A 114843-nucleotide genomic window follows, 5' to 3' on the forward strand; every position below is an offset into this window, starting at 1 on the left:
GGGCTGCCGCGCAACCCTTTCGTGGCATAAGGCCGCTCCTGCACGCCGAACGCGATGCGCTGCTCGCCGTACTGGAGGCAAACCGCTGGCACCTGACCCGCGTCGCCGAGCACCTGGGCATCAGCCGCAACACGCTCTATCGAAAACTGCGCAAACACGGCATCAACCGAGGCGCCTGAGCAAAACACCGGGTGCGATTTCCCGCGCCCTGGGCTACCCTGCCTCGACGTTTTGCGAGGTCGATCATGCACATTCATATTCTCGGTATTTGCGGCACTTTCATGGGTTCGCTGGCCGTGCTGGCCAAGGAACTTGGCCACCGCGTCACCGGCTCCGACGCCAATGTCTACCCACCGATGAGCACCCAGCTCGAAGCCCAGGGCATCGAACTGACCCAGGGTTATGACCCGGCCCAGCTGGAGCCGGCACCGGACCTGGTGGTGATCGGCAACGCCATGTCGCGGGGCAACCCGGCGGTGGAGTACGTGCTGAACAAGGGCCTGCCCTATGTGTCCGGGCCGCAGTGGCTGGCCGACCATGTGCTGCAGGGGCGTTGGGTCTTGGCGGTAGCGGGTACCCACGGCAAGACCACCACCAGCAGCATGCTGGCCTGGGTGCTGGAGCACGCCGGCATGAGCCCGGGCTTCCTGATCGGCGGCGTGCCGCAGAACTTCTCGGTGTCGGCGCGCCTGGGCGGCACGCCGTTCTTCGTGGTCGAGGCCGACGAATACGACAGCGCCTTCTTCGACAAACGTTCCAAGTTCGTCCACTACCACCCGCGCACCGCGATCCTCAACAACCTCGAGTTCGATCACGCGGACATCTTCCCCGACCTGGCATCCATCGAGCGGCAGTTCCACCATCTGGTGCGCACCATCCCCAGCGAGGGCCTGGTGATCCACCCGACCACCGAGCAGGCCTTGGAGCGGGTGATCGGCATGGGCTGCTGGACCCCGGTACAGACCACCGGCGAGGGTGGCCAGTGGCAGGCGCGCCTGCTCAGCGCGGATGGCTCGCGCTTCGAAGTGCTGTTCGAGGGCCAGGCCCAGGGCGTGGTGGACTGGGCCCTGACCGGCCAGCACAACGTCGCCAACGCCCTGGCGACCCTGGCGGCTGCGCGCCATGTCGGCGTGGCACCGGCCATGGGCATCGAGGGCCTGAGTGAGTTCAAGAGCGTCAAGCGGCGGATGGAGAAGGTCGCTGAAGTCCAGGGCGTGACCATCTACGATGATTTCGCCCACCACCCGACCGCCATCGCCACCACCCTCGACGGCTTGCGCAAGCGGGTTGGCGAGGCGCCGGTGATCGCGGTGATCGAGCCGCGCTCCAACTCGATGAAGCTTGGTGCGCACCGTGACGGCCTGCCGGAAAGCGTCAACGACGCCGACCAGGTGATCTGGTACGCGCCACCCAACCTCGGCTGGGACCTGGCGGGCACCGCCGCGCAGTGCAAGGTGCCGAGCATGGTCGCCGACAGCCTCGAAGCCATCATCGAGCGTATCAAGGGGCAGGCCCGTCCCGGTACCCATGTGGTGATCATGAGCAACGGCGGCTTCGGCGGCCTGCACGGCAAGCTGGCCGAGGCCCTGAAGTGAGCGGTCCCGAGCGCATCACCCTGGCCATGACCGGCGCCTCTGGGGCGCAGTACGGCTTGCGCCTGCTCGATTGCCTGGTGCGCGAGGACCGCGAGGTGCACTTTCTGATCTCCAAGGCCGCGCAACTGGTGATGGCCACCGAGACCGACGTGACACTGCCAGCCAAGCCCCAGGCGATGCAGGCATTCCTCACCGAGTACACCGGCGCCGCCGACGGGCAGATCCGCGTGTATGGCAAGGAAGACTGGATGTCGCCGGTGGCCTCGGGCTCCGGCGCGCCGGCGGCGATGGTGGTGGTGCCCTGTTCCACCGGCACCCTGTCGGCGATCGCCACCGGTGCCTGCAACAACCTGATCGAGCGCGCCGCCGATGTGACCCTCAAGGAGCGTCGGCAACTGATCCTGGTGCCGCGCGAGGCGCCGTTCTCGACGATTCACCTGGAGAACATGCTCAAGCTGTCGCAGATGGGCGCGGTGATCTTGCCGGCGGCGCCGGGGTTCTACCATCAGCCGCAGAGCATCGACGACCTGGTCGATTTCGTCGTGGCGCGGATTCTCAACCTGTTGAATATCCCGCAGGACATGCTGCCGCGCTGGGGTGAGCATCACTATGGGGTCGATGATTGAAGCGCACCCTGACAGGGCTGTTGGTGTTGGCCCTGCTCGGCGGCTGCGCCACGGTGCGCACGCTGGATGCCAACAAGCCGGGGGCGCCGGTGGTGTACGCCGGGACCCGGCTTGACCTGTATGTGATGAACGGCGGGTGCTGCCCGGAGGATCGCTTCGGCGCCACTGCGCCGGCTTACCCAGGGCTGGACCTGCCAGGCAGCGCGTTGCTCGACACCTTGCTGCTGCCGTTGTCGTTACTGACGGCGGCGGGGGTGGGCTTTAACGCCACGGGCGGTTTGTAGCAGCCCTTTCGCGGGTAAACCCGCTCCCACAGGTTATGCGCGGAGCCTGTGGGAGCAACTGTCTTGCTCAACTGCTAAAGCTAGCGGGGTCGCTGTGGGAGCGGGTTTACCCGCGAAAGGGCCATAACAGGCCAACGCTATTTCTTGCCGAGTTTTCGCAACTCGTCCGATTCGACCACCCGAATCCCGTCCTCTTCTTCCAACGCCAGGCGCCACAGCGCCCGGGCCAGGGTGCAGGCCTCGATGCCCCGGTACTTGCCCGGTATCAGGCGGGCGAAGGGCGCCGCCATGCGTTCACCCAGGCGTGGCTCGATCCGCTCGCCCAGCAACAACGAAGGCCGCACGATGGTCAACTGTGGCCAGTCCTGCTGCTTGAGCGCTTCTTCCATTTCGCCCTTGACCCGGTTGTAGAAGATCGACGACTTCGCATCGGCGCCCAGCGCGCTGATCACCAGCAGGTGACGGGCGCCCATCTCCCGGGCGCGCTTGCTGAAGGCCACGACCATGTCCAGGTCGACGGCGCGGAAGGCATTTTCCGAGCCGGCCTGCTTGAGCGTGGTGCCCAGGCAGCAAAAAGCGATATCGACGCGACCGGCCAGTTGCGGGAGAAACACCGCCGGGTCGCCCACCGGGTTTTCCAGGTGCGGGTGTTCGGCGAGGGGGCGGCGGGTCGGGGCCAGCACGCGGCTGATGGTGGGCTCGTTGAGCAGGCGGTCGAGCAGGTGTTCACCCGTCAGACCCGTGGCACCGGCAAGCAGGACATGTTGAGGCGTCAGGTACATGATGTCTCTCCCTCGTTACTACTCAGCTTAGTGGGCGCCAGGTGTTTTCGCCTGTTCCCCCGAAGCTGGCTGGGCTTCATTGCGCAAGGCTTGCTCGGCCTGTTGCCGGCGCAGGCGCTGCCAGTGGTTGACCACCGCTGGCGGCGCCCAGAGCTGCGGCTCAGAGGCTTCGAAGCCTTCCCTTCGTTCTCTTTCGGCAACGCTTTGGCGCGCCAGTTCAAACGCTTGTTTCAAATCGTCGGTCTGGTTCAGCGCCTGGGCGAACAGGGCATCGCCGAAATAGGTGAAGTCGGCTTCCTCCGAGCAACCGAACGATACCCGGTCGGGGCGCGCGGCCGTCATGATCAGGGTGCGATCGTTCTTGAGCGGGGCGATATAGCCCCCGGAATAGCAGGCGGAGATGACGATCACCTTGTCGCGGTCCTTCAGCGGCGCCAAGGCGCTGGCCAGTTCGTCGGCGGACAGGTCGGCCAGTTGCAGGCGTGGCTGGTCGAGCACCAGCTGGTGATCGTGGCTGCCATGGCTGGTCAGGTAGATGAACACCAGGTCTTCCGGGCCGCTGCGCTCGGCCAGGGTGTGCGCGGCGCGGGTGATATTCTCGCGCGTGGCCATGGGGCGGTCGGCCAGGTGGTCGCGGTGGTTGACCAGGGTGATCTGGCCATGGGCGCCGAAGCGTATCCTGAGCATGTTGCTGACGTAGTCGGCCTCGCGCAGGAATACGCTCTGCTGGCCGTCGCCGGCCACCACCAGGCTGTACAGCTGCACCGGCGGGCGCGTGGCGGGTACCTTGGCCAGGGCCTCGTCGAGCAGCTTGCCTTGATTGAGCAGGGCCAGGTCCAGCGGGTCGGGCAGCAACCTGCCTTTTTCGTCGCGAACCCGTACGCCGTTGACCCAGGTACCGCCCTCGACACGCCCATCCGGATGGGTCAGGCGGCCATCGCCGTGGTAGGCATCATCGGCAAACCCACCTACGTACTGGCCGCCATCGGCCAGTTGCAAAGTCCCGAGACCGTTGAAGCGCCAATCGCGGAAGCCGCCTTTGTAGCGGCTGCCGTCGCTGCCCAGCAGCTCGCCTTCGCCAACCAGCGAGCCGTCCTTGAAGTCACCGATCCAGACGTCGCCGTCGTTGTTCTCGTAGCGACCGCGGCCTTCGAGGCGGTTGTCCTTGAATTCGCCGATGTACTGCTCGCCGTCGGCACTGTCGTAGGTGCCGGCCCCCTGCAACTGGCCATCGATGAAGTGGCCGCTGAACTGATTGCCGCTGGCGTCGCTGCGCACCCCCGCGCCATTGGGCTTGCCCCGGGCGAACAGCCCCTGGTAGCGGCTGCCGTCGGCCAGTTCCAGCTGGCCGGCGCCGTCGTACTGGTCGTCCTTGAACTGGCCACGGTACGTCTGGTCGTGCTGCTTGAGCGTGCCTTCGCCGTCGCGCCGGCCATGTCTGAATGTGCCGGCGTAGTGGCTGCCGGGGGTGGTCAGGTCGCCCAGGCCCTGGAACAGGCCTTCGCTGAACTGGCCACGGTAGACCTCGCCGTTGCTGCCGTGCCATTCCCCTTGGCCGTGCCACTGGCCGTCCTTGAAAGTGCCGGCGTACCAGCTGCCATTGGGGTAGTCGATGCGCCCCTCGCCCTGCAACAGGCCGTCGACCACCTGGCCCCGGTAACGGCCGCCGTCGGGCAGGCGCGCGTCGGGTGGCGACAGGGGTTCACCTTCGCCACAGGCGGCGAGCAGCAGGATCAGGGTCAGGGGCAGCAGTGGGCGCATGGCGGAGTCCGGACGAAGGATGCGCCGAGTATGCCGCAGAATGCCGAGGGGCGTGAATGAGGGGCACCCTTGGGAGCGGGTTTGCCCGCGAATCGAGCGAGTCGCATTCGCGGGTAGACCCGCTCCCACAGGATTCGAGCCGCTGTGGGTCAGCTCAGACGAAGCAGAGGGAGAGGGGTTCGGCAATGTAGGCGGGCTTCTCTTCGCCTTCGATCTCGAGGGTGACGGTGGCCTTGAGCAGCCATTGCCCCGGTTTCTTCTCGGTGGCGTCGGTCAGGTCCACCTTCAGCCGCACCTGGCTGTCGACTTTCACCGGCTGGATGAAACGCACGCTGTCCAGGCCATAGTTGACCACCATCTTCAACCCTTCGGGCAGCACCAGGATGTCTTCCATCAGCTTGGGGATCAGCGAGAGGGTGAGAAAACCATGGGCGATGGTGGTGCCAAACGGGGTCTTGGCCGCCTTCACCGGGTCGACATGGATGAACTGGAAATCGCCGGTGGCCTCGGCGAACAGGTTGATGCGTTGCTGGTCGATCTTCAGCCATTCGGAACGTCCCAGTTCCTTTCCAACGTACTGCGAAAGCTCTGCAACAGGTACATAGGGCATCGCGACTCTCCAGGTTGTCATTTGGTACGAAAGTGCAAGATCAGCACGGCCAGTGGTATCAGTCAAGTTGCCAGCATTTCGCCGAATATCGCCTTATAGACAGTTGCTTAGCGTGCTTATAATGGCCGCCATGCTCTGAGGGAGGTCTTTATGCTGCTGCGTGGTTTGACCTGGCTGGTGCTGTTCCAGTTGCTGGGGACGGCGATCAATCACCTGTTCCTGCACATCCTGCCCGGGCCGATCATCGGCCTGTTGCTGCTGCTGGCCTTCCTGATGATCCGTGGCGAGGTTGGGCAGCCGCTCAACGAGGCGGCCAGCAGCCTGCTGCGCTACCTGCCGTTGCTGCTGGTGCCGCCGGCGGTGGGGGTAATGGTCTATGCCAAGGACATTGCCGCCGACTTCTGGGCCATCGTCGGTGCGCTGTTGATTTCCTGTCTGCTGACCCTGGTGTTCGTCGGTGTGCTGATGCAAAAACTCATGCACCGCCAGGGCAAGCGCGAGGAGCAGCCATGACCCTCGACTGGCAAGGCGCGCTCGACGCGGTCATCCACCATCCCTTGTTCGGTATAGGCATCACCCTGGCGGCCTACCAGTTGGTGCTGGCCGCGTTCGAGAAGACCCGCTGGATTTTCCTGCAGCCGGTGCTGGTGTCGATGCTGGTGGTGATCGGCATCCTGCTGGTCTGCGGCATCGACTATGCCGAGTACCGCAAGAGCACCGAGATCATGAACATTCTCCTGGGGCCGGCCACCGTGGCCCTGGCGGTGCCGCTGTATCTCAACCTGCGGCGCATTCGCCAGCTGTTCTGGCCGACATTTACTACGCTGGTAGTCGGAGGCCTGTTCGCGACCGTGGCTTGCCTGGCGCTGGGCAAGTGGTTCGGCGCCGAGCACATGATCCTGATGACCATGGCGCCGAAGTCGGTGACGTCGCCGATAGCCATGCTGGTGGCCGAGCAGATCGGCGGGGTGGCGGCCCTGGCGGCGGTGTTCGTGTTGATCACCGGGGTGATCGGGGCGATCTTCGGCCCTGCGCTGCTCAGCCGCTGTGGCGTGCTCAGCCCCGAGGCCCGGGGCATGGCCCTAGGTGTGACCGCCCATGCGGTGGGCACCTCGGTGGCCTTGCAGGAAAGTGACGAGTGCGGCGCCTTCGCCGCGCTGGCGATGAGCCTGATGGGGGTGGCCACGGCGGTGTTCCTGCCGCTGGCGGTCAGCCTGGTGGCCTGAGGAGCAAAGATGACGCTACCGCTGTTTCCCCTCAATACCGTGTTGTTTCCCGGTTGCCTGCTCGACCTGCAGATCTTCGAGGCACGCTACCTGGACATGATCGGCCGCTGCATGAAACAGGGCGAAGGCTTTGGCGTGGTGTGCATCCTTGAAGGCGAGCAGGTGGGCAAGGCGCCGCCGCTGGTGGCGTCGGTCGGCTGCGAGGCGCTGATCCGCGACTTCGTGCAGCAGGACAACGGCCTGCTGGGCATTCGGGTCGAGGGCGTGCGGCGTTTTCGCGTCGAGCAGACGGACGTGCGCAAGGACCAGTTGCTGGTCGGCCAGGTGCAGTGGTTGCAGGAGCTGGCGGACAGCCCGTTGGTGGAGCAGGACGATGACCTGCTGGCGCTGTTGCTGGCCTTGGGCGAGCACCCGATGGTCGAGGCGCTGGACATGCCCCGGGATGTCGACGGGCGTCAGGCACTGGCCAACCAGCTGGCGTACCTGTTGCCGTTCATGGAGGAAGACAAGCTCGACCTGTTGGCGATCGATTCGCCGCAACTCAGGTTGGAGGCCATCCAGACGTTGCTCGAGCGGATCCAGGGCGAGTTGTTCGCCTGAAAGGCTTCGCGGGCAAGCCCGCTCCCACAGATTTTGCACAGGCCCTGTGGGAGCGGGCTTCAACCTCAATATTGGTAGCGCAGCAGCGCCTTGGGCAGCGCATGCAGGGCGAAGAACGCCAGCAGCGCGAAGCACGCCGGCAGCACCAGCCACCACACCCGTTGCGACAGCGCCGTGAGCGGCTGGCGATACTGCACCAGGGTCAGGCTCAACGCGCACACACAGCAGGCCAGCAGCGCGCCGGCGAGGATATCGGTCGGCCAGTGCGCGCCCAGGTACACCCGTGACAGGGCGATGGCCAGGGCCGGAATGCATCCCAGCAGCACCCAGGTCAGGCGCATGCGCGGCGGTTGACCGCGTCCGGCCAGCAGCGCCAGGACCAGGAAGAACGCAAACGACGCCGAACTGTGCCCGCTGGGCATGCTGTAGCTGGTCAGTGGATCGGCCAGGACCTCGGGCCGGGCGCGGGCGAACAGCCACTTGAGCGAGCCATTGGCCAGTGCCGTGCCGATCAGCGCGGCACCGGCGAACAGCGCGTGGCGCCACTGGCGGGCCAGCAACAGCAGGCCGGTCAGCAGGCCGCCGAGGAAAAACTGGGTACGGAAGTCGCCCAGCCGGGTCACGATCACCACCGCGCCGTCGATGGCCTGGCTGCGGTGCTCCTGGACCAGGGTCATCACGCCCTGGTCGAACGCGCTCAGATAGGGCCAGCCGATGAACAGCGCCGCCACTGCCACGCCGCTCAGCGCGGCGATCAGGCGTGTGGCATGGCGCTGGTCGCGGATGCTGCTGGTCAGGCTCAAGCCGACCAGTACGGCCAGCGAGCCGGCGACGATCCCGGCATCCAGCCAGAAGCCCTCCGGCAGCGGCAGGCGCATGGCCGCGCCCGTGGCCCAGCCTGGCAGCAGGTAGGCCACCGACCAGCCGGCGCCGGCCACCAGGCTGACGGCGATGAAGCGCGGCAAGGGCATGTCGAACATGCCGGCGACCATCGGCAACATCGGCCGCAACGGGCCGATGAAACGCCCGACCAGCAGGCTGGCGATACCGTAGCGCTGGAAGTAGGCCTCGGCACTGCCGATCCATTCCGGGTGGCTGCGCAGCAACGGCAGGCGACGGATGTTCTGGTGGAAGTACTTGCCGACGCCGTAGGAGATCGCGTCGCCGAGCAGGCCGCCGAGGAACCCCAGCAGCAGCGTTTCGCCCAGGCTGAAGGCGCCGCTGCCGGCCAGCACGGCGACGGCGAACAGCAGCACGGTGCCGGGGACGATGATGCCGGCGATCGCCAGGCATTCGACGCAGGCCACGATGAAGATGGCCAGGCCCAGCCACTGCGGGTTGGCGCCAAGCCAGGCGGTCAGGCTGTCCAGCCATTGGCCCATGGTTCAGTTTCCTTGTTCGAGCATGAAGAAGTCTTTGCCTTCGACCTGGCCACGGCGCAGCGGGTTGCGGGTGCAGAAGCGCGCGTAGTCGGCATCGACGAAGCGGTAGGGCAGGTGTTCGTCGCGGCCATGGGGGATGCCCAGGCGGGTAGTCTGGACCACCCGCGGCACGTGGATGGCGCAATCCTCGACGTACAGGCGCGCGGGGTCGAAGCGTTGGGCATCCCATTGCGGCACCTTCAGGCCCAGGGCGCGGCACAGCAGGGTCTGGCCGTTGCACAGGCGCTCGGGCGGACGCAGGTTGCCGCTGGCGTCGGGGTTGTTCAGCTGCATCCGCGCCAGGCTGTTGTCGCCCGAGAGGGCGTCGGTCCAAGGGTAGGCGGACTTGATCAGTACCGCGTTGCCCGGGCCGTGGGCGCTGAAATTGAGCGAATCACCGCCGCGGGCGTAGTACATGTAGATGTGTCCGCCATCGAGGAACAGTGCCTTGCGCTTCTCGGTGAAGCCGAGGGAGGCGTGGCTGCCCTTGTCGGTGAGGTAGTAGGCCTCGGTCTCGATGATCCGCGCCGCCAGCCACAGGTCGCCATGGCGATGGCGGATGACCTTGCCCAGCAAATCGCGGGCGAGGGTCTGGGCGTCGCGGTCGAAGAAGCTGTCGGGCAGGGCGCGGGCCGGGCAGGGGGCTTGGGCGTCGGGCATGCGGGCGGTTCGTGAGGGTAGAGGCGGGGATGATAGCAATGAATGGCTTAATCGAGGCTGAATCACCAGATCAGTGATTGGTCCTTTCGCGAGTAAACCCGCTCCCACAGATTATGTGTGGAGCCTGTGGGAGCGGGCTTGCCCGCGAAAAAACTGAATTAGGCGCAGGAATTGTCGATACGGGTGGTTACATCTTTCTTGCACATTCCCGCCAGCCATTTTCTACCATCCGCCACCCGCCGCTGGGCGTACCCGAGCGCTCCAGTTATAATCAGCCGATTTCCCCTTTGCCAAGACACCGAGCCCATGACCGAGTCCGTTCTTGACTACATGACCCGCCTGGGTCGCGCCGCCCGTGAGGCCTCGCGGGTGATCGGCCGTGCCAGCACCGCGCAGAAGAACCGCGCCCTGCAGGCCGCCGCCGATGCCCTCGACGCAGCCCGCGACGCGCTCACCGCAGCCAATGAACAGGACTTGGCCAATGGCCGCAAGAACGGCCTCGAACCCGCACTGCTCGAGCGCCTGGCGCTTACCCCGGCGCGTATCGACGGCATGATCACCGGCCTGCGCCAGGTCGCCAGCCTGCCGGACCCGGTCGGGGCCATCCGCGACATGAGCTACCGTCCGTCGGGCATCCAGGTCGGCAAGATGCGCGTGCCACTGGGGGTGATAGGTATCATCTACGAGTCGCGCCCCAACGTGACCATCGACGCCGCCAGCCTGTGCCTGAAGTCGGGCAACGCCACCATCCTGCGTGGCGGCTCCGAAGCCATCCACTCCAACCGCGCCATCGCCACCTGCATCCAGCGTGGCCTGGCCGAGGCCGGCCTGCCGCCAGCGGTGGTGCAGGTGGTCGAGACCACTGACCGTGAGGCGGTCGGCGCACTGATCAGCATGCCGGAGTACGTCGACGTGATCGTCCCGCGCGGCGGGCGTGGCCTGATCGAGCGCATCAGCCGCGACGCCCGGGTGCCGGTGATCAAGCACCTGGATGGCATCTGCCATGTCTTCGTCGATGCCCATGCCGACCTGGACAAGGCCTGGCGCGTGGCCTTCAACGCCAAGACCTACCGTTATGGCATCTGCGGCGCCATGGAAACCCTGTTGGTGGACCAGGCGGTGGCCGAGCGCTTCCTGCCGGAAATGGCCCGTCGCTTCCAGGAAAAGGGCGTCGAGCTACGTGGTTGCGAGCGTACCCAGGCGATCATCGATGCCAAGCCGGCCCGCGAGGAAGACTGGCACACCGAATACCTCGACGCGATCCTGTCGATCCGCGTCGTCGATGGCCTGGAACAGGCCATCGAGCATATCAACCACTATGGTTCGCACCACACCGATTCGATCATCACCGAGCACCAGGGCCAGGCCCGGCGTTTCATGGCCGAGGTCGACTCGGCATCGGTCATGCTCAACACCCCGACCTGCTTCGCCGATGGCTTCGAATATGGCCTGGGGGCGGAGATCGGCATCTCCACCGACAAGCTGCACGCACGCGGCCCGGTCGGCCTGGAAGGCTTGACCTGCGAGAAGTACGTGGTGATCGGCGACGGCCAGCTGCGCGGCCAGGAGTCCTGCTGAGTTGAGCGAGCCTGTGGCCGTCCGCCGCGTCGGCATTCTCGGCGGGACCTTCGATCCGGTGCATATCGGTCACCTGCGCAGCGCGCTGGAGGTGGCCGAGTTCATGGGTCTGGACGAACTGCGCCTGCTGCCCAATGCCCGGCCGCCGCATCGCGATACGCCGCAGGTGGCGGCCGAGGATCGCCTGGCCATGGTGCGCGGCGCCGTGCAGGGCGTTGCCTGCCTGAGCGTGGATGCCCGCGAGTTGGCGCGCGACAAGCTGTCGTACACCATCGACACACTCGAGTCGATCCGTGCTGAACTGAACACGCAAGACCAGCTGTTCCTGGTCCTGGGTTGGGACGCATTCTGCGGCCTGCCCAGCTGGCATCGCTGGGAAGAACTGCTGCAACACTGTCACATCCTGGTGCTGCAACGCCCGGATGCCGACGTTGAACCCCCAGACGAGCTGCGCAACCTGCTGGCGGCGCGCTCGGAGAGCGATCCCACCGCCATGTCCGGCCCGGCGGGGCACATTTCGTTCGTCTGGCAGACCCCGCTTGCGGTGTCCGCCACGCAAATCCGACAGCTGCTGGCCAGCGGCAAGTCGGTGCGGTTCCTGGTGCCGGACGCAGTACTGGCCTATATCGAGGCGCACGATCTGTATCGTGGGTCCAACTGACGGCGCCTGTGGGCGCCTCACTTAATGAGTTGAACGAGTTTTATATGACCAAGCAGAAAATCAATGGCATCAGTGGCGAAGAGCTGGTCGAGCTGACCAAGGCCGCGCTGGAAGACGTCAAGGCCCAGGACATCCAGATCATCGATGTGCGTGAAAAGCACAGCCTGACCGACTACATGATCATCGCCACCGGTACCTCCAACCGCCAGATCAGCGCGATGCTGGAAAAGGTCCGCGAAGCGGTCAAGGCCAAGGGCGTGCAGCCGCTGGGCGAAGAAGGCAAGGGCGACAGCGACTGGGTGCTGCTGGACCTGAACGACGTCATCGTGCACATGATGACCGCCGCTGCGCGTCAGTTCTACGACCTGGAGCGCCTGTGGCTGGGCGCCGAGCAGAGCCGTTCGGCCGATGGCAAGCACCACAGCCCGGAGCATGCCCATGAGTATGCCGACAAGCTCAAAGGCCGCGAGTAAGGTCGCGCCGTGCGTCTGCGCCTGATCGCGGTCGGCTCGCGCATGCCCAAGTGGGTCGAGGAAGGCTGGCATGAGTATGCCAAGCGCCTGCCCCCGGAGCTTGCGCTGGAGCTGGTGGAAATCCCGCTGAACACCCGTGGCAAGAACGCCGATGTCGCCCGCCTGATCCGTCAGGAGGGCGAGGCGATGCTGAGCAAGGTGCAGCCTGGGGAACGCATCGTCACCCTCGAGGTCCATGGCAAGCCCTGGAGCACCGAGCAACTGGCGGGCGAGCTGGACCGTTGGCGCCTGGACGCGCGCACGGTCAACCTGATGGTGGGCGGCCCGGAAGGGCTGGCGCCGGAAGTCTGCGCGCGTAGCGAACAGCGCTGGTCGCTGTCGCCGCTGACATTGCCGCACCCGTTGGTAAGGATACTCATCGGCGAGCAGATCTACCGCGCCTGGACTGTGTTGTCCGGGCATCCCTACCACAAATGAACCTGTAAGCCTGTCCGATGCCGCAGCAGATCCGCCTCAAGGACCACGAGAAAGACGCCCGCCTGGTGCGCAACCGCGTCGTCGTGGGCGCCGTGGCGGTGGTGCTGCTCGTCTGCGTGCTGATCGCCCGGCTGTACTACCTGCAGGTCATCCAGTACGACTATCACTCGACGCTGTCGGAGAACAACCGGGTGCATGTGCAGCCGATTCCTCCGACCCGCGGCCTGATCTTCGATCGCAATGGCGTGGTGGTGGCCGACAACCGTCCGAGCTTCAGCCTGGTGATGACCCGCGAGCGCGCGGGCAACCCCGGCAAGTGGCCGGAGGTGCTGGATGTGATCGTCGAAGTGCTGCAGCTCACCCCGGACGACCGCGCCCTGTTCGAGAAGCGCATGAAGCAGGGGCGTCGGCCCTTCGAGCCGGTGCCGATCCTGTTCGAGCTGACCGAGGAGCAGATCGCCCGCATCGCCGTGAACCAGTTCCGCCTGCCTGGCGTCGAGGTGGCGGCGCAGTTGGTGCGGCATTACCCACAGGGCGCGCATTTCGCCCACTCGGTGGGGTATGTCGGGCGGATCAACGAAAAGGAACTCAAGACCCTCGACCCGGTGAACTACAGCGGCACCCACCATATCGGCAAGACCGGCATCGAGCGCTTCTACGAAGACGAGCTGCACGGCCAGGTGGGTTACGAGGAAGTCGAGACCAACGCCCGAGGCCGGGTGCTGCGAGTGCTCAAGCGTACCGACCCCAAGCCGGGCAAGGACATTGTCCTGAGCCTCGACATCAAGTTGCAGGAGGCCGCCGAGCAAGCCTTGGGCGGGCGCCGTGGCGCCATCGTCGCCCTCGACCCGCGCACCGGCGAGGTGCTGGCGATGGTCAGCCAGCCAAGCTTCGACCCCAATCTGTTCGTCACCGGCATCAGCTTCAAGGCCTATGCCGAGCTGCGCGACTCGATCGATCGGCCGCTGTTCAACCGCGTGCTGCGCGGCTTGTATCCACCGGGCTCGACCATCAAGCCGGCGGTGGCCATCGCGGGCCTGGACAGTGGCGTGGTCACGGCCGCCAGCCGGGTGTTCGACCCGGGTTACTACCAACTGCCCAACTACGACCACAAGTACCGCAACTGGAACCGCACAGGCGATGGCTGGGTGGACCTCGATGTGGCGATCATGCGGTCAAATGACACCTACTTCTACGATCTTGCGCACAAGATGGGCATCGATCGGCTGTCGAGCTACATGAACAAGTTCGGCATCGGCCAGAAGGTGGCCCTGGACATGTTCGAGGAGTCCCCCGGCCTGATGCCTTCCCGCGAGTGGAAGCGCGCCACCCGCCGCCAGGCCTGGTTCCCCGGCGAAACGCTGATCCTCGGCATCGGCCAGGGCTACATGCAGACCACGCCGCTGCAATTGGCCCAGGCCACCGCGTTGATCGCCAACAAGGGCGTGTGGAATCGCCCACACCTGGCCAAGACCATCGAAGGCCAGCCGCCGGTGGACGACAACCCCATGGAGAACATCGTCCTGCGCGACAAGTCCGACTGGGCCAAGGTCACCCACGGCATGGAGCAGGTGATGCACGGCGCCCGCGGCACCGCGCGCAAGGCCGCCATCGGCTCGCCATACCGCATCGCCGGCAAGAGCGGCACGGCCCAGGTGGTGGCGATCAAGCAGGGCGAGAAGTACGACCGCAACAAGCTCCAGGAGCGTCATCGCGACCACGCGCTGTTCGTCGCCTTCGCCCCGGCCGAGGATCCACGGATCGTGGTCTCGGTGATGGTCGAGAACGGCGAGTCCGGCTCTGGCGTCGCCGCCCCAGTGGTGCGCCAGGTCATGGATGCCTGGCTGCTCGATGAAAATGGCCGGCTCAAGCCCGAGTTCGCCCCCGCCACCGTCGCCCAGGAATCGGCCCCGTGAAGAACAATTTCGATCGCATGCTCTCCAGCGAGGACGTGATGCGCCGGCGCGCCAGCTTCCTGCAGCGCATCCATGTCGACGGCCCCTTGCTGCTCATCCTCCTGACCCTGGCCGCTGGCAGCCTGTTCGTGCTGTATTCGGCCAGTGGCAAGAACTGGGACCTGCTGATGAAGCAGGCCACCTCGTTCGGCATCGGCCTGGTGTCGATGTTCATCATCGCCCAGCTCGAGCCACGCTTCATGGCGCGCTGGGTGCCGCTGGCCTACGTGGCCGGGGTGGTGCTGCTGGTCGTGGTGGACGTCATGGGCCACAACGCCATGGGCGCCACGCGCTGGATCAACATCCCCGGGGTGATCCGCTTCCAGCCCTCGGAGTTCATGAAGATCATCATGCCGGCGACCATCGCCTGGTACCTGTCCAAGCGCACCTTGCCGCCGCACCTCAAGCACGTGGCGATCAGCCTGGTGCTGATCGGCGTGCCGTTCATCCTGATCGTGCGCCAGCCAGACCTGGGCACCGCGTTGCTGATCCTCGCTTCCGGCGCCTTCGTGCTGTTCATGGGCGGGCTGCGCTGGCGCTGGATCATCAGCGTGGTGACCGCGGCAGTGCCGGTGGCGGTGGCGATGTGGTTCTTCGTGATGCACGACTATCAGAAGCAGCGCGTGCTGACCTTCCTCGACCCGGAGAGCGACCCGCTGGGCACCGGCTGGAACATCATCCAGTCCAAGGCGGCGATCGGCTCGGGCGGGGTCTTCGGCAAGGGCTGGCTGCTCGGCACCCAGTCGCACCTGGACTTCCTGCCCGAGAGCCATACCGACTTCATCATCGCCGTGCTTGGCGAAGAGTTCGGCCTGGTGGGTATCTGCCTGTTGCTGCTGATCTACATCCTGCTGATTGGCCGTGGGCTGATGATCACCGCCCAGGCCCAGACCCTGTTCGGCAAGCTGCTCGCGGGCAGCCTGACCATGACCTTCTTTGTATATGTGTTCGTCAATATCGGGATGGTCAGCGGCCTTCTGCCCGTGGTGGGCGTGCCGCTGCCCTTCATCAGCTATGGCGGAACTTCGTTGGTGACGCTGCTGTCAGCGTTTGGCGTTCTGATGTCGATCCATACGCACCGCAAATGGATTGCACAGGTTTGAAAAAGGTGAAGAATTTCATGCAAGCAGTGCGTGGCTGGGTGGCCCGTTGGGTGCCGTGGATCGGCGCGATGAGCCTGTTCGGCGCGATCCAGCAGGCCCATGCCGGTGATTACGATGGTTCGCCCCAGGTGGCCGAGTTCGTTGCCGAGATGACCCGTGACTATGGCTTCGCCGGTGAGCAACTGATGGGCGTGTTCAGCGAGGTGCAGCGCAAGCAGGCGATCCTCGACGCGATCTCGCGGCCGGCCGAGCGGGTCAAACCGTGGAAAGACTACCGGCCCATGTTCATCACCGACGCGCGCATCGCCCGCGGGGTGGACTTCTGGCGCCAGCACGAGGCCGTGCTGGCCCGTGCCGAGCAGGAATACGGCGTGCCGGCACAGTACATCGTGGCGATCATTGGCGTGGAGACGTTCTTTGGTCGCAATACCGGCAACTACCGGGTCATCGATGCCTTGTCGACCCTGGGCTTCGATTACCCGCCGCGTGCCGAGTTCTTCCGCAAGGAGCTGCGCGAGTTCCTCCTGCTGGCGCGTGAGGAGCAACTCGACCCCTTGACCCTCAAGGGCTCGTACGCAGGCGCCATGGGGCTGCCGCAGTTCATGCCGAGCAGCTTTCGCAACTACGCCGTGGACTTCGACGGCGACGGCCATATCAATATCTGGAACAACCCCGACGACGCCATCGGCAGTGTCGCCAGCTACTTCAAACGCCACGGCTGGGTGGCCGCAGAGCCGGTGGTCAGCCGCGCGCAGGTGCGCGGCGAGCGTGCCGACGAAGGCCTGACCAGCGGCATCGAGCCGGTCAAGACCGTGGCGCAGTTGCGGGCGCTGGGCTGGTCGGGTGATGATGCGCTGCGCGATGATCAACCGGTCACCGCCTTCCGCCTGGAAGGCGAAAACGGCCCGGAATACTGGATGGGCCTGAAGAACTTCTACGCGATCACTCGCTACAACCGCAGCGTGATGTATGCCATGGCGGTGCATCAGCTCTCTGAACAGCTCGTTCTGGCACGGGGCGTCAAGTAAATGCGCGAACTCTTTACAGCCAATGGCTTCAAACTGCTGACCTGCATCGCCGTCGGCCTGGTCCTGGCCAGTTGCTCGTCGAGCCGCCCAAGCAGCCCGCAGGGCGGCAATACCGTGCGTTCGCAGCCGGGCCTGGACATCAACCGGGCCCACAAGGACGGCGCGCCCTGGTGGGACGTGGATGTCAACAAGATCCCCGATGCCACGCCCACGGTGCACACCGGCAACTACAAGGCCAACCCGTACACCGTCTTGGGCAAGACCTACTACCCGATGCAGGACTCGCGCAATTATCGCGCCGAAGGTACCGCGTCCTGGTACGGCACCAAGTTCCACGGGCAGAACACCGCCAATGGCGAGCTCTACGACCTCTACGGCATGAGCGCGGCGCACAAGACCCTGCCACTGCCGGCCTACGTGCGGGTGACCAACCTGGCCAACGGTCGCAGCGTGATCCTGCGGGTCAACGACCGTGGTCCGTTCTATTCCGACCGTATCATCGACCTGTCCTACGCCGCGGCGAAGAAACTCGGCTATGCCGAGATCGGCACCGCCCACGTGCGCGTCGAGGGCATCGACCCGCAGCAGTGGTGGGCCCAGCGTGGCCAGCAGCCACCGATGATGCTCAAGGAGCCGCAGGTGGCCCAGGCCCAGCCGATCCCGGCCAGCACCGGGCGGGTCGAGCAATGGACTCCGCCACCCCAGCAGCATGCGGCGCCGGTGGTGCCCGTGCAGGTGGGGGGCAACAACGTGCCGGCCGGCAACGGCGGCAGCTTCCTGCAGGTCGGCGCCTTCGCCAACCCGGACGCCGCCGAGCTGCTGCGCTCGAAACTGAGCACCATGGTCAGCGCGCCGGTGTTCATCAGTTCCATCGTGCGCAACCAGCAGACGCTGCACCGTGTGCGCCTGGGGCCGATCAACAGCCAGGGCGAGATCCAGCAGACTCAGGACAGCATTCGCTTGGCGAACCTGGGGCAGGCCAAGGTTGTCACTGACTAGCGGCGGCAAGCTTCAAGCTGCAAGCTGCAAGCTGCAAGTTTCAAGAAAAAGCCGCAGTGCACGCCTGCTCTTTCTTGCCGCTTGAAGCTTGCCGCTTGCAGCTCTTACTGTCGGTTTGTTCATGAATTGCCAGGCAAGGGCATGTACAATGCCCGTTTTTGCCCGCAGCGGCATTACGCCGCACTTTTGGGCCCGGCCACAGGCCATGAAACTAGACTGACGGGGCGCCGGGCAAACGAACTTGCCCGCGGAACATCAGACCATTAGCGATTTACGAGAGACGGATGAACATCACCAACCTTGCCAAACGACTTTGCCTGCCCGTTCTGCTGATGATCACGCCCGCTGCCTTCGCAGCGGAGCAGATGATGCCGGCACCACCGCAACTGGCCGCCAAGTCCTATGTACTCATGGACGCGTCCAGCGGCAACGTGCTGGTCGAGAACAACGGTGACGAGCGCCTGCCGCCAGCCAGCCTGACCAAGCTGATGACCGCCTACATCGCCACCCTGGACATCCGTCGTGGCCAGATCGGCGAGAACGACCCGGTCACCGTCAGCGAGAACGCCTGGCGCACCGGCGGTTCGCGCATGTTCATCAAGGTCGGCAGCCAGGTCACCGTCAGCGACCTGCTGCACGGCATCATCATCCAGTCGGGCAACGATGCCTCGGTGGCCCTGTCCGAGCACATCGCCGGCAGCGAAGACGCCTTCGCCGACATGATGAACAAGACCGCCGCCGACCTCGGCATGTCCAACAGTCACTTCATGAACCCGACCGGCCTGCCGAACCCGGAGCACTACTCCTCGGCCCACGACATGGCCACCCTGGCACGGGCGATCATCAACGAAGACCCGGCGCACTACGCGATCTACTCGCAGAAAGAGTTCTTCTGGAACAACATCAAGCAGCCCAACCGCAACCTGCTGCTGTGGCGTGACAAGACCGTCGATGGCCTGAAGACCGGCCACACCGACGAAGCTGGCTACTGCATGGTTGCCTCGGCCGTGCGCGACGGCCAGCGCCTGATCGCGGTGGTGTTCGGCACCAACAGCGAACAGTCCCGCGCTGCCGAGACTCAGAAGCTGCTGACCTACGGTTTCCGTTTCTTCGAAACCCAGACCTTCTACCAGAAGGGCACCGAGCTGACCCAGGCCCAGGTCTGGAAGGGCGCGACCAACCAGGTGAAAGCCGGCCTGGCCAACGACCTGACCATGACCATGCCTAAAGGCCAGTTGAAACGCCTCCAGGCTTCGATGACCATGAACCCGCAACTGACCGCGCCGATCGCCAAAGGTGACGTGATCGGCAAAGTGGAAGTCAAACTGGACGAGAAAGTGGTTCACAGCGCTGACCTCATCGCCCTCGACGGCGTCGAGGAAGCGGGTTTCTTCGGCCGCATGTGGGACAGCATCCGCCTGTTCTTCTACGGGTTGTTCAACTGATTACGTGACCTGCACACCCCCGTGAACCAGGCGGGGGTGATGTTGCCGGCACGGCTTACGAGGCCGTTACCGCCATGAGCGAAGAAGACGTCAAGTCGCACAAGATCGAATTCCCCTGCGAGGATTACCCGATCAAGGTGATCGGCGACACCGTTGTCGGTTTCCGCGACACCGTGATCGAGATCCTCAGCAAGCATGCCAAGGTCGACCTGTCGACCCTGGCCGAGCGCCAGAGCAAGGAAGGCAAGTACACCACGGTGCAACTGCATATCGTTGCCGAGAGCGAGAACCAGCTGCACGACATCAACAGTGCCCTGCGGGCCACCGGCATCGTGAAAATGGTGCTGTGATGTCCGGCGTGCTCGGTATTCGCGACCTTGGCCTGCAGCCCTATGAACCGGTGCTGGAGGCCATGCGCCGCTTTACCGAGCAGCGCGGCCCGGACAGCCTGGACGAAGTCTGGCTGGTCGAGCATCCTCCCGTGTTCACCCAGGGCCAGGCCGGCAAGGCCGAGCACCTGCTGGTACCCGGTGAGATCCCGGTGGTGCAGACCGACCGCGGTGGCCAGGTCACCTACCATGGCCCGGGCCAACTGGTGGCCTACCTGCTGCTGGACGTGCGTCGCCTGAGCATTGGCGTGCGCGAGCTGGTCAGCCGCATCGAGCGCAGCCTCATCGACCTGCTCGCCAGCTATGGCGTGCAGGCGCTGGCAAAACCCGACGCCCCTGGCGTCTATGTCGATGGCGCGAAGATCGCGTCACTTGGCCTTCGAATTCGCAACGGCCGTTCGTTCCACGGCCTTGCCTTGAACGTGGACATGGACCTTGCGCCATTCCGCCGAATCAACCCCTGTGGGTATGCGGGGCTGGCGATGACCCAGCTGCGTGACCTGGCAGGCCCGATCGAACTCGACGAGGTCAGGACAAGGCTGCGCGGACAGCTGGTCAGGCACCTCGACTATGCTGAGCAGACGACCCTGACGGGCGGAATCGACTGATTATGACAACTGTGCAAGAAGCCGTGCCGAACCTGATCCCGACGCAAGACGTCACCCCGCGCCCCGCGCCGAAGAAAGTCGAGGCGGGCGTGAAGCTGCGTGGCGCCGAGAAAGTCGCGCGCATCCCGGTGAAGATCATCCCCACCGAAGAACTGCCGAAGAAGCCCGACTGGATCCGCGTGCGCATCCCGGTTTCGCCGGAAGTCGACCGCATCAAGCAACTGCTGCGCAAGCACAAGCTGCACAGCGTCTGCGAGGAGGCCTCCTGCCCGAACCTGGGCGAGTGTTTCTCCGGCGGTACCGCGACCTTCATGATCATGGGTGATATCTGCACCCGTCGCTGCCCATTCTGCGACGTTGGCCATGGCCGACCGAAGCCACTGGACCTCGACGAGCCGAAGAACCTGGCCATCGCGATTGCCGACCTGCGCCTGAAGTACGTGGTGATCACCTCGGTAGACCGCGACGACCTGCGTGATGGCGGTGCCCAGCACTTCGCCGACTGCATCCGCGAAATCCGCGCGCTGTCGCCGGGCGTGCAGCTGGAGACCCTGGTGCCGGACTACCGCGGCCGCATGGACGTTGCGCTGGAAATCACCGCGCAGACCCCACCGGACGTGTTCAACCACAACCTCGAGACCGTGCCGCGCCTGTACAAGGCCGCGCGCCCGGGCTCGGACTACGACTGGTCGCTGGACCTGCTGCAGAAGTTCAAGCAGATGGTCCCGCACGTACCGACCAAGTCCGGCCTGATGCTCGGCCTGGGCGAGACCGACGAAGAGGTGATCGAGGTCATGCACCGCATGCGCGAGCACGACATCGACATGCTGACCCTCGGCCAGTACCTGCAACCGTCGCGCAACCACCTGCCGGTGCAGCGCTTCGTGCACCCGGACACCTTCGCTTGGTTCGCCGAGGAAGGCTACAAGATGGGTTTCAAGAACGTCGCCTCCGGCCCGTTGGTGCGTTCGTCGTACCACGCCGACCAGCAGGCCCACGAAGCCAAGATCAAGCTCTGAAGCGAGCTTGAGCGAGACATGCCGATGCGCGCTGGAAAGCGGCATCGGCATTTTTTTTGAGCTACAAGTTTCAAGCGACAAGCTGCAAGGAGTGGCGTGATGAATTGCCTGGAAACTGCCGATTACCTGTTGCCCAAGGCCCTGCCTGGCAACGCCCGCTTCGCCATCATCGCCCCGGCCGGGCCGGCGCGGCTGGATATCGACAAGGCTCGCCTGTGGTTCGAAAACCGTGGCCAGCAGTGCCGTATCTACCCTGGTGTGCTGCAGGCGGACGGGTACCTTGCCGGCAGCGACGAGCAGCGCCTGCTTGACCTGCACGATGCGTTCAGCGCCCCGGACATCGACGCCATCCTGTGCATGCGCGGCGGTTACGGCAGCATGCGCCTGCTGGACCGGATCGACTTCCAACTGATCCGCCGCCATCCCAAGCCGCTGGTGGGCTACAGCGATATCACCGCCCTGCATTCGGCGCTCCACCGGCATGCCGGGTTGATCACCTTCCATGGCGCCATGCTCAATGCCGACCTGCTGGGCGGCAAGCAGGAGCCGACCGTTCGTTCACTGTTCGAGCAGCTTGGCGGGCAGTTGACGGCGGGGGACGAGATCGTTCATCCGGCAGCTTACCCGCTGACCAGCGTGGTGCCGGGCACGGCCAGTGGCAAGCTGGTTGGCGGCAACCTGTCGTTGCTCGGCTCCACGCTGGGGACGCTGGCGGAAATCGATACCCAGGACAGCATCCTGTTCATCGAGGACGTCAACGAGCCGCTGTACCGGGTCGACCGCCTGCTGACGCAATTGCGCCTGGCCGGCAAGCTGCAAGGGGTGCGTGGCGTGCTGGTGGGGGATTTTGCCGGGATCTCGGTGGCGGCCATGACGCCGTTGCTGCTGGATACCTTCGGGCCGCTCGGGGTGCCGGTGCTGGCCGGGTGGCGCAGTGGGCATTGTGATCCGAATGTGTGCCTGCCGTTGGGGGCAAGCGTACGACTGGATACCGAAGAGCAGAGTCTGGTGCTATTGCAGGACCTGTTCAGAGTTTGAGATCGCCGGGGCTGCTTTGCAGCCCTTTCGCGACACGAGGCCGCTTCAGGGGATCGCACTCTCCTGTAGGAGCGGCCTCGTGCCGCGAAAGGGGGGCGAAGCGCCCTCTGTGTTCTTTAGCGTGTGCGTCAAATAGCCATCGGCCGGCCAGCCCTGCGCCTGCTGCGCATTGCGGATTGCCTGCCTCATGCCCATTTGCATTGAGCCGCGTCTGCGATTCGACCCGCTCGCTGCACCTACGCAACATCGCGCAGATGCTGACGCTGTTCGCTTTGCCGAACCTGTGGATGGCACACCGACATTTGTTGACGTGCGCAGAAGAGGTGCGCGCGTAATGCAGGAAATGGCGGTTGCGAAGTGGTCGAAGGGCCCGAAAAACAGGGAATGCTGATCAGGTCTCAACGTACGTTGTTTTTGAAGTGTTGGCTGCTCGATAGTCGGAAAATATCTGGTTATTTCAGTGCATCCCTAACGATTAGCTGGAGGTATACATTTTTGCATTACCAGGAAATAAAGCCAGGATATTTAAAGCTTCCATAATAAACCTCTCTCGCTGTATAGGTACTATAATAATTATACTGCGATACGAATTCCGCTAGCACACCAATCTCTTTGCCTACGATGCCTTTAACATGACTTAAAAGCTGATTGGGCAGCAAGATTCTATAATAACGATCAGTGGTGTTTGTTTTTGCCGTCGCCAACATTACCCCACCGATATCCTCGTCAACTGATAGCGTCCACATGCTGAAATTCAAAAAATGTAACTTGTCAGTTGCTATTTCACTCATGTTGAAACTCCTTTTGTTTGATCAGGCTCAACTACATAGCTACAGAGTACAGGTGCTAAAAAAAATAAAAACTGATAATTTTGCCAGGTGGCGCTCGTTGGAATTGTGGGCGACAATCAATATCATTTGTTTTGGATGTTTTGGAACACGAGACCTTTCCATTCAACACCATTGCTCCTCACCCCCGGCAATAGCTCTTGGCGATGGATAATGCGTCGCTCCGGCGGCCTGAGCTATGGAAATCATTGCCTTCAAGAAATTCTGAAGAGGACGTCCAGATTTGGCAAAATGCCTGATCTCAACCGCCGAGACGCCTGATGGAGCAGATGGCCCTCGCAAATGACCTGATAATACTGCTAGTTGTACTCAATCTGTGTTTGCTGATACTTCTGCCGAAAATCGCGCATTGTCGTCAAACTCAAGGAGGCAGGTCATGTGGCTCAACGGTGGGTGTATGCGGGTGTTGCTATCTTTGGCTTTTTTGCTGAGCCTCGGGTCCCCTAGGGCGGAAGCCTTTCTGCAGCAGCAAGGCGAGGAAGTGGCTGCAAGATTGACTGCTCGCTTTGATGATGTAAGAGCAGATTGTGGGAGTCCTTCCAGGCCGGCATTTTTGTGCTCAGGTGTAATAATCAGAGCGACTGAGTACAGTGGAAATTTTGATTTTTGGAATCCAAGTCCAGGTTCTAAGTATCGGGGTGGAGTTTCATTTTCCTATCTGCGCAGCGGTTCTGTATTTGTAAAAGGGATGCCTGGATTGGTTAAGGACTTTATTGCAATGCCGCCAATGGCGGGCGCAGTGGTAAGCCCTTTCAAATATGTATGCGTATTTCCGGTCGATGCGGCAACTGACCTAAGGTCAGACAGAGGTTGTGGTATGGTTAATGGTGATCTCTCAAGCAGATACTGTAGCTCTCAAGGGATTGTCAGCGCAGAACAATATGTCGGGAAGTATTACGCTGATATGTGGAGCGGTTTCAATCCTAAGCACAAGCAGTGTAGCTTTGATGTCCGGGAGGGGTCGCCAAACTCTGCGAATTCTTTTTATCAGAACTTGAAGGCAATAGCGGGTGTCAATTATCTTGATCCTCATTGTGATGAGAATGAGATGGTGGCGATGACGTGGTCAGATAATATTCCAAGTCAGCTGCCTATCGAAGCGCTGTTTTATTTCAATAGATCAGGTCGGGATAACTCTTTGGCTGTAAGTTATGCCCAGTACGACCAGCGCAGGTTCAAGGCTGAGACCGGAAAGTTCCTCCCGATCATCAGCCTTCGACTACCAAACCACTACAGTGGGCGTGCCACTTTTATGTACTTTACGAGCGATCAAGCAATCACTGAGTGAGTGATACTGTCACTGCCCACGCAGCGCATTTAGCAACTTGTGCGTCGGGTACCCGTCAGCCGGCCAGCCTTGGCCCTGTTGCGCATTGCGAATGGCCTTGCGGGTATTGGCGCCGATGATGCCATCGGGGTTACCCGCCTCGTGCCCGCTGGCGTTGAGCAGGTTTTGCAGTTCGATCCGCTCGCTGCGGCTCAAGGGCAAGTCTTCCTTCGGCCAGCTGCCGGCAATGAACCCCCAGCCATAGAAGCGCTCGCCCAGCAGGCTCACGGCCAGTGCATAGGACGACGAATTGTTGTACTTGAGGATCGCGCGGAAGTTGTCCAGCACCAGGAAGGCCGGGCCCCGGGCTCCGGCGGGCAGCAGCAGGGCGGCGGACAGCTGGTTGCTGCCGGCAGGCAGCTGCGTGCCCGCAGGCAATTTCACGCCCAGTTGCAGCCATTCGCTGACGCTCTTTCGCTGGCTGCCGTCAGCCAGCCACCAGTCGAAGCCGGCCGGCACCTGAACCTCGAAGCCCCAGGGTTGGCCGCGCTTCCAGCCGGATGCCTGCAGGTAGTGCGCGGTGGAGGCCAGGGCGTCGGCGGTGCTGTTCCAGATATCGCGGCGTCCATCGCCGTCGAAATCCACGGCATGGGTGAGATAGGTGGTGGGGATGAACTGGGTCTGGCCCATGGCGCCGGCCCATGAACCGCGCATGGCGTCGGGCTGGATATCGCCGTTCTGCAGGATCTGCAGGGCGGCGATCAGCTGGTCCTGGGCGAACTGGGGGCGGCGGCCTTCGTAGGCCAGGGTGGCCAGCGAGCGGATCACCGACTTGCTGCCCTGGAACTGACCGAAGTTGCTCTCCATGCCCCATACCGAGACCAGGACCTGGCGGTCGACACCGTAGCGCTGTTCGATGCGGGTCAACAGTTCGGCGTTCTGCTCAAGCAGTTTCTTGCCGTTGCGCACGCGCAGTGGCGACAAGGCGCCGTCGAGGTATTCCCAGACCGGGCGGGTGAATTCGGGTTGGCTGCGGTCGGCCTTGATCACGTCCATGTCCGGGGTTACACCGAGGAACGCGCGATCGAACAGGTTGGCGCTGATGCCGGCCTGCAGGGCTTGCTGGCGGAAGCCCGCCTGCCATTGGGCGAAGGTCTGCAGGGGCTGGATTTCGTTGCTGACATCGGGCGTGGCGGACGGCAGCGTGACCACCGGGGCAGGCTGGGCGGGAGCCAGCGGCAGGGCATCGGCGGCGGTGGGTTTCTCGGCGCAGGCAACGAGCAGGATGAAGCTGGTGGCTGCGATCAGCTGGCGCGGTTGCCAGCGTGGAGTGGGACGAGAGGGCATGCACAGATCCAGAATTGCAGGTCAGGTGCCGACCATACCATGCTTGCGGCTTTCATGCCTTTTCAGGCCGCCATAAAGCAGGAAGCCTCCCAATCTCTCGATTGGAAGGCTTCGCGGCGGTAGCTGCCTTTGCCTTTTCCGGCTCGTTCCTGGCGGCAGCGGAACAAGGGTTGGGCGATGATCGACTTGGCCTTGTTGGGGCCGTGCTGTTTCGGCTTTTTGCTCATGGTGTGGTTCCCAGGTTGGATGAACGCGGGGCGGACTTTATGGCTTGGGGCGGGCTGCGGCCAATTGATTGTGTTTATGACTGGAACCTTGGGCTCATCGAGATTCCTGTGGGGGCAGGTGTCACGGTGGGTGGCACGGGCTTGGCCCGCGTTCGCGGGTAAACCCGTTCCCACCTCGGCCACGGTCACTCTGGAGGGAGAGCCAGTCTTTGGCCGGCCATCAACAGCGACAGGCGCGACAAACCTGTCCAGGGCGAGCCATCGGCCTGCCCCTTGATCTGCGCATCGATACGCTGGGCATCTTGCAGCAACTGCGCCCAGCGCTGCGCCGAGAGGCGCTGCAGTGCTTTGCTGACCAGTGGTCGGCGCTTGTCCCACACCGGTGGCCGGGCCTGGCTGAACGCCTTGTCCAGCGGCACACCTTGGGAAAACTGCTGGGCGAGGCCGGCCAGCAGGCGCAGCTCGCGGGCCAGCGCCCAAAGAATCACGGGCGGTTCCACGCCCTCGCCGCGCAACCCCTCGAGCATGCGCAGGGCGTGTGCCGCCTCGCCATTGAGGATCGCGTCGACCAGCCCGAACACGTCGAAACGCGCGCTGTCGGCCACGGCTGCCTGCACGGTCTCGACGGTGATCTGGTTGCCTTCGGCGAGCAGCTTGAGCTTTTCGATTTCCTGGGCGGCGGCCAGCAGGTTGCCTTCGACCCGCGCGGCGATCAGGTCGACCGCGTCGCGTTGGGCCGACAGCCCGGCCTGGGACAGGCGCTGGTTGATCCACTGCGGCAGTTGCTGGGCGTCCACCGGCCAGATCTGGATGAACTGGCACTGGCCGCCTTCGATCAGTGCTTTGCCCCACTTGGTCTTTTGCGCGCTGCCGTCGAGCTTGGGCAGGCTGATCAGCAGCAGGGTGTCCTCGGCGGGCTTGGCGCAATATTCGATCAGCGCGGCGGCGCCTTTGTCGCCGGGCTTGCCGGAGGGCAGGCGCAGTTCCAGCAGGCGGCGCTGGGCGAACAGAGACAGACTGGCGCCGGCCAGCAGTAGGTTGCCCCAGTCGAAGTTGGCATCGGCGCTGAACACCTGGCGCTCATCGTAGCCTTGCTGGCGCGCCGCGGTGCGGATGGCGTCGGCGGCTTCCTGGCACAGCAGCGGGTCGTCGCCGCTGACGATATAGACAGGCGCAAGGCTGCCTTGCAGGTGTTTGTTGAGTTGGGCGGGGGCGAGCTTCATGGCGAAGGGCGGGGCACCTCAGGTGCCCCGTTCGGGCTCAGCGAGCCGGGATTTCCATGGGCGACTGCTGGGGCGTCTCGTCCTGGACACGCTGGGCTTCACGCAGGGCGCGGGCCTCGGCCTCGGCACGCTCGTTGGCCTTGCGTTGCAGGTCGTCCAGGTGCGCCGGGGTCAGTTGCTGCAGGCGGGCCATCATGCCTTGCACCAGGTCGCGACGCATCTCTTCGCGAACCTGCGTGGCTTCCTGGCCGGAGCCGTTGACGTTGTTGCCGTCGTAGACGTAGTACTTCTGCACTTGCAGCTTGTCTTCAAGCAGCAGGGTGTCGTTCTGGCCTTCCAGCGCATAGTTCAGCACGGTGGTCAGCTCGTACTCCGCCGAGCGGTTGCCGCCGGTGTAGGTCGCCGAGCGCTGGGTTTCCTGCTCGTTGGTCAGCACCAGTTTGTAGGGGGCCGAGGCATACAGCTTGACGCCGCTGCTTTCCAGGGCGCGGCGCAGCTGCATGACCGTGGGGCCATACTGGTTGCGGGCGCTGAGGTTCAGTTCCTTGATGCTCAGTTCGTTGGTGCCGGTGCCGCGCAGCTGGAAACCGCAGGCGCTGAGCATGACGGCCAGGCCCATTACCAGCAGATTGCGTTTGATCATGTTGTAGCTCCCTCGTGGACCGATTACGCCCGCCTGCGCACCGCGCCGGCGGGCGTTGCCATCAGTTGGCGACGATATTGACCAGTTTGCCCGGCACGACGATGACCTTGCGGATGGTCAGGCCATCGGTGAAGCGCAGGACATTCTCGTTGTTGCGGGCGGCCGCCTCGATTTCCTCGCGGCTCGCGGCGGCGGGCATTTCCACCTGGCCGCGCAGCTTGCCGTTGACCTGGACCACCAGGGTGACGGTGTCTTGTACCAGAGCGCCTTCATCCACCGCTGGCCAGCCGGCATCGATGACCGCCTGGGCGTGGCCCAGTTGTTTCCACAGCTCGTGGGAAATGTGCGGGGTAATCGGTGCCAGCAGCAGGGTCACGGCCTCGAGACCTTCCTGCAGCAGGGCGCGGTCCTGGGCGGTGGCTTGCGGGGCCTTTTCCAGCACGTTCATCACGGTCATCACCTGGGCGATGGCGGTGTTGAACTTGTGGAACTGGCCCACGTCAGTGCTGGCCTGCTTGATCGCGGCATGAATGGCACGGCGAATGACCTTCTGTTCGTCGCTCAGGGCGGCGATGTCCAGCTGGCCCGGCAGGCCTTGGGCCACATGGGCCTGGGCCAGGCGCCAGACGCGGCGCAGGAAGCGGCTTGCGCCTTCGACGCCGGAGTCGGACCACTCCAGGCTCATGTCGGGTGGCGAGGCGAACATCATGAACAGACGGCAGGTGTCGGCACCGTACTGGTCGATCATCGATTGCGGGTCGACGCCGTTGTTCTTCGACTTCGACATCTTCTCGGTGCCGCCGATTTCCACCGGCAGGCCGTCGGTCTTCAGGCGCGCGCCGATGATCTTGGCCTTGGCGTCACGCTCGACTTCGACGTCGGCCGGGTTGAACCAGTCCTTGCCGCCGTTGCTGGCGACACGGTAGTAGGTTTCGGCGACGACCATGCCTTGGGTCAGCAGGTTCTTGAACGGTTCGTTCGAGGTCACCAGGCCTTCGTCGCGCATCAGCTTGTGGAAGAAGCGCGCGTACAGCAGGTGCAGGATCGCGTGTTCGATACCGCCGATGTACTGGTCTACCGGCAGCCAGTGGTTGGCCGCTTTCGGGTCGACCATGCCACCCTCGTAGTTCGGCGAGGCGTAGCGGGCGAAGTACCAGGACGACTCGACGAAGGTGTCCATGGTGTCGGTTTCACGCTTGGCCGCGGTGCCGCATTTCGGGCAGCTGCAGTCGTAGAACTCGGGCATGCGCGCCAGGGGCGAACCGGCGCCGTCCGGCACCACGTTCTCTGGCAGCACCACCGGCAACTGGTCTTCGGGCACCGGCACGTCGCCGCAGGACGGGCAGTGGATGATCGGGATCGGGCAGCCCCAGTAGCGCTGGCGGCTGATGCCCCAGTCGCGCAGGCGGAACTGGGTGCGCGACTTGCCGAGCTCCTTGCGGATCAGCGCGGCTTCGATGGCGTCGAAGGCGCCCTGGAAGTCCAGGCCGTCGAATTCGCCGGAGTTGATCAGCTGGCCGTGTTCGCCGTAGGCGGCCAGCCACTCGTTGCCGACTTCATCACCGACGCTGGTGCGCACCACCGCCTTGAGTGGCAGGTTGTACTTGTGGGCGAACTCGAAGTCGCGCTCGTCGTGGGCCGGCACGGCCATCACGGCGCCATCGCCGTAGTGCATCAGCACGTAGTTGGCGACCCATACCGGCAGCTTCTCGCCGGTCAGCGGGTGCTCGACGAACAGGGAAGTGGGCATGCCCTTCTTCTCCTGGGTGGCCATGTCGGCCTCGGCGACGCTGCCGCTCTTGCATTCGTCGATGAACGCCTGCAGCGCCGGGTTGCCCTGGGCGGCCTGGGTGGCCAGCGGGTGTTCGGCGGCGACCGCGACGTAGGTGGCGCCCATCAGCGTGTCTGGACGGGTGGTGAAGACCTTGAGGGTGCCTTCATGGCCGATGCTGGCCTGGTCGAACGGGAACTGCACTTCCATGCCGCGCGACTTGCCGATCCAGTTGCGCTGCATGGTCTTGACTTGCTCAGGCCAGCCTGGCAGCTCGTCGAGGCTTTCCAGCAGCTCGTCGGCGTAGTCGGTGATGCGGAAGTAGTACATCGGGATTTCGCGCTTCTCGATCAGCGCGCCCGAACGCCAGCCACGGCCGTCGATGACCTGTTCGTTGGCCAGTACGGTCTGGTCCGCCGGATCCCAGTTCACGGTGCCGTTCTTGCGGTAGATGATGCCTTTCTCGAACAGGCGGGTGAACAGCCATTGTTCCCAGCGGTAGTAGTCCGGCTTGCAGGTGGTGACTTCACGCGACCAGTCGATGGCCAGGCCCAGGCTCTTGAGCTGGGTCTTCATGTAGTCGATGTTCTCGTAGGTCCACTTGGCCGGGGCGACGTTGTTCTTCATCGCGGCGTTTTCCGCCGGCATGCCGAAGGCGTCCCAGCCCATCGGCTGCAGCACGTTCTTGCCCAGCATGCGCTGGTAGCGGGCAATCACGTCACCGATGGTGTAGTTGCGCACGTGCCCCATGTGTAGCTTGCCGCTCGGGTACGGGAACATCGACAGGCAGTAGTAGGTGTCCTTGCCTGGCTGTTCGGTAACAGCGAACGATTGTTGCTCGTCCCAGTAGGTCTGGGCGGCGGCTTCGATATCACGGGGTGTGTATAGTTCGTGCATGGCTACTTTGTATTAAGGGATAAGAGACATGTTCCAGGCAGCGCGACCTCGCTGCGTCCGGCACTCCGGTGTCGTGTAAGAGTGAACGCCGTAGCATACATGAGCGCCGCGCGTCGTGGGAAACCCAGTTTGCATCGGTGGGCGCGCGGGCCGTTGGTCGCGGCGCCGGGTCGCTTTTGCGAGTGACGCTAAGCTCATTTGTGGGGGGGAGATATTCTTACCTTCAATGAGGTGAACGGATGGGAGAGTCGCAGCTAACCACAAGCACACCGGAGCTTTACGAGCGCCTGATCGACCGCCTGGGCCTGGCATTGGAAGTGGCCAGGACCTCGGTCAGATTGCGCGACGAGATGCCCGCCGAACTGGAGTTGCGTGGCCTGAGCCATGCCGAGTTCGAAGTGATCAAGGCCTACCTGGAAACCCTTCCAGAGGGCCGTTTTGCCAGCGCCGGCGCTTATCCGCAGCCGCAACCGTCTTCGGCCAGAATCGTCTGGCTCAAGGACCGCAAGCGTTCCGCCGCCGCAGCAAGCGCGCGGACGCTGCCGTCCCGATAATCGATCAGGGTTGTGTCAGCAGTTAACCAATCGTCGGTACTACACATTTACCTACATCGATCGGCGCCGGTTGCCCTTGAGGCCCGGTGCCGATCCTCTTAGGCTGCATGCCTTCCACGGAGGTGTGCATGCCGCTTCGCTTTTTCCTCAAACAATGGCTGATGCCACCGGGCATCCTGTTCCTGTTGCTGCTGGCCGCCTGGTGGTTGCGCCTGCGTCGCCCTGGCTTGGCGGCAGCCTGTTTTGTCCTTGGGCTCGGCGGCTTGTGGTTGATGAGCCTGCCGTTGGTGGTGCAGCAGGCCGCGCGCCTGCTGGAGGGCGAGCCGCCGTTGCCCGAGGAGAGCTGGGCGACGCTGGCCAGCCGGGCCGATGCCATCGTGGTGCTGGGGGCGGGGCGCGAGCGGGGCGATCCGGCCTGGGGCGGTGCCGACCAGCCGAGCTACCTGGCACTGGAGCGCATGCGTTATGCCGCCCAACTGGCCAAGGTGTCGGGGTTGCCGGTGCTGACCAGCGGTGGCTTGCACTATGGCGCGCCGCCAAGCGAGGCACGCTTGATGGCCGAGCGCATGCAGGTCGACTTCGGTGTAAGGGTTACCTGGGAGGAAACGGCTAGCCGGACCACCTGGGAGAACGCCCAATTCAGTGCCCAGGTGCTGCAACCCTTGGGTATCAAGCGCGTGGTGGTGGTGACCCAGGCCTGGCACATGCGCCGTTCGCGCTGGAGCTTCGAGCAGGCCGGGTTCGAAGTGGTGCCCGCGCCCGTGGGCTTCCTGGGGCGTGATCATGGGCGTCCGTTCGCCGGGCTGCTGCCGGAAAGCCGGGCCGTCTGGCAGAGTGGCTTGCTGCTGAACGAGGCGCTGGGTTTGCTGGGGTATCGGCTGTTCTATTGATGTCCAACGCACACGCCCCCCAGTAGGAGCGGCCTTGTGCCGCGAAAAGGCCGCAAAGCGGCCTCGCGATCTGTGCCTGTACGCGAATTCCCCGGGGCTGCTTCGCAGCCCTTTCGCGGCACAAGGCCGCTCCTACAGGGGGGCGTCGCTCAGACGGTCCTGGCGATCCGCCCGGCCAGCAACGCCCAGCCCAGCAGCAGCACACAGACGATTGCCAGCGGCCACGAGCGCCACTGCAGGTAGGGCGTCAGCTGCTGCATCGGCACCACTTCGCCATACAGCACGGCACGCTGGAACTGTGGAATCTGCGCGGTGATCCTGCCGAACGGGTCGATCAGCGCGGTCACGCCGTTGTTGGTGGCGCGGATCATCCAGCGTCCAGCCTCCAGCGCGCGCATCTGCGCCATCTGCAGGTGTTGCAGCGGGCCGATCGAGGTGCCGAACCAGGTGTCGTTGCTGATGGTCAGCAACAGGTCGCTGCGCGCGGCAAGGCCTGCGGCGAACTCGGGGTAGACCACTTCGTAGCAGATGTACGGGGCGACCTGGTAGCCCTTGGCCTGCAGCAGCGGCTGGTCCTCGGGGCCGCGGGCGAAGTCTGACATCGGCAGGTTGAAGAACTCGATCAGGCCGCGCAGCATGTCTTGCAGCGGCACGTACTCGCCGAACGGCACCAGTTTCTGCTTGAGGTAGGTGCCGTCGCCTTCACCGGTCACGGTGATGCCGTTGAAGTAGCGGCGCTGCTGATGCACGACCTGGCGTACCGGCACGCCGGTGATCAGCGCCGAATGCCGTTCGGCGGCAAAGGCGCCCATCATGTCGATGTAGCCTTGGGCTTGGTCCTTGAGCACTGGCACGGCGGTTTCCGGCCACACCAGCAGGTCGACCGGTTTGGAGCTGAAACTCATGTCACGGTACAGCGCCAACTGTGCGTTGACGTGCGCCGGATCCCATTTCAGGTCTTGTTCGACGTTGCCCTGCAGGGCGGCGACTTTCAGTGGATCGCCGGCGGGCGTGGTCCAGGCGTGATCCTTCAGGGCCAGGCCGACAACCCAGGGCGCCAGCAGCAACAGCACGCCGACGGCCAGGAACGCGCGTCGCTCGCGCAGGCGGTACAGGTTGCACAGCAGGGCGGCGGTCAATGCCAGGGAGAACGACACCAGCCATACGCCGCCCAATGGGGCGAGCCCGGCAAGGGGGCCATCGAGCTGGCTGTAGCCGGCATAGAGCCAGGGGAAACCGGTCAGGAACCAGCCACGGAATGCCTCCTGCAGCAGCCACAGGGCGGCGAAGCTCAAGGCGTCGGCCAGTGGCGCCTCGTCGCGGCGCAACCAGCGTGCCCAGAGCCAGGCAGGCAGGGCGAAGAACAACGCCAGGCAGGCGAAGAACGCCAGCAGCAGCAGGATCGCCAGCAGCGGCGAGGCGCCGCCGTAGGTGTTCATGCTGACGTAGATCCACCAGGTGCCGGCGCCATACAGGCCGAAGCCGAAGCACCAGCCGCGGGCCAGGGCCTGGCGCGGGGTCAGCGTGCGCAGGCCGGCATAGAACAGGGCGATGGACAGCAGCGCCAGCGGCCAGATGTCGAACGGCGCCAGGGCCAGGAGGGTGGAAGCGCCGGCCGCCATGGCCAGCAGGTTACCGGGCCAGCCGGGGCGGGTGATCCAGCGCATGGTGTTCCTTAACGGTTGATCGGGGTCAGGCGCAGCAAGTGTATCCGCCGGCTGTCGGCGTTGAGAATACGGAAGCGGTAGCCGCCGATCTCGGTGGTTTCGTTGCGTTTGGGCAGGTGGCCGAAGGCGCTCATCACCAGGCCGCCGACAGTGTCGAACTCGTCATCGGAGAACTCGCTGTCGAAGAAGCCGTTGAAGTTCTCGATCGGCGTCAGGGCCTTGACCAGGAAGTCGCCGCTGGGCAGTGGCTTGATGTAGCTGTCTTCCTCGACATCGTGCTCGTCCTCGATGTCGCCGACGATCTGCTCGAGCACGTCCTCGATGGTCACCAGGCCCGCTACGCCGCCGTATTCGTCAATGACCACCGCCATGTGGTTGTGGTTGGCGCGGAATTCGCGCAGCAGCACGTTCAGGCGCTTGGACTCGGGCACGAAGGTGGCCGGGCGCAGCAGATCCTTGATGTTGAAGCTGTCGCCGTTCTCCTTGAGGATCAGCGGCAGCAGGTCCTTGGCGAGCAGAATACCGAGCACATCGTCGTGGCTCTCGCCGATCACCGGGTAGCGCGAGTGCGCGGCGTCGATCACCGCCGGCAGGAATTCGCGTGGCGATTGGCTGGCCTTGATGCTGATCATCTGCGAGCGCGGCACCATGATGTCGCGCACCTGCAGGTCGGCGACCTGGATGGCGCCTTCGACGATGGTCAGCGCTTCGCTGTCGAGCAGCTTGTTCTGATGGGCTTCGCGCAGCAGCTCAAGGAGCTCCTGGCGGTTTTTCGGCTCATGGGCAAAAGCCTGGGTCAGCTTACCCAGCCAGGACTTCTGCCCGTTGCTCGATCGATCTTCGCTCATGGCGGTTACTCGTGATCCTTGCGTGTTCAGTGTGTGAGTGATTCGGTTTCGTCGTCGGCGTATGGGTCGGGGTGACCCAGTTCGGCCAGCAATTCTCGTTCCAGCGCTTCCATCTCCTCGGCTTCCTCATCCTCGATGTGGTCGTAGCCGAGCAGGTGCAGGCAGCCATGGATAACCAGGTGCGCCCAGTGCGCCTCAAGGGCCTTGCCCTGTTCGGCGGCTTCGCGCTCGACTACCGGCACGCAGATCACCAGGTCGCCCAGCAGCGGAATGTCGAGCAGTTCGTCGGGCACGTCGGCGGGGAAGGACAGCACGTTGGTGGCGTAGTCCTTGTGTCGGTAGGTGTGGTTCAGCTCGCGGCCTTCGGCTTCGTCGACCAGGCGGATGGTCATTTCCGAATCGGCGCTGCGCTGGCGCAGGGCTAGTTCGCACCAGCGACGGAAGGCAGCGTCATCGGGGGCAGCGGCGTCCGTGGCCCGTTGCAGGTCGAGTTCAAGCATCTTTGCCGGGTGCCTCGGGCTTGGCCTGACGGGCGTCGAAGCGGTCGTAGGCTTCGACGATGCGCTGCACCAATGGGTGGCGCACCACGTCCTTGGGCTGGAAATGGGTGAAGCTGATGCCCGGGACGTCCTTGAGCACCTCGATGACATGGGCCAGGCCCGACTTGGTGCCGCGCGGCAGGTCGACCTGGGTGATGTCGCCGGTGATCACCGCGGTCGAGCCGAAGCCGATGCGGGTGAGGAACATCTTCATCTGTTCCAGCGTGGTGTTCTGGCTTTCGTCGAGGATGATGAAGCTGTTGTTCAGCGTGCGGCCACGCATGTAGGCCAGCGGGGCGATCTCGATCACCTGGCGCTCGATGAGCTTGGCCACGTGTTCGAAGCCGAGCATTTCGTACAGCGCGTCGTAGAGCGGGCGCAGGTACGGGTCGATCTTCTGCGCCAGGTCGCCGGGCAGGAAACCGAGCTTTTCGCCCGCCTCGACCGCCGGGCGCACCAGCAGGATGCGGCGCACTTGCTCGCGCTCCAGCGCATCGACAGCGCAGGCCACGGCCAGGTAGGTCTTTCCGGTACCGGCCGGGCCGATGCCGAAGTTGATGTCGTTGGCCAGGATTTCCTTGACGTAGCGCTGCTGGTTGACGCCGCGCGGGCGGATGTTGCCCTTGCGCGTGCGCAACGAGACGCTGACTTCATTGACGGCGGGGTTGTCGAGGGTCTCGACCGTCGACTCCTGGAGATACAGGTGCACGGTTTCCGGCGACAGGTCGGTGGCCTTGGCCTCGCGATAGAGGCGGCGCAGCAGCTGTTCGGCGGCGGAGGTGGTCTTGGGTTCGCCAATCAGTTCGAACTGATTGCCGCGGTTGCGGATCTCGATGGCCAGGCGTTGTTCGATCAGGCGCAAGTGCTCGTCGAACTGGCCGCACAAGTTGGCGAAACGGTGGGCCTCGAAGGGTTCGAGGATGAAGCGATGGGGTTGTATGGGTGCGTTCAAGGTCGTTTTTAGCCGCTCGACGGCAATGAATGTGAACTCAAGAATAACCCTTGCGTGGCAGTGGCGAAAGCACTGAAACGATCAAGGGTCGGTGCGACCGTGCCGATCGCTGCGGCGATTGTGGCAGGGGCAGTTGACGGTTCGATGATGGCGCGCGGGCGGGAAGCCGCTCAGGGCAGGGGAGAGAACGGCGTGCGTCCTTCGGCGTTCTGCAGTTCCAGCAGGTATTTGCGGAAGATCTGGCCGAGTACCTGGGTGGCGTGCTCGAGTTCGTCGCGAGGCATCTGTTCGGTGACTTCGTCAGCCATGTCCAGGGCATCCTCGGCACCATTGACCGCGGCGATCTTCAGCAGGATGTAGGCCTGCACGTTGTTGGCCTTGACCCCTTCGCCATGGAAGAACATCGAGCCGAGCCGATACTGGGCCTGGGCCTGGCCTTGCAGCGAGGCTTTCTCGAACCATTTGAGGGCGTTGTCCAGCTGGCGGGGCGTGGCGCTGTAGTAGAACTCGCCGAGTTCGTACTGGGCTTCGGCGTCCCCGGTTTGCGCCACTTGCTCGCACGCCTTGAGCGCGCTCTCCAGATCCTCGGGCGCGGTGCTGAGGGTGCAGCGGCCCGTTGCCGGAATCAGCAACGAGTTACCGCCCTCCGCCAGGGCCAGCAGGGGCTGAAGAAGCAACAGGCAGCCCAGGGTCAGGGCGCGGCCGGTGCGGTTCATGGGGATCGACTTACCTCTGCAAAGCTGCGGCCAATGTCTCTGGTGGCACATTATGGGATAAGCAGCGCCTACCTTACAAAGTTTTACTCGAATTTCTGCAATGGTACGCCTTCGGGCGTGCGCGGTGTCGTGCTGTGACAGCGATCACACTCCCGTGCGGCCTGTTCGCGGGTAAACCCGCTCCCACAGGGATCCACTGAACCCTGTGGGAGCGGGTTTACCCGCGAACAGGCCGCACGGGCCAAGGCTTATTTGAGCTTGGCGAACGCGCGCTCGGCTGCATCCAGGGTGATCTGCAGCTCCTTGTCGCCGTGGGCGATGGAGGTGAAACCGGCCTCGAACGCGCTTGGCGCCAGGTACACGCCGCCCTCGAGCATCAGGTGGAAGAAGCGCTTGAAGCGCTCGGCGTCGCTGGCCATCACATCGTCGAAGGTGACGATGTCGTCGGCGCCACTGAAGTACAGGCCGAACATCGCACCCGCCTGGGTGGTGACGAACGGGATGCCGGCGGCATCGGCGCGCTGTTGCAGGCCATCGAGCATGCGGCTGGTGAAGGCGCTGAGCTCGTCGTGGAAGCCCGGGCGGCTGATCAGTTTCAGGGTGGTCAGGCCGGCGGCCATGGCCAGCGGGTTGCCTGACAGCGTGCCGGCCTGGTAGACCGGGCCCAGCGGGGCAATGCAGCCCATGATCTCGCGCTTGCCACCGAAGCAGCCAACCGGCATGCCACCGCCGACGATCTTGCCGAAGGTCGACAGGTCGGGGGTGATGCCGTAGTGCCCTTGGGCGCCGCCCAGCGACACGCGGAAGCCGGTCATCACCTCGTCGAAGATCAGCACCACGCCGTGCTTGTCGCACAGGCTGCGCAGGCCTTCGAGGAAGCCCGGTGCCGGCGGCACGCAGTTCATGTTGCCGGCCACCGGCTCGACGATGATGCAGGCCACGGTCTGGCCGACGTCGGCGAGGGTCTTCTCGACCGCGGCGATGTCGTTGAACGGCAGGGTCAGGGTGTGCTTGGCGAAGTCCGCCGGCACGCCGGCCGAGCTTGGCACGCCCTGGGTCAGCAGGCCGGAACCGGCCTTGACCAGCAGGCTGTCGGAGTGGCCGTGGTAGCAGCCCTCGAACTTGATGATCGCATCACGGCCGGTGTAGCCACGGGCCAGGCGGATGGCGCTCATGGTGGCCTCGGTGCCGGAGCTGACCATGCGCACCATCTCCATCGACGGCACGATCGAGCAGACCAGGTCGGCCATCTCGGTTTCCATGGCGGTCGGTGCGCCATACGACAGGCCGTGCTCCAGTTGCTTGCGCACCGAGTCCAGTACCTCGGGATGGGCGTGGCCGAGGATCATCGGCCCCCAGGAGCCGACATAGTCGACATAGCGCTTGTCGTCTTCATCAATGACGTAGGCGCCTTCGGCGTGCTTGAAGAACAGCGGCGTGCCGCCGACGCTCTTGAAGGCACGCACCGGCGAGTTGACGCCACCGGGGATGTGCTTCTGGGCTTGGGCGAACAGGGCTTCGGAACGGGACATGGAGTCTTCTCTCGAAATCAGGAAACGAACAGGGCGTTGAAGGCGCGGGCGCGGCGGGTGACTTCCTGCGCGCTGTCGGCACCGAACAGGCCGTGGATCACCGCCAGCAGGTCGGCGCCATGGGCGACCAGCGGGGCGGCGTTGTCGAGGGTGATGCCGCCGATCACCGCGATCGGCAGCTTGACCTGGGCGCGGGCCTGCTCCATCAGGTCGACGTTGGCGGCCGGGGCGCCCGGTTTGGTCACGGAATTGAAGAAGCGGCCGAAGGCGACATAGCTGGCGCCTTCGCTGGCTGCTTGTTGCGCCAGCTCCAGGCTGGCATGGCACGTGGAGCCGATGATCGCCTGGCGACCGAGCAGGGCGCGGGCCGGGGTCAGCGGGCCGTCGGTCTGGCCCAGGTGCACGCCGACGCCCAGGCGCGCGGCCAGTTCGGCGTCGTCGTTGATCAGCAGCTGGGTGCCGTAGCGCTCACAGAGCCGCAGCAACGCTTCGGCCTCACGCAGGCGGCGGGCAGCGTCATCGCTCTTGTCGCGATACTGCAACAGGCACACGCCACCTTCGAGCGCCGCTTCGACATGGGAGAGGAAACGGCCGGCGAGCAGCTGGCTGTCGGTGATCGCATACAGACCGCGGAGCGTCATGGGTTGGCCTCGTCTCAGGAGCAGAAATCCAGGGGCAGGCGGCGCGGCACGTACTGGCCCTTGCCCAGCTGCTCGGCGTCACGCAGGGTGCGCCAGGTGTAGTCCAAGGCGCTGCGCACGGCACTGCTCAGCGCCTCGCCCAGGGCCAGGCGGCCGGCCAGGGCGCTGGCCAGGGTGCAGCCGGAGCCATGGTAGCTGCCTGGCAGGCGCTGGCAAGTCCAGGTGTGCTGCTGGCCATCACGGCTGTACAGGCGGTTGTGGATTTCGTCTTCGTCGCCGTGACCACCGGTGATCAGCAGGTGTCTACAGAACGGCAAGAGCTTCTCGGCGCACTCGTCCGCGGTGCCTTGCGGCAGTTCCGCGAGGATGCGCGCTTCCGGCAGGTTCGGCGTGGCGATGGTGGCCAGCGGCAGCAGGCGTTCGCGCAGCGCGTAGCCGACCTCGTCCTTGCCCAGTCGACCACCGCCGCCGGCACGCAGCACCGGGTCGCAGACCAACGGCAGGTGGGGGTGGGCGGCGAGCAGTTCGGCGACGGTGTCGACCATTTCGATCGAGCCGAGCATGCCCAGCTTCACCGCGGCCACCGTGGAGTCGGCCAGCACGGCGTTGGCCTGGGCCAGCACCCACTCGCGGTCGAGCACGCGGAAGTCGGAAACGTTGACGGTATCCTGCACGGTCAGGGCGGTCACGGCCGGGGCGGCGTGGCAACCTTGGGCGATCAGGGCTTCGATATCTGCCTGCAGCCCGGCGCCACCACTGGGGTCGTGGCCGGAGAGACAGAGGACAACGGGGCGGGAGCTGTAGGTATTCATGGTCGGCGAGCTTATCACCAAACCTTTTTCTGCGGATCAGCCGTGCGGGGTTAATTCCTGATCGAGTGGTCAGGCGGTGTGGTGTTGCTCCTCTGAAATGTGCGTGCTAGAGCGGTTAAAGGCAAAATGATAGTGGCCTGTGGCCTGGCCGGACGGCTATGCTAGAGTGCTCGGATAACTCGATGAACGGCACTGCCGGATCACGTCGTCTCAAATGGACAGGAGGCAACCGCGACGCGACCGTGACAGGCCATGCTGGGGCTGTATGCGCTATTTGCTGATTGTGCTGCTGGGCTGCGTGCCCCTGTTCGCTGGGGCTGTCGCGTTCGACGATGCCACCGGGCGTCTGCCGTTGGGCAGGTTCATGCAGGTCTATGAAGACCACGATGGCAGCGCCAGTATCGGCCAGGTCAGTTCGGCGGCGTTCGCCAATCGTTTTCGCGGCCATGAGCAAGACGTGCTCAATGCCGGTTACTCGACCTCGGTATTCTGGCTGAAGGTCGACCTTGCCTACGCCGCCCCCCCGTCCGCGGCGCCGCGCCAGTGGCTGCTGGAGCTGGCCTACCCACCGCTGGACCACCTCGAACTCTACCTGCCGGATGAGCAGGGCGTGTATCGCCTGGCCGGGCGCACCGGCGATGCGCTGCCTTATGCCAGCCGGCAGATCCAGCAGAACAACTACCTGTTCGAACTGGCCTTGCGCCCCGGCCAGCACACCACCGCCTATCTGCGGCTGCACAGCCAGGGCTCGATCCAGGCGCCGCTGACCTTGTGGTCGATCGAGGCCTACCTGCAAGATCAGCCCACCCGCCTGTACGTGCTGGGGATGATCTACGGTGTGCTGCTGGTGATGCTGGTGTACAACCTGTTCATCTACCTCAGCGTGCGCGACGTCAGTTACCTGTACTACATCCTCTATATCGGTGCGTTCGGCCTCTACCAGGTGTCGGTCAATGGTGCTGGTATCGCCTATTTCTGGCCGGACAGCCCCTGGTGGGCGAATGCCGCCACACCGTTGTTCATCGGCGCCGCCGGGTTGTTCGGTTGCCAGTTCGCCCGTCACTTCCTGCAACTGGGCCGCCTCAGCCGTGGCTTCGACCGTCTGTTGCTGCTGATGATGGCCGCAGGTGGGCTGGTCATGGTGATGGCGGTTACCCTGCGCTATGGCGTGGCGTTGCGCATGGCCACGCTGCTGGCGCTGCTGTTCACCGTGAGCATCTTCACCGCCGGGCTATACGCCTGGTGGCGCGGGGTGCGGGTGGCACGCTGGTTCATCATCGCCTGGACGGCGTTTCTGCTCGGTGGGCTGGTCAACACCCTGATGGTGCTGGGTTACCTGCCGAACCTGTTCATCACCATGTACGCCAGCCAGCTGGGCTCGGCGCTGGAGGTGGCGCTGCTGTCGCTGGCGCTGGCCGACCGCATCAACAGCCTGCGCGAGCAGCAGGCCCAGGCGTTGCGTGACACTGGCCGCACCCTTGAGCAACTGAACCTGCAGTTGGCCCGCAGTAATCGGCTCAAGGACGAATTCCTCGCCACGGTGACCCATGAACTGCGCACCCCGATGAACGGGGTGATCGGTTCGCTGGAGCTGTTGCACACCCTGCCGATGAGCGCCGAGCAGGCGCAATATCATCGCACCGCGACCGGTTCGGCCCGGGACATGATGGCGATGGTCGACGACATTCTCATCCTTACCGAGCTGCAGGCCGGACGGCTACGTAGCCAGGGCACGCCGTTCAGCTTGCGCCGCCTGCTTCAGGAACTGCGCGCCGGCTATGCCGGACAGGCCTTGGCCAAGGGCCTGTACCTGAGCCTGGATATCCCGGCCGACCTGCCGGACAGCCTGGTGGGCGATGCGCAGAAACTTGCCCGCTGCCTGGCGTGCCTGGTGGACAACGGCTTGAAGTTCACCCACCAGGGTGGCGTCACGGTGCAGGCGCGGGGGCGGCGGACCGGGCCGGATACCCTGGTCTTGAGCTTGACGGTCAGCGACAGCGGCATCGGTTTCGATGATCTTGACCAGGCCGTGCTGTACCAGCGGTTCTTCCAGGTCGACGGCTCGATGACCCGGCGTTATGGCGGGCTGGGGATTGGCCTGTCGATCTGTCGTCAGCTGAGTGAGCTGCTCGGGGCGAGCTTGTCCCATGAATCCACGCCAGGCTTGGGCAGCCGCTTCGAGTTGAGCCTGGCGCTGGCCGTGGCGCAGATTCAACTGCCCCCGGTGCGTGACGCCTCGGGTTTGCAGCGGTTCTAGGCTTTGTACGAAACGTGCCTGCGCGACGATCATGCTGCGTTGAAAACAGGCTCGGAATGCTCATTGACAGCCAGTCAACTCTGCTTCCTCGCCTGTTTTCGCCTTGCCTGATCGCCGCTCGGCGACTTTTCGTACAAACCCTAGCCACAGCACTGTCGGTACCATCCTCGCCACGCTGGATGTCCAGGGCGCGAAGCGCCCCCATGTAGTCCGTTTTGTCACTTTGACTGGCCGGGCTGCGGTGCTTCACTGGGTCTTTCAGGCATGAGCGGATCCAGGAGGCCCCGATGAACCTGCACCAGTTCGCTGAAACCCACGAAGTCACCAACCAGCCGCCGTCCCTCGACGGCGCCAACCTGTATCGTCTCGACCTGCCGCTACAGGAATGGTCGCGGCGTTTCGGCGCTGCCTGGGCCGAGGCGCGGATCGACGCCTATGGCGCCCTGGCCGGTGGCCCGCTGATGGCGGCGGGATTCCTGGCCAATGCCCACAAGCCAGAGTTCAGCAGCCATGACCGCTATGGCCACCGTATCGATCTGGTGGAATTCCACCCGGCCTATCACGAGTTGATGCGCACTGCCATCGAGCATGGCCTGCCGTCGCTGCCTTGGGCCGAGCCCCGGGCCGGCGCCCATGTCGCCCGGGCCTCGATGACGTACCTGCACAGCCAGGCCGAAGCCGGCAGTGGCTGCCCGCTGACCATGACCTTCGCCGCCGTGCCGGCCTTGCGCCTGCAGCCGGAGCTGGCCGGCTACTGGCTGCCGAAGATCCTCGCCCGTGAATACGACCCGCGCAACGTCGGCGACCGACACAAGGCCGGGGTGACCATCGGCATGGCCATGACCGAGAAGCAGGGCGGCACCGATGTGCGCGCCAACACCACCCGTGCTTACCCGGTCGGCACGCCGGGGCCGGGCCAGCCCTACGAGCTGGTGGGGCACAAGTGGTTCTGCTCGGCGCCGATGTGCGACGCCTTCCTCACCCTGGCGCAGACCGACAAGGGGCTCAGTTGTTTCCTGCTGCCGCGCCACCGCCCGGACGACAACCGCAACCAGTTCTACATCCAGCGCCTGAAAAACAAGCTCGGCAACTGCTCCAACGCCTCCAGCGAGGTGGAGTTCCGTGGTGCCCTGGCCTGGATGGTGGGCGAGGAGGGCCGTGGCGTGCCGACCATCATCGAGATGGTCGCCATGACCCGCTTCGACTGTATGGTCGGCTCCAGCGCCCTGATGCGCCAGGCCCTGACCCAGGCCGCGCACCACTGCGCCCACCGCAAGGTCGGCGGGCGAGTGCTGGCCGAGCAGCCGTTGATGCAGAACGTGCTCGCCGACCTGGCGCTGGAGAGCGAGGCGGCCCTGGCCCTGAGTTTGCGCATGGGGCAGGCCCTGGACCAATTGGATGATCCGCAGCAGGCGCACTTCGCCCGGCTGGTGACGGCGGTGGGCAAGTACTGGATCTGCAAGCGGGCGCCGGGAATGATCAACGAGGCCGCCGAGTGCCTGGGCGGCGCCGGTTACGTCGAGGACAGCATCCTGCCCCGGCTGTACCGCGAGGCGCCGGTCAATTCGACCTGGGAAGGTTCGGGCAACGTGCAGTGCCTGGATGTGCTGCGAGCCTTGTCGAAGGAGCCGGGCGTGCTCGAGGCGCTGTTCGTCGAGCTGGGTGACGGCCATGGCGACCCGCGGCTGGCGGCGTTCATCGGCAACCTCAAGGGCGCCTTTGCCGATACCGACGATATCCAGTACCGCGCCCGGCAACTGACCGAGGACATCGCCGTGGCGCTGCAGGCCAAGCTGCTGCTTGAGGCGGGCAATGCCACGGTGAGCGATGCGTTCATTGGCAGTCGGCTGGGCGGTAGTGGGCGGGTATATGGCGCATTGCCACGCGGCGTGGATGTCGAGGCGCTGGTGGCCAGGGCAACGCCAGTCTGGGCCGGGTGAAGGATGGCTTCATTCTCCCCCTTTCGCGGCACAAGGCCGCTCCTGCAAGGAATTGCACAGCACTGACACTGGGGGTGTATTTGCCCCGCAACGCAGGCAAGATGGCTGTCATGCATTCCATAAGACAGGAAGCCCAGCGTGAGCCAAGCGTTTGTAGTCGTTGATACCCCCGAACAGGCCGTCGACCGTCTGGCGGCCTTGCATGAACAGGCCACCGGGGCCCTGAGCCAGGCCCTCAAGCGCTACCTCAAGGACCGCACCGAGCCGGGCGACGACGAGCGCGCGTTGTTCCGTTACCCGGCCCTGCGCCTGACCTACTTCAGCCAGGGCGAGGTCGCCGCCACCACCCGCGCCTACGCCAAGGTCCAGGTGGCCGGCACCTACAGTGTCACTGTCACCCAGCCGGCGGCTTTTCGCAGTTACCTGCTGGAACAACTGCGTCCGTTGATGCACGACTACACCGTGACCGTCGAAGTCGGCGTCAGCGAACAGAACATCCCGTATCCCTATGTAGTCGACCAGGGCGATGAACTGGCTGGCAGTGGCATCACCGCCGCGCAGTTGGCGCGGGTGTTCCCCAGCACCGACCTGTCGGCGGCCACCGACAACATCGCCGATGGCCTGTACGACTGGGAAAGCGCCGAGACGCTGCCGCTGGCTTTGTTCGATGCCGCCCGGGTGGATTTCTCGCTGCGCCGCCTGGTGCACTACACCGGCAGCGACTGGCGCCATGTGCAGCCGTGGATCCTGCTGACCAACTACCACCGCTACGTCGACCAGTTCATCGCCCATGGCCTGGAGCAACTGCGTGACGATCCGCGCTTCGTGCGCATGGTCCTGCCGGGCAACGTGATCATCGACAAGGGCATGGACAACGGCGAGGCCCAGGCCCTGGTGGCCGGCGTGGTCTGGCACCGTTACCAGATGCCGGCCTACCACCTGATCGCCGCCGACGGCGATGGCGTGACCCTGGTCAATATCGGTGTCGGCCCGTCCAACGCCAAGAACATCACCGACCACCTCGCCGTGCTGCGTCCGCACTGCTGGTTGATGATCGGCCACTGCGGCGGCCTGCGCCAATCGCAGACCATCGGCGACTACGTGCTGGCGCACGCCTACATGCGCCGCGACGGAATCCTCGACCGGGTGGTGCCGCCGAATATCCCGATTCCGGCCCTGGCCGAGGTGCAGCTGGCGCTGCAGGAGGCTGCCGCCCAGGTCACCGGCGAACGTGGCGACCAACTGAAGAAACGCCTGCGCACTGGCACCGTGCTGACCTACGACGATCGCAACTGGGAACTGCGCTGGGCCCAGGAACGCCCGTTGATCAACCTGTCGCGCGCGGTGGCGGTGGACATGGAAAGCGGCACCATCGCCGCCCAGGGCTATCGCCTGCGGGTGCCATATGGCACCTTGCTGTGTGTCTCGGACAAGCCGCTGCACAGCGAGATCAAGCTGCCCGGCTCGGCCAACGCCTTCTACAACCGCGCGGTCAGCCAGCACCTGAAGATCGGCATTGCCGCCCTCGACCTGCTGCGCACCGAGCTCAACTCGCTGCACTCGCGTAAACTGCGCAGCTTCGATGAGCCGCCGTTCCGCTGAGGATCCATGTCCCTGCCCCCCCGCAACCCACCGCGCCGCCCGGCGGCGCGCCCTGCCGGCCCGCGTCGCCAGCCCAAGGCGCCGCCGGCCGAGCCTCGCCTGATCCTGTTCAACAAGCCGTTCGATGTGCTCACCCAGTTCAGCGACGGCGAGGGGCGCGCCACGCTCAAGGACTATATCGACATCCCCGGCATCTACCCGGCCGGGCGCCTTGACCGTGACAGCGAAGGGCTGTTGCTGCTGACCAACGATGGCCGCCTGCAGGCGCGCATCGCCGACCCCAAGCACAAATTGGCCAAGACCTACTGGGTACAGGTGGAGGGCGAGCCTAGCGCCGAGCAGCTGCAGCGCCTGCGCGAGGGCGTTGAGCTCAATGACGGGCCGACCTTGCCGGCCGAGGCACGCTTGCTCGACGAACCGACGCTATGGCCGCGCAATCCGCCAGTGCGTTTTCGCAAGAGCGTGCCGACGGCGTGGCTGGAGCTGGTCATCCGTGAAGGGCGCAATCGCCAGGTGCGGCGCATGACCGCGGCGGTGGGCGTGCCGACCTTGCGCCTGGTGCGGGTGCGGATTGGTGACTGGACGATCGAAGGGCTGGAGCAGGGCTGCTGGCGCGAGGTGCCGGCGAAGCTTTAAGCCGCACGCGCCTCCTGTGTAGGAGCGGCCTTGTGTCGCGAAAGGGCCGCAACGCGGCCCCGGCGATCTTTGCATCAACGCTGAAACCCTGGGGCCGCTGCGCGCCCCTTTCGCGACACAAGATGAGTGTTTGCCAGGGTGCGCGAGGCAGATACCTAAACTCCCTCCAGAAACCCCACCACCACGCTCTTGATGATGAACGCCAGCACCCCCAGGCCCAGTACGAAGAACAGGATCAGCGTACCGAAGCGGCCGGCCTTGGATTTCTTCGCCAGGTCCCAGACGATGAAGCCCATGAAGGCGATCAGCACGGTGACGAGGATGATCATCATCCATTCTTCGAAGACAGCGGGATCCATCGGTGTACTCCAGGCTGGCGAAAAGCCCGATCATACGCCGGGCGCGCAGGGATTCAACGCAGGTGGGTCAAGGGCAGCTCGGTGCTGGCCAGCACCTGGTTGAGTACGAAGCTCGAGCGCACGCTGGTCACGCCTTCGATGCGGGTCAGGCTGCCTAGTAGCAATTTCTGGTAGTGGTCCATGTCCGGCACCACCACCTTGAGCTGGTAGTCGGCGTCCATGCCGGTGACCAGGCTGCACTCGAGCACCTGGGGCAGGCTGCGGATTGCCGCCTCGAAGGTCTCGAAGCGCTCGGGGGTGTGGCGGTCCATGCCGATCAGCACGTAGGCGGTCAGGCTCAGGCCGAGCTTCTTGCGGTCCAGCAGGGCCACCTGGCGTGAGATGTAGCCATCGTCCTCGAGCTGCTTGACCCGGCGCGAGCAGGGGGACGGCGACAGGCCGATGCGTTCGGCCAGCTCCTGGTTGGAGATGCGCGCGTCGCGCTGCAATTCGGCGAGGATGCTCAGGTCGTAGCGGTCGAGCTTGCTCATGGAAAAGGCCTTTTCTGTTCGGATTGCGGCGAATTATCAATCCTGAGTGAAAAATTGCGCAAGTGCTATTTATCAGAGCAATCTTCGCAATCCTCTGCCGGGGCGCCTGGCCTATCTTTATCAACAGAATCACTGCCCGGACATCAGTCCACGGCGAGGCGCCCTAGGCGGGCGCTCGCGGCCAGCCATCCAACAGGATCCGCCAGGCCCCGGGCTACGCACTGTCCAGAAGACGGCGCGAGGTGAGCCGGTGTCACAAGCGCCGAGCACGGACGACAATTGCAGAAGGGAGACCACCAGGTCTCCCTTTTTTATTGCCCAGGTTTTGCCGCCGGCACCGTCCTGCAAGGCCAGGCCGCCACCAGCAGCACCAGCAGGCCGGCGGCCAGCGCAATGCAGAAACCGCTGCGCGAGGTGCTGGCGTCCACCCACTGGCCAGCGCTGGCGGCACCGAGCGCCACGCCGACGTTCAAGCCGGCGAGCAGCCAGGTCAGGCCTTCGGTCAATTGTTGTTCAGGCACGCTGCGCTCGACCAGCGCCATGGCCACGATCATGGTCGGGGCAAAGAACACCCCGGCCAACAGCACGGCACCGGCGAGTTGGACGAGGTTGCCTGCCAACAACAGCGGCAGGGTGGCGAGGGCGGTCGCCAGCGCCCCGAGCGACAGCTGGCGAGGCAATGGCAGGTGCCAGCGCCTGGCGCCGAACAGCAGCCCGGAGATGCACGAGCCGGCGGCGTAGGCCGACAGCACCAGGCTGGCGGCAGCCGGTTGGCCCTGTTCGTTGGCAAAGGCCACGCTGACGATATCCACGGTGCCGACGATGATCCCCATCGCCACCATCAGCAAGGTCAGTTGGCGCACGCTGGCAAGGCGCCAGGCCGGGCATCGCGTTGCAGCGGGGGCGATGAGCGCCGGTGGCGGTTCACTGGCGGTTTGCCACACCAGCGCTGCGCTGCCCAGGGCCAGTAGCGTGGCGGCGGCGAGCAGGCCGGCCGGAGGCCACAGGGCAACACTGAGCCCTACCGCCAGCGGCGGTCCAGCGATGAAGCTGACTTCGTCGAGCACGGTTTCCAGTGAGTAGGCGGTCTGCAACTGCGGCTGGCCGCGATACAGGTGAGTCCAGCGCGCGCGGACCATGGCCGACATGCTGGGCATGCAACCGCTCAGCAGGGCGGCCGCGAACAGCGTCCAGCTGGCGCCGCCCTGCCAGGCGCAAGCGGCCATCAACGCCAGGCCCAATACGCTCAGCAACGTCGCCACCGGCAGGACCCGGCGCTGGCCCAGGCGATCCACCAGGCGCGAGACCTGTGGTGACAGCAAGGCGTAGGTCAGCACGAACGTGGCGGACACCGCCCCTGCCAGGGCGTAGCTGCCACGCGTCTGGGCCAGCAGGGTGATGATGCCGATCCCGGTCATGGGTAGCGGCAGGCGGGCCAGCAGCCCGGCTGCGGTGAACGCGCGGGTACCGGCGGGGTTGAACAGTGCGACATAGGGGTTGGGCATGCAGACTTCCTTTTACATTCATTTCGTATGATTATTTATTCATACGGTATGTATGTAAAAGCTGCAAGCCATTCGTTGCTGTCGTCACTTTCATCTGTTGGTATGGGTAGTCGCGGTAGACTTCGAACCTGCAAGGGCAAGTGTTTTCATCGAGAGGAACATCATGAGGTCGCGTATCTGGCAGTGGGCCGGCGTTGGTTTGCTGGGCATGAGCATCAGCCTGGGTGCCTTGGCCCAGGGGCCCGGGGACGGGCATGACGGCCATGGTGGCCAGCCGGACCAGGGGCAGGGCGAGCGACGCGGTTCGCCGCTCACCTCCCGGGACGAAGTGCGCCAGACCCAACCGCCGCGCGAGGGCTACTACCAGGACATTCCCCGGCGCCATGGCGACAACCGCTATTGGCAAGCCGGTGGTCCCGGGCAGCGTCCGGGCGGTGACTGGTCGGGGCGGCCGGACGGCCATGGCAATGGCTGGGGGCCGGGCCCGCAATACCATCCAGGTCACACCGTGGAGCGCTTCCCGGATCGCTACTGGAAAGTGCCCTACCGTGGGCAGGACTACTTCTACTCCGGCGGTTACTGGTATCGCCCGCACGGTGGTGGCTATGTCGTGGTCACGCCGCCCTATGGCGTGAGGGTTGGCTATCTGCCGTCCTATGCCCGCGAGGTGTGGTTGGGCGGGGCGTTGTTCTTCCTGGTGGCGGACACCTATTACCAGTACCAGGCCGACAGCCGCGAGTACGTGGTGGTCAACCCGCCCACGGCGGCCCCGGCGCCGCTGTCGATGCAGCCGCAGGGCTATGACGTGGTGGCCTACCCGATGTACGGCCAGGGGCCTGAACAGCAGGAGCAGGACCGTTTCCAGTGCCACCGCTGGGCGGTGAGCCAATCGGGATTCGACCCGGCCACGGCGAGCTACGCGCCCCCGGCGAATGTGGCGGACAACTACCGGCGAGCCTTGGGAGCCTGCTTGAGCGGGCGGGGGTATAGCATCAATTGACGCGGTTGTTACACCGGGTCCGCGTGCACCATCACATCGGCCTTTGGATAGCGCGCGCGGATGGCCTGTGATGCCTGCACGCACAGCTCATGAGCCGCGTCCAGCGGCAAGGTGCCCGGTAATTCCAGGTGCAGCTGCACGAACCAGTGGCTGCCCGACACCCGCGTGCGCAGGTCGTGCGCGCCCTTCACCCCGGGGATCGCCAGCACCACCTCGAGCATGCGCTCACTGACGTCCGCCGGCAGTTCCTGATCCATGAGGATCGCCGTGCTTTGCCGGGCAATCTGCACGGCGCTCCACAGGATGTAGAAGGCGATTGCCAAACCGAACAGCGCATCCAGTTGTGGCCAGCCGAACCGTGCCAGGACCAGCGCCAACAGGATGCTGCCATTGAGCAGCAGGTCGGAGCGGTAATGCAGGGAATCGGCGCGCACCGCGGTGGAGCCGGTCAGGCGGATGACCTTGCGTTGGAAGGCCAGCAACGCCACGGTCAGCACCAGCGACAACAGCATCACCGCGATGCCGGCGGCGGTGTCGCCCAGTGGCTGCGGCGCTTGCAGGCGTTCCACTGCCTGCACCCCGATCAGCACGGCGCTGACACCGATGAACAGCGCCTGGGCCATGCCGGCCAGGGCCTCGGCCTTGCCGTGGCCGAAGCGGTGATCGTCGTCGGCCGGGCGCAAGGCATAGTGCACCGCCAGCAGGTTGAGGAACGAGGCGACCGCATCGAGCGCCGAGTCGGTGAGCCCGGCCAGCAGGCTCACCGAGCCGCTCAGCCACCAGGCCACGGCCTTGCTCAGCACCAGGATGCTGGCCACCGTCAGCGAGGCGCGGGTGGCCAGGCGCAGCAGGCGTTGGTGTTCGGCCGGGGCAGTCATGTGCGGGCGGTCTTGTGTGAAGGTTTCAGGCGGCCGGGGCCAGGCCGAGGCTGGCCAGTTGCTCGACGCTGCCACGGCTCTGGATCAACCGTGGGTCATTCAGCGGCAGGCGCTGGCCCAGTTCGCTTTCGAGGATAGCCTGCAGTTTGATCCTGTCGACCTGGCCATTGGCGTCGACCGCGGGCGCCAGTTTGGCCGGGTCGATCTGCGCGGTCTTGCCGCCGGGGTAGTAGATGGCGCCGGTGGCAAAATCGATGCCGAAGGCGATCAGGCCGGGGAGCACGTAGAACAGGATACCAATGGCGTCCATGGCCGCGACGACGGGGTCGATCTTGCCTTCGATCTGGCCGCGACGGTCAGGGTAGAAGAGGGTGCCGCAGGCCGTCAGCTGGGTCAGCAAGGTGGCGATCAGGGCGCCACCGATGACGCGGGAAGGGATGCGCATGTAAATCTCCGGAATGGTAGCGTTGCAACGGCGCGACGAATGCCCGCGCCTGAGCTTAAGACCATGTTAGGCCAGCCTCGGTTCGCCGTTATACTCGGACGATTGTTCGAGGACCACCATGATTTCATTACCGATCGATGCCGTACTGTCCGACCTGCGCCTGGCCCTGGGCGCGCGTGACGAAGCGGTGCTCGAGGCGCCGCCCGGCGCCGGCAAGACCACCCGTGTGCCGCTGGCGTTGCTCGACGAGCCGTGGCTGGCCGGGCAGACCATCCTGATGCTTGAGCCGCGGCGCCTGGCGGCCCGCGCCGCCGCCGAGCGACTGGCCAGCGAGCTGGGGGAAAAAGTCGGCGATACCGTGGGCTACCGCATCCGCCTGGACAGCAAGGTCGGCCCGAACACGCGCATCGAAGTGGTCACCGAGGGCATCCTCACTCGCCGCTTGCAAGCCGATCCAGCGCTCGAAGGCGTGGGCTTGCTGATCTTCGATGAGTTCCACGAGCGCAGCCTGGATGCCGACCTTGCCCTGGCCCTGAGCCTCAATGGCCGGGCCCTGCTGCGTGACGAGCCGCCGCTGAAGATCCTGCTGATGTCGGCGACGCTGGAGGGCGAGCGTTTGTCGCGGCTGCTCGACGATGCGCCGATCATCAGCAGCCAGGGGCGCATGCACCCGGTGGATATCCGCTGGGGACGGCCTTTCCAGCCCGGTGAGTTCGTCGAGCCGCGAGTGGTCGATTGCGTGCTCCAGGCCCTCGCCGACGAAACGGGCAGCCTGCTGGTGTTCCTGCCTGGGCAAGCGGAGATTCGCCGTGTGCACCAGGCCTTGCAGGAAGCGCTCGGCGAGCGCCCCGGTATCCTGTTGTGCCCACTGCATGGCGAACTCGATCTCACTGCCCAGCGCGCGGCCATCGAGCCGGCGCCCAAGGACCAGCGCAAGGTCGTGCTGGCGACCAATATCGCCGAGACCAGCCTGACCATCGACGGCGTGCGCGTGGTCATCGACGCAGGATTGGCGCGGGTGCCGCGCTTTGATCCCGGCAGCGGCATGACACGCCTGGATACCCAGCGCATCTCCCGCGCCAGTGCCACCCAGCGCGCCGGGCGTGCTGGGCGCCTGGAGCCGGGGGTGTGCTACCGGTTGTGGTCCGAGGCCCAGCACGACCAGCTGGCGGCCCACGGCGGCGCTGAAATCCTCCAGGCCGACTTGGCGGGGCTGGCCCTGCAACTGGCGCGCTGGGGCGTGCCGCCGGAACAGTTGAGCTGGCTCGACCAGCCGCCGCCGTCCGCCTATGCCCAGGCCCAGGACTTGTTGGCCCGCCTCGGTGCGTTCAAGCCTGGCAGCCGCGACAACCTCGGCGCCCACGGCCAGGCCATGGCCGAACTGCCCACGCACCCGCGCATCGCCCATCTGCTCTTGCGTGGCCAGGACCTGGGCCTGGCCGAGCTGGCCTGCGATGTGGCGGCGTTGCTCGGCGAGCGCGACATCCTGCGCGGCGCTGGCGCTGACCTGCATAGCCGGCTGGCGCTGCTCAGCGGCGAAGCCCGCGTAGCCCGTGGCGGGCAGGGCGGCGTGCAGCGCGCGCGGCAACTGGCCCGGCAATATCGCGGCCAGTTGCGTGGCAAGCCGCGCAGCCCGGTGGCCGACCCCGACCATCCGCGCTGGCTGGGCGCGCTGCTGGCGCTGGCCTATCCCGACCGAGTGGCGCAACAGCGTCGCGAAGGCGGTGCCGAGTACCGCCTGGCCAACGGCCGGGCGGCCCTGTTCGGCGAAGTCGACGCGCTGATGAAAAGCCCATGGCTGGTGATTGCCGACCTCGGCAGCCGCCAGGGCCAGCGCGAGGAGCGCATCTACCTGGCCGCCGAGTTCGACCCGGCGCTGCTCGATGGTGTGCTGGCCGAGCAGGTCGAGCAACTCGACCTGCTCGACTGGGATGAACGCGAACAGGTGCTGCGTGCCGAACGCCAGCGCAAGGTCGGTGAACTGGTGCTCAGCCGTGAACCCCTGCCAGGCCTGGACGAAGAGGCGCGGGCCAAGGCCCTGCTTGGCCTGGTGCGACGCAAGGGCTTGAACCTGTTGACCTGGACGCCCGAGCTGCGCCAGTGGCAGGCCCGAGTCGCGCTGTTGCGTCAACTCGATTTGCAAAAGGACGGCGACAGCCAATGGCCGGATCTGGGCGACCAAGCCCTGCTCGCCAACCTGGAGGACTGGTTGCAACCCTACCTGGGCAAGGTCTCGCGTCTTAGCCACTTCGCCGCGCTGGACCTGCCAGCGCTGCTGCGCAACCTGCTGCCCTGGCCGTTGCCCCAGCGCCTGGATGAACTGGCGCCGTCGCACTTGAGCGTGCCCTCGGGCTCCAGCATTCGCCTGGACTACAGCGAGCAGCCACCGATTCTTGCCGTGCGCCTGCAGGAGCTGTTCGGCCTGGCCGACACCCCGCGTATCGCCAACGGCCGCCAGCAGGTCAAGTTGCACCTACTGTCGCCGGCACGCCGCCCGGTGCAGGTGACCCAGGACCTGGCCAACTTCTGGCGTACCACTTATGCCGAGGTGAAGAAGGATCTCAAGGGGCGATACCCCAAGCATTACTGGCCGGATGATCCGCTGGTGGCCGAGGCCACCGCCCGGGCCAAGCCTCGGGGAACCTGACCTGGAGCTGTTTCACCCTGCCTGTCGTTTGCCGCGACACGCAAGATGGCCCGATGCCTTGGCAACCGTCGAGGTATCCAACAGCAAAGGTCTTTTTCAACATGAATCTCGAGCAAGTCTCAAGCGCGGCACCGATGTCCTTCAGTAACCTAAAAATTTTCGAGTGCACCATTCACGCGATCTACCAGGGCGCAACCTACCCCATTGTGCTCAGTACCGAGGAGGACTATGCCAAGTCCATCGTACCTGGTCGCTGGGATTGGCTGATCAAGGGCGAGCCAGGCAAGACCTACGAGGACAGTCGGCGAGTCTTCCAGTTCAAGCTGCACGCCCACACCACCGACCGCCTGCATTACCAGATGTGCGGAACCGGACAACGTGAGAGGCGTCGACTGGCCCGCAGCAACAAAGGCTACATCGGCATGTATGCCGCCGCCGAAGCAATCATGACCTTCAAGCTTGAGCCACTGGCCTGGGACGGGCGGCAATTGCGGTGCCGCTGGCGTGATCACGAGGGGCATACGGTCAAGATTGGTGAATACCCCACCGATGGTAGGCCCTATGACCGTCTGGGGGGGTATCTGGACCATCTGAACGTTTATACAGAATATGCCGAAAGTCTGTGTGAGTTCCTGATCACACCGTTGCGCTGAGGCCCCGGCTCAGGCGCCCGCTTCGCTTTCGCGCAACATGAACAGGCGATACAGCACCACGGTGGCGAACAGCTGCAGGAAGCCGTTGAAGCTGTCCACGGCCAATCGCACGCCGGGCTGTGGTTCGGGGAAGGCGCTGATCAGCAAGCCTTCGATCAACCACAGCGGCGCCAGCACCGCCAGCATGCAGATCATGATGCGCAGGAAGTGCCCGGTGGTCATGCGTGCGCTGGTGCGCATCGCCTCGATCACCGGCAGCCCGCGCAATACCAGCAGGTATTCGGCGAACACCAGGTTCACCATGATCCACACGCCGGGGAAGATGAACAGCAGCAGGCCCGCCGAGATCAGCAGCGTGCAGATCACCACCAGCAACGCCAGCCTTGGCCACAACTGCAGGGCGCGGGCGAACAGGTCGCGCTTGGCGATCGCCTGGCCGTTGCTGCGGGTGTCGAGGTAGAGGATCAGTGCCGCGGTGTACAGCGGGTAGAACAGCAGGCTGACCAGCATGCCGAAGGCCGGCGCGGCCTGCTCGCCCAGTTGCCGATCGAGCAGTTGGGTGAGGAGGGCCTCGAGCACCACCAGTGGCAGGCACAGCTGGAGGATGCTCGCCAGGTGGCGGCGGAAGAAGTACAGGGAGTCGCGCAGAACGCTCAGCGGATTCATCGGTCAACATCGCATGGCAGAAAAAGCAGGGCGTAACTTTAGCCCAGTCGGCGCGCTTGCTGAAAAAAGTTTCATGGCCCGGGCAATTGAATCGTCACGCCCGGGCCCTCATCTTTGACGCTGTCCGATGTCCTGTTCAGCCCATGAGGTTGCCCCGATGAACACTGAAGAACAAACCCTGATCGATGGCCTGTTCGGCCGTCTCAAGCAAGCTGAGGATCCGGCCCAGCCACGTGATGCCCAGGCCCAGGCACGCATCGAGGAGCATCTGCGCCAGCAGCCGGCGGCGCCGTATTACATGGCCCAGGCGATCCTGGTGCAGGAAGCGGCGATCAAGCGCCTGGACGAGCAGAGCAAGCAGCTCGAGGCCGAGCTCAAGCAGGCTCGGGCCCAGCTCGACGCGACCCGCTCCAGCGGCGCCAGCAGTGGTGGCGGTTTCCTCTCCAGCATATTCGGTGCCGGCGCGCGCAGCCCGGCGCCCGAGCCCCAGCGCTCGGTCGCCCCGCCACCCAGCTCTGGCGGCGGTTGGCGCGAACCGGCACCCCAGGCCTATGCACCACCGCCCCAGCAACCAGGCTTCGGCGCGGCACCCGCGCCAGCGCGTAGTGGTGCCAGCAGCTTCCTTGGCGGCGCCATGCAGACCGCCGCGGGCGTGGCCGGTGGCGTGCTCCTGGCCCAGGGCATCAGCAGCCTGTTCAATCACCATTCGCAACCTGAAGAGGTGGTCGAGGTAATCAAGGAAGAACCGGCGCCTGCCAGTGACCAGGGCGGCTGGAATGACCAGGACAGTCAGCGCCAGGTGGCCGACAACAGTGGCTGGGGCAATGACCAGGGCGGGTTCGCCGACACCGATTACAGTGGCGATGGCGGCGGCTTCTTCTCGGACGACGACTACGTCTGAGGGCTCTGGCATACTCGTTGAATTGCGGGCCGCGCAGCGGCCCTCTCCAAGACTCGACGAGGTGCCCTGGCTTGAAGAAGATCGCGCTGTTCGCCGATGTGCAGAACCTCTACTACACGGTGCGCCAAGGCCATGGCTGTCATTTCAACTATGCCGCGCTGTGGGCCGACGTCAGCCGCGAAGGGCAGATCGTCGAGGCGCTGGCCTATGCCATCGACCGCGGCGACAGCAAGCAGCAACAGTTCCAGCAGATCCTGCGCAACCTGGGTTTCGAGGTGCGTCTGAAACCCTATATTCAGCGCGCCGACGGCTCGGCCAAAGGTGACTGGGATGTGGGCATCACCCTGGATGTGATCGAGGCGGCGGCGCGGGTCGACCAGGTGGTGCTGGCCTCCGGCGACGGTGATTTCGACCTGCTGCTGGAGCGGGCGATGCAGCGCCATGGTGTGGAAACCGTGGTCTATGGCGTACCCGGATTGACGGCGTTGTCGGTGATTCGCGCGGCCAGCCGCTATGTGCCGATCGAGGGCAAGTTGCTGCTGCGCTGAGCGCCTACGACGATCGGCTCGATTTGCCGTTCAGATGTTCCAGCGGCACTCGTCGCGGCACCGCGCTCGAGAGAATGATCGAGGTCTTGCTGAAGCCCAGCTGCGATACCCGGTTGATCAGCGCCTCCAGCTCGCTCATCGACGCCACCGCTGCCTGCATGATCACGCACGGATCGCCGGTCACCCGGTGGCATTCGGTGAGTTCGGGGATCTTCTCCAGCGCTTCATAGGCCTGCTGGTTGCCATGGCTGGCCAGGCGCAGTTCGATCACGCACTGGATCGGCAGGCCGATCTTCTCCAGGTCGACCTTGGCGGTGTAGCCGCTGATCACCCCACTGGCCTCCAGCTTGGCCACGCGCTCGGCCACTGCCGGGGCGGAAAGATTGACCTGGCGCGCCAGCTGCGCGTAGGTGGCCCGGCCGTTTTCCAGCAGGGCGGCGAGGAGCATGCGATCGTACTTGTCCATGGTGAGTCCTGGTGACTTTGCAATCGATGGTGAACGGCGTGCATAACCGTTTATTACAAAGTGTTTTGGTGTTTTAAACCTGTTTTGTAACTTAAGTTTGCGGCAGGCCCTTCCTAAACTAAGTCACCCGTAAACGGATTTCGAGCCCTCTTTCATGCCTGCCTCCCGTCGCTTCCCGTTGTTGCTCATCGGTGCCTTCCTCGCCCTGTACCTGGTCTGGGGCTCGACCTACCTGTTCATCCGCATTGGCGTGGAGTCCTGGCCACCGCTGCTGATGGCCGGGGTACGCTTTGTGATTGCCGGCAGCCTGCTCTACGGCTTCCTGCGCTGGCGCGGGGCGCCGGCGCCGACCTGGCCGCAATGGCGCGCGGCCGGAGCCATCGGCTTCCTGCTGCTCAGTTGCGGCAACGGCGGCGTGACCCTGGCCGAGCACGCCGGGGTGGCCTCGGGCGTGGCCGCCCTGGCGGTGGCCACCGTGCCGCTGTTCACCCTGGTGTTCGGCCTGTTCTTCGGCCACCGCAATTCACGGCTGGAATGGGCGGGGATCGTGCTTGGTCTGGTCGGTATCGGCTTGCTCAACATGGGCTCCAACCTGCAGGCCAGCCCCATGGGCGCGGCGCTGATCCTGTTCGCCGCGGCAGCTTGGGCTTTTGGCTCGGTGTGGAGCAAGAGCCTGCCACTGCCCCAGGGCGCCATGGCCAGCGCCGCGGAAATGCTGGTGGGCGGCATCGCGCTGCTGATCGGCAGTGCCCTGAGCGGTGAGCGCATGACCCAGATGCCCAGCGCCGCCGGTTGGGGCGCGCTGGCCTACCTGGTGTTGTTCGGCTCGATCCTGGCGTTCAGCTCGTACATGTACCTGCTCAAGCACGTGCGCCCGGCCGCGGCCACCAGCTACGCCTACGTCAACCCGGCGGTGGCGGTGCTGCTGGGGATTCTGTTCGCCGGCGAGCAGATCGGCGCCGAAGAGTGCGTGGCCATGGCGGTGATCATCGGCGCGGTGGTGCTGATCGGCCTGCCGCAATGGCGCAAGGCGCCGGCGCAGCCCGTGTCGCTGAAGGAAGGGGTGTGCAAATAAGGCAAGGGGCTTCTGACCCTGTGGGAGCAACTGTCTTGCTCTCGCGCGGTCGCTGTGGGAGCGGCTTCAGCCGCGAACACCGCCACAGCCGGTGCCAGGCACCGCGTCGCTTGCTTCGCGGCGGTTCGGCGCCCCGATAAACCCGCTCCCACAGGGCCTTTGTTCTTTGGGCCGCCGTGGTGCTGGGGTAAACTTGCCGCCTTCGCTGAACCCCCTGACGGTATTGCCATGAACTTCGCCCAACTCGGCCTGATCGAACCGCTGCTGCGCACCTTGCAGACGCTGGACTACACCACCCCCACCCCGGTCCAGGCCAAGGCCATCCCCGCCGTGCTCGCTGGCCGCGACCTGATGGCCGCGGCCCAGACCGGCACCGGCAAGACCGCCGGCTTCGCCCTGCCGGTATTGCAGCGCCTGGCCCTGGAAGGGGAGAAGGTGGCCAGCAACTCGATTCGCGCGCTGGTGCTGGTGCCGACCCGCGAGCTGGCCGAGCAGGTGCATGCCAATGTGCGCGAGTATGCCGAGAACCTGCCGCTGTCCACCTATGCGGTGTATGGCGGGGTCAGCATCAACCCGCAGATGATGCGCCTGCGTCGTGGTGTCGACCTGCTGGTGGCCACCCCGGGCCGCTTGCTTGACCTGTTCCGCCAGAACGCTATCAAGTTCGGCCAGGTACAGACCCTGGTGCTCGACGAAGCTGACCGCATGCTCGACCTGGGCTTCGCCGAGGAGCTGCAGGCGGTGTACGCCGCGCTGCCACGCAAGCGCCAGACCTTGCTGTTCTCCGCCACCTTCTCGGAGCAGATTCGCCTGCTCGCGGGCCTGGCCCTGAACGACCCGCTGAGTATCGAAGTCAGCCCGCGCAACACCACCGCCAGCACGGTCAAGCAGTGGCTGGTGCCTGTGGATAAAAAGCGCAAGGCCGACCTGTTCTGCCACCTGCTGCGCAAGCAGCGCTGGAAGCAGGTGCTGGTGTTCGCCAAGACCCGCAATGGCGTGGACCAATTGGTCGAACGCCTGCTGGCCGAGGGCGTGAATGCCGATGGCATCCACGGCGACCGCCCGCAAGCGACCCGCCAGCGGGCGCTGGACAGCTTCAAGGCCCGTGAGGTCCAGGTGCTGGTGGCCACCGATGTCGCCGCTCGTGGCCTGGATATCGACGACCTGCCGCTGGTGGTCAACCTCGACCTGCCGATTGTCGCCGAGGACTATGTGCACCGGATCGGCCGTACTGGCCGTGCCGGCAACAAGGGCGAGGCGATTTCGCTGGTGTGTGCGGACGAGGTGAACCTGCTGGCAGCGATCGAGACGCTGATTCGCCAGCAGTTGCCGCGCCATGAAGAACCGGACTTCATCCCCGATCACCGGGTGCCGCAGATCGATGCCAGTGGCCAGGTGGTGAAGAAACCGAAGAAGCCGAAAAAGCCCAAGGAGAACAGCGCCACGCGCGGCCTGGGGCGCTGGATGGACAGCGCCGAGTCGGGCGCGGCGGAGCCGGCGGTGAAGGCCGTGCGCAAGGTCCCGAGCTTCGGCGCCAAGCCGCGCAAGCGCAAACCCTGAAGCGCTTCGCCGGCAAGGCCGGCTCCTTTAGGAGCCAGCCTTGCCGGCGAATGGGGCTTCACGTGGAGCGCATCAGCCAATCCGCCGCCGCATGTCCCGCGCGCAACCCACTGGCAAAACACGCCGTCAGCAGATATCCCCCAGTCGGCGCCTCCCAGTCCAGCATCTCGCCGGCGCAGAACACCCCCGGCAAGCCCGCCAGCATCAACCCCTCGTCCAGCGCCTCGAAGCGCACGCCACCGGCGCTGCTGATCGCTTCGTCCAGCGGCCGGACACCCACCAGCGTGATCGGCAGGGCCTTGATCGCCGCCGCCAACCGCTGCGGCTCGGCGAAGGTCGCCGGATCGGTGAGTTCGCGCAATAGCGCGGCCTTGACGCCGTCGAGACCCAACTGGCCGTGCAGGTGCTTGGCCATCGAGCGCGAACCCCGGGGTTTGGCCAGGGCCTGGGCGATCTTGTCCACAGGCCGGTCCGGTAGCAGATCGAGCAGCAAGGTCGCCTGGCCGTCACGGTTGATCGCTTCGCGCAGTGGCGCCGACCAGGCATACACCAGGCTGCCTTCCACGCCCTGGGCGGTCAGGATGAACTCACCCTTGCGCGGCGCGGCGCTGGGCATGGCCAGGGCAATGTTCTTCAGCGGCGCGCCGGCGAACTTGCTCTTGAGCAGGTCGCTCCAACTCGCCACCTCGAAGCCGCAGTTGCTCGCCTGCAAGGGCGAGATATCCACACCCCGATCGGCCAGCAGCGCAACCCAGGCGCCGTCCGAACCCAGGCGCGCCCAACTGCCGCCACCCAAGGCCAGTACCACGGCGTCTGCGCGTACCTGCAACTCACCCTGTGGATAAGCGATCCGCAAGGCGCCATCGGCGCTCCAGCCCAGCCAGCGGTGGCGGGTGTGGATAACCACCCCGGCCTCGCGCAGGCGCTTGAGCCAGGCGCGCAGCAGGGGCGCGGCCTTCATGTCGCGGGGGAACACCCGGCCCGAGGTGCCGACGAAGGTCTCGATGCCCAGGCCATGGATCCACTGGCGCAGCGCTTGGGCATCGAAGCCGCGCAGCAGCGCATCGATCTCGCCCTGGCGTTCGGCGTAGCGTGTGACGAAGGCAGGGTAGGCTTCAGAATGGGTAATGTTCATGCCGCCGACCCCGGCCAGCAGGAACTTGCGGCCCACCGATGGCATGGCATCGAACACCTCGACCGCCACGCCACGTTGGGCCAGGGCCTCGGCGGCCATCAGGCCGGCGGGGCCGCCACCGATCACGGCGACGAGGGGGCGGGAGCGAGCTGTGGAATCGTTCATGGCGGGGCGGCAGGCTGTGGAAAAGAACGCGCATTCTACCCCAGCGCGGCCTGCCAGGGCACTGATCAAATAATGATCAACTCTTTGCAGGTCAGGCAGTTAAAGGGCTGGCGGGGCTTTCCCGCAGGTTATCCACAGGCGGTTCCACAGTCATTGTGAACAACCGATGACCCGCGCCGCGCTGTGATGGAGGATACCGTGACGTCGCGCCAGGGCGGCGCGGTCCTTGCTGTAGCCACCGCCGATCACCCCCACCACCGGGATATCGCGGCCCAGGCACTGGCGCAGCACATGCTCGTCGCGGGCAGCCAGGCCCGCATCGGTGAGGTGCAGGTAACCCAGGGCATCATCCTTGTGCACGTCGACCCCGGCGTCGTACAGCACCAGGTCAGGTTGGTACAGCGGCAGCAGGTAGTTCAGCGCATCCTCGACCACCTTGAGATAGGCCTGGTCGTCCATGCCGCGCGGCAAGGGAATATCCCAGTCGCTCTGGGCCTTGCGCGCCGGGAAGTTCTGCTCGCAGTGCAGCGACACGGTGATCGCCTCCGGGGTGTCGTGGAGGATGCGCGCGGTGCCGTCGCCCTGGTGCACGTCGCAGTCGAAGATCAGCACCCGTTGCACCCGTCCGGCCGCCAGCAGGTAATGACTGATCACCGCCAGGTCGTTGAAGATGCAGAACCCGGCGGGGTGATCGTAGTGGGCGTGGTGGGTGCCACCGGCCAGGTGGCAGGCGATGCCGTGTTGCAAGGCCTGCTCGGCGGCCAGCAGCGAGCCACCGACCGCGCGCACGGTGCGCCGGGCCAGGGCTTCGCTCCAGGGCAGGCCCAGGCGACGCTGGTCTTCGCGCGACAGTTCGCCGTTCATGTAGCGCTCGATGTAGCCGCGGTCGTGGGCCAGGGCGAGGATGTCATTGGGGCAGATCTGCGGGCGCAGCAGGGCCGCATCGGTGGTCAGGCCGCTGTCCACCAGGTGATCGCGCAGCAGGCGGAACTTGTCCATCGGGAAGCGATGGTCAGGGGGGAATTCAGGGCTGTAGTCGTCGTGGTAGATCAGCGGCAGGTGCATGGTGTCGGCGCGGTGGGGGCGAGTGCCGATCTTGCCAGCATTGCCGGCGCCGATGCCAATGCAATCGAGCGTGGCAGGAGCCGGCTTGCCGCCTGGTTCGGCGCAAGGCTGGCTCCAATGGGGGATGTGGGGTCAGCGGGTGGTGGACGCCAGCACGCGCTGCCAGTCCGGTTCGTTCATGCGCCCGAGGATCCGCGCCTTGCCGTTGCCATCCACCGAGACGAACAGCGCGCTGGCATAGCCGCTCTCGCGCTCGCCACCCGGTACATGCTGCTGGCGGGCGAAATGGTCGATGCAGCCGTTGTGGGTGATCAGCACCAGGTTGTGCCCGGGCCGCTTGCGCGCCATCGCCTCGGCGGGGAACTGGTGGTCGCAACGCGCCAGCCAGTCTTCGCCGGCGACCGCCTGGCCGAGGATGAAATGCGCGGTCTGGCGGGTGCGCAGCTTGGGGCTGCTGAGCAGGTCGCTGCCATCGAGGCCCAGTTGCTGCATGCCCTGGCCGACTCGCTGCGCGGCCAGGCGGCCGGCGACGGTGATGCCGCTGGGATCATCCAGGCACGGCCCGGGGGCCGCATCGCAACGCTCGGCGTGGCGGATCATCACGATCACTGCGCCGTCCTTCCAGTCTTGCAGCAGGCCGCTGTCGCTCAGTTGTTGCTCGTTGCCAAGGTTCACGATGTGAGTCCTCGTCGCTAGCCACGCCCCGCCACCGACGAGGGTCAGGAGCAGGCCAAAGGCGGCGCCGAGGGTCAGGGGCGAACGGCGGCGCCGGGGCCGGGCCAGGGTGGCCGGGTTGGGCAAGGTGTTGCTGGGATGCATGCGTCACTCCGATGGCATTGCGGCGTCGACGATGGCCGCGGTGTCTGCCGGGATTCTGCGCAGCAGGCTGTCGGAGGGCGGTGAAGCCGATGTGAAAAAAGCATCGGGTTGGGTGCGATCACCTGGATCGTCCTACGCTGTACACTGGCGCACTGCGATTCTGGAGCCAGCCGATGCCCCCCATCCTTGAACTGGAAAGCCCGCGCCTGGTGTTGCGCCAATGGCAGGACGACGACCTGCGCGAGTTCGCCGCGCTGTGCGCCGATCCGCAGGTGATGCGCTATTTCCCCGCGCCTATGAACCGGGTGGAGGCTGCCGCGCTGATCGGCCGCATCCGTGGCCACTTCAACGAATACGGCTTTGGCTTGTGGGCACTGGAGCGCAAGGATACCGGCGCCTTCATCGGCATGACCGGGCTGCTCAACGTCAGCTTCGACGCAGCGTTCGTCCCGGCCGTGGAGATCGGCTGGCGCCTGGCCCGGCGCCACTGGGGCCTGGGTTTTGCCAGCGAGGCGGCGTGGGCCTGCCTGCGCTGCGCCTTCGCCCAGTTGCAGCTGGACGAGGTGGTGTCGTTCACCAGTGAAAGCAACGTGCCTTCGCAGAAAGTCATGCAGGCCATCGGCATGGTCCAGGACCTGGACGGCAGCTTCGAGCATCCGCGCCTGGCGGTTGGCGATCCATTGCGTGCCCATGTGCTGTATCGCATCGACCGAGCGCGCTGGCAACAGAACCTGCGCGGTTGAATGCACGGGTATTCACTCGACGGGTTGAATGACAAACCTTGTATCATTTGCCGACATAACAGCACCGTGACGCCTTGCCAGGAGATGCCCATGAGCCATGTACTCGACGATCTGGTCGACTTGCTGAGCCTCGAGTCGATCGAGGAGAACCTGTTCCGTGGACGCAGCCAGGACCTGGGCTTTCGTCAGCTGTACGGCGGCCAGGTGCTCGGCCAGTCGTTGTCGGCCGCCAGCCAGACGGTCGAGGAAGCGCGTCACGTGCATTCGTTGCATGGCTACTTCCTGCGCCCGGGCGATGCCAGCATGCCGGTGGTCTACTCGGTGGACCGCGTGCGCGATGGCGGCAGCTTCAGCACCCGGCGAGTGACGGCGATCCAGAAGGGCCAGCCGATCTTCACCTGCAGTGCGTCGTTCCAGTACGACGAGGACGGCTTCGAGCACCAGGCGCAGATGCCCGAGGTGGTCGGCCCGGAGAACCTGCCCAGCGAGGTCGAGCTGGCCCGCACCCTGGCCGACAAGCTGCCTGAGCGCATCCGCGAGAAGGTGCTGTGCGCCAAACCGATCGAGATCCGCCCGGTTACCGAGCGTGACCCGTTCAATCCCAAACCCGGCGACCCGGTCAAGTATGCCTGGTTCCGCGCCGACGGCACGCTCCCGGATATCCCCGCGTTGCACAAGTACCTGCTGGCCTACGCCTCGGACTTCGGCCTGCTGACCACCGCGCTGCTGCCCCATGGCCGCTCGGTGTGGCAGAAGGATATGCAGATCGCCAGCCTCGACCACTCGCTGTGGTTCCACCGCGACCTGCGCGCCGATGACTGGCTGCTGTACGCCACCGACAGCCCCTGGGCCGGTAACGCCCGTGGCTTCTGCCGTGGCAGTATCTTCAACCGCGCTGGGCAACTGGTGGCCTCGTCGACCCAGGAAGGCCTGATCCGCCACCGCAAGGATTGGGCATGAGCCTGGCCGAAATCCGCCATTGGGTGTTCGACATGGACGGCACCCTGACCGTGGCGGCGCATGACTTCGCGGCCATTCGCGAGGCGCTGGGTATTCCGCCCGCGCACGACATCCTTACTCACCTGGCGGCGTTGCCGACGGACGAGGCGGCGGCCAAGCACGCCTGGCTGCTGGAGCACGAGCGCGACTTGGCGCTGGCCTCGCAGGCCGCTACAGGGGCGCTGGAGCTGGTGCGCGAGTTGGCCGCGCGTGGTTGCCGGTTGGCGATCCTCACTCGCAACGCCCGGGAGCTGGCCCATGTCACGCTGGAGGCCATCGGCCTGGCCGATTACTTCCCGGTCGAACAAATCCTCGGCCGTGACGAAGCCGCGCCCAAGCCTAGCCCGGATGGGTTGTTGCAGATTGCCCAGGCCTGGGGCGTGGCGCCGCAACAGATGGTCATGGTTGGCGACTATCGCTTCGACCTCGATTGCGGCCGCGCCGCCGGCACCCGCACGGTGTTGGTGAACCTGCCGGACAACCCCTGGCCGCAGTTGGTCGATTGGCATGCGGTGGATTGCCGGGCGTTGAGGGCGATGCTCGGCTGAGGGACGCATCGCTGCGTGATTGGCTAAGCTGCACTCCACACTTTTCCACGAGATGGAGACCCATCCCATGAGCAACAAGGCCATCTACGTCCAACCCGGCGGCGGCTACGACAAGGTCCAGGTCGGCACCTGCGAGGCCGCCGCGCCCAAGGCCGGTGAAATCACCGTGCGCCTGCACGCCAGTTCCCTCAATTACCATGACTTTGCCGTGGTCAGCGGCATGTGGGGGCCGAGCGAACGCCGTATCCCCATGGCCGACGGTGCCGGCGAGGTCATTGCGGTAGGGGCGGGCGTCAGCGAATTCCAGGTCGGCGACACGGTGGTCAGCACCTTCTTCCCCGACTGGCTCGACGGCCAGGCCCAGGTCGAAGGCTTCGCCAGCGTGCCGGGCGATGGTATCGACGGTTATGCCCGCGAGCAGGTGACGGCTCGCGCCACGTCCTTCACCCACGCGCCGAAGGGCTACAGCCATGCCGAGTCGGCGACCCTGACCACCGCCGGCCTCACCGCCTGGCGCGCGCTGATGAGCGATGACCACCTCAAACCGGGTGACAGCGTGCTGGTGCAGGGCACCGGCGGCGTGTCGATCTTCGCCTTGCAGTTCGCCAAGCTGGCGGGCGCCACGGTGATCGCCACTTCGTCCAGCGATGCCAAGCTCGAGCGCCTCAAGGCCCTTGGCGCGGACCACCTGATCAACTACAAGACCACGCCGGCATGGGGCGAGAAAGTGCGTGAGCTCACTGCTGGACGTGGCGTGGACCATGTGATCGAAGTTGGCGGGCCGGCCACCCTGGAGCAATCGATGATTGCCGCGCGTATCGGTGGGCATGTGTCGCTGATCGGTATTCTCACCGGCGTGGCCGGGCAGTTGCCGCTGGTCCAGGCGCTGGTGCGGCAGATCCGCCTGCAAGGGGTGCTGGTGGGCAGCCGCGCGCAACAGCAGGCGATGGTCCGGGCCATTGACGCCAATGGCTTGCGGCCGGTGGTGGACAAGCATTTTGAGCTGGAGCAGATCGTCGAGGCGTTCCGCTACCAGGAGAGCAACCGGCATTTCGGCAAGATCTGCCTGACCTGGTGATGCAGCAGATAGTTTGCGCAGATCCCTGTGGGGGTGGGTCTATCGGGGCGTTGAACCGCTGCGAATAAAACAACGCGGTGCCTGGCACCGGCTATGCCGGTGTTCGCGGCTGAAGCCGCTCCCACAGGGACCGCGCCGACCTCAGGGCATGCACCACACCTGTGGGAGCGGGTTTATCGGGGCGCCGAACCGCCGCGAAGCAAGCGACGCGGTGTCTGGCACCGGCTGTGCCAGTGTTCGCGGCTGAAGCCGCTCCCACAGCGACCGCGCCGACCTCAGGACATGCACCACACCTGTGGGAGCGGGTTTATCGGGGCGCCGAACCGCCGCGAAGCAAGCGACGCGGTGCCTGGCACCGTCTGCACCGGTGTTCGCGGCTGAAGCCGCTCCCACAGCGACCGCGCCGACCTCAGGACATGCACCACACCTGTGGGAGCGGGTTTACCCGCGAAGCAAGCGACGCGGTGCCTGGCACCGGCTGCACCGGTGTTCGCGGCTGAAGCCGCTCCCACAGCGACCGCGCCGACCTCACGGCATGCACCATACCTGTGGGAGCGGGCTTGCCCGCGAAGCAAGCGACGCGGTGCCTGGCACCGGCTGTGCCGGTGTTCGCGGCTGAAGCCGCTCCCACAGCGACCGCTCTAGCTTTAGCAGTTGAGCAAGACAGTTGCTCCCACAGGCACCGCGCTTGCCTCAGGTATGTGAGAGCAACGGGAACATCAGCGCTTGCCCTTCCAATGCGGTAGCCGTCGAACCCCAGACAAACAACGCATCGTCGTTATCCACAAGCCGCGTGGCGAACCCCTCGCCCTGCAACGGCGTGAACCCCAGCACTACCTCGCGGGTCTCGTCGCGGACCAACTCCCCGACAATCTCCAGCAACGCGACCGGCCGTGCGCAGTACACCTCGGCCAGCACCATCCGGCCTTGCTCGTGCTCCACCACCACATAGGCGTCATGCACCGTCGAATAGTGCAACGCCTCGCGGTACGGGCCCTGGCAATAGAACATGGTCTGCGACACATGCGGCTGCAGGCTCAAGCGTGCCTGTGGGCAACTGCTGGCGACCGTTGCCATGAACTGTCGACGTTGTTCGCTGTTATCGAGGTCAACCGGTTTGAAGGAGTTGGCGCAGGGTGGGGCCGACCACGGCAGGTAATGCTCGTGCTCGACCACCCGGCGAAAGCCGAACTTGGGGTACAGCTCCAGCACCGTGCTGTTGGCAAACAGGTACAGCAGGTCGCAGTGCTCGGCCCAGCGCGTCACTAATCGTTCCATCAGGTAGCGGCTGTAGCCGTTGCCTTGTGCATCGGGAACGGTCATCACCGTGCCGATCTGCACGGTGCGCAGGTGCTGGCCGTCGAAGCTGAAGTCGAGCCGATTGCTCGAGGCGTTGGCCAGCATCTTGCCCGCGCGCACCAGTGAGCAGGGTTGGTGGTCGTCCGGCCAGAAGCCGGCCTGGTACCAGGCCTCGAAATCGAAGCCGTAGGTCTGTTGGGTCAGGGCATTGAGTGCGCCGCGCAGATGCGGGTCGTCGCGGTAGTGCTCGACCAGGCGCAGGCTGGGGTCATCGAGAATGACGGTCATGGCATCCCTTGCTGTCGGTGTAGTGGCCTCAACGTTACCTGTCGCCTGTTTGAAAAACTGTAAGGCTTTGTGTGGTGAGCTTGCGCCGCGACCTGGTTTGACGCAAACGGACAAGCCGAACGCGACATCTGCCGCGATCAGGCATGGGGTGTCGTGATCGCGCACCTACGGGACGTTCTCGAACAATTTTCCCACCGCCCAGGGGGCTTAAATGAACCCCGAGTCCGCCGGTGCGTTGCTCTGTGAAAGCGTGAACAAGGTCAACAACAGCGCGTGAGCGACGTGTCATTGTTATTGTTTTTCAAGGAGATGCTGTTTCGCCTGCGCCTGCCCATCCCGTCCTTGTGTCCGCAAAAAGAGAACAATATCAATGAACACCGTGGGAACTGATGGCAACCTTGCACAAGGTTTCAAGCCACGTCATGTAACGATGCTGTCGATCGCCGGCATCATCGGCGCCGGCCTTTTCGTCGGCTCTGGCCACGCCATCGCGGCGGCCGGCCCCGCCACCATTCTTTCCTATTTCGTGGCCGGCACCCTGGTGGTGCTGGTGATGCGCATGCTCGGCGAAATGGCCGTGGCCCACCCCGACACTGGCTCGTTTTCCACCTACGCCGACCAGGCCATCGGCCGCTGGGCCGGCTACACCATCGGCTGGCTGTACTGGTGGTTCTGGGTGCTGGTGATCCCCATCGAGGCGTTGGCCGCCGGGCATGTGCTCAACGCCTGGTTCCCCCAGGTGGACAGCTGGATCTTCGCCCTGGGCTCGGTGCTGTTGCTGGCCTGCACCAACCTGTTCAGCGTGGCCAAGTACGGCGAGTTCGAGTTCTGGTTCGCCATTCTCAAGGTCACCGCGATCCTCGGTTTCATCGGCCTGGGCTTCGCCGCGCTGTTGGGTTGGCTGCCCACGCGCGAGGTCAGCGGCCTGAGCACCCTGATGGACGAGCACGGCGGCTTCGCGCCCAAGGGCTGGTCGGCGGTGGTGGGGGCGTTTATCACCGTGATGTTCAGCTTCATCGGCACCGAGGCGGTGACCATCGCCGCCTCCGAATCCAGCGACCCGGCACGCAACATCGCCAAGGCCACCCGCTCGGTGATCTGGCGCATCAGTACCTTCTATATCCTGTCGATCTTCGTGATCATCTCGGTGGTGCCGTGGAACGACCCGCAGTTGGCCGTGGTGGGCTCGTACCAGCGGGCGCTGGAAATCATGAACATCCCCAATGCCGCGCTGATGGTCGACTTCGTGGTGCTGATCGCGGTGACCAGCTGCATGAACTCGTCGATCTACATCGCCTCGCGGATGATGTACTCGCTGGCCAAGCGCGGCGATGCCCCGGCGATGCTCAAGGAAACCTCCAAGGTAGGCGTGCCGCGCGCGGCGGTGTTCGGCAGCACGCTGATCGGTGCGGCCATCGCCATCCTCAACTACTTCGCGCCCAAGGGGGTGTTCGAGTTCCTGCTGGCCAGTTCCGGCGCCATCGCCCTGCTGGTGTACCTGGTGATCGCCATCTCGCAACTGCGCATGCGTGGACGGCTGGAGCGCGAGAACACCAACCTGAAGTTTCGCATGTGGTTGTTCCCGTACCTGACCTGGGCGGTGATCCTGTTCATCAGCGGCGCCCTGGCCGTGATGATGTTCACCGAAGAGCACCGGGCCGAGGTGACCGCGACCCTGAGCCTGGCGATCGTGATTTCGTTCCTCGGTATCGTGACCACGCGCGGGCATGCGCGGGCGGTGGGCGCGCGGTCGATGGGCTGATGGCGTTGACCCAGCCGGGGTTGAGAGGTTTTACCCGGCGGAACCTGTTTCGCATGCGTCAGTTTTATGAGGTCTATCGTGGGCATGCGGAACTTGTGTCAGCACTGCTGACACAAGTTCCGTGGACCCAAAACCTGATCATCCTCAGCCAGTGCAAACTCCCCGAAGAGCGCGAGTTCTACTTGCGTATGGCCGCACAGGAGAAGTGCTCGAGCCGTGAGCTTGAGCGCCAACTCAAGGCCGCGCTGTTCGCGCGCAGCGTGACGCAACCGGCCAAGGCATCGGCCGCGCTGATCGCCGAGTACCAGACCCGCCTGCCGGACAAGGCCCTGTTGCAGGCCAGGCTGCAGGAGTTCTATGCCCTCGATGCACAGCGCTAAGGTTTGTTCGGGAATATCACCTCGGCCACCTTCGGGCTGGCGAACAGATGGCCGGCATCGTGCCCCGCCTCGGGGATGACGAACTGGCGATGCGCAACGGCGACCCCCCAGGTGCGTGACAGGAAACCTTCGTAACGCAGATAACCGAGCTGGCGCTCGAGCCGATTCGGCCCCTGGGCCTCGGCGGCGCAACTGTGGTCCATGACCTTGCTATCGGCGTGAGTGTCGCGTTCGCCCACCAGGTAGGTCACATTGCGCGATGCATAGCGACGGAACAACTGAACGGCATCCAAACGTTGGCTGGCGAGGTAGGCGGGAGGCTGTTCCAGGCCATAGCGATAGCGGTTGTAGCCTGGGCAGCGGTTGTCCGGTATTGGTGCAAATCCGGTGGCGGTTGGCCGTTTGGCGTCCAGGTACAGGTATGAGGATGGGCTGGAGATCACGTAGCGCACTGGCAGGCTGGTGAAATCCTTGCCCATCACGGCATAGCGTTGCATGAGCTGGGCGCCCGCCGAGTGGCCGATCAGCACGACGTCCTTGAGGTGTGGGAAGCGACGGCGATCGGCGAGGTAGGCGAGCAGATCGTCGAGTACGCTGAAGCTGGTGATGCCCCGGTGTCCGGCGCTCGACTCGTTGCCTTGCATCCAACGGTCCTTGGGCCACAGTGGCAGGTCGTTGCTGGCCTGAGGGTCGGTGGCTGTGAGGAAGTTGGGTGCCAGCAGCAAGGTGTTGCGCGGAGTGAGCCCGGCATTGGTCAGGAGTTGTTCACCGGTTTGGTAATAGTCTTCGGCGTTGCGGCGTACGCCGTGGATGATTACCACGGCATGTTCGGCGGGTTGTGCTTGGTGCAGGTCGGAGTTGGTGTAGGCGAGGAAGACGTAGGGGTGGGGCTGGCCCAGGTGTAGCAGTTGCGGTGTGGCGTGGGCGATGGTGCTTGGCAGGGCCAGGAGGGCGCAGATCATGGCGTTGCGGTAGGTGGGCATCCTGGGGGCTCCTTAATTGTCAGTCCAAGGACTTGTCCTCGCAGGGGCAGGATAGGCTGCGATGCAACCTCCGTGGAAGCTGCATTTCAGGTAGGAAGAAGACGCCAGTAAGGTGTCTTCTTTGGTTTGGGATTTGGTGTGCCGGGGTAATCTGAACTGGTGACGCAAGCTATTGATTTAAAGATATTTTATCGGTTGTGTTTTCTTTCTGGAATGCCAATTGGAATGCCGATAGGATTTGCTTGGTACCTTGGGGCGTCTTGATGGGGGTTAGAGCTAGCTTCCAGTTAGGTATACGCCAGCATCAGTCTCCATCCTCACCAGGTTCTCAATGATTTGAGCTCGCTTCAGACCCTGCGCCTTCGCTAGCGCATCAAGTTGGGAGATCACCGTTTTCGAGAGAATGACGTTTACCTGCTTCTTGTCGGCGGTACGCTCGTCAAATTGCTTACGACTCCATCGCCTTTTGATTTCTCGAAGTATAGCCGTCCGTTCGTGACGGCCTACATCCCCTTGGTCGAAGAACATCAGCAGCTCTTGGTAGTTGCTGATTGGCGTTTGCCTAGAGCGCGGCGACAGATGATTCTTTTTAAGCCACTCCCAGGCGCAGACACAGCGCTTTTCGCTCTCTTTCTTATCGGTGAACCATTCGAATTCACTGTCCTTCGCCTTGTGTCTGAGCCAGTCCCGGTGAAGCTGTTCGACCTCCGATGCCTTTTCGACAATATCGATATCCCAAAGGTCGATCATGCCGATGAGGCGATCTCTGCCGGTGAGGTGGACTAGGCCGCGAGGCAGGCGCAAGTCAGTCATTTTTTCGATCTCGCGGAACAGCCATCGATGCTGCCGTTCATCCTCTTCGATCCACTCCAGCTTTTTGTCCGAAAGCAGGAGTCGATCTTTCTCTTGGGGGATGAGGGACTGGAAGAACCTACGGCCTCTCAGGGCTCTGGCTATCTCGTCACGCATGGTTAGGCCGTTGCAGGTTCTGAGGTCAAGCCTCGCCTCTTTGCAATGGTAGAGGTGCAGCCACAGCCAGATGTCGTGGCGATGGTTTCGATGAGGTTCTTGGAGCAGTTCGCTCAGCCTGTCGGCATCTTTGGTACGCGCGTGATTGTCAGTCTTCACGTCATTTCAGTTCCGATCTAAGGGCATTTCTGGTTCGGATTTTCGTCCGATTCTACATCTATTCTAGATCGATTCTAGCTAGTTTGTTTATGAAATCTAGCCCGCCTCTATGACGATTCTAGAATCATATTTTCCGTGTAAAGCCCATTTCTACTGGGGTTCAGTAGGGTTTTTGACTGTTTTTTGAGCTTTATATAGTCGAATAGCCGCGAGGCAGGGCTATAGCCTAAGTCGGAGTTCGGGTACCAGAGAAAACTGTACGTATGCACATTCACTGGCTGTAGGTGAATGAGAGGAGCGCCAGCGGATCAGTTCTTCAGTGTTTTTTTACCGGCTCTGCCAATCCTCTGAACGAATACGAGGAGCCCCGTTCATGAGGATCATCCGTCTGAAAGAAGTCATCGACTCGACCGGCCTTGCTCGGTCGACCATCTACAAATACATCGGGGAGGGCACCTTCCCGAACCCCGTCTCGCTGGGGGACCGCTGCGTCGGTTGGGTCGACAGCGAGGTGCACGACTGGATCCTGGCTAGGATCGAGGAGCGTGACCTGGCAGAGGGTATTACGGTGCGCGGCACTGGCCACCTGAGTGTGGCCAGCTAGAACTGACCATAAACGCCATGACTTGCTACGGCTGGTCATGGCGTTTATGCCGTTTGGGAAGGTCCTGTGTTCTCAGCTAACTCTCCCAGGATGCAGTTCGGCAAATCTTTAGGTAGGCAGGGCAATGTTGCTCCCCGTTGTCAGGTCTGCCGGGAGGGTCGGTAATGAACTGGGCTGCTTCTAGTGATATAGATAGCTACTGACTATCAATGCCTAACCATTCAATAGCTATTGGCCCTCATCCAGGACGACATCTAATGCACAGTCAGGGATAGGTAATCGGTTAAAAAATACACAACACATGCCTGGTATGCACAACAACCAACCAGGTATCCATCCATGACCAATCGCAAGACTTACACCCACCTTTCCCAGTCCGACATTGCTCTTCAGATCGAGCGATTTGTCCAGACCATCGAAAATTCCGATTCACCGGCATTCCGCATCAAGCAAGCCCGCACAGGGTACGAACGCGTCCAAGAGACCAAGCTCTCTCGGTACCTCGATCACATCCAGCAGATGCTAGACCTATTCGAAGGCCGTATCGAATACAGCTACAGCGAGCACCTGCAAGCGTTCAGAGCTGCATGTCAGGACATAGGGTTGGAGCGCCACCCTGATGGCTCTGCCTGTCTGAATGAGGAGGGTACGGCCTACCTGGATCATCATCACAGCATGAACGTCTTGGTCGCCCGGATCCGTCAGTTGACTCATGAGCGCTGGTATCTCCGCAGGAAACATGACCTCCGCCACCAGGCCAAGGAGCAGGAAATCCAAGTCTGTGACTACGCCGATGCCTTATGTGAGCTCTACTCACGCATCACCATCATCAGGATCGACTTCCACTACCGTTCTGAGGCGCAGGCCAGGCTACGCGTCGAGCACGTGTTCGAAGACTTGGATGAGCTGATTGCCAAGCACAAGCGCAATACGATTTTTGACCACCTCATCGGCCAGATTTATTCGGTGGAGCAGGGCGACAGGAATGATGGTGGGGGCTACCACATCCACGCTGCCTACTTCTTCAACGGCAACGAGGTGCAGGGCGATGTCTACAAGGCCATCCAGCTCGGTGAGCTATGGGAAGACATCACGCATGGCCAGGGTTACGTGCACAGCTGTAACTACGACAAGGAGAAATACGGTGACGAGTGTGGTATCGGCCGCATCCTGAGGAGTGATCGAGCAATTCGGCGTCATGTCCACAAGGTGGTGAGGTATCTCGTCAAAGATGCTCAGCACCTGCGCTTGAGACCAGAGGGGGCTCGATGCCTGCGGACGGGTCAGGTGAAGCATTCTCGTCGAGGGGGGTGACAGGACGTGGCCTCCTGGATTCTTGCAACTAGAAGCTCAGTCCACCGAGCAGTGTAAGCAGAGGGGGCCAAAACTCTAGTCGTTTCGCCCGCTAGCCGGCTTGGCAACCAGTTCATAGAGCCGCAATTTGAGCTCGATGACGCCCATGCCAACTACGCCTCGGCCTGCAGAGCGGCATGCGCATCAGCCTTATCTGTACAGGTGGCGGCGATGTGGCAAAACGCCGATGTCCAAGGATTGCGCCCTGGCCAACTGAAAGCACATCTGGAGCTCAACAAGTAGGTTCTGGCTCGATTCGCTTCAGACGGTTAAAGTTCGTCATCTGCATTAATCGTATCCTTTTATGGCTATTAAGATTTCTCGCGTTCAGAACCCAAAAATCCGGTTAGTTAATAGCCTTTCTGTCGTCTCAAAATTAATCGAACGGAATCCCCGATGAACAATTCAGACACAGCGGCCAGCCACGTGCCCCGTGTTGGCATGCTCGCCACTGTCCGGAACCGCCGCGGTGTGATCTCCTCTGTAGAGCCCTTCAGTGACAGTAAGACCTCTGCGTTGCTGCACCTGGTTACCATCGAGTTCAGCGATGCCGATGGTGATGTAGAAGAATCGCTGCTATGGGAGCGTGAGCGCGGTCCGGTGGTATTGGAGCCGAATGCTCTGCCTAAAGTCGATCGCGAAGCCCCGATGCAGCAGGATGAGTTTCTGGCTCTGCAGCGTGCCGCTCGATGGAGCGCCCTTACTCCGTTCTTATCTGCAAGTGATCTACATGAGCGCTCGGAGCCAGTGCCTACTGCTCCGGTATATGGTGCGGTCAGCGTTGATGACTTCCAGCTCGTACCCCTAGCGCGGGCCATGCGCATGCCACGTGTGTCTCTACTGTTAGCCGATGATGTGGGTTTAGGGAAAACCGTCGAAGCCGGTCTGATTCTGGCTGAACTGATCCGCAAGCGTCGTATCCGCCGGGTGCTGATCATTACTCCTGCGGCTTTGCGTACCCAGTGGCAGCAGGAGATGGAGGAGAAGTTCTCCCTCGGTTTCGATATTGTCGACAAAGCCGCCACCCACAAGCTGCAGAAAGAGATGGGACTGGATGCAAACCCCTGGCGTGCACTGCCGCGCATCATCACGTCTTACCACTACTTGCGTCAGCCTGATGTGCTGGAGCAGTTCATCGCCAATTGTGAATCCATTAAGCAGCGGGGTGGTGCACAGCTGCCGTGGGATCTGCTGATTGTTGATGAAGCCCACAACCTGATGCCGTCCAACTTCGGCGAAGACAGCGATCTGGCCAAAATGCTGCGGATCTTGACGCCGTACTTTGAGCACCGCCTGTTTCTGACAGCCACACCGCACAACGGCCATACCCGCTGTTTCTCGGGTCTGCTGGAGCAACTAGACCCAGTTCGCTTCACTCAGACGCCGGACTTCACCGATAAAGAGCGTAAAATGATCGGCGATGTGCTGATCCGCCGTCTGAAAAGCGAGATCAACGATCAGGATCGCCATGCGGGCCGAGTGCCGCGTTTTGCCAAGCGCTACCTCGAACCGTTGCCGCTGTATATGTTCAAGCCGGAGCAGGAGCTGGCGGGTGCCGTTCGCAAGTTTTGCGCGCAGTTGAAAGGAATTATCCGCACCGCTCCCGAAGCACGCATGGTGCTCAATTTCGCCATTGAGATTTTGCGCAAGCGGTTGTTGTCGTGTCCGGTGGCCTTCGCCGACAGCTGGTTGCGCTTCAAGGAGGGCCTGGCTGCCAAAGAGGCGTTGCAGGCAACTGAAGTGGCTGCCGCCCGTCGTGCCAGTGAAGAAGATATCGACGATGATCAGGAGCGCGAGAGCCGCAGCCGCCATGCCGCGCAGCTCGTCGGCGCCTGGATGCACCCCTACGTGGATGCACTGCAGTCAGAGATTGACGCAATTGATGCCGCGCTGAAGTCTTTGGGGCTGGACAAGCAGCCCGTGGTTATGGCTAAGCCGAAATCGGATGCCCGGTTTGATCGCCTGCGCGAGCTGATCGGCAAGGAGCTGCGTAACGCTGAACAGTGGAAAAATGATGAGCGACTGATAATTTTCACCGAGTACAAAACCACGCTCGACTATTTGGTCAACCGCTTGAATGACGAGTATGGCGCTGAACCCGGCAGCATCTGCATGCTCTATGGCGGCATGCATGAGGACGAGCGCGAGTCGGTAAAGCGCGCCTTCAACGATCCAGATGCGCCGATACGAATTTTGGTCGCGACCGATGCAGCCTCTGAAGGTCTTAACCTGCAGCACACTGCCCGCTTGTTGATGCACTACGAGATTCCGTGGAACCCCTCGCGTCTAGAACAGCGTAACGGCCGTATCGACCGTCATGGTCAATCACGGGATGTCACCATCTTTCACTTCACCAGCGAAGATGACAGTGACCTACAGTTTGTCGCCCGCGTGCTGGGCAAGGTCAACGACATCCGCGAGGATCTAGGTTCGGTGGGTGAGGTGTTTGATGCCGCTTTTCAGCGTCGCATGATGGAGATGGACGAAGACCGCGATGTGTTGGGTGACCTGGACCTGCAGATAAGCAGTCGCAGAAGTGCAACCGAAGATGCTCAGGTTCACACAGAGGAAAGCGGCGAAGACGAAAAACAGCGGTTGCAACAGCTGCTAGACGATCTAGACCTTAATCCCGGTACCCTCAAAGACACACTCGGCGTTGCCATGGGTCTGGGCGCCTCGCGAGAAGTGCTGGATGGTCCTGATGCCCAGGGCCGCATGCGCTTGCGTACGCCGCTACCTATGCGCTGGCAGGCCGTGGTCGATGACACCCTGCGCTTGCCCTTGCAGAAAGGTATCAGCGGCGCCATGCCCTGGCTGGTGTTCGACAACCACTTCTTTATCCACAACATCAATGGTCGGCCGGTATTCCGGCCCTCCCCGGACACCGTGCTGCTGCACCTGGGCCATCCATTGCTGCGTCAGTCGCTCAATGCCTTTGCACGCTTGCGCTTTCCGGGCGGGCAGGCCGAATTTCAGCCGCCTAGCCGCTGGCTGGTAAGCCGAGGCCAGGTGCCGGCTGGCGCTGAAGCGCTGGTGCTGTTCACTGTGGAGGAAATGGCCGTTAACGATCTGCGCGAAACCTTCCACCACTGGACCCGCACTCTGGCACTGCCGGTGCAAAACAATGCTCTGGGTGAACCCTTGCCTTACAGCGGGCCGCACTTTGGTTTGCTTGGGCAGCAAAGTGCAGCCGATGTACCCGCCGCACGCGATCTATGGGACGAGGTAGAGGACAATATTAAAACCTTATTGGGCAGTTACCGAGCTGATTTGACTCAGATCCTTCGTACCCAACTCAAGAGTGCGTACGAGCAGGCGAGGGATCATGAAAAGGATGCATTCGAGCAGCGCATTCGTGAAGTTGCGGCCCTGCAAAAGGCACAGAGCATCGACAAGCTAAAACGAGAAATTGAGCAACAGCGGGTGGCTAGCATCCAGCAGCAACTATTTGATAACGCCGATGCACTGGCCGAAAAGCGTCTGCGTGATCTGGAGTACGAGCTCAAGCGCCGCCAGAACCAGTTTGGTGACCTGCAAGAGCGTCTGACCGAAGAGAAGCGTCGTATCCTTGAGCAGGTTCTGCCGCGCCGCTTTGCCCTGCGTGGCGAAGCTCAAGTCTTTCCGGTAACCATTGAAATTCGTTTCCCGGAGGTGGGTGTATGAGCCTTCATGCGGAAGGATGGGCGCAGCTCAAACATGGTGGCCTGCTGTTATCCCCGTCCAAGCTGGATGAGTTTTTCCCGGTAGCCGCACCTGTCATGAGGGAATTTGCGGCCGAAAAACTCCGTCGTGCCCTCACGGCGTTTGACGGCAGTAATGAAAGCCTGAGCAGCCTGCTGGATTACATCCTGCAGGATCTTTCCGGGCTGCCCGCAGATGAATGGCAAAAGGCTCAGGGCGTCGACAGTCGCTGGGCCGTACGTAGCTTTACCGGCGCCCAGATCAAACCCCGCCGTCTGTGGCTGGGGCCAAACGGTGAAACCCTGGCCGTGTTCGTGCCTGATGATGGCGGCTCGCGTCAGTTCGCCAGCCGCTTGGGGGTAGGGCGCTCACGGCAGTTGTTGGGACGCGTGGTCGAATGGCTGCGTCGTACCGGGCAGGCGCTGGCGCTGGTAACCAATGGCCGCCAATGGCGCCTGGTGCAAGCCGGTAGCGATCACGACGCCTGGTGCGAGTGGGATATCGACCTCTGGTTCAACGAAGGTCAACCCTCAGCCCAGACAGTGGCCTGGCGCACCCTGCTCAACCGCAACACTCTGCTGGCAGGGCAGGGCCAGAGTCTCCTGCTGCAAGCCATCAGCGGCTCCCGAAAGGGCCAGGCTGAGCTCTCCAACATACTGGGTGAGCGCGTGCGGCAGGGAGTGGAAGAGCTGATCACCGCTTCTCATATCGCCATCGAGCAGGCTCAACAGCAAGGGCAGGCGCACGATTACAAAGATCTATACGTCGCCGGCTCGCGCATTATCATGCGCTGCATCATTACCCTCTTTGCCGAAGCCCGCGGCCTAGTGCCGGTCGACAACCCTATTTATCAGCAGGCCTACAGCCTGGAAGGGTTGCGTCATCAAATGGACCGCCGCGCCGGTGGCCGAGGCAACGAACGCCTGAGCCAGGGCCGCAGCGCCTGGCCGCGCCTGATTGGCCTGTTCAACCTGATCCATGAAGGCTCCGCTCACGAACGCCTGACTGTTCCTCGTTATGGCGGTGCGCTATTCGAACCGGGAAATCCTGGCAGCGACGATGGCATTTCCCGTGCACTGGCGCTGCTGGAAAGCAGTCAGAATCTGGTCAGCGATCTGCAGGTGCACAAACTGCTGCGCCTGCTCACCCGCACCAAAATGAAGGTGCGACAGGGGCGCGGCAGCCGCTGGGTTGATGCGCCGGTAGATTTCTCTACTCTGTCTTCGGAATACATCGGCATTCTTTACGAAGGCCTGCTCGACTTCGAACTCAAACAGGCTGGCGACAATGACCCGGTGATCTTTCTCGCCGTAGGCAACCAGCCTGCCCTGACTTTGTCTCAGTTGGAGGCGATGGACGACAAAGCCATCAAGCAGCTGTTCGAAGCCCTGAAGAAAAAAGACAAGGCCGGGGATGACAGTGGTGACGAAGGTGACGGGGACGCGGAAGAAACCGCCGACAGCGAAGAAAGCGAAGAGAACGCCGACGAAGAAACCGAATCCGTCGAGGACGACAGCCAAGAAGGGATTGTCGCCAGCGACGACAGCGCAGAAGAGCTGATCCTTAGCGAAGAACATCTAGTCCGGGCCAATACCTGGCTGCAGCGTGCCGCGCAGATTGCCGGGCTGGTAAAAAAGCCCCGTGGCCGCAAAGCCAATGCCACCGGTGATGAAGAACAACAGGTACTGGAAAAGGCCGGCAAGCATCTGTGTGTTCGTATGGTCTCCCCCGGCCAGTTCTTCCTGGTGCGCTGGGGTGGTACCCGTAAGGGCGCCGGCACCTTCTACACCCGGCCCCAACTGGCCGCGCCCACCGTGCGCCGCACCCTGCAACCACTGGCTTATGAGGCCGTGCGCAGCGAAATCGATTCGCGCACCGGGCTGGACGCCGTAGTGGAGTGGGCACCGAAAAAGCCCGAGCAGATTCTGGCCCTGAAGGTGTGCGACCCGGCCATGGGCTCTGGCTCTTTCCTTGCGGGTGCCCTGCGTTACCTCACCGAAGCACTGACCCAGTCGCTGTTCCACCATAAGCTGATCGAGCGTAGCGAAGATGGCGGTGTGCCACGCATGGCTGACGGCAAGTTGGCCGAACTGCTCAGCGATGAGTTGACCAAACTCAATCCCAAAGATGATGGCTTTGAAGAGGCTCTACGCGCCCAGCTCAAGCGTCACATTGTGGAAAACTGCCTGTACGGCGTCGACCTTGACCCGCTAGCAGTGGAGCTGGGGCGTATGGCGCTCTGGGTGGAAACTATGGACCGCGATCTGCCCTTTGGCTTTCTTGATCACAAGCTCAAGGTCGGTAACGCCCTGGTGGGCACCTGGTTTGACAACTACCGCGACTACCCAGCCTTGGCCTGGGAGCGGGAAGGCGGCGACAAGGACTACCAAAAGAACAAACCGGACAACCTGATCAATCACGGGTACGAAGACGCCAAGGGCAAGCGCAAGGGTGACGTCTTTACCGATGCGATAAAGGCTCGCAGCAAGGCTGTACCCGAGCAACTGCAGGCGCTGCTGAGTGGCCAGATGACCCTGGAGGGCAATCTTGATGCCGGCAATGTCCACGACGAGCTGCTCAAGGTGTTCAAGAAGCTACATCGCCTGCCGGTACACGAGAGCGAAAAACGTGCCGAGGTCTACCGCAACGAGGTACTGAACAACCCGCACTACCATGCCCTGAAAGCGCGCATGGACCTATGGTGCGCACTGTGGTTCTGGCCCGGCGAGCAGATCGAGCTGGCACCGCTGCCGCGTGAGTTTGCCAACCCCAATGAGCATGCGTTGGCCATTGCCGGCGAAGTAGCCCGCCGCCAGCGCTTTTTCCACTGGGAGCTGGAGTTCCCGGATGTGTTCACCGCCACTCAGGACGGCTTTGATGCGTTGCTGGGAAACCCTCCATGGGAAATCCAGAAGCCCAACTCCAAGGAGTTTTTCTCCAACCACGACCCGCTCTACCGCGCCTATGGCAAGCAGGAGGCGCTGGTCAAGCAGCTGGAGTATTTCCGCGCCTGGCCGCAACTGGAGCACGACTGGATTGCTTACAACGCCAGCCTGAAAGGGATGTCCAACTGGGCGAAGTATGTGGGCAAGCCTTTTGGTGATCGCGTTACCGAAGACAAGAATGGTAAGAAGAAGCACGACCTGAACTTGGGCAGCGGCAGAAACAGCTTTGAAGCCTCGGCGGTCGTGCATAAAAAGTGGCTGCAACAGCGTAAGAAAAACAAGGGCTTCGCCGATACCGCACATCCTTTCCTGCATCAGGGCTCAGCTGACCTCAATACCTACAAGCTGTTTCTGGAGCTAAGTCATGCACTGCTGCGCGGGCAGGGGCGTCTGGGCATGATCGTGCCCAGCGGTATTTATACCGACAAGGGCACCACCGACCTGCGTGAGTTGTTCCTCAGTCAGTGCGACTGGCAGTGGCTGTTTGGCTTCGAGAACCGCGAAGGCATTTTCGATATTCACCGCTCTTTCAAATTTTGCCCGCTGATCGTGCAGAAGGGCGGGCAAACCGAGGCCATCTGTGCTGCCTTTATGCACCGCAACGTGGATGACTGGGAGCAGGCCGAGCGCCATGTGCTGGCCTATCCACGCGCGCGGGTGGAGGAATTCTCGCCGTACTCCAAGGCCATTCTGGAGATCCGCAGCGAGCAGGATCTGCGTGTGTTGCAGAAGATGTACGCCAACGGCGTGTTGCTGGGTGACCAAAGCGAGAACGGCTGGGGTATCAAGTACGCCACCGAATTCCACATGACCAACGATTCCAAGCTGTTCCCTCCGCGGCCCAAGTGGGAGGAGAAGGGCTATTACCCCGACGAGTACGGCCACTGGCTGAAAGGACCTTGGCGCGACTACTGCGGCTCGAAGCATATCCTGGAGCGCGACCCTGGGTTGGTGCTGTCGCGGGATGGGCGGCAGGGGATACCTGTTGAGGCGATTGAGGATGTGGCATTGCCAATTTACAACGCCAAGATCTTTGATCTTTGGGACTATTGTGTTTCTGGTTGGCTATCCGGAAAGGGACGTGGCGCGAAGTGGGAAAATATCGGTTTCCCGAAGGTGATGAGGCCCGAATACCTTATGGGTTTGGCTGACTGGATAGATACAGGTGCAGTCCGTAAAACAAGCCGCCTCTTGTTCAAAGATATCAGTACAGCCGTCCACAAACGTACGATGATGTCTGCTATTACACCAAATTTCCCGGCAGTTAATGCTTCGCCGGTGCTCTCGTGTAGTCGATTCGACGGGGAACTTGAGCTTCAATCAGTTCTTGGGTCTTTTGAATTTGACTATATTGCCAAGTTCAAAATTGGCTACCTTCATCTTAATTACTTCATCGTGGAAGAGTGTGCGCTGGCCAGACCGGAATCGATTGGTAGTGTGCAGCAGATCATCAAAAAAATCAGCGCGCAACTTTCATGCTGCTCGGAGAGCTTTTCGCCCGCTTGGATCGATGCCGTGCGTTCTGATACCGCAATGTCATGGAGAAGGCTGTGGGCGCTTACTCAGGCCGAGAGATTGAGGCTTAGAGTTATTCTTGATGCTCTTATTGCTCATTTGTATGGATTAGATGGCGATGAATTTTTTTGGATTTTAAAAGATACGGATTACCCTTTGGAGTTTTTGAGGGTAAAGGCAAATACGCAGGCTCTTGATCAAAAAAGGTTCTGGCGTATCGACAAAGACAAAGACCCCGAACTGCGCCATACCGTCCTGTCACTCGTCGCCTTCCAAGACCTCCAGGAAAAAGGCCTTGTTGCCTTCCTTGCCCAGAACGATGGTGAAGGCTGGATGATTCCCGAGGAATTGCGTCTGGCGGACTATGGTTTGGGCCATGACGAGCGCGCCCATTGCAACCAGCCGGTAGCTTCACGCCTGGGACCACGATTCTACGACTGGCAGTTGAAAGAAGATGTGGAGCGTTCCTGGCAGGAGTGCACCGCCCATGCCGAGTTGATCCGTCGCATTGTGCCGCTGCCGGAGTTGGAACAGTCCGACCGGCTCGCCGAAGCGCATGCGTCCCATAAAACAGAATCACCGCAGGGAGCACTGTTCTGATGTTGAACCCCATTACCTACACCGAAGACGTGGTCAGCGACTTTCTGCGCTACCAGCTCAGTACCTATGCCTTTGCTGACGAGAATCTGTATCGACAGATGCGTGAACTGCTCAACCTCGAGCACACCCGTAATACGCCGCTGATGAAAGGGCCATTTATCTCCCTGTCGCGGACCTTTATGAAAGGTGCGAGCCTTGATCAGTTGGTCAAGGACGACGTGTTGCACCCGCATATCCGCCAGTTGTCTCCCTATCCGGGGGCCTACCGGCACCAGGAAAAGGCTTTTCGCTCCATCAAGGCTGGCCGCACCACGCTGGTGGCCACCGGTACTGGGTCGGGTAAGACAGAGTGTTTCTTGCTGCCAATCATCAGCCGTTGCCTGCACTTGCGCGACGAGGGTGCCGAAGCGGGTGTGACGGCTGTGATCGTTTACCCCATGAACGCCCTAGCTGAAGATCAGCTGCAGCGAATGCGCGAGCTACTGGTCGGCACCGGTGTCACCTTCGGCATGTATGTGGGCAAAACCCCGCGTACCGAAGCCGACATCAATGGCGTGCGTCTGGCACCCGGCAGCACTGTGGTCGATTACCGCTGCAAGTTGCAGCAGATGCAGCTACAGAAAATGGACGTGGCTCTGCACCCGGCTGAGGAACGGGTGAGCCGTGAAGCCATGCGCACACCTGGCCAGCAGCCACGTATTCTGCTGACCAACGTCAAGCAGCTGGAGCTGCTGCTTACCCGGCAGCAGGACCTGGAATTGTTCGACAAGGCACTGCTGGAGTTCATGGTATTTGACGAGGCGCACACGTTCACCGGCGCTGGCGGCGCCGAAACCGCCTGCCTAATTCGCCGTTTGCGTGCCTATTGCGGCAAGGACGAAAACAGCACCACCTGTGTCGCCACCTCCGCCACCATTGCTGACCCGCACCGCGGTATTGAAGCCGGCCGCGAGTTTGCCAGTCGTTTCTTTGGCGTGGATGGCCAGGATGTCGAGCTGATCGGCGAAGCCTACGAAGAGGATATCTGGGGCGAGCCGCGCACTGTCAGCGCGCCCTTCAATGGCGATCAGGCCATGCAACTGAAAACCGTGCTGGAAATGCTCGGTACCCTGGACCGGACCGAGTTAGAGCCCGCTGACCTGCAGGCATTCCGCATCTGGTTCCAGACAACCAGCGGTATTCGCATGGCCGGTGACAACTGGCGTGAGGCCCTGAACCAGTGGCTCAGCCATAACGAGGTGGTGTTTCAAATCGCCGATGTGCTGCGCCGTCCGCGAGCCGTGGTTGCCTTGTTGGAAGAACTGAACGACAAACTGGGACGCCCCGTCACAGAAGAGGAAATCCTGATCTGGCTGGCCCTGGGAGCTGCGGCCCGGAATGGTGAGCGGCCGTTGCTGCGCCCGGTGGTACACGGCTTTGTGCGCGGTGTCAGCGGTGCAGTGGTGACCTTTGAAGAAGGGCAAGGGCAACTGGGGCGCCTGTGGCTGTCGGCTGAGGATGCACAGGCTGCGACTGAATGGCGTGATCCTGAACTGAAAACCTTTCCACTGTCGAGCTGTACGACCTGTGGCCAGCACTACTTCGAGCATGCGCTGGAGGATTTCGATTACACCGGTGATGCGCCTGGCGGTGGCTCCGCAGAGGGCACGAGTCGTGTATGGCGTGCCCTGGACATTCCGTTGGGGGGCGTACGTGCGGTTTCACTGGATCATCAGGTTGGCTCCGATGGTGAGGAGGAACCCTCGCGTACTGAGGTGCTCTTCGTCTGCCGTTATTGCGGCACCACGCATGACCGGCAGGCTCCTGAATGTGTTGGTTGTGGCCGCAACAAGACCCTTAAGGCATTGCACTTCGTACAGCAGAAAGAAGAACATATCGGCCGTCTGACCCGCTGTGTATCCTGCGGCGCCCATGGTCGCCGGGTTAGCGGCAGCTACCGTGAACCGGCCCGTCCAGTACGCGCGACGGGCGTAGCGGATGTGCATGTCCTGGCCCAGAGTATGATCCACCGTGCCGAGCGCAAGCGCCTCCTGGTGTTCGCAGACAACCGCCAGGATGCCGCTTTCCAGGCGGGCTGGATGCAGGATCGCTCCCGTCGTTATCGCCTCAGGGAATTGGTCTACAAAAAGCTACGCGAAGGCGCCGTCTCGGTCGGTGATCTGGTGTTGTGGCTGGACAAGTTTCTGGATGCAGATGATGAGTTGTCGCGGGCGTTGATCCCAGAGGTTTGGCGGGTCGAACCCAAATCGGAAACCAGCCTGGCGCATGCCGAGGAGCGCAAGTGGTTTTTGCGCGCGCAGGTGCTGCGTGAGTTGACCTTGGGCGCCCGCCAAAGCACCGGTCTGGAGCCGTTGGGGCGTTTGAAGATCCAGTATCTGGGGCTGGATGAAGCACTTCCGGTTATTCAGAAGTGGGCAAGGGCATTGGGCTGCTCACCAGCTGACTTGCGCGACGGAATTGCCTCGCTGTTGGATGCCGCCCGGTCACGGCGCATGCTGTTTGACCCTGTCACCCGCATGTTTTCCAAATTCTGGCTGGACGGTGAGAAGGAAGTACTGCGCGGTTATCTGCCTATCATGCGTGGCGTACCTGAAGGCTTGGTGTTTGTGCGCGATGGTCAGCACGACAAAGGGCGTATCAAGCAGTGGTTCAGCACTTACGACAGTTCCGCCAAACAGGCTGCTGTGAGTTGGGGAGTGGATCCCGATCACGTTCAGTCGTTTCTGGATGAAGTTTGGCGCCTCTGTACCGATGAACTGGAGTTGCTGACGCAGGTGCAGTTCAAGGGAGCCCGCGGCAAGAACTTGCCAGGCTGTCACGCCGCCACCCAAGTGCATGTAGATCACATGATGCTGGTGCCTGCGTCAGGCATGTATCGCTGCCAAACCTGCCGGCGCCTGCATGCCCGAGGTAACCCGGGTATGACCTGTATGGCCTGGCGTTGTAGTGGCAAGCTGGTATTCGAGGCCGAGAATCCAGACAACTACGACCTGCTGCTGCTGGATCAAGAGTTTTCTATGCTCCGTGCCCGCGAGCACTCTGCGCAGATTCCGGGGCCGGAGCGTGAACGCATCGAAAACGCTTTCAAGGGCGAGAGCGAGCGGATCAACACGCTTGTGTGTACGCCCACGCTTGAGATGGGCGTGAACATCGGTTCGCTGGATGCAGTTTTGATGCGCAACGTACCGCCCCTACCGGCCAATTACTGGCAGCGGGCTGGTCGTGCCGGGCGTCAGTTCCGCATGGCGCTGGATCTGACCTATGCACGCACAACCAGTCATGACCGAGCTTATTTCAATGAACCGCTGAAGATGCTCGAGGGGTTGGTGGAACCTCCCAGCTTCAACCTGCGCAACCCTGTCATGGTGGCGAAGCACGTGAATGCCACAGTACTGACCACGCTGCTGCAAATGCTGCGTAGTAACAGTCTGCCAGGACAACAGGTCACTGCGCTGCAGGAGGCCTTGTCTGCCTGCTTGCCACCTCAAATTAGACCCTATCTGTTTACCTCTGATGGCATGGTGAGGACTGAGCCTCTATCGGTTGAAGCACTGAGCCAGCAGATAGCTCAGCATGATGCAGCACTCTTGAATGCGGTGATTAAAGCCTTCCACCAAGGATGGCCGGCTAGTGACCGCGAGGTAGTAAGCCGTGGCCAGTTAGAGGTGCTCATTGGTAGTTTTGCTGAGCAGCTCCAGGGGGTAATCAATCGTCTATTCCAGCGCCTGCAGTGGGCGTTGGGGCAGTTGGAGCGGTTGCGTAAGGTGGCCGCTGGCAAGGGCACACTGGACGCCGATGAAGAGGCCTTGCGAGCCCGCTGCGAAAGGCTGGTAAAAAAACTAAAAGGCGAGGCCAAGCGCAATCGTAGCCAGGCAGAGGGTTTTGATGACACCAATACCTATGGCGTATTAGCGGCTGAAGGCTTTTTGCCGGGTTATGGATTGGATACCGGTGCGGTTACCTTGACCCATGTAGCGCCTCGTCACAGCAGTGACATTAGTGATTGGGAGTTACGCCGTAACACTGCGCTGGCTGTTCGCGAATATGTGCCTGGTAACCTGATTTACGCAAATGCTCACAAATTTGTGCCTCGTCACTTCCATCTAGTCCCGGAAGAGCCTTTGGTATTTGCTGTAGATGTGGCAAGTGAGTCAGTCCAGGAAACTGGCCCGAACACTAAGGCTGGCAGTGAAGCCAGCTCCATGTCGGTCACGCAAATTCCGGGTGTAGCGATATGCGATGTGGATGCCCCCCATCATTCCTATATTTCGGACGATGAAGACTATCGCTTTCAGATGGCGGTGGCAGTCTTTGCTCAAGATCAGGGGCGGCACTCCGGCGGTAAAGTCTATGAGTGGGGCAAAGCGCAGTTGCATCTGAAGCATGGCCTGCACATGCGTTTGGTGAATGTTGGCGCGGCTTCGCAAGTGCGATCCGGGGCGTTGCTGGGTTATCCGCTTTGTCTGGTGTGTGGTGCTAGCCGCTCGGCCATGAGCAGCCAGCAGGAGCTGGATAAGTTCAATGAGCATCATATCGAGCGCTGCGGCCGTCCCGTTCAGACCATCGCTTTCTACGCCGAGGTGGTAGCCGACGTACTAGTACTCCAGGACTGCCCCTCCCAGGAAACGGCCTACAGCGTCATGGAGTCGCTGCGTCAAGGAGCAGCCGACGTTATGGATATGGAGATATCCGATCTCCAGGTACAGGTGATAGGCAAACCGGGGAGTGAGTCGGTAGATGCGCTGCTGTATGACCCCATGCCGGGTGGCTCGGGCCTGCTGGAACAGTTGCTGGAGCACTGGCCGAATGTGGTGAGTGCGGCAAGGCGCTTGGTCGAGGAATGCCCGTCTGACTGTGAGTCGTCCTGTGTGGACTGTCTCCAGCATTTCCGCAACTCTTTCTATCATGACAAACTGAATCGCCATACTGCGCTTGAAGTCTTCAACGACTGGGGGAGCACCCTGAACTTTGCCCATGAGTTGGCGCCTGTTTTGCCGGATGAAACAATGACTCAGCAACCGGGTAATCCGCCTGAGCAACACCTAGTGGCAATGCTGAAGGCGGCAGGCATGGCTGCGTTTGAGACTGAGCGACCTATTGAGCTATCCGGTGGCATCACGACTCGTCCGGATGTGTATTTCCACGAGCCCAACGATCAGTACGAGGGCGTTTGCATCTATTTAGATGGCATGAGCGAGCACCTGCACGGCAATGCCCTAACAGCCGCCAAGGATCGTCAGATCCGTCTGGAATTACTGAACAAAGATTACGAGGTGATCGAAATCCAGTTCCAGGAGTTGTATGACAAGACTGTGATGCGTGAACACATGCGCCGCATTGCGCGAGCAGTGATCGGCAAGGCGAAGGCCAAGGAGTTGGCTGCTAGTGATGACTGGTTTGATTCTGCGAGCAGCTGAATGGTTGGTGTGGCTGTATCCCATGACAAGTATTGCCATTCAAGACCGTAAACTCGAATGAAGCAGGCTTTGTACCCTATCAGGGCTGCGTACCATTGGTTGGCCTGCAGGTCGCTGCTGGAGCCTAGAGTAAGGAGCAGGATGGACGACTTGAGCTGGCCGAACATGCTGAAGACTGGGTCGTGCTGCAGAAAAAATTGACGTCTCGATAGAGCGGGATGACAAAAGCAATTCACGTGACGGTCGCATGGGTAGCCTTGCTGCTACCCATGCGTTCCAAGGTTCCTATTGATGTGCTGACTTTGAATCTCTAGCCAGTCGGTTGAAAATCCAGCAGGCCAGCAGCACCACGATTAGCAGCGGTGGAAAGCGCACTATCAGAACCACCAGCAGTAATATTGCCAGGCAGCCAGCAAAAATGCCTGCAAACACGAGTACAGCGGTGAATGTGCGTAGCAGCACCTTCATATTGTCTCCTTACAAGTAGCCTTGTTCAGCCAGCGACACACAGCCGTCACTGCCAACGATGATGTGATCCAGCGTTCGCACACCTATCAGATTGAGTGCCTCTTTGAGCGTGTAGGTCAGTGAGCGATCAGCCTGGCTTGGCTCGGGGTTACCGGATGGATGGTTGTGAACCAAGATAACAGCTGCGGCATTGTGCTCTAGGGCGATTTTGACCACTTCCCGCGGATACACGCTGGCACTATCCAGAGTGCCTCTAAATAGCTCCTGAAAGCTGATTACTCGGTGTCTAGTATCGAGTAACAGCAATGCAAAGACTTCGTGCTCGTGATACTGCAGCAGTGTTTGCAGGTGGCTGAATACTTGCTTCGGATCAGTCAGCGCCCTGCCTTTAGATAGACGACTCATCGCCAGCTGCTGAGCCATCCGCAGGATGTCAGCTTCGGTGACCGGTGATTCCATAACGTAGGTGCCGGTCATCTCACCGGCTTTGAGCTTGTGATATTTCATGTGGGTAGTCCTGTACAAATTTGGGAGAATGCACTGGGGCGTTTGAGGAGGGCGTTACTGGGCCGAGTCCCCGCTGTTCTGCCTCGTGGCTTGTTTGGGGTAATGAGGGGCTGGCAGGTGCTGCCCGCTGGGCTTGGGGCTTTGCGGGGCTAGACTGATCTTCAATGGTGGGGAAGAACTCTTCGACGATGGCACTGGTGTCCTCTTGACTGTCTTCGAAGGCTCCATTGCGAAATCCCTCTAGGGCCGCGTCGTCCAAGGCACTCTAGTCAAAGCCCGCAGCTTGACGGGTCTCCTCCAGTTGTTTGGCCTCCAAGGCGTCTTCCAGGCCTAGGCCGCTTCGTACCGTGGGCTGTTTCTGAGTGAGCTGATTGCCTAGGCCGTGCCACGGGGTAGCGCCAGCGTAGGCAATAGTTTCGACGAGATGTGCCATGTGAGAGATTCCTTTGGGTACAAGCCGGCATAAAGCGCCGCGCGAGGCGCAGCACTGACCGGACGAATAAATGGAGGGAGATAGGGCTGATTAGGTTGGCAGATTGAAGCGGTGGCCGCAGAGCAAGCAGAGGTTGTGAGCCAGGACGTGGCGGTCGAGCGACTCGCCGAGCTGAGCGCCGAGCGCGCAGCCACCGACACCACCGGCCAGGCCGCCGAGGATGGCGCCCGACACGGAGCCAAGGGTGATGCCAACTGGCCCGGCGATAGCGCCAATGGCTGCGCCGGCCTGGCCGCCAGCTAGGGCAGCGCTGACGCCACGCGCAACACCGCCCAAGGTGCCGATGGCCGCGCCGACTTTCTTGGCGTGATGGAAATAAGCGACTTTGGGGGAATGACAGCAGGGGCACTGCAATGACATGGGGCGAACCTCCTTTGTGCTGATGTCATCGCGATAATGTATTGCTGAGATTTTTTCGAATCGAATGGCTGCTTTCAGCAGTGAAGCCAATGGAGTAACGGGCACAGACGGCCAAAAGCGGTCGGTGGACACCCTACTGGCGAAACGTTAGTCTATCGATAGTAATGTTCGACAACGGATCTTGTCGCCTATGTCGAGTTTCTCTTTAGGCTGTGGTGTTTGAAATAGGACCCTTGATGATTAACAAAGGCTTACGAAGCAAAAAATAAATTTGTATGACAGTCTGTCGCGATTGGATGCGAAATTGTGCATGAATACATTTATGCGCTAAGTCGAAGTTGAGTAATACGATAACGATTAATGGAGGTAGTGGTGTTAACTTGTAGTGGTCTATTTGAAATCTCCGTTTATAGGCTTGGAGAGTCAGATTATTATAATGAATTATCGGCGCATATCACCAATCTTAATGCTGGCAAGCAATACCCGCTAGGCGAAAACTATCTGAGGGCGGATTACGGCGGAGATTGGCGGTACAATGAAATTGTTGGGTTCTTACGATTTTATCGGTATGGCGCCAGTCAAGTACGGTGCGAATATTGGGAGACTGACGCGAAGAAGAAGGTTCGTACTCGTAAAAAGCGGTTCATCAAAACATCGGACAGATACTGCAATGAGCATTTCTCAATGGAATCTTCAAATTCAGAGCTGGCAGGGGTAATGAAAAGCGCAGTAGATCACTGCGAGGTTCGACTGACGAAGCGAGTTCTTGATAGGGTGCTTTTTGATAGAATGGTGGATTTTGTCGATTGGCGAACACTTCTGAGTCAAGCATAACAAATCAATAAACTGCGCGCCTTCGGTGTTGGAAGGCTTACACTGCGCTTTGCTTCATTCCGGCCGCCGGTTAGTCGACACAAAATTGGCGTTCTCGCTCTATGCATAACGAGGCTCGTACTTACAATAGCTCTTAATACTGCAATCGCTGCATCGAGGCGTCTTCAAGCAAATACCCTCAGGAATACCAAAAACCTCAGACTGCATTTGTCCATAGGCTACAAATACAATGTCAATGTATCGAATGGGATGCCCTGTTGCTTCGGCAAACTTCCTACCCTGCAGCACAGTCTTGAGAAGCTGGTCTTCGTTTTCCAGAAGTCCAAGCCGCTTGAAAATTCGGCACATAACTCGGTCCGGTTTGAGTACCGGAAGGCCAATGTCAGTCATGAAATGGTAAACAGTAACTCCACCTAAATAGACAAATGCTGCTTCGAGTGATTCTTTCAGCAGAAGAAGATTCTCGAACGATTCAGATGCGGTAAAATTATCTAGGTATTGCTTGAATGAGCCATGCTGAGCAACAAACTCTTGCACTCGCCTCGCGTTTTTAAGGCATCCACGAATTTTTCCCTCATGAGCAATCATCTCTGGGTCGGCAAGAATCCTCTGAACATCGTCTTCGGTGTATGCTGCCACAGTTTTCCAGTCTGGGAAGTGGCGTTTGATGATGTCGGTCTTGGCAGTCACCGTGGCAGCCCTAAACCCTGAATAAAACGCAACGAAAACTAAGATTAAGTAGTATTCATTGTCAGTACGTTTACGAGTGCCGTAAGTTTTGAATTTGTCGAGATTGGCGCGGATCTCGACCTCAGGTTTGTTTAGTGAGCCATATTTGACCAGGTGACTCTCAACGGTCTCAAAAATTTCTTTGTATGGGAATGGAGTAGAGCTCATAAATTTTTGACTTGGATTGATTCCTAAACAGCGATGGTAGCTTGGGCCGGCGGGCGTATTAGACAATTTTTAATTTCAGGTGATGGCCGACCCTATTTCCTCGTCCGAAGCTAGCAAAACGCTATCTTGGTGTCTATCGCCCGTTTCTTGCCTTATGTAGCCTACTGCGACCGGCTACTTTTGGGGCAGTATTTTTGATCAGCGTATCGAAACGACTTTTCTGTCCCGATTCTCCTGGATAGCTGACACCGACAGATTTCCCGTCGCTGCTTCCTTGATGTGCTCACTCCACCAGGCCATCATCGGGCGTCTCCGTTCGATGTAGTCCGCACGGTTGTAAGCGCTGCGAACCTCGTCCTTATCGACGTGGGCAAGCGCAACCTCGATCAATTCAGGATCCCAGCCATGCTCGTTGAGGATGGTGCTCGCCATAGAGCGCATCCCATGGCTTACCAGGCGCCCTTCGAAACCCATGCGTTTGAGCGCCATGTTGGCGGTTTGGCTATTGCAGTGGGTACGAGGGTTTCGGTCTGCGGGGAACACATACTCCCGATGTCCACTGTAGGGCTTGATCGCTTCGAGGAGTGCAAGAGCCTGCTCCGTGAGCGGGACAATGTGCGTGCGGCGCTTCTTCATGCGCTCCGCAGGGATCGTCCAGATCTTCTTCTCAATGTCGATATCTGTCCAGCGGGTGGTTGCTGCCTCGACTGGCCGGGTCATGGTGTGGAGCTGCCACTCGATAAGGCAGCGGGTTGTTCTTTTTATGCTGGCATTGGCGATTGCCACCATGAGCTCTTTCAGCTCATTGGGGGGGAGTGCCGCCATGTTTTTCTTTTTCGGTTTCTTGAAGACGGAGCGGATACCGCTGAGCGGGTTCGCGTGAATCAGTCCCGAGTTGACCCCGTAGGTCATGATCTCGTTGAGCCGCTGCGTCAGCCGCTTCACGGTTTCAAGGCTGCCCTTGGTTTCTAGTGGGCGGAGCAGGTTGATGACTTGCGGTGCGCTGATGGCTGAAATCGGTGTGGAGCTCAAGTCCGGGAATATGTGCAATGTCAGCGAGCGCCAGATGTCCTCAGCGTAAGCCGGCGTCACAGCATCCTTCTTCAGTTCATACCAGGACGTCGCTACATTCTGGAATGTGTGCTCAGTGGCAGCTTGTTTGGCTTGCAGCAGAGCATCCCGTTTCTCTTTAGGGTCGATACCGTGGGCAAGTGCCTCCCTCGCTTCAACGGAACCCTTGCGTGCTTGAGCTAACGAGACTTCGGGGAAGGTTCCCAGTCCCATGTTGATCCGCTTCTTCGTCACAGGGTGTCGATAATTGAAGTTCCACAGCTTAGAGCCATTGCTTCTCACTCGCATTTGTAGTCCGCCGCCATCAAATAGGACGTAATCCTTTTCAGCAGGCTTGGCAGATTTGACTTTGAGTTCAGAGAGGCGGGTAGCTTGTGCGCACATGGGCATTCCAGACTTGATTTTGGCATTCCAAAAATTAGCACCAACGGGCTTGGAATGCCATTTGGAATGCCAAAAGGTGTAGCTGCTCATGGATGTCCGTGGACGCCGGTGGCGTTGAAAGCCGCGTATTTACTGGCTTTCAGGCACAAAAAAAGACGTCCGTGGACGTCTTTAGATGTAAATTTGGTGGAGCCGGGGGGATTTGAACCCCCGTCCGCCAGTACTCCGCTGTCGGTACTACATGCTTAGCCGTGTCTACTGATTTAATCCGCAGCCGCCCGACGGGCAGGGTGCTTTGGATGAGTTGTGTAAGTTTTAGTCACTTCGCCCACAACGTGCTACGCGACGATCCTGTTCTGTATGACAATCAGTTCGGGTTTACAGGCATCCCCTAGTGATTGCTGGAGCCGAAGCTACCAGAAGCAACGGGTCAAGAGGGCCGCTTACGCAGCCAGCTTGTACTCCGCGCCGTAGTTTTCGTCATTGGCAACTATAAAAGTTGCAACAGTGGATTTACGAGTTCTGTTACCAACTCGGCATGCACCTAGAGTTTCGCTACCGGCGTCGAATCCTAATCGGCCCCACACTCAGCTCTAGCTGACCGTACCTTTCGGCACGTGAGACGCAGTATACGCCTTTGCGCGCGCGGCGTCGACAGGCGGGGCTTTTCAGGTGCCGCTGCCGCCTTTCTCGGTTTTCTCCAGGCGCTCCAGCACCTTGCTGGTGATGGCGATGCATTCCTTGGTGTCCCCGGAGGCCTGGGCGGCCTTGGCTTTGTCCACGTGTTCGGTGAGGGCCTTGTCCAGGCCTTCGGAGGTGGCGCCGGCGGTGGCCATGGCGTCGTCGATCTTTTGCAGGTTCAGGGCGCACAGGTCGTCGGCGGCGAACACAGGCGAGGCCAGCAGGGTCGCGGCCGCGAACAGGGCAGATAGCGCAGTGCCTTTCATGGGAGTCTCCTTGTGCAGGCCTCGGGAGGGTGGGCCTGAACGGTGGACGGCCGACGGTGGGGAGAGTTCAATCGGCGTGATGGGCAAGGGCGAAGCAGGGGCTGAACACTTATTCAGTGTCTTCACGAAAATAGCGTGACCGCTTGAAAAGCAGCCGTTGACCTACGAGCAAGCACAGGCTTGCCCACTGTCCGCCATGCAGATGCAGCACTTCCTGTTGGCCAAGCTGCGTGCAGGCGGTGATACCTGTGGCCGTAAGCACTAAGCAGAGTACGCATCTGATGGTGCTTGATTTGAAGGCCCAGTCGAGAAAGACGCCCACGATCATCAAGCAAGCGAGGAAATAGAGGTCGTTCATGGTGGCGTCAGAGTATGAGGAGTACGGAGGATGTTTGTGGGCCTATGCCACCGTTTACCCGGGCAAAGAGGAAAACCAGTACATCACTTGCATGAAACGTCGGTAGCCGGCTTCTGGCCAATTGGTTTGTTGCGGTTTTTGTCACGCCGCCGGCAATCAAACCGGCGGTGAGCCCCATAGGTCCCCCCACGAGTGTGCTCACTGCTTGTCCTATTGCTGTGCTGAACAGGTCTGAAATGTCGTGGCGCTGCTCGTTCAACCGATCACCTTGCAAACGACTGAGTGGCCGCGACACGGCAACCCGCATATGGCACGGCAACTTGCCGGGCAGCATCCTGTCGTAGAGCTCCGCCACTTTCTCGACAACCTGATAATGCCCTGTGCGCACGAACGGCAAGCTCAGGGTACGCAGGTGACAGCATTGCTCGGGCGCAATCACGAACTCGTTCACGTCGAAGACAACGCCGTGCGAGGTAATGACTTGATAGGTCTTGTCGACGTGCATGCGCGCTTCCCTTGCGAGGCTCCGTGGAGCCCGGAGCCGAGGCATCGAACGATGCCACTGGAGGGAGGGCGCGGCTATTCAGCCGGGGCTGAATGATCGGTACGAAACGTCTGGGGCGGTTCGCCGGCAAGCCGGCTCCTACAGTCTGCTGCGAGCAGGTAGGAGCCAGCCTTGCTGGTGAAGCAGTTGGCGCAGTGTCAGGCCATACGCGGTCGGGTCACCCGGTCCACCAGGTACACCAATCCGTGATAGTCGATGCCGCTGTGGCTCGACAGCCCGATCTCGCAGGTGCGGCTGGTGGAGATCCCTTCCTCGCAATACTGCACCGCGTCCTTGAGTGTGCGCAGCGAGTGGGCGTTGAGCTCTGGGGTGGTGAAGCCCTTGTCGCCGGCGAAGCCGCAGCAGTGGATGCCTTCGGGGATCACCACCTGCTTGCTGCAACGCCGCGCCAGGTCGATCAGCGCCTGGCTCTCGCCCAGGTGCTGGGTGCTGCAGGTTACGTGCACGGCCACCGGGGCGTCCTGGGGGGTGAACTCCAGTTTGTCGATCAGGTGGGTGCGGATGAAACGCACCGGGTCGTACAGGTCCAGTCGGGTTTCGCCCAGGTCCTGCACCAGGCGCAGGGTGCAGGGGCTGGTGTCGCAGTAGATCGGGTCGAGGCCGCCACGGCTGGCGTGCAGTAGGGCAGTGATCAGTTCCTGGCGCTTGTGCTCGGCCTGCTCGGGGTAGCCCTTGGAGGCGAATGGTTGGCCGCAGCACAGGCTGTCGGCGTTGTCGGGGAACACTACCTGGTAGCCGGCCTTTTCCAGCAGGGCACGGGTTTTGTCGAGCAGCGAGCTTTGCTCGCGGTCGGCGTAGGCGGGGCCCATCACCCGTGAAACACAGGCGGCCAGGTAGACGACCCGTGGGCGGGCATCGTGGCTCGCTGCGGGGAAGTCGATGGCGCGCAATGGCTGCGGCATGGCGGGCGTCCATTGCGGCAGGCGGCCTTTGCTGGCCTTGCTCAGGCTGGCGCTCAGGCGGCTCATGCGTGGCGCGCCGAGCAGCTTGCGCGCGCCGTTGGCGGCGGCGAGCGTCAGGCGCGCGCCGCGTAGGGTGGCGTGGAAATGCTCGGCCAGCCAGTCGGCGGCCTTGGCGTGGTCGGCAGACTGGGCGCGCAGCTTCTTCACCAGTTCACCGGTGTTGATGCCCACCGGGCAACGCTGGGCGCACAGGCCGGTGGCGGCGCAGGTGTCGATGCCCTGGTACTGGTAGGTGCGCAGCAGCTCGCGGGTATCGAGGCCGGCGCGCTTCTTGGCCTGGATATCGCGCCACATGACGATGCGCTGGCGCGGGCTGAGGGTGAGGCCTTTGGACGGGCACACCGGCTCGCAGAAGCCGCACTCGATGCACTTGTCGACGATCTCGTCGGCGGCGGGCAGCGGCTTGAGGTTCTTCAGGTGGATGTCCGGGTCTTCGCTCAGCACCACGTCGGGGTTGAGGATGCCGTTGGGGTCGAGCAGGCGCTTGAGCTGCCACATCAGCTGGTAGGCGTCCTTGCCCCATTCCAGCTCGACGAAGGGTGCCATGTTGCGCCCGGTGCCGTGTTCGGCCTTGAGCGAGCCGCCGAACTCCACCGCCACCAACTGCGCCACGTCGTCCATGAAGGCCTGGTAGCGCGCCACTTCTTCAGCGCTGTTGAAGCCCTGGGTGAAGACGAAGTGCAGGTTGCCTTCCAGGGCGTGGCCGAAAATGATCGCCTCGTCGTAGCGGTGCTTGTCGAACAGCTGGATCAGGCGGTTGACGCCCTCGGCCAGTTGCTCGATGGGGAAGGTGACGTCTTCGATGATCACGGTGGTGCCGGTCTGGCGCACGGCGCCGACGGCGGGGAAGGTGTCCTTGCGGATCTTCCACAGCTGGTTGTACACCGCCGGGTCTTCGCTGAAGGCGACTTTTTGCTCCAGCGGGAAGTCGGCGATGGATGCCATCACCTGCTCGAGCTGTTCGTGCAGCAGGCTCTGGCTGGCGGCGCGGGATTCGATCAGCAGGGCGCAGGCAGTGGCCGAGAGGCCTTTCACCCAGGCCGGCATGCCGGGCATGTCCTGCACCGAGCGTAGGCTGCGGCGGTCGAGCAGCTCGACGGCGGACACCGGCTGCGGCTTGAGCAGGGTCACCGCCCGGCAGCAGCTTTCCACGCTCGGGAACACCAGCAGGGCGCTGGCCTTGTGCGGGTGGTCGGGCACGGTGTCGTAGGTGACGGCGCTGATGAAGCCGAGGGTGCCTTCGGAACCGACCAGCAGGTGCTGGAGGATATCCAGCGGCTGGTCGTAGTCCACGAGGGCGTTGAGCGACAGACCGGTCGTGTTCTTCAATCGGTACTTGTGGCGGATGCGGTCGGCCAATTCGGTATTGGCGCGGGTTTCGCGGCCAAGGCGGGCAAGTTCGTCCAGCAGGCTGGCGTGGCTGTTTTCGAAGGCCGCGACACTGGCCGGGTCTTCGCTGTCCAGGCGGGTGCCGTCGGCCAGCACCAGGCGCAGGCCGGCCAGAGTGTGGTAGGTGTTCTGCGCGGTGCCGCAGCACATGCCGCTAGCGTTGTTGGCGACGATGCCGCCGATCTTGCAGGCGTTGATCGAGGCCGGGTCGGGGCCGATCTTGCGGCCATAGGGCGCCAGCCAGGCATTGGCCTGGGCGCCGATCACGCCGGGTTGCAGGCGGATCTGCTCGCCCTGGCTGCGAATCTCGCGGCCGTTCCAGTTGTCGCCGAGCACGATCAGCACCGAGTCGCTGATGGCCTGGCCGGACAGGCTGGTGCCGGCGGCGCGGAAGGTTACCGGTACGCGTTCGCGCTGGGCCAGTTGCAGCAGGCTGACCACTTCGTCTTCTGATTCGACGCGCACTACCAGCTTGGGGATCAGCCGGTAGAAGCTGGCGTCAGTGCCGAAGGCCAAGGTCGAGGTGGGGTCGTCGAAGCGGCGTTCGGCGGGGATCAGGCGCTCGGCATCACGCAGGAACGCGGCGGGCAGGCTCATGCAGTCTCCTCGCGGGGCCGCCGCGTCTGGCGCGCGGCGTGCCCCGGGTATTCAGGCGTTGGCGGGCGCTCAGGCGCCCAGTTCGCGGACCAGCGAGTCGCGGGTGATCTCGCTGATGGACTTGGCGCCGGTCAGCACCATGGCCACGCGCATTTCCTTCTCGAACAGCTCCAGCAGGTTCTTCACCCCGGCCTCGCCGTGGGTGGCCAGGGCATAGAGGAAGGCGCGGCCGATCAGCACGGTGTCGGCGCCCAGGGCGATCATGCGCACCACGTCGAGGCCGCTGCGGATGCCGGAGTCGGCGAGGATCTTGATATCGCCCTTCACCGCGTCGGCGATGGCCGGCAGGGCGCGGGCGCTGGACAGCACGCCGTCGAGCTGGCGGCCGCCGTGGTTGGAGACGACGATGCCGTCGGCGCCGAACTTGACCGCGTCGCGGGCGTCATCGGCGTCGAGGATGCCCTTGATGATCATCGGGCCGTCCCAGAATTCGCGGATCCACTCCAGGTCTTTCCAGGAGATGGACGGGTCGAAGTTGTTGCCCAGCCAGCCGATGTAGTCGGCAAGGCCGGTGGGGTTGCCACGGTATTTGGAGATGTTGCCCAGGTCGTGGGGGCGGCCCATCACACCGACGTCCCAGGCCCACTGCGGGTGGGTCATGGCTTGCAGCACACGGCGCAGCGGGCCGTTGGCGCCGCTCATGCCGGAGTGGGCGTCGCGGTAGCGGGCGCCGGGCACGGGCATGTCGACGGTGAATACCAGGGTCTTCACGCCGGCCGCTTTCGCCCGCTCCAAGGCGTTGCGCATGAAGCCGCGGTCTTTTAGGACATAGAGCTGGAACCACATCGGCCGGTCGATGGCCGGGGCCACCTCTTCGATCGGGCACACCGATACCGTCGACATCGTGAACGGAATGCCATGGGCCGCCGCCGCACGGGCCGCCTGCACTTCGCCACGGCGGGCGTACATGCCGGTGAGGCCAACCGGGGCCAGGGCCACGGGCATGCTCAGGGGTTCGTCGAACAGTCTGGTCTCGAGGCTGAGCTCGGACATGTTGTTCAGCACGCGCTGACGCAGGGCGATACCGGCCAGGTCGGAAACGTTGTGGCGCAGGGTGTGCTCGGCGTAGGCGCCGCCGTCGGCGTAGTGGAACAGGAACGGGGGCAGCTTGCGTTGGGCCGCGGCGCGATAGTCGGTAGAGGCGGAAATGATCATGGATTCTCGCAGCGTGGGTTGAGGGAGATGCCGGGCACCATGGCGCCCGGCCCCTTCACTTTAGTGATGAACCAGCATGCCGGTCAGCCAGTAGGCCTGAATCAAGGTGATCAGGCCGACGATGGTGGCGAAGAACAGGCTGTGCTTGACGGTGAAACGGAACAGGTCGGATTCCTTGCCGACCAGGCCGGTGGCGGCGCAGGCCACGGCGATCGACTGCGGCGAAATCATTTTGCCGGTCACGCCGCCGCTGGTGTTGGCGGCCACCAGCAGGGTGTCGTTGACCCCGATCTGGTGCGCGGTGGTGGCCTGCAGCGAGCTGAACAGGGCGTTGGACGAAGTGTCCGAGCCGGTCAGGAACACGCCCAGCCAGCCCAGGAACGGCGAGAAGAACGGGAACGCCGCACCGGTGCCGGCCAGCACCAGGGCCATGGTCGAGGACATGCCCGAGTAGTTGGTGACGAAGGCGAAGGCCAGCACCATGCCGATCGACAGGATCGGCCAGCGCAGCTCCCAGAAGGTCTCTTTCAAAGTGGTCAGACCAGTTTTGAAGTTGATTTTCAGCACCGCCATGGAAACCAGCGCCGAAAGGAAGATCGCGGTGCCGGTGGCGGAGATCGGATCGAGCTTGAACACCGCCGGCATGGCGGTCGGCGCAGTGACGATCGGCGCGGTCTTGATCACCAGCTGGTCGAGGTGCGGGATGGCGAAGTTGAACACGAAGTTGTACATCGCGCCGCCCGGGGCGAAGGCCGCCTTGAATGGCTTGAGCGTCCAGATGGTGACCAGCACGGTAAGGATCAGGAACGGCGACCAGGCCTTGAAGATTTCGCCGAAGCTGTACGGCGAAGGCTGGCTGCCGCTCGGTTGCACCACGGCGGCGCCGACACTGCCCTTGGCTTCGGCGAACGCGCGCTTGGGTTGCCAGACTTTCAGGAACAGGGTCAGGGCGATCAGGCTGGCCAGGGCCGAGGTGATGTCCGGCAGCTCCGGGCCGATGAAGTTGGAGGTGAAGTACTGGGTGACGGCGAAGCTTGCGCCTGCCACCAGCGCGGCGGGCCAGGTCTCTTTCACACCGCGCAGGCCATCCATCATGAACACCAGCCAGAACGGCACGAACAGCGACAGCAGCGGCAGTTGGCGGCCGGTCATGGCGCCGATGTGGAAGGCGTCGATGCCGGTCACCTGCCCGGCGACGATGATCGGGATGCCCAGGGCGCCGAAGGCCACCGGCGCGGTGTTGGCGATCAGGCACAGGCCCGCGGCGTACAGCGGGTTGAAGCCCAGGCCCACCAGCAGCGCGGCGGTAATTGCCACCGGGGCGCCGAAGCCGGCCGCGCCCTCGAGGAAGGCGCCGAAGCAGAAGCCGATCAGCAGCACTTGCAGGCGCTGGTCGTCGGTGATTGACAGCACCGAGCTGCGGATCACTTCGAACTGGCCGCTCTTGACCGTGAGTTTGTAGAGGAACACCGCCGCGACAATGATCCAGGCAATCGGCCACAGGCCGTAGAGGAAGCCGTAACCGGCGGCGGCCAGGGCCATGTCGACAGGCATCTGGAAGGCGAAGATGGCCACCAGGATCGACAGCGCGAGGGTAATGCTGCCGGCGACGTGGCCCTTGAGGCGGAACACGGCGAGGGCGAGGAAGAAGAACACGATGGGGATGACCGCCGCCAGTGCGGACAGGCCAAGACTACCAAGCGGGCTATAGAGTTGTTGCCAGGTTTGCATATGGGGTGGCCCCTAATTGTTGTTGGTCAGGCACTGGCATTGGATAATTGGTAAGACCAATTTACAATGGCTGGACGCTAGGTTAAGAGCGCCGTTGCGGGTGTGTCAATTTGTCCTGTGGAAAACTTTGCTCGGATGCCGATGAGCGGGCATCTGAGCGGCAGGGAAAATCGCCGCCTGATGGGTGTCGGCGTGGGCCGGATAGGCGCAGAATAGGCGCCCCCGGCTTCGCATCCCCGGGGTTCGTGGAGAGCATGTGATGGTTTTTGATCAGGTCCGCCAGCGGCGCCTGTCCGACGACATCGTCGATCGGTTGGAAGGGATGATTCTCGAGGGCACCCTCACCTCAGGCCAGCGCCTGCCGGCCGAGCGCGCCCTGGCCGAGCAGTTCGGCGTGTCCCGCCCGTCGCTGCGCGAGGCCATCCAGAAGCTGGTGGCCAAGGGGCTGCTGGTCAGTCGTCAGGGTGGCGGCAACTATGTCGCCGAGTCACTGGGCTCGACCTTCAGTGATCCGCTGCTCCAGTTGCTCGAGGGCAGCCCCGAGGCGCAACGCGACCTGCTGGAGTTTCGTCATACGCTGGAGGCGTCCTGCGCCTATTACGCCGCGCAGCGCGCCACCGAGCCTGATCGGCAGCGGTTGAAGACGGCGTTCGATGCCCTGCAGGACTGTTACAACCGCGTTGGCGAGGTCGACCGGGCAGAGGAGGGCGCCGCCGATGCGCGTTTCCACCTGGCCATTGCCGAGGCCAGCCATAACGCGGTGCTGCTGCACACCATCCGTGGGCTGTTCGACCTGCTCAAGCGCAACGTGGTGACCAATATCGGCGGTATGTACCAGCAGCGCACGGAAACGCGCGACATGCTGATCAGTCAGCATCGCGAGTTGTACCTGGCGATTGTCGAGGGGCGGGCGGACGATGCGCGGGAAGTGTCGAGCCGGCACATCCTGTATGTGCAGGAGGTGCTGCAGGAGGCACAACAGGAAGCTCGGCGGGTGGCGCGGGCGGAGCGGCGCAGCGGGCGCTGAGATGCGGCAGGCGCGGGTCTTGTGGGAGTAACTGTCTTGCGCAACTGCTAAAGCTAGCGCGGTCGCTGTGGGAGCGGCTTCAGCCGCGAACACCGTCACAGCCGGTGCCAGGCACCGCGTCGCTTGCTTCGCGGCGGTTCGGCGCCCCGATAAACCCGCTCCCACAGGTGTAGTGCATGCCCGAGGTCGGCGCGGTCGTTGTAGGAGCGGCCTTGTGTCGCGAAAAGGGCGCGCAGCGGCCTCGGGATTTTTGTACCACTCAAGATCGTCGGGGGCTGCTTCGCAGCCCTATCGCGACACGAGGCCGCTCCTACAGTGACCGAGCTGGGCGGGAATTACTCTTCCTTGCCCTTGTTGCGCATGGTGCGCTGCAGCTCGCGGTTGGAGTCGCGCTCGCGCACGGTATCGCGCTTGTCGAACTCCTTCTTGCCCTTGCCGAGCGCGATTTCGCACTTGATCAGGTGCTTGCTCCAGTACAGCGACATCGCCACGCAGGTGTAGCCCTTCTGCGCCACGGCCGCTTCCAGGCGCTCGAGCTCGCGCTTGTTCAGCAGCAGCTTGCGGGTGCGGATGGGGTCGGCGATGACGTGGGTGCTGGCGGTGGTCAGCGGGGTGATGTGGCTGCCGAACAGCCAGGCTTCGCCATCCTTGAGCAGCACGTAGCTGTCGGTCAGGTGCGCCTTGCCGGCCCGCAGGCTCTTTACTTCCCAACCGGACAGGACCAGCCCGGCCTCGAACTTGTGTTCGATGAAGTAATCGTGTCGCGCCTTCTTGTTCTGCGCGATGGTCCCGGTCGGATGTTTCTTTTGCTTAGCCATAGGGGCGGCATTATAGGCAGTCAGCGCGTGCTCGGCTATGGGGTTTAGGTGCGCTTGAGCCTGTTGTGTGAATCCCGGACAATGCAGGCCATGTTCCGCCGCGCGGAACCGTTTTCACGGCGCTGTCGAGCGCTGCCGCCCTGTTTGGAAGTGACGCCTGGATGACTACCCATATTCAACGCTCCGCCCTGCTGCCATACCCTGCCCAGGCGCTCTATGACCTGGTCAACGACGTGGCCAGTTATCCAGAGTTCCTGCCCTGGTGCTCGGCCTCGACGGTGATCGAGGCCAGTGACACGCACATGCGCGCGAAGCTCGAGGTGGCCAAGGGGGGCATGAGCCAGCAGTTCGTCACGCGTAATGTGCTGGTGCCGGGGCAGTCCATCGAGATGAACCTCGAAGAGGGGCCGTTCTCGCAGTTGCATGGTGTGTGGGTATTCAAGCCGCTGGGTGAGAAGGCCTGCAAGATCAGCCTGGACCTGTCGTTCGACTACGCCGGCGCCCTGGTGCGCGCGACACTGGGGCCGCTGTTCAATCAGGCCGCCAACACCATGGTCGATGCCTTCTGCCAGCGCGCCAAGCAGCTGTATGGCTGAGGCTTCAATCGCTATCGAGGTGGTCTATGCCACGGCCGAGCGCCAGTGGCTGCTGGCTTGCGAGGTGCCAGCGGGATCCTCGGTGAGCGACGCGTTACGCCTGTCGGGCCTGGTCGAGCAGGTGCCGGGGTTGGACCTGGCGTGCTGCCCGGTGGGCATCTTCGGCAAGGTGGTCAGTGATCCTGCGGCTCGACGGGTCGAGGCGGGAGATCGACTGGAGGTCTATCGGCCTTTGCAGGTCGATCCGCTGGAGGCGCGCAAGCGTCGTGCGGCCAAGGCCAGGGCGGCGCGCGAGGGTTGAGTTGATGCCGTACGACAGGCAATAAAAAGCCCGGACCTTGATCCGGGCTTTTTAGTCTCGCCGCGATTATTGCGGGGCGGTTTCCAGCGGTGCTGGCGTCGGTACCGGGGTGGTCTCGACGTTGTCGATTTCTTTTTGCAGGGTTTCTTCCAGCGAACCGGCCTTGGCAGGTTTTTCCTGGCTCGGTTGCTTGTTCGGGCTGACAGTGGTGTCGCTGCTGCCACCGAGGATTTCCTGGTCGCGGCTGACGCCCGGCATGAAGTCGCCGGACAGGTTGACCAGTTGGTCGCTGTCGTTGAAGAACACGCTCATGCGTTCTTGCTGACGCTCGCCGCCGCCAGGCTGCAAGCTGTACAGGTAGTCCCAGCGATTGGTGTGGAAGGTGTCCTGCAGTAGCGGATTGCCCATGATAAACCTTACTTGCCGGCGGGTCATTCCCGGGCGCAATTGGTCTATCATGTCCTGCGTGACGACATTGCCCTGCTGGATGTCGATTTTGTAAACCCCGGGAAACGAGCAACCGGCGAGTGCGAGCAGTCCCACTAGGGTGAGGCTGGTTAGCAAGAGCTTGGTGTTTTGCATCGGTGGGCGACTTCCACTATCTTGGCTGGACAACGTAAACCCCGATCATACCCGTATTAAGAGAAGCTGCGAAGCAGCATCGGCGAGAAAGCTGACCATGGTTGAAAATAGCGAATTGCGCAAAGCGGGCCTGAAGGTAACCCTGCCTCGGGTCAAGATTCTTCAGATGCTCGACTCCACCGAGCAGCGTCACATGAGTGCCGAGGATGTCTACAAGGCACTGATGGAGGCTGGTGAGGACGTCGGTCTGGCGACCGTGTATCGCGTCCTGACCCAGTTCGAAGCGGCGGGTCTGGTGGTTCGCCACAACTTCGACGGCGGTCACGCGGTCTTCGAGCTGGCGGACGGCGGCCACCACGACCATATGGTCAATGTGGATACCAGTGAAGTCATCGAATTCATGGACGCCGAGATCGAGCGGCGCCAGAAGGAGATCGTGGCCGAGCACGGCTTCGAGCTGGTGGACCACAATCTGGTCCTGTATGTGCGTAAGAAAAAGTAACGATTTAGATCGTTATTGATGGCAAAGGCGACCCTCGGGTCGCCTTTGTGCTTTCTGGGTCAGCGTACAAATTCCCTTGTAGGAGCGGCCTTGCGCCGCGAAAGGGGCGCGCAGCGGCCCCGGGATCTCTGCATGACTCAGAATCGCATGGGCTGCTACGCAGCCCTTTCGCGGCGCAAGGCCGCTCCTGCGGGGATCGACAGGATTAGGCTTTGCTGCTCACCACCATCTTGCGCGCATGGGCCAGCGATTCCTTGGTCAGGTCGATCCCGCCCAGCATCCGCGCCACTTCCTCGACCCGCTCGCGTTTGCCCAGGCTGGCGACGGCGGTATGGGTTGTGTCGCTGTTGCGCACCTTATGCACGAACAGGTGGTGATGCCCTTGTGCCGCCACCTGCGGCAGGTGGGTCACGGTCAGCACCTGGCCACGCTCGCCCAGGCGACGCAGCAACTGGCCGACAATCTCGGCGGTCGGGCCGCCGATGCCCACATCCACCTCATCGAAGACCAGGGTGGGGATGCGTGAGGTCTGGGCGGTGATCACCTGGATCGCCAGGCTGATGCGCGACAGCTCACCGCCCGAGGCAACCTTGGCCAGGCCCTTGAGCGGCTGGCCGGGGTTGGCGCTGACCAGCAGTTCGACCTGCTCCAGGCCATGGGGCGACAGGTCGCCGGCTTCGAACGGCGTGAGTTCGATGCAGAAGCGCCCGCCGGGCATGCCCAGGCGTTGGATCTCCTGCTCCACGGCCGTGGCCAGTTGCTTGGCCGCCTGCTGGCGCAGGGCGCTGAGCTCGCTGGCCTTCTCTTTATAGTGCTGGGCGAAGGCGGCCAGTTCTTCGCCCAGGCGTTCAATGGACTCGTCGCTGGCGTTCAGGCCCTCCAGCTCCTCCATCAGGCGCTGCTGCAGGTGCGGCAGCTCGGTCGGGTGCACGCGGTGCTTGCGGGCGAGGGTATAGATAGTGTCGAGGCGCTCCTCGAGGTCCTGCAGGCGCATCGGGTCGGCGTCGAAGTGGTCGAGGAAGCGGTTTAGCTCACCCACGGCCTCTTCAATCTGGATTTGCGCGCTGGCGATCAGGTTCACCGCCTCGCCGAGCGCCTTGGGCGCGTTGGTCACGGCCGTGAGGCGGTTGAGGCTGACGGTCAGGGCGCTGAGCACATTGCCCGAGTCGCTTTCGCTGCACTGGTCGATGACCTGGCGGCAGATGCCGAATAGCGCCTCGGCATTGGTCAGGTTCTTGTGCTCCTGTTCCAGCTGTTCCAGCTCGTGCTCGCCCAGGCCCAGGTTGTCCAGCTCTTCGAGCTGGTAACTGAGTAGCTGATGGCGTGCGCGCTGTTCGTCACCCGAGTTGTTCAGGCGCTCCAGCTCCTGGCGCGTCTGGTTCCAGCGCTTGGCGGCCAGTTGCACCTGGCGGGCCAGGTCGATGGCGCCAGCGTATTCGTCCACCAGGCGGCGGTGGGTGTCGGTCTTGAGCAGTGACTGGTGTTCATGCTGGCTATGGATGTCGATCAGCAGTTCGCCCAGTGCCTTGAGGTCGCCGAGCGGGCAGGGCGTGCCATTGATGTAGCCGCGGCTGCGGCCTTCGGCGGTGATGACCCGGCGCAGGATGCACGGGCCGTCGCTTTCCAGGTCGCGCTCGGCCAGCCAGGCATGGGCCTCGGGGATGTCGACCAGGTCGAAGGTGGCGAGGATGTCGGCCTTGTCGGTGCCCGGGCGCACCACGCCGCTGTCGGCGCGATCACCCAGGGCCAGGCCCAGGGCGTCGAGCATGATCGACTTGCCGGCCCCGGTCTCGCCGGTGATCACGGACATGCCGCGGGCAATCTCGAGGTCGAGGTGTTCGACGATGGCGTAGTTTTGGATGGACAGGTGCACCAGCATGGGGCGGCTCCCGAAGGGTCGTGTCTGGATATTTATACAGTGCTTTTTGTGGGTCTGCCAATAGCTGTCCGATGAATGCGGAAAAGCACCTTGCCCCTTGAAGCCGAATTTTCCGACCCCATATAGCCCGCAAGACAAGGCGAGCCCGGCTCGCACAACAGAAATTGCGAAGGAGAAACCCGATGGCTGACGAACAGCTGGATGAGAAGAACCTGAATACCGAAGAAGCCGGTGCCGCGACCGCCGACGCTCGCGTTCTGGAGCTCGAGGAGCAGCTGGCCGCCGCCAAGGACCAATCCCTGCGCGCCGCCGCCGACCTGCAGAACATCCGCCGCCGTGCCGAGCAGGATGTCGAGAAGGCGCACAAGTTCGCCCTGGAGAAGTTCTCCACCGACCTGCTGCCGGTGATCGACAGCCTGGAACTGGCCCTGGCGCATTCCAGCGCCGAAGACGAGAACGTCAAGAAGATCCGCGAGGGCGTCGAGCTGACCCTGAAGATGTTCCAGGACACCCTCAAGCGCTACAACCTCGAAGCCGTCGATCCGCTCGGCCAGCCGTTCAACGCCGAGCACCACCAGGCGATGGCCATGCAGGAAAGCGACAGCGCCGAGCCGAACAGCGTGCTGAACGTATTCCAGAAAGGCTACCTGCTCAACGGCCGCCTGCTGCGCCCCGCCATGGTGGTGGTCAGCAAGGCCCCGAGCGCGCCGCAGCCTTCGATCAACGAAAAGGCTTGAAATCCGTCGGGACACCCCCATCTAGGTGTCAAGCCTTCAAGTATTACTGCAGTTGGCCAAAGTAGTCGCTGCCACCAAATTCAAGTTTCGGGAGAATCATCATGGGTAAAATCATCGGTATCGACCTGGGGACCACCAACTCCTGCGTCTCCGTGCTGGAAAACGGCACTGCCAAAGTCATCGAGAACGCCGAAGGCGCGCGTACCACGCCTTCGATCATTGCCTACGCCAACGACGGCGAAATCCTGGTCGGCCAGTCGGCCAAGCGCCAGGCGGTCACCAACCCGCACAACACCCTGTTCGCGGTGAAGCGTCTGATCGGTCGTCGTTTCGAAGAAGATGTCGTGCAGAAAGACATCAAGCTGGTGCCTTACAAGATCGTCAAGGCCAGCAACGGTGACGCCTGGGTCGAAGCTTCCGGCAAGGAAATGGCTCCGCCGCAGATCAGCGCCGAAGTCCTGAAGAAAATGAAGAAGACCGCCGAAGACTACCTCGGCGAGCCGGTTACCGAAGCGGTCATCACCGTGCCGGCCTACTTCAACGACAGCCAGCGTCAAGCCACCAAAGACGCCGGCCGCATCGCTGGCCTGGACGTAAAACGCATCATCAACGAACCGACCGCCGCTGCGCTGGCGTACGGCATGGACAAGGCTAAGGGCGACCACACTGTCATCGTCTATGACCTCGGTGGTGGTACCTTCGACGTTTCGGTCATCGAAATCGCCGAAGTCGACGGTGAGCACCAGTTCGAAGTACTGGCCACCAACGGCGACACCTTCCTGGGTGGCGAAGACTTCGACATGCGCCTGATCGACTACCTCGTCGACGAGTTCAAGAAAGAGTCCGGCATGGATCTGAAGAACGATCCGCTGGCCCTGCAGCGCCTGAAAGAAGCCGCTGAAAAGGCCAAGATCGAGCTGTCCTCGGCGCAGTCGACCGACGTCAACCTGCCGTACATCACTGCAGATGCCACAGGTCCCAAGCACCTGAACGTGAAGATCTCCCGCGCCAAGCTGGAGTCGCTGGTCGAAGACCTGGTCAACCGTACCATCGAGCCTTGCCGCATCGCCCTGAAGGACGCCGGCATCGACGCCAGCAAGATCGACGACGTGATCCTGGTCGGTGGCCAGACCCGTATGCCGATGGTGCAGAAAGCCGTTGCCGACTTCTTCGGTAAAGAAGCGCGCAAGGACGTCAACCCGGACGAAGCCGTCGCCATGGGCGCAGCCATCCAGGGCGCCGTTCTGGCGGGTGACGTGAAGGACGTGCTGCTGCTGGACGTCAGCCCGCTGACCCTGGGTATCGAAACCATGGGCGGCGTGATGACCGCGCTGATCGAGAAGAACACCACCATCCCGACCAAGAAGTCGCAGGTGTTCTCGACCGCCGACGACAATCAGGGCGCTGTGACCATTCATGTGCTGCAGGGCGAGCGCAAGCAAGCTTCGCAGAACAAGTCGCTGGGCAAGTTCGACCTGGCTGACATTCCGCCGGCTCCGCGCGGTGTGCCACAGATCGAAGTGACCTTCGACATCGACGCCAACGGCATCCTGCACGTCGGCGCGAAAGACAAGGCCACCGGCAAGGCGCAGTCGATCGTGATCAAGGCCAACTCTGGCCTGTCCGACGAAGAAATCGAGAAAATGGTGCGTGACGCCGAGGCCAACGCCGAGGAAGACCGCAAGTTCGAAGAACTGGCTGCTGCCCGTAACCAGGGTGATGCGCTGGTCCACTCGACCCGCAAGATGGTCACTGAAGCAGGTGACAAGGTCACCGCTGAAGAGAAGACCGCCATTGAAGCGGCCGTGGTTGCCCTGGAAGCCGCCGTCAAAGGCGACGACAAGGCCGCCATCGACGCCAAGGTCGAGGAGCTGTCCAAGGTATCCGCGCCTGTCGCGCAGAAGATGTACGCCGAGCAGCAGGCCGAACAGCCACAGGGCGGCGCCCAGCAGGCCGAGCCGGAAGCCAAGCACGATGACGTGGTTGACGCCGAGTTCGAAGAAGTGAAAGACAACAACAAGCAGTAATTCCTGCATGTTGTCGGCCGGTTCACCGCCGTTTGGCGGTGAGCTGGTAGAGTGTCGCCGCGCGGGGGCTTGCTCCCGCGTTGGCGTGTCTGGAACACGAGAATTATTTACAGCATCTGTCTGGGCGCATTCGCGTATGGCGGCAGGTGCTGACGGCATGGCGCACTGACGCGCCGAGGTATGCCGAACGCCCCCAAAGAGTGCAAATGACCTATGGCAAAGCGTGATTTTTATGAGGTCCTGGGTGTCGAGCGTGGCGCCAGCGAAGGTGATCTCAAGAAGGCCTACCGCCGCCTGGCGATGAAGTATCACCCGGACCGCAATCCGGGCGACAAGGAGTCGGAAGACCTGTTCAAGGAGGCCAACGAGGCCTACGAGGTGCTGTCTGACGCCAGCAAGCGCTCGGCCTACGACCAGTACGGCCACGCCGGTGTCGACCCGAACATGGGTGGCGGCGGTGCCGGCTTTGGCGGTGCCAACTTCTCCGACATCTTTGGCGATGTCTTCAGTGACTTCTTCGGTGGCGGCCGCGGCGGCGGTCGTGGTGGCGCCCAGCGCGGCAGCGACCTGCGCTACACCCTCGAGCTCAACCTCGAAGAGGCGGTGCGCGGCACCACGGTCAACATCCGCGTGCCCACGCTGGTCAACTGCAAGCCGTGCGACGGCTCCGGCGCCAAGAAGGGCTCGACCCCGTCGACCTGCCCGACCTGTGGCGGCATCGGCCAGGTGCGTATGCAGCAGGGCTTCTTCGCCGTGCAGCAGACCTGTCCGCGTTGCCATGGCCAGGGCAAGATCATCACCGACCCTTGCACCTCGTGCCACGGCGAAGGCCGCGTCGAGGAGTACAAGACCCTGTCGGTCAAGGTGCCGGCCGGCGTCGATACCGGCGATCGCATCCGCCTGTCCGGCGAGGGCGAGGCGGGCACCCATGGTGGCCCGACCGGCGACCTGTATGTGGTGGTCAATGTGCGCGAGCACCCGATCTTCCAGCGTGACGGCAAGCACCTGTATTGCGAGGTGCCGATCAGCTATACCGACGCGGCCCTGGGCGGCGAGCTGGAAGTGCCGACCCTCGATGGCCGGGTGAAGCTGAAGATCCCTGAAGGCACCCAGACCGGCAAGCAGTTCCGTCTGCGTGGCAAGGGCGTGGCGCCGGTGCGTGGTGGCGCGGCGGGCGACCTGTTGTGCCGTGTGGCGGTGGAAACCCCGGTCAACCTCAGCCGTCGTCAGCGTGAGCTGCTCGAAGAGCTGCGCGACTCCCTTGAGGGCGACAGCTCTCACTCGCCCAAGGCCAGTGGCTGGTTCGAAGGCGTGAAGCGCTTCTTCGGTGATCTCTGAGAAGGAACAGGCTATGCGACGTATTGCAGTGATGGGCGCCGCCGGGCGCATGGGCAAGGTGCTGATCGAGGCGGTGCAGCAGCAGGCGCCCAAGGCTGGCTTGACGGCGGCTATCCATCGCCCGGACAGCTCCCTGGTCGGCGCCGATGCTGGTGAGCTGGCGGGCCTGGGGCGCATCGGCGTGACGATCTGTGACGACCTGGCCAAGGTCGTCGATGAGTTCGATGTGCTGATCGACTTCACCCATCCGTCGGTGACCCTGAAAAACCTGGCGCTCTGCCGCAAGGCGGGCAAGGCCATGGTCATCGGCACCACCGGCTTCAGCGTGGAAGAGAAGGCGCTGCTGGTCGAGGCTGGCAAGGATATCCCGATCGTCTTCGCCGCCAACTTCAGCGTTGGCGTCAACCTCAGCCTCAAGCTGCTGGACATGGCGGCGCGCGTGCTGGGTGACGATGTCGATATCGAGATCATCGAGGCCCACCATCGGCACAAGGTCGATGCGCCGTCGGGTACCGCGCTGCGCATGGGTGAGGTGGTTGCCAATGCGCTGGGGCGTGACCTGCAGGAAGTGGCGGTATATGGCCGTGAAGGCCAGACGGGCGCCCGTGACCGCAAGACCATCGGCTTTGCCACTGTGCGTGCCGGTGATGTGGTCGGTGATCACACTGTGCTGTTCGCTGCCGAAGGCGAGCGCCTGGAGATCACCCACAAGGCCTCGAGCCGCATGACCTTCGCCAAGGGCGCGGTGCGCGCGGCGCTGTGGCTGGATGGGCGCGAGCCTGCGCTGTATGACATGCAGGATGTGCTCGAGCTGCGTTGAGCCGTTGGCGCGGTGTTGGTTTCTTCGCGGGTAAACCCGCTCCCACAGTGTTGGCGCGGTCCCTGTGGGAGCGGGTTTGCCCGCGAAGAGGCCGCCGCCGAAGCCGGCCTGTCGCAATCCTGCGTTTTAGAGGCACAATCGCGGTAGACCAAAAACGCATTTTTCTGTAAGCTACAGCTTTAGTGTGTCCACTAAAAGCGCGCAGACTAATTCAGCATAAAAGCGGGGTGACGTGTCCATACGTCATTCCGCTTTTTTGCAACCTGCGATCGCCCTTTCAGGCTTGATTTACGGGAGGTCTTCTTGACTAAGCCAGCCATACTCGCCCTTGCCGATGGCAGCATTTTTCGCGGTGAAGCCATTGGAGCCGACGGTCAGACCGTTGGTGAGGTCGTGTTCAATACAGCAATGACCGGCTACCAGGAAATCCTCACAGACCCTTCCTACGCCCAGCAAATCGTCACCCTGACTTACCCGCACATCGGCAACACCGGCACCACCCCAGAAGACGCCGAGTCCAATCGCGTCTGGTCCGCCGGCCTGGTCATCCGTGACCTTCCGTTGCTGGCCAGTAACTGGCGTAACACCCAGTCGCTGCCTGAATACCTGAAAGCCAACAACGTCGTGGCCATCGCTGGCATCGACACCCGTCGCCTGACCCGCATCCTGCGCGAAAAAGGCGCCCAGAACGGCTGCATCCTCGCCGGTGACAACATCACCGAAGAGCAGGCCATCGCCGCCGCCCGTGCCTTCCCGGGCCTCAAGGGCATGGACCTGGCCAAGGTCGTCTCCACCAAGGAGCGCTACGAGTGGCGCTCGAGCGTGTGGGAACTGAAGACCGACAGCCACCCGACCCTCGAAGCCGCCGACTTGCCGTACCACGTGGTCGCCTTCGACTACGGCGTCAAGCTGAACATCCTGCGCATGCTGGTTGCTCGCGGCTGCCGCGTGACCGTGGTGCCGGCCCAGACCCCGGCCAGCGAAGTGCTCGCGCTCAACCCTGATGGCGTGTTCCTGTCCAACGGCCCTGGCGATCCCGAGCCTTGCGACTACGCGATCCAGGCGATCAAGGAAATCCTCGAGACCGAGATCCCGGTGTTCGGCATCTGCCTCGGTCACCAGCTGCTGGCCCTGGCCTCCGGCGCCAAGACCGTGAAAATGGGCCATGGTCACCATGGTGCCAACCACCCGGTCCAGGACCTGGACACCGGCGTGGTCATGATCACCAGCCAGAACCACGGTTTCGCCGTTGACGAAGCCACCCTGCCGGGCAACGTGCGCGCCATCCACAAGTCGCTGTTCGACGGTACCCTGCAGGGCATCGAGCGCACCGACAAGAGCGCGTTCAGCTTCCAGGGCCACCCTGAAGCGAGCCCAGGCCCGACCGACGTCGCGCCACTGTTCGATCGTTTCATCGATGCCATGGCCAAGCGCCGCTGAGCATCCTGCATCAAGGCCCCGGGCTGGCTCGCGCCGCCCGGAAGCGCCTGACCCAGATTGTTCAAGACGGCTTGCCGACTGACCCGCGGATTTGAGTGACAACCATGCCAAAACGTACAGACATCAAAAGCATCCTGATTCTCGGCGCTGGCCCGATCGTGATCGGCCAGGCCTGCGAATTCGACTATTCCGGCGCCCAGGCTTGCAAAGCCCTGCGCGAGGAAGGTTTCCGCGTCATCCTGGTGAACTCCAACCCAGCCACCATCATGACCGACCCGGCCATGGCCGACGCCACCTACATCGAGCCGATCAAGTGGCAGTCGGTGGCCAAGATCATCGAGAAAGAGCGCCCTGACGCCGTCCTGCCGACCATGGGTGGCCAGACCGCGCTGAACTGCGCCCTGGACCTGGAGCGCCATGGCGTTCTGGAGAAGTTCGGCGTGGAGATGATCGGTGCCAACGCCGACACCATCGACAAGGCCGAAGACCGTTCGCGCTTCGACAAGGCGATGAAAGACATCGGCCTGGAGTGCCCGCGCTCCGGTATCGCCCACAGCATGGAAGAGGCCAACGCAGTTCTCGAGAAGCTCGGCTTCCCATGCATCATCCGCCCGTCGTTCACCATGGGCGGCACCGGTGGCGGTATCGCCTACAACCGTGAAGAATTCGAAGAAATCTGCACCCGTGGCCTGGACCTGTCGCCGACCAAGGAACTGCTGATCGACGAATCGCTGATCGGCTGGAAGGAATACGAGATGGAGGTGGTCCGCGACAAGAAGGACAACTGCATCATCGTCTGCTCGATCGAGAACTTCGACCCGATGGGCGTGCACACCGGTGACTCGATCACCGTGGCTCCGGCACAGACCCTGACCGACAAGGAATACCAGATCATGCGCAACGCCTCGCTGGCGGTGCTGCGTGAAATCGGTGTCGAGACCGGCGGTTCCAACGTGCAGTTCGGTATCTGCCCGAACACTGGCCGCATGGTCGTGATCGAGATGAACCCGCGTGTATCGCGTTCGTCGGCCCTGGCTTCCAAGGCCACCGGCTTCCCGATCGCCAAGATCGCCGCCAAGCTGGCCATCGGCTACACCCTCGACGAGCTGCAGAACGACATCACCGGCGGTCGTACTCCGGCGTCGTTCGAGCCGTCGATCGACTACGTCGTCACCAAGCTGCCACGCTTCGCCTTCGAGAAATTCCCGAAAGCCGACGCGCGCCTGACCACCCAGATGAAATCCGTGGGTGAAGTCATGGCCATCGGCCGTACCTTCCAGGAATCCCTGCAGAAAGCCCTGCGCGGCCTGGAAGTCGGCGCCTGCGGCCTCGACCCGAAAGTCGACCTGGCCAGCCCTGAGGCTGCCAGCATCCTCAAGCGCGAGCTGACCGTACCGGGCGCCGAGCGTATCTGGTACGTGGCCGATGCCATCCGTTCGGGCATGACCATCGAGCAGATCTTCGAGCTGACCGGCATCGACCTGTGGTTCCTGGTGCAGATGGAAGACCTGATCAAGGAAGAAGAGAAGGTCAAGACCCTGGCCCTGTCGGCGATCGACAAGGACTACATGCTGCGCCTCAAGCGCAAGGGCTTCTCCGACCAGCGCCTGGCCAAGCTGCTGGGCATCACCGACAAGAACCTGCGCCGTCACCGCCACAAGCTGGAAGTGTTCCCGGTGTACAAGCGCGTCGACACTTGCGCCGCCGAGTTCGCCACCGACACCGCCTACCTGTACTCGACCTATGAGGAAGAGTGCGAGGCCAACCCGTCGACCCGTGACAAGATCATGATCCTCGGCGGTGGCCCGAACCGTATCGGCCAAGGCATCGAGTTCGACTACTGCTGCGTGCACGCGGCATTGGCCCTGCGTGAAGACGGTTACGAGACCATCATGGTCAACTGCAACCCGGAAACCGTCTCCACCGACTACGACACCTCCGACCGCCTGTACTTCGAGCCGCTGACCCTGGAAGACGTGCTGGAAGTCTGCCGCGTCGAGAAACCGAAGGGCGTCATCGTCCATTATGGCGGCCAGACCCCACTGAAACTGGCTCGTGCCCTGGAAGAGGCCGGCGTACCGATCATCGGCACCAGCCCTGACGCCATCGAC

The 114843-nt window shown here is 62.9% G+C and carries 100 protein-coding genes, 1 other RNA gene and 4 pseudogenes (2 of these 105 cut by a window edge); 55 read left to right on the forward strand and 50 right to left on the reverse strand.

The window, feature by feature from the left end; translation table 11 throughout:
• The 4 genes from HU772_RS02940 to HU772_RS02955 all read left to right on the forward strand — a co-directional run.
• A protein-coding gene (locus HU772_RS02940) for a sigma-54-dependent Fis family transcriptional regulator (protein WP_186657287.1) crosses the window boundary here: on the forward strand, window positions 1-179 show its end. Its footprint begins 1786 nt before the window's first position; 179 of the gene's 1965 nt are visible here — the last part of the coding sequence; its start codon lies beyond the left edge, outside the window; it ends in the stop codon at window positions 177-179.
• A 66-nt stretch (window positions 180-245) separates the two neighbouring features.
• Window positions 246-1595: a UDP-N-acetylmuramate:L-alanyl-gamma-D-glutamyl-meso-diaminopimelate ligase gene (gene mpl / locus HU772_RS02945; protein ID WP_186657285.1), complete on the forward strand. Its 1350-nt coding sequence runs from the start codon at window positions 246-248 to the stop codon at window positions 1593-1595.
• Window positions 1592-2221 carry a flavin prenyltransferase UbiX gene (ubiX, locus tag HU772_RS02950; RefSeq protein WP_186657283.1) on the forward strand — a complete coding sequence of 210 codons (630 nt, stop codon included), beginning with the start codon at window positions 1592-1594 and terminating at the stop codon, window positions 2219-2221. Before mpl ends, ubiX begins: the two co-directional genes overlap by 4 nt.
• On the forward strand, window positions 2218-2505 hold the full coding sequence (locus HU772_RS02955; protein ID WP_186657279.1) for a YceK/YidQ family lipoprotein: 288 nt from the start codon (window positions 2218-2220) through the stop codon (window positions 2503-2505). The genes ubiX and HU772_RS02955 overlap by 4 nt, the downstream gene beginning before the upstream one ends.
• A 137-nt stretch (window positions 2506-2642) precedes the next feature.
• Here the strand turns inward: HU772_RS02955 and HU772_RS02960 are convergent, their stop codons facing one another.
• From HU772_RS02960 to HU772_RS02970, 3 genes are all read right to left on the reverse strand, one after another.
• Window positions 2643-3287: an oxidoreductase gene (locus tag HU772_RS02960; protein WP_186657276.1), complete on the reverse strand. Its 645-nt coding sequence runs from the start codon at window positions 3285-3287 to the stop codon at window positions 2643-2645.
• Window positions 3288-3314: 27 nt separating this feature from the next.
• The gene (locus HU772_RS02965; RefSeq protein ID WP_186657263.1) at window positions 3315-5048 is read right to left on the reverse strand and encodes a C13 family peptidase; all 1734 of its coding nucleotides are present in this window, start codon (window positions 5046-5048) and stop codon (window positions 3315-3317) included.
• A 154-nt stretch (window positions 5049-5202) separates the two neighbouring features.
• On the reverse strand, window positions 5203-5658 hold the full coding sequence (locus tag HU772_RS02970) for a MaoC family dehydratase (RefSeq protein WP_186657260.1): 456 nt from the start codon (window positions 5656-5658) through the stop codon (window positions 5203-5205).
• A gap of 150 nt (window positions 5659-5808) precedes the next feature.
• Here HU772_RS02970 and HU772_RS02975 point away from each other — a divergent pair, with 150 nt between their 5' ends.
• From HU772_RS02975 to HU772_RS02985, 3 genes are read left to right on the forward strand one after another with little or no spacing between them, the layout of a single operon-like run.
• Window positions 5809-6171, forward strand: a complete 363-nt coding sequence (locus HU772_RS02975) for a CidA/LrgA family protein (protein WP_186657245.1) — start codon at window positions 5809-5811, stop codon at window positions 6169-6171.
• Window positions 6168-6884, forward strand: a complete 717-nt coding sequence (locus HU772_RS02980) for an LrgB family protein (RefSeq protein ID WP_186657243.1) — start codon at window positions 6168-6170, stop codon at window positions 6882-6884. The genes HU772_RS02975 and HU772_RS02980 overlap by 4 nt, the downstream gene beginning before the upstream one ends.
• A gap of 9 nt (window positions 6885-6893) precedes the next feature.
• A complete protein-coding gene (locus tag HU772_RS02985) occupies window positions 6894-7484 on the forward strand; it encodes an LON peptidase substrate-binding domain-containing protein (protein ID WP_186657241.1) in 591 nt (196 codons plus the stop codon).
• Between the two features lie 65 nt (window positions 7485-7549).
• On the opposite strand, the gene HU772_RS02990 is transcribed toward HU772_RS02985, so the two are convergent.
• Window positions 7550-8866 (reverse strand): bifunctional DedA family/phosphatase PAP2 family protein, encoded by a 1317-nt coding sequence (locus tag HU772_RS02990; RefSeq protein ID WP_186657232.1) that lies wholly within the window; start codon window positions 8864-8866, stop codon window positions 7550-7552.
• Window positions 8867-8869: 3 nt separating this feature from the next.
• Window positions 8870-9565, reverse strand: a complete 696-nt coding sequence (locus HU772_RS02995; protein ID WP_186657230.1) for a DNA-3-methyladenine glycosylase — start codon at window positions 9563-9565, stop codon at window positions 8870-8872.
• A 306-nt stretch (window positions 9566-9871) separates the two neighbouring features.
• Between HU772_RS02995 and HU772_RS03000 the strand changes: the two genes are divergently transcribed.
• The 13 genes from HU772_RS03000 (at window position 9872) to HU772_RS03060 (ending at window position 22338) form a co-directional block, all read left to right on the forward strand.
• Window positions 9872-11143, forward strand: a complete 1272-nt coding sequence (locus HU772_RS03000; RefSeq protein WP_186657228.1) for a glutamate-5-semialdehyde dehydrogenase — start codon at window positions 9872-9874, stop codon at window positions 11141-11143.
• Between the two features lies 1 nt (window position 11144).
• On the forward strand, window positions 11145-11804 hold the full coding sequence (nadD, locus tag HU772_RS03005; protein WP_186657226.1) for a nicotinate-nucleotide adenylyltransferase: 660 nt from the start codon (window positions 11145-11147) through the stop codon (window positions 11802-11804).
• A gap of 44 nt (window positions 11805-11848) precedes the next feature.
• A complete protein-coding gene (gene rsfS / locus HU772_RS03010) occupies window positions 11849-12277 on the forward strand; it encodes a ribosome silencing factor (RefSeq protein WP_186657224.1) in 429 nt (142 codons plus the stop codon).
• Window positions 12278-12286: 9 nt separating this feature from the next.
• Window positions 12287-12754: a 23S rRNA (pseudouridine(1915)-N(3))-methyltransferase RlmH gene (gene rlmH, locus HU772_RS03015; protein WP_023631106.1), complete on the forward strand. Its 468-nt coding sequence runs from the start codon at window positions 12287-12289 to the stop codon at window positions 12752-12754.
• 17 nt (window positions 12755-12771) lie between these two features.
• The gene (gene mrdA / locus HU772_RS03020; RefSeq protein WP_186657210.1) at window positions 12772-14670 is read left to right on the forward strand and encodes a penicillin-binding protein 2; all 1899 of its coding nucleotides are present in this window, start codon (window positions 12772-12774) and stop codon (window positions 14668-14670) included.
• 38 nt (window positions 14671-14708) lie between these two features.
• A complete protein-coding gene (rodA, locus tag HU772_RS03025; protein WP_186657411.1) occupies window positions 14709-15812 on the forward strand; it encodes a rod shape-determining protein RodA in 1104 nt (367 codons plus the stop codon).
• A 17-nt stretch (window positions 15813-15829) separates the two neighbouring features.
• Window positions 15830-16840 carry a lytic murein transglycosylase B gene (gene mltB, locus HU772_RS03030; RefSeq protein ID WP_186657191.1) on the forward strand — a complete coding sequence of 337 codons (1011 nt, stop codon included), beginning with the start codon at window positions 15830-15832 and terminating at the stop codon, window positions 16838-16840.
• Complete coding sequence (locus HU772_RS03035; protein ID WP_186657182.1) at window positions 16841-17839, forward strand: septal ring lytic transglycosylase RlpA family protein; 999 nt, start codon at window positions 16841-16843, stop codon at window positions 17837-17839.
• Between the two features lie 284 nt (window positions 17840-18123).
• Entirely contained in the window at window positions 18124-19284 is a 1161-nt protein-coding gene (locus HU772_RS03040) for a D-alanyl-D-alanine carboxypeptidase family protein (protein ID WP_134692698.1), read from the forward strand.
• A 74-nt stretch (window positions 19285-19358) separates the two neighbouring features.
• Window positions 19359-19634: a DUF493 domain-containing protein gene (locus HU772_RS03045; protein WP_011535839.1), complete on the forward strand. Its 276-nt coding sequence runs from the start codon at window positions 19359-19361 to the stop codon at window positions 19632-19634.
• On the forward strand, window positions 19634-20281 hold the full coding sequence (gene lipB / locus HU772_RS03050) for a lipoyl(octanoyl) transferase LipB (RefSeq protein ID WP_186657179.1): 648 nt from the start codon (window positions 19634-19636) through the stop codon (window positions 20279-20281). Before HU772_RS03045 ends, lipB begins: the two co-directional genes overlap by 1 nt.
• A gap of 2 nt (window positions 20282-20283) precedes the next feature.
• Window positions 20284-21300, forward strand: a complete 1017-nt coding sequence (lipA, locus tag HU772_RS03055; protein ID WP_011535837.1) for a lipoyl synthase — start codon at window positions 20284-20286, stop codon at window positions 21298-21300.
• Window positions 21301-21399: 99 nt separating this feature from the next.
• Entirely contained in the window at window positions 21400-22338 is a 939-nt protein-coding gene (locus tag HU772_RS03060) for a S66 peptidase family protein (RefSeq protein ID WP_186657177.1), read from the forward strand.
• A 45-nt stretch (window positions 22339-22383) separates the two neighbouring features.
• Here the strand turns inward: HU772_RS03060 and HU772_RS25175 are convergent.
• Window positions 22384-22570: pseudogene (locus HU772_RS25175) on the reverse strand (hypothetical protein); the annotation flags it as partial.
• A gap of 268 nt (window positions 22571-22838) precedes the next feature.
• Complete coding sequence (locus tag HU772_RS03065) at window positions 22839-23129, reverse strand: hypothetical protein (RefSeq protein WP_186657174.1); 291 nt, start codon at window positions 23127-23129, stop codon at window positions 22839-22841.
• A 433-nt stretch (window positions 23130-23562) separates the two neighbouring features.
• Here HU772_RS03065 and HU772_RS03070 point away from each other — a divergent pair, with 433 nt between their 5' ends.
• Complete coding sequence (locus tag HU772_RS03070; RefSeq protein ID WP_186657171.1) at window positions 23563-24474, forward strand: N-acyl homoserine lactonase; 912 nt, start codon at window positions 23563-23565, stop codon at window positions 24472-24474.
• A 9-nt stretch (window positions 24475-24483) separates the two neighbouring features.
• On the opposite strand, the gene HU772_RS03075 is transcribed toward HU772_RS03070, so the two are convergent.
• From HU772_RS03075 to leuS, 5 genes are all read right to left on the reverse strand, one after another.
• A complete protein-coding gene (locus HU772_RS03075) occupies window positions 24484-25800 on the reverse strand; it encodes a lytic murein transglycosylase (protein ID WP_186657168.1) in 1317 nt (438 codons plus the stop codon).
• Between the two features lie 62 nt (window positions 25801-25862).
• Window positions 25863-26027, reverse strand: a complete 165-nt coding sequence (arfA, locus tag HU772_RS03080; protein WP_186657166.1) for an alternative ribosome rescue factor ArfA — start codon at window positions 26025-26027, stop codon at window positions 25863-25865.
• Between the two features lie 185 nt (window positions 26028-26212).
• Window positions 26213-27250 (reverse strand): DNA polymerase III subunit delta, encoded by a 1038-nt coding sequence (holA, locus tag HU772_RS03085; RefSeq protein ID WP_186657147.1) that lies wholly within the window; start codon window positions 27248-27250, stop codon window positions 26213-26215.
• Between the two features lie 37 nt (window positions 27251-27287).
• Window positions 27288-27893 carry an LPS-assembly lipoprotein LptE gene (locus tag HU772_RS03090; RefSeq protein ID WP_186657144.1) on the reverse strand — a complete coding sequence of 202 codons (606 nt, stop codon included), beginning with the start codon at window positions 27891-27893 and terminating at the stop codon, window positions 27288-27290.
• A 61-nt stretch (window positions 27894-27954) separates the two neighbouring features.
• Entirely contained in the window at window positions 27955-30561 is a 2607-nt protein-coding gene (gene leuS, locus HU772_RS03095; RefSeq protein ID WP_186657141.1) for a leucine--tRNA ligase, read from the reverse strand.
• A 239-nt stretch (window positions 30562-30800) separates the two neighbouring features.
• Between leuS and HU772_RS03100 the strand changes: the two genes are divergently transcribed.
• Window positions 30801-31115 carry a hypothetical protein gene (locus tag HU772_RS03100; protein WP_186657126.1) on the forward strand — a complete coding sequence of 105 codons (315 nt, stop codon included), beginning with the start codon at window positions 30801-30803 and terminating at the stop codon, window positions 31113-31115.
• 128 nt (window positions 31116-31243) lie between these two features.
• Complete coding sequence (locus HU772_RS03105; protein ID WP_186657123.1) at window positions 31244-32005, forward strand: YdcF family protein; 762 nt, start codon at window positions 31244-31246, stop codon at window positions 32003-32005.
• Window positions 32006-32154: 149 nt separating this feature from the next.
• On the opposite strand, the gene lnt is transcribed toward HU772_RS03105, so the two are convergent.
• The 8 genes from lnt to HU772_RS03145 form a co-directional block, all read right to left on the reverse strand.
• A complete protein-coding gene (gene lnt / locus HU772_RS03110) occupies window positions 32155-33672 on the reverse strand; it encodes an apolipoprotein N-acyltransferase (protein WP_186657120.1) in 1518 nt (505 codons plus the stop codon).
• Between the two features lie 8 nt (window positions 33673-33680).
• The gene (locus HU772_RS03115) at window positions 33681-34520 is read right to left on the reverse strand and encodes a CorC family transporter (protein WP_186657116.1); all 840 of its coding nucleotides are present in this window, start codon (window positions 34518-34520) and stop codon (window positions 33681-33683) included.
• A gap of 26 nt (window positions 34521-34546) precedes the next feature.
• On the reverse strand, window positions 34547-35020 hold the full coding sequence (gene ybeY, locus HU772_RS03120) for an rRNA maturation RNase YbeY (protein ID WP_186657113.1): 474 nt from the start codon (window positions 35018-35020) through the stop codon (window positions 34547-34549).
• Window positions 35013-36011, reverse strand: coding sequence for a PhoH family protein (locus HU772_RS03125; RefSeq protein WP_186657110.1), 999 nt, complete (start codon window positions 36009-36011; stop codon window positions 35013-35015). Before HU772_RS03125 ends, ybeY begins: the two co-directional genes overlap by 8 nt.
• A 170-nt stretch (window positions 36012-36181) precedes the next feature.
• Window positions 36182-36727, reverse strand: a complete 546-nt coding sequence (locus HU772_RS03130) for a tetratricopeptide repeat protein (RefSeq protein ID WP_186657107.1) — start codon at window positions 36725-36727, stop codon at window positions 36182-36184.
• A gap of 248 nt (window positions 36728-36975) precedes the next feature.
• Entirely contained in the window at window positions 36976-38259 is a 1284-nt protein-coding gene (hemL, locus tag HU772_RS03135; protein ID WP_186657104.1) for a glutamate-1-semialdehyde 2,1-aminomutase, read from the reverse strand.
• Between the two features lie 17 nt (window positions 38260-38276).
• The gene (gene thiE / locus HU772_RS03140) at window positions 38277-38900 is read right to left on the reverse strand and encodes a thiamine phosphate synthase (RefSeq protein WP_186657101.1); all 624 of its coding nucleotides are present in this window, start codon (window positions 38898-38900) and stop codon (window positions 38277-38279) included.
• Window positions 38901-38914: 14 nt separating this feature from the next.
• Window positions 38915-39712, reverse strand: a complete 798-nt coding sequence (locus HU772_RS03145; protein WP_186657097.1) for a hydroxymethylpyrimidine/phosphomethylpyrimidine kinase — start codon at window positions 39710-39712, stop codon at window positions 38915-38917.
• 265 nt (window positions 39713-39977) lie between these two features.
• Between HU772_RS03145 and HU772_RS03150 the strand changes: the two genes are divergently transcribed.
• The 4 genes from HU772_RS03150 (at window position 39978) to HU772_RS03165 (ending at window position 46147) form a co-directional block, all read left to right on the forward strand.
• Window positions 39978-41969 carry a sensor histidine kinase gene (locus HU772_RS03150; RefSeq protein WP_186657082.1) on the forward strand — a complete coding sequence of 664 codons (1992 nt, stop codon included), beginning with the start codon at window positions 39978-39980 and terminating at the stop codon, window positions 41967-41969.
• 287 nt (window positions 41970-42256) lie between these two features.
• Entirely contained in the window at window positions 42257-43909 is a 1653-nt protein-coding gene (locus HU772_RS03155; protein ID WP_186657079.1) for an acyl-CoA dehydrogenase family protein, read from the forward strand.
• Window positions 43910-44047: 138 nt separating this feature from the next.
• Window positions 44048-45511, forward strand: a complete 1464-nt coding sequence (gene amn / locus HU772_RS03160; RefSeq protein WP_186657067.1) for an AMP nucleosidase — start codon at window positions 44048-44050, stop codon at window positions 45509-45511.
• Between the two features lie 6 nt (window positions 45512-45517).
• The gene (locus HU772_RS03165; protein ID WP_225923093.1) at window positions 45518-46147 is read left to right on the forward strand and encodes a pseudouridine synthase; all 630 of its coding nucleotides are present in this window, start codon (window positions 45518-45520) and stop codon (window positions 46145-46147) included.
• Between the two features lie 155 nt (window positions 46148-46302).
• Here HU772_RS03165 and HU772_RS03170 read toward each other — a convergent pair whose 3' ends face one another.
• From HU772_RS03170 to HU772_RS03180, 3 genes are all read right to left on the reverse strand, one after another.
• The gene (locus HU772_RS03170) at window positions 46303-46506 is read right to left on the reverse strand and encodes a DUF2788 domain-containing protein (RefSeq protein WP_023631482.1); all 204 of its coding nucleotides are present in this window, start codon (window positions 46504-46506) and stop codon (window positions 46303-46305) included.
• Between the two features lie 53 nt (window positions 46507-46559).
• Window positions 46560-47036: an Lrp/AsnC family transcriptional regulator gene (locus tag HU772_RS03175; protein ID WP_011535815.1), complete on the reverse strand. Its 477-nt coding sequence runs from the start codon at window positions 47034-47036 to the stop codon at window positions 46560-46562.
• Window positions 47037-47347: 311 nt separating this feature from the next.
• Window positions 47348-48541 (reverse strand): MFS transporter, encoded by a 1194-nt coding sequence (locus tag HU772_RS03180; protein ID WP_186657065.1) that lies wholly within the window; start codon window positions 48539-48541, stop codon window positions 47348-47350.
• A gap of 163 nt (window positions 48542-48704) precedes the next feature.
• On the opposite strand from HU772_RS03180, the gene HU772_RS03185 reads away from it, so the two are divergent.
• On the forward strand, window positions 48705-49541 hold the full coding sequence (locus tag HU772_RS03185; protein WP_186657061.1) for a DUF6515 family protein: 837 nt from the start codon (window positions 48705-48707) through the stop codon (window positions 49539-49541).
• An 8-nt stretch (window positions 49542-49549) separates the two neighbouring features.
• Here HU772_RS03185 and HU772_RS03190 read toward each other — a convergent pair whose 3' ends face one another.
• Together HU772_RS03190 and pmcY are read right to left on the reverse strand one after the other, a co-directional pair.
• On the reverse strand, window positions 49550-50419 hold the full coding sequence (locus tag HU772_RS03190; RefSeq protein ID WP_186657058.1) for a cation diffusion facilitator family transporter: 870 nt from the start codon (window positions 50417-50419) through the stop codon (window positions 49550-49552).
• A 25-nt stretch (window positions 50420-50444) separates the two neighbouring features.
• Window positions 50445-50864 (reverse strand): periplasmic Zn2+ metallochaperone PmcY, encoded by a 420-nt coding sequence (gene pmcY / locus HU772_RS03195; protein WP_186657055.1) that lies wholly within the window; start codon window positions 50862-50864, stop codon window positions 50445-50447.
• A 118-nt stretch (window positions 50865-50982) separates the two neighbouring features.
• Here pmcY and hrpB point away from each other — a divergent pair, with 118 nt between their 5' ends.
• Together hrpB and HU772_RS03205 are read left to right on the forward strand one after the other, a co-directional pair.
• Window positions 50983-53511: an ATP-dependent helicase HrpB gene (hrpB, locus tag HU772_RS03200; protein ID WP_186657052.1), complete on the forward strand. Its 2529-nt coding sequence runs from the start codon at window positions 50983-50985 to the stop codon at window positions 53509-53511.
• A gap of 101 nt (window positions 53512-53612) precedes the next feature.
• The gene (locus HU772_RS03205) at window positions 53613-54164 is read left to right on the forward strand and encodes a hypothetical protein (protein WP_186657049.1); all 552 of its coding nucleotides are present in this window, start codon (window positions 53613-53615) and stop codon (window positions 54162-54164) included.
• A gap of 9 nt (window positions 54165-54173) precedes the next feature.
• On the opposite strand, the gene HU772_RS03210 is transcribed toward HU772_RS03205, so the two are convergent.
• Window positions 54174-54830 (reverse strand): YciC family protein, encoded by a 657-nt coding sequence (locus tag HU772_RS03210; protein ID WP_186657046.1) that lies wholly within the window; start codon window positions 54828-54830, stop codon window positions 54174-54176.
• 157 nt (window positions 54831-54987) lie between these two features.
• Here HU772_RS03210 and HU772_RS03215 point away from each other — a divergent pair, with 157 nt between their 5' ends.
• Both HU772_RS03215 and HU772_RS03220 read left to right on the forward strand, forming a co-directional pair.
• Complete coding sequence (locus HU772_RS03215; RefSeq protein ID WP_186657043.1) at window positions 54988-55731, forward strand: DUF2076 domain-containing protein; 744 nt, start codon at window positions 54988-54990, stop codon at window positions 55729-55731.
• 71 nt (window positions 55732-55802) lie between these two features.
• Window positions 55803-56279: an NYN domain-containing protein gene (locus HU772_RS03220; protein WP_186657039.1), complete on the forward strand. Its 477-nt coding sequence runs from the start codon at window positions 55803-55805 to the stop codon at window positions 56277-56279.
• Between the two features lie 4 nt (window positions 56280-56283).
• On the opposite strand, the gene HU772_RS03225 is transcribed toward HU772_RS03220, so the two are convergent.
• A complete protein-coding gene (locus HU772_RS03225) occupies window positions 56284-56745 on the reverse strand; it encodes an Lrp/AsnC family transcriptional regulator (RefSeq protein WP_186657036.1) in 462 nt (153 codons plus the stop codon).
• A 154-nt stretch (window positions 56746-56899) separates the two neighbouring features.
• Here HU772_RS03225 and yedA point away from each other — a divergent pair, with 154 nt between their 5' ends.
• Both yedA and rhlE1 read left to right on the forward strand, forming a co-directional pair.
• Window positions 56900-57820: a drug/metabolite exporter YedA gene (gene yedA / locus HU772_RS03230; protein ID WP_186657033.1), complete on the forward strand. Its 921-nt coding sequence runs from the start codon at window positions 56900-56902 to the stop codon at window positions 57818-57820.
• A 228-nt stretch (window positions 57821-58048) separates the two neighbouring features.
• On the forward strand, window positions 58049-59380 hold the full coding sequence (gene rhlE1 / locus HU772_RS03235) for an RNA helicase RhlE1 (protein ID WP_186657031.1): 1332 nt from the start codon (window positions 58049-58051) through the stop codon (window positions 59378-59380).
• 58 nt (window positions 59381-59438) lie between these two features.
• Here the strand turns inward: rhlE1 and HU772_RS03240 are convergent, their stop codons facing one another.
• The 3 genes from HU772_RS03240 to pmrG all read right to left on the reverse strand — a co-directional run bounded on the left by HU772_RS03240 (window position 59439) and on the right by pmrG (window position 62564).
• On the reverse strand, window positions 59439-60680 hold the full coding sequence (locus HU772_RS03240) for a TIGR03862 family flavoprotein (RefSeq protein WP_186657016.1): 1242 nt from the start codon (window positions 60678-60680) through the stop codon (window positions 59439-59441).
• A 150-nt stretch (window positions 60681-60830) separates the two neighbouring features.
• Window positions 60831-61745 carry a histone deacetylase family protein gene (locus tag HU772_RS03245; RefSeq protein ID WP_186657013.1) on the reverse strand — a complete coding sequence of 305 codons (915 nt, stop codon included), beginning with the start codon at window positions 61743-61745 and terminating at the stop codon, window positions 60831-60833.
• 132 nt (window positions 61746-61877) lie between these two features.
• Complete coding sequence (pmrG, locus tag HU772_RS03250; RefSeq protein WP_186657011.1) at window positions 61878-62564, reverse strand: lipopolysaccharide core heptose(II)-phosphate phosphatase PmrG; 687 nt, start codon at window positions 62562-62564, stop codon at window positions 61878-61880.
• 173 nt (window positions 62565-62737) lie between these two features.
• On the opposite strand from pmrG, the gene HU772_RS03255 reads away from it, so the two are divergent.
• The 4 genes from HU772_RS03255 (at window position 62738) to HU772_RS03270 (ending at window position 65932) form a co-directional block, all read left to right on the forward strand.
• Window positions 62738-63307: a GNAT family N-acetyltransferase gene (locus HU772_RS03255; RefSeq protein WP_186657008.1), complete on the forward strand. Its 570-nt coding sequence runs from the start codon at window positions 62738-62740 to the stop codon at window positions 63305-63307.
• Window positions 63308-63397: 90 nt separating this feature from the next.
• Window positions 63398-64267, forward strand: coding sequence for an acyl-CoA thioesterase II (gene tesB, locus HU772_RS03260; RefSeq protein WP_186657005.1), 870 nt, complete (start codon window positions 63398-63400; stop codon window positions 64265-64267).
• Entirely contained in the window at window positions 64264-64854 is a 591-nt protein-coding gene (locus HU772_RS03265; protein WP_186657002.1) for an HAD family hydrolase, read from the forward strand. Before tesB ends, HU772_RS03265 begins: the two co-directional genes overlap by 4 nt.
• Before the next feature lie 67 nt (window positions 64855-64921).
• A complete protein-coding gene (locus HU772_RS03270) occupies window positions 64922-65932 on the forward strand; it encodes a zinc-dependent alcohol dehydrogenase family protein (protein ID WP_186656999.1) in 1011 nt (336 codons plus the stop codon).
• 693 nt (window positions 65933-66625) lie between these two features.
• Here the strand turns inward: HU772_RS03270 and HU772_RS03275 are convergent.
• Window positions 66626-67519: a GNAT family N-acetyltransferase gene (locus tag HU772_RS03275; RefSeq protein WP_186656996.1), complete on the reverse strand. Its 894-nt coding sequence runs from the start codon at window positions 67517-67519 to the stop codon at window positions 66626-66628.
• 370 nt (window positions 67520-67889) lie between these two features.
• Between HU772_RS03275 and gabP the strand changes: the two genes are divergently transcribed.
• Window positions 67890-69281 carry a GABA permease gene (gabP, locus tag HU772_RS03280; RefSeq protein WP_186656993.1) on the forward strand — a complete coding sequence of 464 codons (1392 nt, stop codon included), beginning with the start codon at window positions 67890-67892 and terminating at the stop codon, window positions 69279-69281.
• Window positions 69281-69574: pseudogene (locus HU772_RS03285) on the forward strand (DUF1016 N-terminal domain-containing protein); the annotation flags it as partial. The gene gabP and the pseudogene HU772_RS03285, both read left to right, overlap by 1 nt.
• An 83-nt stretch (window positions 69575-69657) precedes the next feature.
• Here the strand turns inward: HU772_RS03285 and HU772_RS03290 are convergent.
• Both HU772_RS03290 and HU772_RS03295 read right to left on the reverse strand, forming a co-directional pair.
• Window positions 69658-70644: an alpha/beta fold hydrolase gene (locus HU772_RS03290; RefSeq protein WP_225923096.1), complete on the reverse strand. Its 987-nt coding sequence runs from the start codon at window positions 70642-70644 to the stop codon at window positions 69658-69660.
• Window positions 70645-70920: 276 nt separating this feature from the next.
• Entirely contained in the window at window positions 70921-71772 is an 852-nt protein-coding gene (locus tag HU772_RS03295; protein ID WP_186656990.1) for a hypothetical protein, read from the reverse strand.
• A gap of 373 nt (window positions 71773-72145) precedes the next feature.
• Between HU772_RS03295 and HU772_RS03300 the strand changes: the two genes are divergently transcribed.
• From HU772_RS03300 to HU772_RS03320, 5 genes are all read left to right on the forward strand, one after another.
• On the forward strand, window positions 72146-72376 hold the full coding sequence (locus HU772_RS03300) for a helix-turn-helix transcriptional regulator (protein WP_186656987.1): 231 nt from the start codon (window positions 72146-72148) through the stop codon (window positions 72374-72376).
• 339 nt (window positions 72377-72715) lie between these two features.
• Window positions 72716-73690 (forward strand): inovirus-type Gp2 protein, encoded by a 975-nt coding sequence (locus tag HU772_RS03305; RefSeq protein ID WP_186656984.1) that lies wholly within the window; start codon window positions 72716-72718, stop codon window positions 73688-73690.
• 435 nt (window positions 73691-74125) lie between these two features.
• Entirely contained in the window at window positions 74126-77392 is a 3267-nt protein-coding gene (gene drmD / locus HU772_RS03310; protein WP_225923098.1) for a DISARM system SNF2-like helicase DrmD, read from the forward strand.
• The gene (locus HU772_RS03315) at window positions 77389-82470 is read left to right on the forward strand and encodes an Eco57I restriction-modification methylase domain-containing protein (RefSeq protein WP_186656981.1); all 5082 of its coding nucleotides are present in this window, start codon (window positions 77389-77391) and stop codon (window positions 82468-82470) included. Before drmD ends, HU772_RS03315 begins: the two co-directional genes overlap by 4 nt.
• Window positions 82470-87887 (forward strand): DEAD/DEAH box helicase, encoded by a 5418-nt coding sequence (locus HU772_RS03320; protein WP_186656978.1) that lies wholly within the window; start codon window positions 82470-82472, stop codon window positions 87885-87887. The genes HU772_RS03315 and HU772_RS03320 overlap by 1 nt, the downstream gene beginning before the upstream one ends.
• Before the next feature lie 285 nt (window positions 87888-88172).
• Here the strand turns inward: HU772_RS03320 and HU772_RS03325 are convergent, their stop codons facing one another.
• From HU772_RS03325 to HU772_RS03380, 14 genes and pseudogenes are all read right to left on the reverse strand, one after another.
• A complete protein-coding gene (locus HU772_RS03325) occupies window positions 88173-88355 on the reverse strand; it encodes a hypothetical protein (RefSeq protein ID WP_186656971.1) in 183 nt (60 codons plus the stop codon).
• Window positions 88356-88364: 9 nt separating this feature from the next.
• Window positions 88365-88862: a RadC family protein gene (gene radC, locus HU772_RS03330; RefSeq protein ID WP_186656969.1), complete on the reverse strand. Its 498-nt coding sequence runs from the start codon at window positions 88860-88862 to the stop codon at window positions 88365-88367.
• A pseudogene (locus HU772_RS24905) lies at window positions 88834-89211 on the reverse strand (hypothetical protein); the annotation flags it as partial. The gene radC and the pseudogene HU772_RS24905, both read right to left, overlap by 29 nt.
• Window positions 89212-89295: pseudogene (locus HU772_RS25180) on the reverse strand (DUF932 domain-containing protein); the annotation flags it as partial.
• Window positions 89296-89385: 90 nt separating this feature from the next.
• Entirely contained in the window at window positions 89386-89715 is a 330-nt protein-coding gene (locus HU772_RS24910; protein WP_225923100.1) for a hypothetical protein, read from the reverse strand.
• Window positions 89716-90648: 933 nt separating this feature from the next.
• Complete coding sequence (locus tag HU772_RS03340; protein WP_186656953.1) at window positions 90649-91446, reverse strand: DNA-3-methyladenine glycosylase I; 798 nt, start codon at window positions 91444-91446, stop codon at window positions 90649-90651.
• 198 nt (window positions 91447-91644) lie between these two features.
• A complete protein-coding gene (locus HU772_RS03345) occupies window positions 91645-92901 on the reverse strand; it encodes an integrase domain-containing protein (protein ID WP_186657401.1) in 1257 nt (418 codons plus the stop codon).
• Window positions 92902-93085: 184 nt separating this feature from the next.
• Window positions 93086-93484: a transfer-messenger RNA gene (ssrA, locus tag HU772_RS03350) on the reverse strand.
• An 85-nt stretch (window positions 93485-93569) separates the two neighbouring features.
• Complete coding sequence (locus tag HU772_RS03355; protein ID WP_011532112.1) at window positions 93570-93848, reverse strand: PA2433 domain-containing protein; 279 nt, start codon at window positions 93846-93848, stop codon at window positions 93570-93572.
• A gap of 109 nt (window positions 93849-93957) precedes the next feature.
• Window positions 93958-94206 (reverse strand): hypothetical protein, encoded by a 249-nt coding sequence (locus HU772_RS03360; RefSeq protein WP_186656951.1) that lies wholly within the window; start codon window positions 94204-94206, stop codon window positions 93958-93960.
• A gap of 7 nt (window positions 94207-94213) precedes the next feature.
• Window positions 94214-94711, reverse strand: coding sequence for a hypothetical protein (locus HU772_RS03365; RefSeq protein WP_186656949.1), 498 nt, complete (start codon window positions 94709-94711; stop codon window positions 94214-94216).
• A gap of 197 nt (window positions 94712-94908) precedes the next feature.
• Complete coding sequence (locus HU772_RS03370) at window positions 94909-97719, reverse strand: FAD-binding and (Fe-S)-binding domain-containing protein (protein WP_186656947.1); 2811 nt, start codon at window positions 97717-97719, stop codon at window positions 94909-94911.
• A 69-nt stretch (window positions 97720-97788) separates the two neighbouring features.
• Window positions 97789-98934, reverse strand: a complete 1146-nt coding sequence (lldD, locus tag HU772_RS03375) for an FMN-dependent L-lactate dehydrogenase LldD (protein WP_186656945.1) — start codon at window positions 98932-98934, stop codon at window positions 97789-97791.
• Window positions 98935-98994: 60 nt separating this feature from the next.
• A complete protein-coding gene (locus HU772_RS03380; RefSeq protein ID WP_186656929.1) occupies window positions 98995-100665 on the reverse strand; it encodes a lactate permease LctP family transporter in 1671 nt (556 codons plus the stop codon).
• Window positions 100666-100924: 259 nt separating this feature from the next.
• Between HU772_RS03380 and HU772_RS03385 the strand changes: the two genes are divergently transcribed.
• Window positions 100925-101692: an FCD domain-containing protein gene (locus HU772_RS03385; protein ID WP_186656927.1), complete on the forward strand. Its 768-nt coding sequence runs from the start codon at window positions 100925-100927 to the stop codon at window positions 101690-101692.
• Window positions 101693-102027: 335 nt separating this feature from the next.
• Here the strand turns inward: HU772_RS03385 and smpB are convergent, their stop codons facing one another.
• Window positions 102028-102510 carry an SsrA-binding protein SmpB gene (smpB, locus tag HU772_RS03390; RefSeq protein ID WP_011532120.1) on the reverse strand — a complete coding sequence of 161 codons (483 nt, stop codon included), beginning with the start codon at window positions 102508-102510 and terminating at the stop codon, window positions 102028-102030.
• A 161-nt stretch (window positions 102511-102671) separates the two neighbouring features.
• Between smpB and HU772_RS03395 the strand changes: the two genes are divergently transcribed.
• Complete coding sequence (locus tag HU772_RS03395) at window positions 102672-103106, forward strand: type II toxin-antitoxin system RatA family toxin (RefSeq protein ID WP_186656925.1); 435 nt, start codon at window positions 102672-102674, stop codon at window positions 103104-103106.
• Window positions 103099-103407, forward strand: coding sequence for an RnfH family protein (locus tag HU772_RS03400; RefSeq protein ID WP_186656923.1), 309 nt, complete (start codon window positions 103099-103101; stop codon window positions 103405-103407). The genes HU772_RS03395 and HU772_RS03400 overlap by 8 nt, the downstream gene beginning before the upstream one ends.
• Window positions 103408-103473: 66 nt before the next feature.
• Here the strand turns inward: HU772_RS03400 and HU772_RS03405 are convergent, their stop codons facing one another.
• Window positions 103474-103989, reverse strand: coding sequence for an outer membrane protein assembly factor BamE (locus HU772_RS03405; RefSeq protein ID WP_186656921.1), 516 nt, complete (start codon window positions 103987-103989; stop codon window positions 103474-103476).
• 97 nt (window positions 103990-104086) lie between these two features.
• Here HU772_RS03405 and fur point away from each other — a divergent pair, with 97 nt between their 5' ends.
• Window positions 104087-104491 carry a ferric iron uptake transcriptional regulator gene (gene fur, locus HU772_RS03410; RefSeq protein ID WP_134692394.1) on the forward strand — a complete coding sequence of 135 codons (405 nt, stop codon included), beginning with the start codon at window positions 104087-104089 and terminating at the stop codon, window positions 104489-104491.
• Window positions 104492-104696: 205 nt separating this feature from the next.
• Here fur and recN read toward each other — a convergent pair whose 3' ends face one another.
• Window positions 104697-106370: a DNA repair protein RecN gene (gene recN / locus HU772_RS03415; RefSeq protein ID WP_186656919.1), complete on the reverse strand. Its 1674-nt coding sequence runs from the start codon at window positions 106368-106370 to the stop codon at window positions 104697-104699.
• Between the two features lie 182 nt (window positions 106371-106552).
• On the opposite strand from recN, the gene grpE reads away from it, so the two are divergent.
• From grpE to carB, 6 genes are all read left to right on the forward strand, one after another.
• Window positions 106553-107107, forward strand: a complete 555-nt coding sequence (gene grpE / locus HU772_RS03420) for a nucleotide exchange factor GrpE (protein WP_186656917.1) — start codon at window positions 106553-106555, stop codon at window positions 107105-107107.
• 101 nt (window positions 107108-107208) lie between these two features.
• Window positions 107209-109134 carry a molecular chaperone DnaK gene (gene dnaK / locus HU772_RS03425; protein ID WP_186656915.1) on the forward strand — a complete coding sequence of 642 codons (1926 nt, stop codon included), beginning with the start codon at window positions 107209-107211 and terminating at the stop codon, window positions 109132-109134.
• 213 nt (window positions 109135-109347) lie between these two features.
• Window positions 109348-110472: a molecular chaperone DnaJ gene (gene dnaJ / locus HU772_RS03430; RefSeq protein ID WP_186656906.1), complete on the forward strand. Its 1125-nt coding sequence runs from the start codon at window positions 109348-109350 to the stop codon at window positions 110470-110472.
• Between the two features lie 13 nt (window positions 110473-110485).
• Window positions 110486-111292 (forward strand): 4-hydroxy-tetrahydrodipicolinate reductase, encoded by an 807-nt coding sequence (gene dapB / locus HU772_RS03435; protein ID WP_186656903.1) that lies wholly within the window; start codon window positions 110486-110488, stop codon window positions 111290-111292.
• Window positions 111293-111595: 303 nt separating this feature from the next.
• Complete coding sequence (gene carA, locus HU772_RS03440; RefSeq protein WP_186656901.1) at window positions 111596-112732, forward strand: glutamine-hydrolyzing carbamoyl-phosphate synthase small subunit; 1137 nt, start codon at window positions 111596-111598, stop codon at window positions 112730-112732.
• A 104-nt stretch (window positions 112733-112836) separates the two neighbouring features.
• Window positions 112837-114843, forward strand: partial view of a carbamoyl-phosphate synthase large subunit gene (carB, locus tag HU772_RS03445; protein WP_186656892.1) — the 5' portion only. 1215 nt of this gene lie beyond the right edge of the window; only the first 2007 of its 3222 coding nucleotides appear in the window; the start codon lies at window positions 112837-112839; its stop codon lies beyond the right edge, outside the window.

Origin of the sequence: Pseudomonas xantholysinigenes, from assembly GCF_014268885.2 — a bacterium.
In the GTDB taxonomy this organism is placed as follows: Bacteria; Pseudomonadota; Gammaproteobacteria; order Pseudomonadales; family Pseudomonadaceae; genus Aquipseudomonas; species Aquipseudomonas xantholysinigenes.

Coding starts and splice junctions, on each gene's coding strand:
- thiE (WP_186657101.1), bottom strand. CDS start 38,900: ATGACGCTCCGCGGTCTGTATGCGATCACCGACAGCCAGCTGCTCGCC.
- hrpB (WP_186657052.1), top strand. CDS start 50,983: ATGATTTCATTACCGATCGATGCCGTACTGTCCGACCTGCGCCTGGCC.
- HU772_RS02970 (WP_186657260.1), bottom strand. CDS start 5,658: ATGCCCTATGTACCTGTTGCAGAGCTTTCGCAGTACGTTGGAAAGGAA.
- HU772_RS03155 (WP_186657079.1), top strand. CDS start 42,257: ATGAACCTGCACCAGTTCGCTGAAACCCACGAAGTCACCAACCAGCCG.
- HU772_RS03040 (WP_134692698.1), top strand. CDS start 18,124: ATGAACATCACCAACCTTGCCAAACGACTTTGCCTGCCCGTTCTGCTG.
- smpB (WP_011532120.1), bottom strand. CDS start 102,510: ATGGCTAAGCAAAAGAAACATCCGACCGGGACCATCGCGCAGAACAAG.
- HU772_RS03115 (WP_186657116.1), bottom strand. CDS start 34,520: ATGAGCGAAGATCGATCGAGCAACGGGCAGAAGTCCTGGCTGGGTAAG.
- HU772_RS03305 (WP_186656984.1), top strand. CDS start 72,716: ATGACCAATCGCAAGACTTACACCCACCTTTCCCAGTCCGACATTGCT.
- HU772_RS03035 (WP_186657182.1), top strand. CDS start 16,841: ATGCGCGAACTCTTTACAGCCAATGGCTTCAAACTGCTGACCTGCATC.
- HU772_RS03165 (WP_225923093.1), top strand. CDS start 45,518: ATGTCCCTGCCCCCCCGCAACCCACCGCGCCGCCCGGCGGCGCGCCCT.
- HU772_RS03385 (WP_186656927.1), top strand. CDS start 100,925: ATGGTTTTTGATCAGGTCCGCCAGCGGCGCCTGTCCGACGACATCGTC.
- HU772_RS03340 (WP_186656953.1), bottom strand. CDS start 91,446: ATGAGCTCTACTCCATTCCCATACAAAGAAATTTTTGAGACCGTTGAG.
- HU772_RS03405 (WP_186656921.1), bottom strand. CDS start 103,989: ATGCAAAACACCAAGCTCTTGCTAACCAGCCTCACCCTAGTGGGACTG.
- arfA (WP_186657166.1), bottom strand. CDS start 26,027: ATGAGCAAAAAGCCGAAACAGCACGGCCCCAACAAGGCCAAGTCGATC.
- HU772_RS03275 (WP_186656996.1), bottom strand. CDS start 67,519: ATGACCGTCATTCTCGATGACCCCAGCCTGCGCCTGGTCGAGCACTAC.
- HU772_RS03245 (WP_186657013.1), bottom strand. CDS start 61,745: ATGCACCTGCCGCTGATCTACCACGACGACTACAGCCCTGAATTCCCC.
- HU772_RS03380 (WP_186656929.1), bottom strand. CDS start 100,665: ATGCAAACCTGGCAACAACTCTATAGCCCGCTTGGTAGTCTTGGCCTG.
- ybeY (WP_186657113.1), bottom strand. CDS start 35,020: ATGCTTGAACTCGACCTGCAACGGGCCACGGACGCCGCTGCCCCCGAT.
- fur (WP_134692394.1), top strand. CDS start 104,087: ATGGTTGAAAATAGCGAATTGCGCAAAGCGGGCCTGAAGGTAACCCTG.
- HU772_RS03060 (WP_186657177.1), top strand. CDS start 21,400: ATGAATTGCCTGGAAACTGCCGATTACCTGTTGCCCAAGGCCCTGCCT.
- HU772_RS03355 (WP_011532112.1), bottom strand. CDS start 93,848: ATGAAAGGCACTGCGCTATCTGCCCTGTTCGCGGCCGCGACCCTGCTG.
- HU772_RS03360 (WP_186656951.1), bottom strand. CDS start 94,206: ATGAACGACCTCTATTTCCTCGCTTGCTTGATGATCGTGGGCGTCTTT.
- HU772_RS24910 (WP_225923100.1), bottom strand. CDS start 89,715: ATGTCATTGCAGTGCCCCTGCTGTCATTCCCCCAAAGTCGCTTATTTC.
- HU772_RS03045 (WP_011535839.1), top strand. CDS start 19,359: ATGAGCGAAGAAGACGTCAAGTCGCACAAGATCGAATTCCCCTGCGAG.
- holA (WP_186657147.1), bottom strand. CDS start 27,250: ATGAAGCTCGCCCCCGCCCAACTCAACAAACACCTGCAAGGCAGCCTT.
- dnaK (WP_186656915.1), top strand. CDS start 107,209: ATGGGTAAAATCATCGGTATCGACCTGGGGACCACCAACTCCTGCGTC.
- HU772_RS03100 (WP_186657126.1), top strand. CDS start 30,801: ATGGGAGAGTCGCAGCTAACCACAAGCACACCGGAGCTTTACGAGCGC.
- HU772_RS03315 (WP_186656981.1), top strand. CDS start 77,389: ATGAGCCTTCATGCGGAAGGATGGGCGCAGCTCAAACATGGTGGCCTG.
- HU772_RS03185 (WP_186657061.1), top strand. CDS start 48,705: ATGAGGTCGCGTATCTGGCAGTGGGCCGGCGTTGGTTTGCTGGGCATG.
- grpE (WP_186656917.1), top strand. CDS start 106,553: ATGGCTGACGAACAGCTGGATGAGAAGAACCTGAATACCGAAGAAGCC.
- HU772_RS03150 (WP_186657082.1), top strand. CDS start 39,978: ATGCGCTATTTGCTGATTGTGCTGCTGGGCTGCGTGCCCCTGTTCGCT.
- HU772_RS03290 (WP_225923096.1), bottom strand. CDS start 70,644: ATGCCCACCTACCGCAACGCCATGATCTGCGCCCTCCTGGCCCTGCCA.
- HU772_RS03070 (WP_186657171.1), top strand. CDS start 23,563: ATGTGGCTCAACGGTGGGTGTATGCGGGTGTTGCTATCTTTGGCTTTT.
- yedA (WP_186657033.1), top strand. CDS start 56,900: ATGCCTGCCTCCCGTCGCTTCCCGTTGTTGCTCATCGGTGCCTTCCTC.
- HU772_RS02990 (WP_186657232.1), bottom strand. CDS start 8,866: ATGGGCCAATGGCTGGACAGCCTGACCGCCTGGCTTGGCGCCAACCCG.
- HU772_RS03240 (WP_186657016.1), bottom strand. CDS start 60,680: ATGAACGATTCCACAGCTCGCTCCCGCCCCCTCGTCGCCGTGATCGGT.
- pmcY (WP_186657055.1), bottom strand. CDS start 50,864: ATGCGCATCCCTTCCCGCGTCATCGGTGGCGCCCTGATCGCCACCTTG.
- HU772_RS03170 (WP_023631482.1), bottom strand. CDS start 46,506: ATGGATCCCGCTGTCTTCGAAGAATGGATGATGATCATCCTCGTCACC.
- dnaJ (WP_186656906.1), top strand. CDS start 109,348: ATGGCAAAGCGTGATTTTTATGAGGTCCTGGGTGTCGAGCGTGGCGCC.
- HU772_RS03215 (WP_186657043.1), top strand. CDS start 54,988: ATGAACACTGAAGAACAAACCCTGATCGATGGCCTGTTCGGCCGTCTC.
- HU772_RS02985 (WP_186657241.1), top strand. CDS start 6,894: ATGACGCTACCGCTGTTTCCCCTCAATACCGTGTTGTTTCCCGGTTGC.
- dapB (WP_186656903.1), top strand. CDS start 110,486: ATGCGACGTATTGCAGTGATGGGCGCCGCCGGGCGCATGGGCAAGGTG.
- HU772_RS03145 (WP_186657097.1), bottom strand. CDS start 39,712: ATGAATACCTACAGCTCCCGCCCCGTTGTCCTCTGTCTCTCCGGCCAC.
- HU772_RS03370 (WP_186656947.1), bottom strand. CDS start 97,719: ATGAGCCTGCCCGCCGCGTTCCTGCGTGATGCCGAGCGCCTGATCCCC.
- rhlE1 (WP_186657031.1), top strand. CDS start 58,049: ATGAACTTCGCCCAACTCGGCCTGATCGAACCGCTGCTGCGCACCTTG.
- recN (WP_186656919.1), bottom strand. CDS start 106,370: ATGCTGGTGCACCTGTCCATCCAAAACTACGCCATCGTCGAACACCTC.
- hemL (WP_186657104.1), bottom strand. CDS start 38,259: ATGTCCCGTTCCGAAGCCCTGTTCGCCCAAGCCCAGAAGCACATCCCC.
- HU772_RS02975 (WP_186657245.1), top strand. CDS start 5,809: ATGCTGCTGCGTGGTTTGACCTGGCTGGTGCTGTTCCAGTTGCTGGGG.
- HU772_RS03130 (WP_186657107.1), bottom strand. CDS start 36,727: ATGAACCGCACCGGCCGCGCCCTGACCCTGGGCTGCCTGTTGCTTCTT.
- pmrG (WP_186657011.1), bottom strand. CDS start 62,564: ATGCATCCCAGCAACACCTTGCCCAACCCGGCCACCCTGGCCCGGCCC.
- HU772_RS02960 (WP_186657276.1), bottom strand. CDS start 3,287: ATGTACCTGACGCCTCAACATGTCCTGCTTGCCGGTGCCACGGGTCTG.
- HU772_RS03210 (WP_186657046.1), bottom strand. CDS start 54,830: ATGAATCCGCTGAGCGTTCTGCGCGACTCCCTGTACTTCTTCCGCCGC.
- HU772_RS03255 (WP_186657008.1), top strand. CDS start 62,738: ATGCCCCCCATCCTTGAACTGGAAAGCCCGCGCCTGGTGTTGCGCCAA.
- HU772_RS03270 (WP_186656999.1), top strand. CDS start 64,922: ATGAGCAACAAGGCCATCTACGTCCAACCCGGCGGCGGCTACGACAAG.
- rodA (WP_186657411.1), top strand. CDS start 14,709: ATGCGCCGGCGCGCCAGCTTCCTGCAGCGCATCCATGTCGACGGCCCC.
- HU772_RS03325 (WP_186656971.1), bottom strand. CDS start 88,355: ATGAAGGTGCTGCTACGCACATTCACCGCTGTACTCGTGTTTGCAGGC.
- HU772_RS03345 (WP_186657401.1), bottom strand. CDS start 92,901: ATGTGCGCACAAGCTACCCGCCTCTCTGAACTCAAAGTCAAATCTGCC.
- gabP (WP_186656993.1), top strand. CDS start 67,890: ATGAACACCGTGGGAACTGATGGCAACCTTGCACAAGGTTTCAAGCCA.
- HU772_RS03190 (WP_186657058.1), bottom strand. CDS start 50,419: ATGACTGCCCCGGCCGAACACCAACGCCTGCTGCGCCTGGCCACCCGC.
- rsfS (WP_186657224.1), top strand. CDS start 11,849: ATGACCAAGCAGAAAATCAATGGCATCAGTGGCGAAGAGCTGGTCGAG.
- HU772_RS02965 (WP_186657263.1), bottom strand. CDS start 5,048: ATGCGCCCACTGCTGCCCCTGACCCTGATCCTGCTGCTCGCCGCCTGT.
- HU772_RS02980 (WP_186657243.1), top strand. CDS start 6,168: ATGACCCTCGACTGGCAAGGCGCGCTCGACGCGGTCATCCACCATCCC.
- HU772_RS03075 (WP_186657168.1), bottom strand. CDS start 25,800: ATGCCCTCTCGTCCCACTCCACGCTGGCAACCGCGCCAGCTGATCGCA.
- HU772_RS03395 (WP_186656925.1), top strand. CDS start 102,672: ATGACTACCCATATTCAACGCTCCGCCCTGCTGCCATACCCTGCCCAG.
- mltB (WP_186657191.1), top strand. CDS start 15,830: ATGCAAGCAGTGCGTGGCTGGGTGGCCCGTTGGGTGCCGTGGATCGGC.
- HU772_RS02995 (WP_186657230.1), bottom strand. CDS start 9,565: ATGCCCGACGCCCAAGCCCCCTGCCCGGCCCGCGCCCTGCCCGACAGC.
- mrdA (WP_186657210.1), top strand. CDS start 12,772: ATGCCGCAGCAGATCCGCCTCAAGGACCACGAGAAAGACGCCCGCCTG.
- HU772_RS03265 (WP_186657002.1), top strand. CDS start 64,264: ATGAGCCTGGCCGAAATCCGCCATTGGGTGTTCGACATGGACGGCACC.
- radC (WP_186656969.1), bottom strand. CDS start 88,862: ATGAAATATCACAAGCTCAAAGCCGGTGAGATGACCGGCACCTACGTT.
- lipB (WP_186657179.1), top strand. CDS start 19,634: ATGTCCGGCGTGCTCGGTATTCGCGACCTTGGCCTGCAGCCCTATGAA.
- HU772_RS03000 (WP_186657228.1), top strand. CDS start 9,872: ATGACCGAGTCCGTTCTTGACTACATGACCCGCCTGGGTCGCGCCGCC.
- HU772_RS03320 (WP_186656978.1), top strand. CDS start 82,470: ATGTTGAACCCCATTACCTACACCGAAGACGTGGTCAGCGACTTTCTG.
- leuS (WP_186657141.1), bottom strand. CDS start 30,561: ATGCACGAACTATACACACCCCGTGATATCGAAGCCGCCGCCCAGACC.
- HU772_RS03225 (WP_186657036.1), bottom strand. CDS start 56,745: ATGGACAAGTACGATCGCATGCTCCTCGCCGCCCTGCTGGAAAACGGC.
- HU772_RS03180 (WP_186657065.1), bottom strand. CDS start 48,541: ATGCCCAACCCCTATGTCGCACTGTTCAACCCCGCCGGTACCCGCGCG.
- HU772_RS03065 (WP_186657174.1), bottom strand. CDS start 23,129: ATGAGTGAAATAGCAACTGACAAGTTACATTTTTTGAATTTCAGCATG.
- HU772_RS03090 (WP_186657144.1), bottom strand. CDS start 27,893: ATGATCAAACGCAATCTGCTGGTAATGGGCCTGGCCGTCATGCTCAGC.
- lnt (WP_186657120.1), bottom strand. CDS start 33,672: ATGCGCTGGATCACCCGCCCCGGCTGGCCCGGTAACCTGCTGGCCATG.
- HU772_RS03175 (WP_011535815.1), bottom strand. CDS start 47,036: ATGAGCAAGCTCGACCGCTACGACCTGAGCATCCTCGCCGAATTGCAG.
- tesB (WP_186657005.1), top strand. CDS start 63,398: ATGAGCCATGTACTCGACGATCTGGTCGACTTGCTGAGCCTCGAGTCG.
- HU772_RS03105 (WP_186657123.1), top strand. CDS start 31,244: ATGCCGCTTCGCTTTTTCCTCAAACAATGGCTGATGCCACCGGGCATC.
- mpl (WP_186657285.1), top strand. CDS start 246: ATGCACATTCATATTCTCGGTATTTGCGGCACTTTCATGGGTTCGCTG.
- lipA (WP_011535837.1), top strand. CDS start 20,284: ATGACAACTGTGCAAGAAGCCGTGCCGAACCTGATCCCGACGCAAGAC.
- drmD (WP_225923098.1), top strand. CDS start 74,126: ATGAACAATTCAGACACAGCGGCCAGCCACGTGCCCCGTGTTGGCATG.
- HU772_RS03365 (WP_186656949.1), bottom strand. CDS start 94,711: ATGCACGTCGACAAGACCTATCAAGTCATTACCTCGCACGGCGTTGTC.
- lldD (WP_186656945.1), bottom strand. CDS start 98,934: ATGATCATTTCCGCCTCTACCGACTATCGCGCCGCGGCCCAACGCAAG.
- HU772_RS03400 (WP_186656923.1), top strand. CDS start 103,099: ATGGCTGAGGCTTCAATCGCTATCGAGGTGGTCTATGCCACGGCCGAG.
- HU772_RS03205 (WP_186657049.1), top strand. CDS start 53,613: ATGAATCTCGAGCAAGTCTCAAGCGCGGCACCGATGTCCTTCAGTAAC.
- HU772_RS03300 (WP_186656987.1), top strand. CDS start 72,146: ATGAGGATCATCCGTCTGAAAGAAGTCATCGACTCGACCGGCCTTGCT.